The sequence below is a fragment of the Variovorax multivorans genome, assembly GCF_051216835.1.
In the GTDB taxonomy this organism is placed as follows: Bacteria; Pseudomonadota; Gammaproteobacteria; order Burkholderiales; family Burkholderiaceae_C; genus Variovorax.
Genome location: NZ_JBPJZL010000002.1, coordinates 56089 through 166748, shown reverse-complemented (window position 1 = coordinate 166748; position 110660 = coordinate 56089). Strand labels below are relative to the sequence as shown.

107 protein-coding genes and 4 tRNA genes (2 of these 111 only partly in view) are annotated in these 110660 nt (G+C 66.7%); 62 read left to right on the top strand and 49 right to left on the bottom strand.

Translation table 11 applies throughout. From position 1 onward, the window contains the following. The 17 genes from ACSFCA_RS04370 to ACSFCA_RS04290 all read left to right on the top strand — a co-directional run. Positions 1–116: the 3' portion of a thiolase family protein gene (locus ACSFCA_RS04370; protein ID WP_258350613.1), read on the top strand. It extends 1060 nt beyond the left edge of the window; only the last 116 of its 1176 coding nucleotides appear in the window; its start codon lies off the left edge, out of view; its stop codon occupies positions 114–116. Positions 117–201: 85 nt separating this feature from the next. Continuing rightward, on the top strand, positions 202–1455 hold the full coding sequence (locus ACSFCA_RS04365) for an SDR family NAD(P)-dependent oxidoreductase (protein WP_435458756.1): 1254 nt from the start codon (positions 202–204) through the stop codon (positions 1453–1455). Positions 1456–1471: 16 nt separating this feature from the next. Then, the gene (locus tag ACSFCA_RS04360; RefSeq protein ID WP_435458755.1) at positions 1472–2284 is read left to right on the top strand and encodes a cyclase family protein; all 813 of its coding nucleotides are present in this window, start codon (positions 1472–1474) and stop codon (positions 2282–2284) included. Then, positions 2281–3012 (top strand): SDR family oxidoreductase, encoded by a 732-nt coding sequence (locus ACSFCA_RS04355; protein WP_093075480.1) that lies wholly within the window; start codon positions 2281–2283, stop codon positions 3010–3012. Before ACSFCA_RS04360 ends, ACSFCA_RS04355 begins: the two co-directional genes overlap by 4 nt. Before the next feature lie 49 nt (positions 3013–3061). Beyond that, entirely contained in the window at positions 3062–4228 is a 1167-nt protein-coding gene (locus tag ACSFCA_RS04350) for an ABC transporter substrate-binding protein (protein ID WP_093172045.1), read from the top strand. Positions 4229–4522: 294 nt separating this feature from the next. Beyond that, positions 4523–5668, top strand: a complete 1146-nt coding sequence (locus ACSFCA_RS04345) for an ABC transporter substrate-binding protein (protein ID WP_435458754.1) — start codon at positions 4523–4525, stop codon at positions 5666–5668. Positions 5669–5696: 28 nt separating this feature from the next. Further along, entirely contained in the window at positions 5697–7022 is a 1326-nt protein-coding gene (locus tag ACSFCA_RS04340) for an aromatic ring-hydroxylating dioxygenase subunit alpha (protein ID WP_435458753.1), read from the top strand. Then, positions 7019–7483, top strand: a complete 465-nt coding sequence (locus ACSFCA_RS04335; RefSeq protein WP_435458752.1) for an aromatic-ring-hydroxylating dioxygenase subunit beta — start codon at positions 7019–7021, stop codon at positions 7481–7483. The genes ACSFCA_RS04340 and ACSFCA_RS04335 overlap by 4 nt, the downstream gene beginning before the upstream one ends. A 44-nt stretch (positions 7484–7527) precedes the next feature. Then, positions 7528–8691, top strand: coding sequence for an ABC transporter substrate-binding protein (locus ACSFCA_RS04330; RefSeq protein WP_435458751.1), 1164 nt, complete (start codon positions 7528–7530; stop codon positions 8689–8691). Between the two features lie 34 nt (positions 8692–8725). Next, on the top strand, positions 8726–9781 hold the full coding sequence (locus ACSFCA_RS04325) for a branched-chain amino acid ABC transporter permease (RefSeq protein WP_093049773.1): 1056 nt from the start codon (positions 8726–8728) through the stop codon (positions 9779–9781). After that, positions 9778–11568: a branched-chain amino acid ABC transporter ATP-binding protein/permease gene (locus ACSFCA_RS04320; RefSeq protein WP_435458750.1), complete on the top strand. Its 1791-nt coding sequence runs from the start codon at positions 9778–9780 to the stop codon at positions 11566–11568. Before ACSFCA_RS04325 ends, ACSFCA_RS04320 begins: the two co-directional genes overlap by 4 nt. Then, positions 11565–12296, top strand: coding sequence for an ABC transporter ATP-binding protein (locus ACSFCA_RS04315; protein WP_007831224.1), 732 nt, complete (start codon positions 11565–11567; stop codon positions 12294–12296). The genes ACSFCA_RS04320 and ACSFCA_RS04315 overlap by 4 nt, the downstream gene beginning before the upstream one ends. Beyond that, entirely contained in the window at positions 12286–13875 is a 1590-nt protein-coding gene (locus ACSFCA_RS04310) for an ATP-dependent acyl-CoA ligase (protein WP_435458749.1), read from the top strand. Before ACSFCA_RS04315 ends, ACSFCA_RS04310 begins: the two co-directional genes overlap by 11 nt. Before the next feature lie 10 nt (positions 13876–13885). Beyond that, positions 13886–14635 (top strand): SDR family NAD(P)-dependent oxidoreductase, encoded by a 750-nt coding sequence (locus ACSFCA_RS04305; protein WP_435458748.1) that lies wholly within the window; start codon positions 13886–13888, stop codon positions 14633–14635. 53 nt (positions 14636–14688) lie between these two features. Further along, positions 14689–15465, top strand: a complete 777-nt coding sequence (locus tag ACSFCA_RS04300; protein ID WP_093075460.1) for an SDR family NAD(P)-dependent oxidoreductase — start codon at positions 14689–14691, stop codon at positions 15463–15465. Beyond that, entirely contained in the window at positions 15462–15995 is a 534-nt protein-coding gene (locus ACSFCA_RS04295) for a MarR family winged helix-turn-helix transcriptional regulator (RefSeq protein WP_093049788.1), read from the top strand. Before ACSFCA_RS04300 ends, ACSFCA_RS04295 begins: the two co-directional genes overlap by 4 nt. 2 nt (positions 15996–15997) lie before the next feature. After that, a complete protein-coding gene (locus ACSFCA_RS04290; protein ID WP_435458747.1) occupies positions 15998–16459 on the top strand; it encodes an acyl-CoA thioesterase in 462 nt (153 codons plus the stop codon). A 7-nt stretch (positions 16460–16466) separates the two neighbouring features. Here the strand turns inward: ACSFCA_RS04290 and ACSFCA_RS04285 are convergent, their stop codons facing one another. Further along, positions 16467–16859 carry a hypothetical protein gene (locus tag ACSFCA_RS04285; protein ID WP_435458746.1) on the bottom strand — a complete coding sequence of 131 codons (393 nt, stop codon included), beginning with the start codon at positions 16857–16859 and terminating at the stop codon, positions 16467–16469. Positions 16860–17579: 720 nt separating this feature from the next. On the opposite strand from ACSFCA_RS04285, the gene ACSFCA_RS04280 reads away from it, so the two are divergent. The 4 genes from ACSFCA_RS04280 (at position 17580) to ACSFCA_RS04265 (ending at position 18618) form a co-directional block, all read left to right on the top strand. Further along, positions 17580–17656 (top strand) — tRNA-Arg (locus ACSFCA_RS04280). A 41-nt stretch (positions 17657–17697) separates the two neighbouring features. Next, positions 17698–17904 (top strand): short-chain dehydrogenase, encoded by a 207-nt coding sequence (locus tag ACSFCA_RS04275; protein WP_258350598.1) that lies wholly within the window; start codon positions 17698–17700, stop codon positions 17902–17904. A 25-nt stretch (positions 17905–17929) separates the two neighbouring features. Next, positions 17930–18003: transfer RNA gene (locus ACSFCA_RS04270), tRNA-His, on the top strand. 51 nt (positions 18004–18054) lie between these two features. Beyond that, entirely contained in the window at positions 18055–18618 is a 564-nt protein-coding gene (locus tag ACSFCA_RS04265; RefSeq protein WP_435458745.1) for an HNH endonuclease, read from the top strand. A gap of 88 nt (positions 18619–18706) precedes the next feature. Here ACSFCA_RS04265 and ACSFCA_RS04260 read toward each other — a convergent pair whose 3' ends face one another. Beyond that, entirely contained in the window at positions 18707–18877 is a 171-nt protein-coding gene (locus ACSFCA_RS04260) for a hypothetical protein (RefSeq protein WP_176928697.1), read from the bottom strand. Positions 18878–19150: 273 nt separating this feature from the next. On the opposite strand from ACSFCA_RS04260, the gene ACSFCA_RS04255 reads away from it, so the two are divergent. After that, complete coding sequence (locus ACSFCA_RS04255; RefSeq protein WP_354338528.1) at positions 19151–19561, top strand: hypothetical protein; 411 nt, start codon at positions 19151–19153, stop codon at positions 19559–19561. Positions 19562–19588: 27 nt separating this feature from the next. On the opposite strand, the gene ACSFCA_RS04250 is transcribed toward ACSFCA_RS04255, so the two are convergent. Beyond that, complete coding sequence (locus ACSFCA_RS04250) at positions 19589–20407, bottom strand: SDR family NAD(P)-dependent oxidoreductase (RefSeq protein WP_435458744.1); 819 nt, start codon at positions 20405–20407, stop codon at positions 19589–19591. 13 nt (positions 20408–20420) lie between these two features. Then, a complete protein-coding gene (locus tag ACSFCA_RS04245) occupies positions 20421–21047 on the bottom strand; it encodes an MSMEG_1061 family FMN-dependent PPOX-type flavoprotein (RefSeq protein WP_435459050.1) in 627 nt (208 codons plus the stop codon). A 129-nt stretch (positions 21048–21176) separates the two neighbouring features. On the opposite strand from ACSFCA_RS04245, the gene ACSFCA_RS04240 reads away from it, so the two are divergent. Beyond that, a complete protein-coding gene (locus tag ACSFCA_RS04240; protein ID WP_435458743.1) occupies positions 21177–21956 on the top strand; it encodes an AraC family transcriptional regulator in 780 nt (259 codons plus the stop codon). A gap of 67 nt (positions 21957–22023) precedes the next feature. Here ACSFCA_RS04240 and ACSFCA_RS04235 read toward each other — a convergent pair. Next, positions 22024–22099, bottom strand: a tRNA-Lys gene (locus ACSFCA_RS04235). A 142-nt stretch (positions 22100–22241) separates the two neighbouring features. Here ACSFCA_RS04235 and ACSFCA_RS04230 point away from each other — a divergent pair. Next, on the top strand, positions 22242–22949 hold the full coding sequence (locus tag ACSFCA_RS04230; protein WP_435458742.1) for an SDR family NAD(P)-dependent oxidoreductase: 708 nt from the start codon (positions 22242–22244) through the stop codon (positions 22947–22949). A 52-nt stretch (positions 22950–23001) separates the two neighbouring features. On the opposite strand, the gene ACSFCA_RS04225 is transcribed toward ACSFCA_RS04230, so the two are convergent. Next, positions 23002–23077 (bottom strand) — tRNA-Ala (locus ACSFCA_RS04225). 90 nt (positions 23078–23167) lie between these two features. Here ACSFCA_RS04225 and ACSFCA_RS04220 point away from each other — a divergent pair. Then, entirely contained in the window at positions 23168–24034 is an 867-nt protein-coding gene (locus ACSFCA_RS04220; RefSeq protein WP_435458741.1) for an alpha/beta hydrolase, read from the top strand. Positions 24035–24052: 18 nt separating this feature from the next. Here ACSFCA_RS04220 and ACSFCA_RS04215 read toward each other — a convergent pair whose 3' ends face one another. Beyond that, on the bottom strand, positions 24053–25030 hold the full coding sequence (locus ACSFCA_RS04215) for a GMP reductase (protein WP_435458740.1): 978 nt from the start codon (positions 25028–25030) through the stop codon (positions 24053–24055). Between the two features lie 206 nt (positions 25031–25236). Here ACSFCA_RS04215 and ACSFCA_RS04210 point away from each other — a divergent pair, with 206 nt between their 5' ends. Next, positions 25237–27657, top strand: coding sequence for a UvrD-helicase domain-containing protein (locus tag ACSFCA_RS04210; RefSeq protein WP_435458739.1), 2421 nt, complete (start codon positions 25237–25239; stop codon positions 27655–27657). A gap of 32 nt (positions 27658–27689) precedes the next feature. Here the strand turns inward: ACSFCA_RS04210 and ACSFCA_RS04205 are convergent, their stop codons facing one another. From ACSFCA_RS04205 to ACSFCA_RS04195, 3 genes are read right to left on the bottom strand one after another with little or no spacing between them, the layout of a single operon-like run. After that, a complete protein-coding gene (locus ACSFCA_RS04205) occupies positions 27690–28526 on the bottom strand; it encodes a BPSS1780 family membrane protein (RefSeq protein WP_258350589.1) in 837 nt (278 codons plus the stop codon). A gap of 9 nt (positions 28527–28535) precedes the next feature. Further along, the gene (locus ACSFCA_RS04200) at positions 28536–29594 is read right to left on the bottom strand and encodes a homoserine kinase (protein ID WP_435458738.1); all 1059 of its coding nucleotides are present in this window, start codon (positions 29592–29594) and stop codon (positions 28536–28538) included. A gap of 55 nt (positions 29595–29649) precedes the next feature. Continuing rightward, complete coding sequence (locus ACSFCA_RS04195) at positions 29650–30021, bottom strand: hypothetical protein (protein ID WP_435458737.1); 372 nt, start codon at positions 30019–30021, stop codon at positions 29650–29652. Positions 30022–30118: 97 nt separating this feature from the next. On the opposite strand from ACSFCA_RS04195, the gene polA reads away from it, so the two are divergent. The 3 genes from polA to ACSFCA_RS04180 are packed head-to-tail and all read left to right on the top strand — an operon-like array spanning position 30119 to position 35199. Beyond that, complete coding sequence (polA, locus tag ACSFCA_RS04190; RefSeq protein WP_435458735.1) at positions 30119–32935, top strand: DNA polymerase I; 2817 nt, start codon at positions 30119–30121, stop codon at positions 32933–32935. Between the two features lie 43 nt (positions 32936–32978). Next, on the top strand, positions 32979–34271 hold the full coding sequence (locus ACSFCA_RS04185) for a M20/M25/M40 family metallo-hydrolase (protein WP_435458734.1): 1293 nt from the start codon (positions 32979–32981) through the stop codon (positions 34269–34271). A gap of 25 nt (positions 34272–34296) precedes the next feature. Continuing rightward, entirely contained in the window at positions 34297–35199 is a 903-nt protein-coding gene (locus ACSFCA_RS04180; RefSeq protein WP_258350585.1) for a LysR family transcriptional regulator, read from the top strand. On the opposite strand, the gene ACSFCA_RS04175 is transcribed toward ACSFCA_RS04180, so the two are convergent. Next, positions 35196–35798: an FMN-dependent NADH-azoreductase gene (locus ACSFCA_RS04175; RefSeq protein ID WP_435458733.1), complete on the bottom strand. Its 603-nt coding sequence runs from the start codon at positions 35796–35798 to the stop codon at positions 35196–35198. The genes ACSFCA_RS04180 and ACSFCA_RS04175 overlap by 4 nt on opposite strands. 88 nt (positions 35799–35886) lie before the next feature. Between ACSFCA_RS04175 and pdxR the strand changes: the two genes are divergently transcribed. The 3 genes from pdxR (at position 35887) to ACSFCA_RS04160 (ending at position 38206) form a co-directional block, all read left to right on the top strand. Further along, positions 35887–37308 carry a MocR-like pyridoxine biosynthesis transcription factor PdxR gene (pdxR, locus tag ACSFCA_RS04170; RefSeq protein WP_435458732.1) on the top strand — a complete coding sequence of 474 codons (1422 nt, stop codon included), beginning with the start codon at positions 35887–35889 and terminating at the stop codon, positions 37306–37308. A gap of 107 nt (positions 37309–37415) precedes the next feature. After that, positions 37416–37880 (top strand): carboxymuconolactone decarboxylase family protein, encoded by a 465-nt coding sequence (locus ACSFCA_RS04165; protein WP_258350582.1) that lies wholly within the window; start codon positions 37416–37418, stop codon positions 37878–37880. Between the two features lie 5 nt (positions 37881–37885). Beyond that, the gene (locus ACSFCA_RS04160; protein ID WP_435458731.1) at positions 37886–38206 is read left to right on the top strand and encodes a DMT family transporter; all 321 of its coding nucleotides are present in this window, start codon (positions 37886–37888) and stop codon (positions 38204–38206) included. An 18-nt stretch (positions 38207–38224) separates the two neighbouring features. On the opposite strand, the gene ACSFCA_RS04155 is transcribed toward ACSFCA_RS04160, so the two are convergent. Continuing rightward, positions 38225–39436, bottom strand: a complete 1212-nt coding sequence (locus ACSFCA_RS04155; protein ID WP_435458730.1) for a D-amino acid dehydrogenase — start codon at positions 39434–39436, stop codon at positions 38225–38227. A 187-nt stretch (positions 39437–39623) separates the two neighbouring features. Here ACSFCA_RS04155 and ACSFCA_RS04150 point away from each other — a divergent pair, with 187 nt between their 5' ends. The 5 genes from ACSFCA_RS04150 to ACSFCA_RS04130 all read left to right on the top strand — a co-directional run bounded on the left by ACSFCA_RS04150 (position 39624) and on the right by ACSFCA_RS04130 (position 43649). Further along, on the top strand, positions 39624–40514 hold the full coding sequence (locus tag ACSFCA_RS04150) for a transporter substrate-binding domain-containing protein (protein WP_258350579.1): 891 nt from the start codon (positions 39624–39626) through the stop codon (positions 40512–40514). Between the two features lie 31 nt (positions 40515–40545). Continuing rightward, complete coding sequence (locus ACSFCA_RS04145) at positions 40546–41295, top strand: aspartate/glutamate racemase family protein (RefSeq protein ID WP_435459049.1); 750 nt, start codon at positions 40546–40548, stop codon at positions 41293–41295. Between the two features lie 103 nt (positions 41296–41398). After that, positions 41399–42295: a dienelactone hydrolase family protein gene (locus ACSFCA_RS04140; protein ID WP_435458728.1), complete on the top strand. Its 897-nt coding sequence runs from the start codon at positions 41399–41401 to the stop codon at positions 42293–42295. Positions 42296–42416: 121 nt separating this feature from the next. After that, positions 42417–43307 (top strand): ZIP family metal transporter, encoded by an 891-nt coding sequence (locus tag ACSFCA_RS04135; protein WP_435458727.1) that lies wholly within the window; start codon positions 42417–42419, stop codon positions 43305–43307. Between the two features lie 129 nt (positions 43308–43436). Then, positions 43437–43649: a hypothetical protein gene (locus ACSFCA_RS04130; RefSeq protein WP_093049911.1), complete on the top strand. Its 213-nt coding sequence runs from the start codon at positions 43437–43439 to the stop codon at positions 43647–43649. A 15-nt stretch (positions 43650–43664) separates the two neighbouring features. Here ACSFCA_RS04130 and ACSFCA_RS04125 read toward each other — a convergent pair whose 3' ends face one another. Genes ACSFCA_RS04125 through ACSFCA_RS04090 form a run of 8 tightly spaced genes read right to left on the bottom strand, consistent with a single transcriptional unit; the run spans position 43665 to position 53325 of the window. After that, positions 43665–45122 (bottom strand): N-acyl-D-amino-acid deacylase family protein, encoded by a 1458-nt coding sequence (locus tag ACSFCA_RS04125; RefSeq protein ID WP_435458726.1) that lies wholly within the window; start codon positions 45120–45122, stop codon positions 43665–43667. A 22-nt stretch (positions 45123–45144) separates the two neighbouring features. Further along, positions 45145–46134, bottom strand: coding sequence for an ABC transporter ATP-binding protein (locus ACSFCA_RS04120; protein WP_435458725.1), 990 nt, complete (start codon positions 46132–46134; stop codon positions 45145–45147). Then, positions 46131–47162: an ABC transporter ATP-binding protein gene (locus ACSFCA_RS04115; RefSeq protein ID WP_435458724.1), complete on the bottom strand. Its 1032-nt coding sequence runs from the start codon at positions 47160–47162 to the stop codon at positions 46131–46133. The genes ACSFCA_RS04120 and ACSFCA_RS04115 overlap by 4 nt, the downstream gene beginning before the upstream one ends. 10 nt (positions 47163–47172) lie before the next feature. Then, entirely contained in the window at positions 47173–48075 is a 903-nt protein-coding gene (locus tag ACSFCA_RS04110; RefSeq protein WP_435458723.1) for an ABC transporter permease, read from the bottom strand. A 19-nt stretch (positions 48076–48094) separates the two neighbouring features. After that, positions 48095–49030, bottom strand: a complete 936-nt coding sequence (locus ACSFCA_RS04105) for an ABC transporter permease (protein WP_093049926.1) — start codon at positions 49028–49030, stop codon at positions 48095–48097. Positions 49031–49057: 27 nt separating this feature from the next. Then, complete coding sequence (locus tag ACSFCA_RS04100; protein ID WP_435458722.1) at positions 49058–50629, bottom strand: ABC transporter substrate-binding protein; 1572 nt, start codon at positions 50627–50629, stop codon at positions 49058–49060. A gap of 40 nt (positions 50630–50669) precedes the next feature. Beyond that, on the bottom strand, positions 50670–52121 hold the full coding sequence (locus ACSFCA_RS04095; RefSeq protein ID WP_435458721.1) for a M81 family metallopeptidase: 1452 nt from the start codon (positions 52119–52121) through the stop codon (positions 50670–50672). A 46-nt stretch (positions 52122–52167) separates the two neighbouring features. Then, a complete protein-coding gene (locus ACSFCA_RS04090; protein ID WP_435458720.1) occupies positions 52168–53325 on the bottom strand; it encodes an NAD(P)/FAD-dependent oxidoreductase in 1158 nt (385 codons plus the stop codon). Between the two features lie 203 nt (positions 53326–53528). Between ACSFCA_RS04090 and ACSFCA_RS04085 the strand changes: the two genes are divergently transcribed. Continuing rightward, entirely contained in the window at positions 53529–54263 is a 735-nt protein-coding gene (locus tag ACSFCA_RS04085) for a helix-turn-helix domain-containing protein (protein ID WP_435458719.1), read from the top strand. Positions 54264–54266: 3 nt separating this feature from the next. On the opposite strand, the gene ACSFCA_RS04080 is transcribed toward ACSFCA_RS04085, so the two are convergent. The 5 genes from ACSFCA_RS04080 to ACSFCA_RS04060 are packed head-to-tail and all read right to left on the bottom strand — an operon-like array spanning position 54267 to position 59346. Further along, positions 54267–55457 carry a DUF5624 domain-containing protein gene (locus ACSFCA_RS04080; RefSeq protein ID WP_435458718.1) on the bottom strand — a complete coding sequence of 397 codons (1191 nt, stop codon included), beginning with the start codon at positions 55455–55457 and terminating at the stop codon, positions 54267–54269. Between the two features lie 14 nt (positions 55458–55471). Next, complete coding sequence (locus ACSFCA_RS04075; protein ID WP_435458717.1) at positions 55472–56548, bottom strand: hypothetical protein; 1077 nt, start codon at positions 56546–56548, stop codon at positions 55472–55474. A 31-nt stretch (positions 56549–56579) separates the two neighbouring features. Then, the gene (locus ACSFCA_RS04070) at positions 56580–57473 is read right to left on the bottom strand and encodes an amidohydrolase family protein (protein ID WP_435458716.1); all 894 of its coding nucleotides are present in this window, start codon (positions 57471–57473) and stop codon (positions 56580–56582) included. Between the two features lie 42 nt (positions 57474–57515). Next, positions 57516–58517, bottom strand: a complete 1002-nt coding sequence (locus tag ACSFCA_RS04065) for a Bug family tripartite tricarboxylate transporter substrate binding protein (RefSeq protein ID WP_435458715.1) — start codon at positions 58515–58517, stop codon at positions 57516–57518. Continuing rightward, on the bottom strand, positions 58501–59346 hold the full coding sequence (locus tag ACSFCA_RS04060) for an HpcH/HpaI aldolase family protein (RefSeq protein ID WP_435458714.1): 846 nt from the start codon (positions 59344–59346) through the stop codon (positions 58501–58503). The genes ACSFCA_RS04065 and ACSFCA_RS04060 overlap by 17 nt, the downstream gene beginning before the upstream one ends. 111 nt (positions 59347–59457) lie before the next feature. Between ACSFCA_RS04060 and ACSFCA_RS04055 the strand changes: the two genes are divergently transcribed. After that, positions 59458–60366 carry a LysR substrate-binding domain-containing protein gene (locus ACSFCA_RS04055; RefSeq protein WP_435458713.1) on the top strand — a complete coding sequence of 303 codons (909 nt, stop codon included), beginning with the start codon at positions 59458–59460 and terminating at the stop codon, positions 60364–60366. A gap of 10 nt (positions 60367–60376) precedes the next feature. On the opposite strand, the gene ACSFCA_RS04050 is transcribed toward ACSFCA_RS04055, so the two are convergent. Then, positions 60377–61615 carry an MFS transporter gene (locus ACSFCA_RS04050; protein WP_435458712.1) on the bottom strand — a complete coding sequence of 413 codons (1239 nt, stop codon included), beginning with the start codon at positions 61613–61615 and terminating at the stop codon, positions 60377–60379. Between the two features lie 234 nt (positions 61616–61849). On the opposite strand from ACSFCA_RS04050, the gene ACSFCA_RS04045 reads away from it, so the two are divergent. Continuing rightward, positions 61850–63118, top strand: a complete 1269-nt coding sequence (locus tag ACSFCA_RS04045; protein ID WP_258350560.1) for a M20/M25/M40 family metallo-hydrolase — start codon at positions 61850–61852, stop codon at positions 63116–63118. A gap of 27 nt (positions 63119–63145) precedes the next feature. Here the strand turns inward: ACSFCA_RS04045 and ACSFCA_RS04040 are convergent, their stop codons facing one another. The 8 genes from ACSFCA_RS04040 to ACSFCA_RS04005 all read right to left on the bottom strand — a co-directional run bounded on the left by ACSFCA_RS04040 (position 63146) and on the right by ACSFCA_RS04005 (position 71622). Next, positions 63146–65131 (bottom strand): DUF3300 domain-containing protein, encoded by a 1986-nt coding sequence (locus ACSFCA_RS04040; RefSeq protein WP_435458711.1) that lies wholly within the window; start codon positions 65129–65131, stop codon positions 63146–63148. Between the two features lie 149 nt (positions 65132–65280). Beyond that, complete coding sequence (locus ACSFCA_RS04035; RefSeq protein ID WP_258350558.1) at positions 65281–65919, bottom strand: DUF3299 domain-containing protein; 639 nt, start codon at positions 65917–65919, stop codon at positions 65281–65283. 15 nt (positions 65920–65934) lie between these two features. Next, positions 65935–67197, bottom strand: a complete 1263-nt coding sequence (locus ACSFCA_RS04030) for an ABC transporter permease (RefSeq protein WP_093049958.1) — start codon at positions 67195–67197, stop codon at positions 65935–65937. Then, positions 67194–67940 (bottom strand): ABC transporter ATP-binding protein, encoded by a 747-nt coding sequence (locus ACSFCA_RS04025; RefSeq protein ID WP_258350556.1) that lies wholly within the window; start codon positions 67938–67940, stop codon positions 67194–67196. The genes ACSFCA_RS04030 and ACSFCA_RS04025 overlap by 4 nt, the downstream gene beginning before the upstream one ends. Before the next feature lie 4 nt (positions 67941–67944). Further along, positions 67945–68544 carry a DUF2796 domain-containing protein gene (locus tag ACSFCA_RS04020; protein WP_258350555.1) on the bottom strand — a complete coding sequence of 200 codons (600 nt, stop codon included), beginning with the start codon at positions 68542–68544 and terminating at the stop codon, positions 67945–67947. Further along, the gene (locus tag ACSFCA_RS04015) at positions 68541–69449 is read right to left on the bottom strand and encodes a sulfurtransferase (protein ID WP_435458710.1); all 909 of its coding nucleotides are present in this window, start codon (positions 69447–69449) and stop codon (positions 68541–68543) included. The genes ACSFCA_RS04020 and ACSFCA_RS04015 overlap by 4 nt, the downstream gene beginning before the upstream one ends. A 39-nt stretch (positions 69450–69488) precedes the next feature. Beyond that, positions 69489–70421 (bottom strand): DMT family transporter, encoded by a 933-nt coding sequence (locus ACSFCA_RS04010; protein ID WP_258350553.1) that lies wholly within the window; start codon positions 70419–70421, stop codon positions 69489–69491. A gap of 58 nt (positions 70422–70479) precedes the next feature. Continuing rightward, entirely contained in the window at positions 70480–71622 is a 1143-nt protein-coding gene (locus ACSFCA_RS04005; RefSeq protein ID WP_093075350.1) for an aromatic ring-hydroxylating oxygenase subunit alpha, read from the bottom strand. Between the two features lie 227 nt (positions 71623–71849). On the opposite strand from ACSFCA_RS04005, the gene xseB reads away from it, so the two are divergent. From xseB to ACSFCA_RS03985, 4 genes are all read left to right on the top strand, one after another. Beyond that, on the top strand, positions 71850–72116 hold the full coding sequence (xseB, locus tag ACSFCA_RS04000; RefSeq protein ID WP_007829283.1) for an exodeoxyribonuclease VII small subunit: 267 nt from the start codon (positions 71850–71852) through the stop codon (positions 72114–72116). Next, entirely contained in the window at positions 72113–73033 is a 921-nt protein-coding gene (locus ACSFCA_RS03995; RefSeq protein ID WP_258350552.1) for a polyprenyl synthetase family protein, read from the top strand. Before xseB ends, ACSFCA_RS03995 begins: the two co-directional genes overlap by 4 nt. A gap of 20 nt (positions 73034–73053) precedes the next feature. After that, complete coding sequence (dxs, locus tag ACSFCA_RS03990; RefSeq protein ID WP_435458709.1) at positions 73054–74910, top strand: 1-deoxy-D-xylulose-5-phosphate synthase; 1857 nt, start codon at positions 73054–73056, stop codon at positions 74908–74910. A gap of 111 nt (positions 74911–75021) precedes the next feature. After that, positions 75022–76101, top strand: coding sequence for a TRAP transporter substrate-binding protein (locus ACSFCA_RS03985; RefSeq protein ID WP_093049979.1), 1080 nt, complete (start codon positions 75022–75024; stop codon positions 76099–76101). A 56-nt stretch (positions 76102–76157) separates the two neighbouring features. On the opposite strand, the gene ACSFCA_RS03980 is transcribed toward ACSFCA_RS03985, so the two are convergent. The 3 genes from ACSFCA_RS03980 to ACSFCA_RS03970 form a co-directional block, all read right to left on the bottom strand. Then, positions 76158–76646 carry a hypothetical protein gene (locus ACSFCA_RS03980; protein ID WP_435458707.1) on the bottom strand — a complete coding sequence of 163 codons (489 nt, stop codon included), beginning with the start codon at positions 76644–76646 and terminating at the stop codon, positions 76158–76160. Further along, on the bottom strand, positions 76643–78184 hold the full coding sequence (locus ACSFCA_RS03975) for a TRAP transporter large permease (RefSeq protein WP_093049984.1): 1542 nt from the start codon (positions 78182–78184) through the stop codon (positions 76643–76645). The genes ACSFCA_RS03980 and ACSFCA_RS03975 overlap by 4 nt, the downstream gene beginning before the upstream one ends. A 67-nt stretch (positions 78185–78251) precedes the next feature. After that, a complete protein-coding gene (locus ACSFCA_RS03970; RefSeq protein WP_435458706.1) occupies positions 78252–78791 on the bottom strand; it encodes a TRAP transporter small permease subunit in 540 nt (179 codons plus the stop codon). Between the two features lie 175 nt (positions 78792–78966). Here ACSFCA_RS03970 and ACSFCA_RS03965 point away from each other — a divergent pair, with 175 nt between their 5' ends. Continuing rightward, positions 78967–80268, top strand: coding sequence for an SUMF1/EgtB/PvdO family nonheme iron enzyme (locus tag ACSFCA_RS03965; protein WP_258350547.1), 1302 nt, complete (start codon positions 78967–78969; stop codon positions 80266–80268). A gap of 6 nt (positions 80269–80274) precedes the next feature. On the opposite strand, the gene ACSFCA_RS03960 is transcribed toward ACSFCA_RS03965, so the two are convergent. Together ACSFCA_RS03960 and aptA are read right to left on the bottom strand one after the other, a co-directional pair. Next, entirely contained in the window at positions 80275–81717 is a 1443-nt protein-coding gene (locus ACSFCA_RS03960; protein WP_435458705.1) for an MFS transporter, read from the bottom strand. A 77-nt stretch (positions 81718–81794) separates the two neighbouring features. Continuing rightward, complete coding sequence (gene aptA / locus ACSFCA_RS03955; protein ID WP_435458704.1) at positions 81795–83150, bottom strand: omega-aminotransferase AptA; 1356 nt, start codon at positions 83148–83150, stop codon at positions 81795–81797. Between the two features lie 106 nt (positions 83151–83256). Here aptA and ACSFCA_RS03950 point away from each other — a divergent pair, with 106 nt between their 5' ends. Beyond that, on the top strand, positions 83257–84216 hold the full coding sequence (locus ACSFCA_RS03950; RefSeq protein ID WP_435458703.1) for a LysR family transcriptional regulator: 960 nt from the start codon (positions 83257–83259) through the stop codon (positions 84214–84216). Between the two features lie 6 nt (positions 84217–84222). On the opposite strand, the gene ACSFCA_RS03945 is transcribed toward ACSFCA_RS03950, so the two are convergent. Next, positions 84223–84987, bottom strand: a complete 765-nt coding sequence (locus ACSFCA_RS03945) for a FadR/GntR family transcriptional regulator (RefSeq protein ID WP_435458702.1) — start codon at positions 84985–84987, stop codon at positions 84223–84225. A gap of 206 nt (positions 84988–85193) precedes the next feature. Between ACSFCA_RS03945 and ACSFCA_RS03940 the strand changes: the two genes are divergently transcribed. The 9 genes from ACSFCA_RS03940 to ACSFCA_RS03900 all read left to right on the top strand — a co-directional run bounded on the left by ACSFCA_RS03940 (position 85194) and on the right by ACSFCA_RS03900 (position 94093). Further along, on the top strand, positions 85194–86399 hold the full coding sequence (locus ACSFCA_RS03940) for an ABC transporter substrate-binding protein (RefSeq protein ID WP_093050006.1): 1206 nt from the start codon (positions 85194–85196) through the stop codon (positions 86397–86399). 25 nt (positions 86400–86424) lie between these two features. Beyond that, positions 86425–87285, top strand: coding sequence for a branched-chain amino acid ABC transporter permease (locus ACSFCA_RS03935; RefSeq protein WP_093050009.1), 861 nt, complete (start codon positions 86425–86427; stop codon positions 87283–87285). 8 nt (positions 87286–87293) lie between these two features. Beyond that, positions 87294–88253, top strand: a complete 960-nt coding sequence (locus tag ACSFCA_RS03930) for a branched-chain amino acid ABC transporter permease (protein ID WP_093076048.1) — start codon at positions 87294–87296, stop codon at positions 88251–88253. Next, entirely contained in the window at positions 88250–89017 is a 768-nt protein-coding gene (locus tag ACSFCA_RS03925; RefSeq protein ID WP_435458701.1) for an ABC transporter ATP-binding protein, read from the top strand. Before ACSFCA_RS03930 ends, ACSFCA_RS03925 begins: the two co-directional genes overlap by 4 nt. Beyond that, positions 89014–89730: an ABC transporter ATP-binding protein gene (locus tag ACSFCA_RS03920; RefSeq protein WP_435458700.1), complete on the top strand. Its 717-nt coding sequence runs from the start codon at positions 89014–89016 to the stop codon at positions 89728–89730. The genes ACSFCA_RS03925 and ACSFCA_RS03920 overlap by 4 nt, the downstream gene beginning before the upstream one ends. Before the next feature lie 34 nt (positions 89731–89764). Beyond that, on the top strand, positions 89765–91018 hold the full coding sequence (locus ACSFCA_RS03915; RefSeq protein ID WP_435458699.1) for a Zn-dependent hydrolase: 1254 nt from the start codon (positions 89765–89767) through the stop codon (positions 91016–91018). A 20-nt stretch (positions 91019–91038) separates the two neighbouring features. Beyond that, complete coding sequence (locus ACSFCA_RS03910; RefSeq protein WP_435458698.1) at positions 91039–92133, top strand: ABC transporter substrate-binding protein; 1095 nt, start codon at positions 91039–91041, stop codon at positions 92131–92133. Then, complete coding sequence (locus tag ACSFCA_RS03905; protein WP_435458697.1) at positions 92130–93623, top strand: M81 family metallopeptidase; 1494 nt, start codon at positions 92130–92132, stop codon at positions 93621–93623. Before ACSFCA_RS03910 ends, ACSFCA_RS03905 begins: the two co-directional genes overlap by 4 nt. A 92-nt stretch (positions 93624–93715) precedes the next feature. After that, positions 93716–94093: a nuclear transport factor 2 family protein gene (locus tag ACSFCA_RS03900; RefSeq protein ID WP_258350536.1), complete on the top strand. Its 378-nt coding sequence runs from the start codon at positions 93716–93718 to the stop codon at positions 94091–94093. Between the two features lie 28 nt (positions 94094–94121). Here the strand turns inward: ACSFCA_RS03900 and ACSFCA_RS03895 are convergent, their stop codons facing one another. Continuing rightward, positions 94122–95267, bottom strand: a complete 1146-nt coding sequence (locus ACSFCA_RS03895; protein WP_435458696.1) for a helix-turn-helix domain-containing protein — start codon at positions 95265–95267, stop codon at positions 94122–94124. Positions 95268–95445: 178 nt separating this feature from the next. Here ACSFCA_RS03895 and ACSFCA_RS03890 point away from each other — a divergent pair, with 178 nt between their 5' ends. From ACSFCA_RS03890 to ACSFCA_RS03860, 7 genes are all read left to right on the top strand, one after another. Further along, positions 95446–95943, top strand: coding sequence for a (2Fe-2S)-binding protein (locus ACSFCA_RS03890; RefSeq protein WP_093050034.1), 498 nt, complete (start codon positions 95446–95448; stop codon positions 95941–95943). 13 nt (positions 95944–95956) lie between these two features. Next, entirely contained in the window at positions 95957–98341 is a 2385-nt protein-coding gene (locus tag ACSFCA_RS03885; RefSeq protein ID WP_258350533.1) for a xanthine dehydrogenase family protein molybdopterin-binding subunit, read from the top strand. 20 nt (positions 98342–98361) lie between these two features. Next, positions 98362–99153, top strand: coding sequence for an FAD binding domain-containing protein (locus ACSFCA_RS03880; protein WP_258350532.1), 792 nt, complete (start codon positions 98362–98364; stop codon positions 99151–99153). A 67-nt stretch (positions 99154–99220) separates the two neighbouring features. Beyond that, positions 99221–100111 (top strand): AAA family ATPase, encoded by an 891-nt coding sequence (locus ACSFCA_RS03875; RefSeq protein ID WP_435458695.1) that lies wholly within the window; start codon positions 99221–99223, stop codon positions 100109–100111. Next, complete coding sequence (locus tag ACSFCA_RS03870) at positions 100108–101328, top strand: vWA domain-containing protein (RefSeq protein ID WP_435458694.1); 1221 nt, start codon at positions 100108–100110, stop codon at positions 101326–101328. The genes ACSFCA_RS03875 and ACSFCA_RS03870 overlap by 4 nt, the downstream gene beginning before the upstream one ends. Before the next feature lie 33 nt (positions 101329–101361). Continuing rightward, a complete protein-coding gene (locus tag ACSFCA_RS03865) occupies positions 101362–102042 on the top strand; it encodes an SRPBCC family protein (RefSeq protein ID WP_435458693.1) in 681 nt (226 codons plus the stop codon). Positions 102043–102056: 14 nt separating this feature from the next. Then, positions 102057–103079 carry an XdhC family protein gene (locus ACSFCA_RS03860; protein ID WP_258350528.1) on the top strand — a complete coding sequence of 341 codons (1023 nt, stop codon included), beginning with the start codon at positions 102057–102059 and terminating at the stop codon, positions 103077–103079. Between the two features lie 56 nt (positions 103080–103135). Here the strand turns inward: ACSFCA_RS03860 and mnhG are convergent, their stop codons facing one another. The 8 genes from mnhG to ACSFCA_RS03820 all read right to left on the bottom strand — a co-directional run. Next, a complete protein-coding gene (gene mnhG / locus ACSFCA_RS03855; RefSeq protein ID WP_093050066.1) occupies positions 103136–103492 on the bottom strand; it encodes a monovalent cation/H(+) antiporter subunit G in 357 nt (118 codons plus the stop codon). Further along, on the bottom strand, positions 103489–103767 hold the full coding sequence (locus ACSFCA_RS03850; RefSeq protein WP_093050069.1) for a K+/H+ antiporter subunit F: 279 nt from the start codon (positions 103765–103767) through the stop codon (positions 103489–103491). Before ACSFCA_RS03850 ends, mnhG begins: the two co-directional genes overlap by 4 nt. Next, on the bottom strand, positions 103764–104255 hold the full coding sequence (locus ACSFCA_RS03845) for a Na+/H+ antiporter subunit E (RefSeq protein WP_093075295.1): 492 nt from the start codon (positions 104253–104255) through the stop codon (positions 103764–103766). The genes ACSFCA_RS03850 and ACSFCA_RS03845 overlap by 4 nt, the downstream gene beginning before the upstream one ends. Then, entirely contained in the window at positions 104252–105907 is a 1656-nt protein-coding gene (locus tag ACSFCA_RS03840) for a monovalent cation/H+ antiporter subunit D (RefSeq protein WP_258355339.1), read from the bottom strand. Before ACSFCA_RS03840 ends, ACSFCA_RS03845 begins: the two co-directional genes overlap by 4 nt. A gap of 41 nt (positions 105908–105948) precedes the next feature. After that, on the bottom strand, positions 105949–106299 hold the full coding sequence (locus tag ACSFCA_RS03835) for a Na+/H+ antiporter subunit C (protein WP_093050075.1): 351 nt from the start codon (positions 106297–106299) through the stop codon (positions 105949–105951). Next, on the bottom strand, positions 106299–109247 hold the full coding sequence (locus tag ACSFCA_RS03830) for a monovalent cation/H+ antiporter subunit A (RefSeq protein WP_435458692.1): 2949 nt from the start codon (positions 109245–109247) through the stop codon (positions 106299–106301). Before ACSFCA_RS03830 ends, ACSFCA_RS03835 begins: the two co-directional genes overlap by 1 nt. A gap of 77 nt (positions 109248–109324) precedes the next feature. Then, entirely contained in the window at positions 109325–109702 is a 378-nt protein-coding gene (gene crcB, locus ACSFCA_RS03825; protein ID WP_093075291.1) for a fluoride efflux transporter CrcB, read from the bottom strand. 41 nt (positions 109703–109743) lie between these two features. Further along, positions 109744–110660, bottom strand: the 3' portion of a protein-coding gene (locus ACSFCA_RS03820; protein ID WP_093050084.1) for a TRAP transporter large permease. The gene runs 397 nt beyond the window's last position; the window shows 917 of its 1314 coding nt (coding positions 398–1314); its start codon lies beyond the right edge, outside the window — the gene reads right to left on this strand; its stop codon occupies positions 109744–109746.

Here is a 110660-nt window from a genome sequence, read left to right as displayed (position 1 = left end):
AAGCAGGCCCACGCACCGTGCCCGACGCACAACTGGGCCTGGTCGCCGGCTTCGGCATGGTGACCTACGACCGCTGCCTGTGCACAGGCGCCGTCATCCTGGGGAGACCGGAATGATGTACCCCCACGTTTGCCGCTTCGCGGCTGCACTGCCCCCCGAGGGGGCCGCGCGCCTGCCTTGGGGCGGCCCGGCGGAGGCGCTATGACCATGCCGATGATGCGCCCCCCGCGCAAGAACCCGGTGCTGCGCACCCGGCAGATGAACCTGCCGCCCGGCGCGCGCGGCCGCGTGGCGCTCGGCCTCACGGCTGCTGCCGCCGAAGGCCGCTTCGAGCTGCAGACCTGCGAAGACTGCGGCACGGTGCAGTACCCGCCGCGCGAGGTTTGCCACAAGTGCCTCTCGGCGGCCCTGCGCTGGCGCCAGCAGAACGGCGAGGGCGAACTGCTCGGCAGCACCACGCTGCACCACAGCAACGACCTGTTCTTCCGCGAGCGGCTGCCCTGGCGGCTGGGCCTGGTGCACCTCGATGCCGGGCCGACGCTCATGGTCCACCTGCATGGCGAAGTTGGCGATGCGCCGCAACGCGTGCGTGTCGGCGCCCGGCTCGACCGCGCGGGGCAGGCCGTTCTCATTGGTTTTCCGAATGAAGGGAGTGCCCATATGGCCGACGACAAGATGCTCCGTGAAATGACCAGCGACCCGAAGTTCCGCAAGGCGCTGGTGACAGACGGCAAGACCGAGACCGGCCAGGCCATCGTGCGCGCGCTGGTGAAGGCCGGCGCAGACATCGTCTGGGTCGGCCATGCCGAGCCCTGGAAGAAGATGGGCGACGGGCTCGACGACATCTCTGCGCTGCCGCAAGTCACGCTGGTGCCGCTCGATCTGACCAACGGCCGCCAGGTGACGGAGCTTGCGGGCTCCATCGGCGGCAAGGTCGACATCGTGATCAACAACGCCGAGGTGCACCGCACCTTCGGCATCGGCGCGCGGCGCGGCACCGACGTGGCCAAGGCCGAGATGGACATCAACTACTTCGGCCTGCTTCGTCTGGCGCAGGAGTTCGGCCCCGCGCTGAAGGGCCGCTCGGCCGACGGCGCAACCGGTGCGACAGCATGGGTCAACCTGCTGTCGATCTACGCGCTCAGCAACTTCCCGCCGCACGGCACCTTCAGCGCGTCGAAGGCCGCTGCGCATTCGCTCGCGCAGTGCCTGCGTGCCGAGATGCGGCCGGCTGGCATTCGCGTGATCAACGTGTTCCCGGGGCCCATCGACGACGAATGGAACCAGCACACGCCGCCGCCCAAGCTCGCACCCACCGCGCTGGCCAATGCCATCGTGAAGGCGTTGCGCGACGGTGTGGAAGACGTCTACCCCGGTGATGTGGCGCAGGAGTGGTTGGAGCGCTGGCGCGACAACCCCAAGGTGCTCGAGCGCGAGCTCGCGGCCGGCGGCTGAGACAGGAGCCATACGAATGACCACGACAACCGAATTGATGTCCGCCGCCGAAATTCTCGGCGGCCTCGTGACCGCGATGGCCAGTGGCCGCATCCGCGTGATCGACCTCACGCAGACGCTCACGCCCGAGTTCCCGCAGATCGCGCTGCCGCCCGAGATGGGCCAGTGCTGGCCCTTCCGCATCGAGGAAGTGTCGAAGTACGACGAGCGCGGCCCGGGCTGGTACTGGAACAACTTTTCCTGCGGCGAGCACACCGGCACGCACTTCGACGCGCCGATCCACTGGATCTCCGGCCGCGACCTGCCGAACAACTCGGTCGACACCATTCCCGTGCAGCACTTCGTGGCACCGGCCTGCGTGATCGATTGTTCGGCCGATGTGCAGTCGAACGACGACTACCTGCTGAGCGTGGCCGACATCGAGCGCTACGAGGCGGCATATGGCCGCATCCCGAAGGGCGCGTGGGTGCTGATGCGCACCGACTGGTCCAAGCGCAGCGACCCTGAGGCGTACCAGAACTTCGACGAAACGGGCCAGCACACGCCGGGCCCGAGCACCGAGGCTGTGCGCTTCCTGGTCGAGCAGCGCGACGTGCTGGGCTTCGGCTCCGAAGCCATCGGCACCGACGCTGGGCAGGGTTATCACCTGCGGCCACCGTACCCGTGCCACTACTACATGCACGGCGCGGGCCGCTACGGGCTGCAGTGCCTGAGCAATCTCGACCTGCTGCCACCGGCCGGTGCGGTGCTGATCTGCCCGCCGCTGAAGATCGAGAAGGGCAGCGGAAGCCCGCTGCGCGTGCTGGCACTGGTGGGGGCCTCGGCATGAGCGCGGCGCCCAAGGTCGCGGCCGTTACCGGCGGCAGCGCCGGCATCGGCAAGGCGATCTGCGAAGACCTGCTCGCGCAGGGCTACGAGGTGGTGTCGCTCGCGCGCCGCAAGGCCGAAATCGACCATCCGAAGCTGCACAGCATCGAGGTCGACCTGAGCGACCGCGCCGCCACGGGCGAGGCGGTGCGTGAGCTGGTCGAGCGCTTCGCGCCGACCACCATCGTCCACAACGCAGGCGTCATCCGCGCCGCGCTGCTGCCCGAAGTGAAGCTCGACGACCTCGACGCACTGGTCGATCTGCACCTGGGCTGTGCCATTCAGCTCGTGCAAGGTGCGCTGCCCGCGATGCGTGCGCAGCGCTTCGGCCGCGTGGTGCTGCTGTCGTCACGCGCCGCGCTGGGGCTGGCCACGCGCACCAGCTACTCGGCCACCAAGGCCGGCATGCTGGGCATGGCGCGCACCTGGGCGCTGGAGCTGGCGGCCGACGGCATTACGGTGAATGTGGTGGCCCCGGGGCCGATCCGCACCGACATGTTCTACGACGTGGTCGAAGCCGGCAGCGAGAAGGAACGCGCGCTCGCAGCTTCGGTGCCGGTCAAGCGCCTCGGCGAATCGGCCGATGTGGCACGCGCCGTGCGTTTCTTCGCCGATGCCGAGAACAGCTTCGTCACGGGACAGGTGCTGTATGTGTGCGGCGGCACCAGCGTCGGAAGTCTCGCCCTCTGAGTTTTTTGCTTTCCTCACGTTCATCCAAAACCACCTCTGGAGCCTCGCCATGAAAGTCCTGAACCGAATTCGCACACTCGCGGCCATTGCCGCGGGCCTCGGCGCGCTGAGCGCCGCGGGCGCGTGGGCCGCCGATCTCAAGGTCGGCTTCATCACTTCGATGTCGGGGCCGGTGTCGTCGCTCGGCATTCCGTACGACAAGGGCATGAAGGCGGCAGTCGCCTACAAGTCGGAGGTGGGCGGCCGCAAGGTCCAGGTGATCCAGCTCGACGATGCGTCCGACCCGTCCACGGCGGCGCGCAACGCGCGCAAGCTGATCGAAGAAGACAAGGTCGACGTCATCATCGGCACGGCCGGAGCACCAGGCTCGCTGGCCATTGCCGGTGTGGCGCGTGAAACCAAGACCCCGCTGATCTCCATCGCCAATGCCGACCTGGCAGGCGAAGAAGGCGCATGGATGGTGACGCTGCCGCAGCCCGCGCCGCTGATGATGGGCGCGATGGTCGAGAAGATGAAGCAGGCCGGCGTGAAGACGGTGGCCTACATCGGCTACTCCGACGCCTGGGGCGACCTGGTGTATGACGCGCTGATGAAGTCGGCGCCAACGGCAGGCATCAAGGTGGTGTCGAACGAGCGTTATGCGCGCAGCGATTCGTCGGTGGCCGGCCAGGTGCTGAAGATCGTGGCGCTGCGGCCCGACGCGGTGATCACCGGTGCCTCGGGCACGCCAGGTGCGTTGCCGTACCTCGCGCTGACTGAGCGCGGCTACAAGGGAAAGATCTACGGCATGCATTCGCTGATCAACCCCGACTTCATTCGCGTTGGTGGTCCGTCGGTCGAAGGCCTGCTGGCGCCCACGGGCCCGGTGGTAGTGGCCGAGCAGCTGCCCGACAACAACCCGATGAAGAAGATCGCGATGGACTTCCGCGCTGCCTACCAGAAGGCCAACGGCGCGGCGCCCACCGACACCTTCTCGGCCTACAGCTTCGATGCGTGGCTGATCTATCTTGACGCTGCGCAGCGCGCGCTGGCCAGCAAGGCTGAGCCTGGCACTCCGCAATTCCGGCTGGCGCTGCGTGATGCCATCGTGAGCACCAAGGAGCTGGTGGGCACGCATTCGGTCTACAACTTCAAGCCCACTGATCGCTATGGCTCGGATGACCGCTCGCGCGTCGTCGTGAAGCTCGAAAAGGGTCAATGGAAGCTGGTGCCCTGAGATGACATCCGGCTCTTCAGGGCGCGATCACGCCGACGGGGTACCTTGCTCCGCGAATGTCCCCCGGCCTGCGGCCTCCTCCTTTATTTCGCTGCGCAAGGCACCCCATCGGCGTGATCGTTCAGCGCAGTGGTTGATCGGCCAGCACAACGGCAGCGTCCATGTGCGAATGGCATCGGGTGCTCCCCGCAGCGAAATAAAGGAGGAGCCGAAGGCGGGGGACATTCGCGGAGGGGAGTACCCGGTGTCATTCGCACGCACCCCGAACGCCAAGTCCCAGTTTTGGAAACCGAAATGAAGAAAAAATACACCCACATTCTTAGCGCCACGGTGCTTGCCCTGGCGGCCTCACAGACCCTGGCGGCCGACCTGAAGATCGGCTTCATCAGTTCGCTGTCGGGCCCGGTGGCCGCACTTGGCATTCCATACGAGAAGGGCATCCGCGCCGCGATTGCCGAACATCCCGAGATCGCTGGTCGCAAGGTACAGCTGATCGTGCTCGACGACGCCTCGGACCCCACCACCGCCGGCCGCAACGCACGCAAGCTGGTGACCGAAGACAAGGTCGACGTGCTCATCGGCACTTCGGGCGTGCCAGGCGCCATGGCCATCGCCGCGGTGGCCAAGGAACTGAACACGCCGCTGATCTCGCCTACGCCGGTCACCATCGCCGGCCCCGAGGGCGCGTGGACGGTGACGGTGTCGCAGCCGTTCCCGCTCATGGTCGCTGGCGTGGTCGAGCGCATGAAGAAGTCGGGCGTGAAGACAGTGGCCTTCATCGGCTTCTCGGATGCGCTGGGTGACCTGGCCTACGACTCGCTCGTGAAGAGCGCGGACGCCGCCGGCATCAAGGTGGTGGCGAACGAGCGCTATGCGCGCAGCGATTCGTCGGTGGCCGGGCAGGTGCTGAAGATCGTCGCGTCGCGGCCCGACGCGGTGTTTGCGGGCAACTCGGGCACGCCCGGTGCGCTGCCCTACATCGCGCTGGCCGAGCGTGGCTACAAGGGCAAGATCTACGGCACGCACGGCCTCATCAACGCCGACTTCGTGCGCGTGGGCGGCGCTTCCATCGAAGGCCTGCAGGTGCCCAGCGGCCCGGTGCTGGTGGCCGACCAACTGCCCGACAGCAACCCGATCAAGAAGGTGTCGATGGGCTTTCGCAACGCCTACCAGAAGGTCAATGGCGCGGTGCCGACGGATGCCTTCTCGTCGTACACCTACGACGCCTACCTGCTGCTGGCCGATGCGGCCTCGCGCACCAAGGGCGAGCCGGGCACACCGCAGTACCGCACGGCGCTGCGCGACGCCATCGTGAGCACGAAGGAGCTGGTGGGCACGCACGGCATTTACACCTTCAAGCCCGACGACCGCTATGGCTCCGACCAGCGCGGCGTTGTCATCGTGCAGATGACAAAGGGCCAGTGGAAGCTGGTTCCGTAGTTTTCGCCGAACCACCGAGCACATCGCCATGACCATCTATCGCAACCGCCCCGATCTTGTCGCGGCGCTGGTGCAGGACGACCGGGTGCACCGCGACCTGTACCTGAGCGAGGAGCTTTTCGCGCTGGAACAGGAGAACCTGTTCGCCAACACCTGGGTCTTCCTCGGCCACGCGAGCCAGGTGCCTGAGGCCGGCGACTTTGTCACGCAGGACATCGCGGGCCGGCCGCTGATGATGGTGCGCCAGCCCGATGGCGATGTGCACGTGCTCTACAACCGGTGCGCCCACAAGGGCACGCAGCTGGTGATGGACGAAAGCGGCAACACCGGCCGGTTCTTCCGCTGCCCGTACCACGCGTGGACCTACAAGCTCGACGGCGCGCCGCTCGGGCTGCCGCTGAAGAACGGCTACGAGGGCACGCAGCTCAAGGCCTGCGAGTCGGGGCAGGGGCTGTCGGTGGTGAAGCACGTGAAGGTGTACCGCGACTTCGTGTTCGTGCGGTTGTCTGACACCGGGCCTTCGTTCGAGGACTACTTCGGCGAGGTGCTGGGCGCCATCGACAACATGGTCGACCGCTCGCCCGAAGGCAACCTGACTGTGGGCGGAGGTGTGCTGCGCAACATCGTCCACTGCAACTGGAAGATGTACCTGGAGAACATCAACGACACGGTGCACCCGATGTCGACGCACGAGTCGGCTACCAAGGCGGCCGAGGCGCTGTGGGAAGGCCATGCGCCCACGGACCCCAAGCCGATGGCAATGGAGCAGATACTGCCCTTCGGCTCGGGCTACGAGTTCTTCGACAAGATGGGCGGACGCGTGTTCGCCAACGGCCACAGCGTGCTGGGGGTGAACTTCAGCATCCACTCCAACTACGCGCAGCTGCCCGAGTACGAAGCCGCGATGCGCGCCGCGCACGGCGAGGCGCGGGCCACCGAGATATTGCAGCGCTCGCCGCAGAACTCGGTCTTCTATCCGAGCTTGTCGGTCAAGGGCTCGCCGCAGGCCATTCGCGTGATTCGCCCGCTGGCGGCCAACCGCACGCTGATCGAGGCCTGGAGCTTCCGCGCGGCAGGTGCGCCAGCGCTGCTGTTCGAGCGTGCCATGAGCTACAACCGCCTCGTGTTCTCGCCGATGTCGGTGGTCGCGCACGACGACGTGCACCTGTTCGAGAGCATCCAGCAAGGCCTGCGCGCAGGCGGCAACGAGTGGGTGAGCCTGCACCGCAACTACGACCCAGCCGAGACGCAGCAAGCCACGGTCACCACCAACGGCACCAACGAGCTGCTGATGCGCAACCAGTTTCGCGCCTGGGCGAAGTCCATGGTGGCGGGCATGGAGGCTGCGGCATGACGGACCCACGCGATTTCGTCGCCCACGAAGCGGCGCTGCTCGACGAGCGGCGGCTCGATGACTGGTTGGCCCTGTTCGCCGAAGACGGCCACTACTGGGTGCCGCTGCTCGGTGCGGCGCAGGCCGACCCGTTCTCGCACAACTCGCTGGCCTATGAAGACCGGCTGCTGCTGCAGCTGCGCGTCGACCGCCTCAAGAACCCGCGCGCGCATTCGCAGCATCCTGCGAGCCATAGCCAGCACGTACTGCAGCCCTCGCGCATCGAGCGCGAGGAGGGCGATGAGGCATGGCTGCGCACGCCGTTCCTCTACGTCGAGGCACGCGGCGAAGACCAGATCCTGCTGAGCGGCACCGCCCGCCATCACCTAGTGCGCACTCCCACCGGCTGGTCGATCCGCGAGAAGCGCATCGACCTGCTCAACGCCCCGCGCGCGTTGCCGGCCATCCAGTTGTTCATCTGAGTTACCCACCTGTCCATTCCAACAATCCTCACCGGAGCTACGACATGAAGAGCCTGATGCAGATCCTGACGCGCGGCACCCTCGCCGCGGCGCTGACCGCCTGTGGCATAGCGAGCGCGTTCGCGGCCGACCTCAAGGTTGGCCTCAGCGTGTCGCTGTCGGGGCCGAACTCCTCGCTGGGCGTGCCCTATGCCAAGGGCATGCAGGCCGCGCTGGCCTACAAGGGCGAGGTGAACGGCCGCAAGATCCAGCTCGTCGTGCTCGACGACGGCTCCGACCCCACCACGGCCGGGCGCAACGCGCGCAAGCTGATCGAGGAGGAGAAGGTCGACGTGCTCATGGGCACATCGGGCGTGCCGGCCGCCATCGCGATGGCGCAGGTGGGCAAGGAAGCAAAGACGCCGATGATCGGCCTCACGCCCATCCTGCTCGATCCCAACGAGAACCCGTGGGTGATGACGGTGGCGCAGCCGACCCAGCTGATGATCGATGCGGTCGTCGAGCGCATGAAGCGCAACAACGTGAAGACCGTGGGCTACATCGGCTTTTCCGACGCCTGGGGAGACCTGGTCTACGACGCGCTGATGAAGGCCGCGCCCGGCGCCGGCATCAAGGTGGTGAGCAACGAGCGCTATGCGCGTGCCGATGCCTCGGTGACGGGGCAGGTGCTGAAGATCGTGGCGCTGCGGCCCGACGCGGTGATGACCGGTGGCGCAGGCACGCCCGGCGCACTGCCGTTCCTTGCGCTGCAGGAGCGCGGCTTCAAGGGCGGCGTGTACGGCCAGCACGGCCTGATCAACCCCGACTTCGTGCGCGTGGTCGGCGCGGCCGGCCAGAACGCGCTGATGCCCACCGGCCCGGTGATCGTGGCCGAGCAGTTGCCAGACAGCTACCCGACCAAGAAGATCGCGACCGAGTTCCGCGCCGTGTTCCAGAAGGTCAACAACGCACCGACCAGCGACGCCTTCTCGGCCTACTCGTTCGACGGCTGGCTGGTGTTCGTCGATGCCGCCTCGCGCGCCATGAAGAAGGCGGAGCCGGGCACGCCCGAGTTCCGCGTGGCGCTGCGCGACGCCATCTTCAGCACGAAGGAAGTGGTGGGCACGCACGGCGTCTACACCTTCAAGCCCGGCAGTCTCTACGGCGTGGACGAACGCGCCCGCGTGATCGTCAAGCTCGACAACGGCCAATGGAAGCTCGCACCTTGAACCTCTCGCCTTTGTTTTTCCGGAGGGCCGCGCGATGACATGGGACGTGGCGCTGATTCTCCTCACCGATGGCCTGGCCAACGGGGCCGTCTATCTGCTGGCCGGGCTCGGGCTGGTGCTGATCTTTTCCGTCACGCGGGTGGTGTTCGTGCCGTTCGGCGACATCGCGGCCTTTGCGGCCCTGTCGCTCGCGGCCTTCGAAACCGACCGCGTGCCGCCGACCATCGGCATGGTCGCGGTGCTGGCGGCGCTGGCCCTGGCCACCGAGATCGGCAGCCTGCTGCGTCGCGGCGAGGCCGCGCGCATTCCGAAGGCGGTGCTGATGTGGGGCGTGCTGCCCGCCATTCCGTGCGTGCTCGCATGGCTGGCGGCGCGGCCGGGCGTGCCTGTGGCGGTGCACATCGCGGTGGCGGTGCTGCTGGTGGTGCCTATCGCGCCGCTGCTGGCGCGGGTGGTGTTCCAGCCGATCGCGGATGCATCGGTGCTGGTGCTGCTGATCGTGTCACTGGCGCTGCACTTTTTGCTGTCGGGTCTGGGCCTGCTGTTCTTCGGGCCCGAGGGTTCGCGCACCACGCCGCTGACCAGTGCGGTGTTCACGCTAGGTGATGGCTTCACCGTCAGCGGGCAGGTGGTGCTAATGGTGGGGGCGGCCATCGTGCTGAGCGGGCTGTTCTTCCTGGTGTTCGAGCGCACGGTGGCAGGCAAGGCGCTGCGCGCCACGGCCGTGAACCGCGTGGGCGCGCGGCTGGTCGGCATACGGCCGGTGCGCACGGCGCTGCTGGCGTACGGCTGCGCCTCGCTGCTGGCGGGGCTGATCGGCGTGCTGATCGCGCCGGTGACGACGATGTATTACGACTCGGGCTTCATCATTGGCCTGAAGGCTTTCGTGGCCGCGATCATCGGCGGGCTCGTGAGCTATCCGATGACGGCCATCGGTGCGCTCGCGGTCGGCGTGGTGGAGAGTTTTGCCTCGTTCTGGAGCGGTGCGCTGAAGGACGTGATCGTGTTCAGCCTGCTCATTCCGGTGCTCATGCTGCGGTCTTTCATGGCCACGCACGCCGAAGAGGAAGAAGACGAGGTGGACCAATGAACGCCAACCGCAACAAGCGCCTGGCGTGGATCGCCGGGCTCGTCGTCGTGCTGGCACTGGTGCCGGTGCTGGCGGGCAGCTTCACCGTTTCGCTGCTCAACGACATCGGCATCGGCGCGCTGGTGGCGCTGGGCCTTGTGCTGCTGACTGGCGTGGGCGGCGCCACCTCGTTCGGGCAGGCGGCCTTCGTGGGCATCGCGGCTTATGCCACCGCATGGCTGACGACGGCGCAGGGCATGTCGCCCTGGATCGGGCTGCTGTTCGCGCTGCTGCTCACGGGGCTGTCGGCGCTGGCGATCGGCATGCTCACGCTGCGGCTCGGTGGGCACTTTCTGCCGCTGAGCACTATCGCGTGGGGGCTGTCGATCGCGATGCTGTTCGGCAACGTCGATGCGCTCGGGCGGCACACGGGGCTGTCGAACATTCCGGCGTTGCAGATTGCGGGCTGGTCGCTGGCCGATCCGCGCGCGATGTACTACCTGATCTGGGTGGTGGTCGGGCTGGCCTGCCTGTTCAGCCACAACCTGCTGCAGTCGCGGCCGGGGCGCGCGATTCGCGGGCTGCGCGGCGGTGCGACGCTGCTGGCGAGCGTGGGGGCTGATGCGTACCGCGTGCGGCTCTCGCTGTTCGTTACCGCCGCGCTGTTCGCGGGGCTGGCGGGCTGGCTCTATGCGCACATGAACCGCTTCGTGAGCCCGTCGCCCTTCGATGTGCGCGCCAGCATCGAGTATTTGCTGATGGCGGTGGCCGGTGGTCTCGGTCAATTGGGTGGCGCGCTGGTGGGCGCTGCGCTGGTGCTGGTGCTGAAGAACGGCCTGCAGGACGTGCTGCCGATGCTCACGCAACGCGCCGGCCAGTTGGAGGCCGTGGCCTTCGCCGCGCTGTTCATCCTGCTGCTGCACTTTGCGCGCGGCGGTGTGATGGGCTTGCTGCGCCGCTGGACGCGTCGTCGCGGTGCTGTGCAAGGGCCGTCGCGCCACGAGGCGCCGCCGGTCGAGCCGCTGCCGCATCGCACGCTGCCCCAGCGCGGCTCGCAGGTGTTGTCGGTGAATGGCGCGGTCAAGCGCTTCGGCGGGCTCATTGCGGTCAACGACGTGAGCTTCGACGTCAAGGCCGGCGAGATCGTCGGACTGATCGGGCCCAACGGCGCGGGCAAGTCGACCATGTTCAACCTGCTGACCTGCACGTTGCCGATGAGCGCGGGCAAGGTGCGCTTCCTGGAGCACGACATCGCGGGCATGCCGCAGCGCGAGGTCGCGCGGCTGGGGCTGGCGCGCACCTTCCAGCACGTGAAGCTGCGCCCGCACATGAGCCTGCTCGACAACGTGGCGCTGGGCGCGCATTCGCGCACGCGCTCGGGCATCCTGAAGGCGGGGCTGCGGCTCGATCGCACGGAAGAAAGCCAGATCCTGCAGGAGGCGCAGCGCCAGCTCGACCGCATCGGGCTGGGCGACCGCGCGCATGAACTGGCGGGCAGCCTGCCGCTGGGCACGCAGCGCATTTTGGAAATTGCGCGCGCGCTGGCCGCCGACCCGGTGCTGCTGGTGCTCGATGAGCCGGCCGCCGGCCTGCGCCGCAAGGAAAAGATGGCACTCGGCGATTTGCTGCGCAAGCTGCGCGAGGAGGGCGTGACCATCCTCATCGTCGAACACGACATGGACTTCGTGATGAAACTGGTGGACCGGCTGGTGGTGATGAACTTCGGCTCCAAGCTCGTGGAGGGCGTGCCGTCGGCGGTGCGCGCGGACGAGCGTGTGCAGGCGGCCTATCTGGGGAGCGTTGTATGACCGCGATGCTGGAGATTGGCGATCTGCATGTGTCGTACGGGCAGGTCGAGGCGGTGCGCGGGGTGTCGCTCGACCTGCAGCCGGGCCAGATCATTTCGGTGATCGGGCCGAACGGCGCGGGCAAGACCACGTTGCTGGCTGCGGCCATGGGCCTGCTGCCTTGCAAGGGAACGCTGCGTTTCGAAGGTGAAGACCTGCAGGGGCTGGACGTGGAAGCGCGCGTGGAGCGCGGCTTGTGTCTCGTGCCCGAAAAGCGCGAGCTGTTCGGCGAACTCACCGTGCTCGACAACCTTCAGCTCGGCGCGTACGCGAAGCGGCTGCGCGGCGATGCAATGAAAAAGCGGCTGCAGTCGGTGTACGACCGCTTTCCGCGGTTGGCCGAGCGGCGCTCGCAGCGCGCGGACACGCTCTCGGGCGGCGAGCGGCAGATGCTGGCCGTGGGGCGCGCGCTGATGTCGGCGCCGCGCCTGCTGATGCTCGATGAGCCCAGTTTGGGGCTGGCGCCGTTGATCGTGCGCGACATTTTGACCATCGTGCGCAAGCTGCGGGAAGATGGCGTGTCGATTCTGCTGGTGGAGCAGAACGCACGCGCCGCGCTCGAAAGCTCGGACGAAGGCTATGTACTTGAGACGGGCGAGATCGCGCTGTCGGGCGCTTCGGCCGAGCTGGCGAGCGATCCGCGGGTGCAGGCCACCTACCTCGGCGGAGGCACGCACGATGACGAGTGACCCCCGCGCCGTGCCGCCCGCCCTGCGCACGCTGCCGGCGATGCTGCAGCGGCAGGCCGGGCTGTTCGGCTCGCGCGCGTTGCTGCGGATCGCTGGGAGCGAGTGGACCCATGGCGATGCGGTGCGAGCTGCCGCTGTGCGTGCAGGCGCGTTGGCGGCGGCCGGCGTGGCACGTGGCGATCGCATTGCGGTGATGTGCGGAAACCGCATCGAGTTTCTTGAGAGCTTTCTCGGCGCAGGCTGGTTGGGCGCATCGACGGTGCCGGTCAACACGGCATCGATGGGGCCGCAGATCGAATACTTCCTGGCGAACAGCGAGGCGAAGCTGCTGGTGATCGAGGTGGGCTTTCTGGAGCGGCTCGCGACGGCGGATCTGTCGCGCACCGCGTTGCGCGAGGTCTGGGTGGTTGGTGAAGCGGCATCCAATGCGTGGCAAGTGCCTGAAGGTGTGCGCGTCGTGGCGTATCCCGAGGGCGGGGAGCCCATCGAGCCGGCTGCGATGCAGCCCGGTGATCCGCTCGCGATTCTCTACACCTCCGGCACGACGGGGCCGGCCAAGGGCGTGATCTGTCCGCATGCGCAGTATTTCTGGTGGGGTGTGAACAGCGCGGAGGTGCTCGGCGTCGGCGCCGACGATGTGCTGTGCACCACGCTGCCGCTGTTTCACATCAACGCGCTCAACACCTTCGCGCAGGCCGCACTGACGGGCGCACAAGTGGTGTTCGAGTCGCGTTTCTCTGCCTCGGGCTTCTGGCCGACGATGCGCTCGAGCGGCGCGACGGTGGTGTATCTGCTTGGAGCGATGGTTCCTATCCTGCTCGCGCAGCCGGAAGGCCCCGGCGAGCGCGATCACCGCGTGCGCATCGGGCTGGGGCCCGGTGTGCCGTCTGCCGCGGGCGCTGCGTTCAAGGCGCGCACGGGCGTGTCGCTGCTCGAAGGCTACGGCTCGACCGAAACCAATTTCGCCATCGCCACCGCGCCGGATTCGCCGCGCGGCGGTGTCATGGGCTGGCTGCGCCCGGGCTTCCAGGTGCGCGTGGCCGACGAAGACGACGCGGAGCTGTCGCCCGGCGAGGCCGGTGAATTGCTGCTGCGTGCGGAGGAGCCGTACGCCTTCGCGAGCGGCTACTTCAACATGCCGGAGAAGACAGTCGAGGCTTGGCGCAATCTCTGGTTTCACACCGGCGACCGCGTGGTGCGCGATGCCGACGGCGCATTCCGTTTCGTCGACCGCATCAAGGACGCGATCCGCCGGCGCGGCGAGAACATCTCGTCGTTCGAGGTCGAGCAGGTGCTGCTGAGCCACCCGGACGTGGCCTCTTGCGCGGTGTACCCGGTGCGCTCCGAACTGGCCGAGGACGAGGTGATGGCGGCGTTGGTGGCGCGCGAGGGCGTGTCGATCGAACCCGCCGAGCTCGCGCGCTTTTGCGAAGGGCGTCTGCCGTACTTCGCCGTGCCGCGATACATCGACCTGCTGGCCGACCTGCCGCGCACGGAGAACGGCAAGGTGCAGAAGTTCAAGCTGCGCGAGCGCGGTGTCGGGCCGCAGACCTGGGACGGACGGCCCGCCAGGGCCTGAGGCGAATCGCATGACAAGCGCAGCGCTGCTCCCGCTTTCCGGACGCGTGGCGTTCGTGACGGGTGCGGGGCAGGGGCTTGGGGCAGCCATCGCGCGGGGGCTTGTGGAAGCCGGGGCGCGTGTGGCCCTGGCCGATATCGAACTTGCGAATGCCGAAGCCGTCGCGGCGGAGATCGGCGGGCTTGCCCTGGAGCTCGATGTGCGCGACGAGGCGGCGTTCTCCGGTTGCTTCGGCAAGGCCGTCGCGCATTTTGGTGCGGTCGACATCATGGTCAACAACGCGGCGCGCACGCCGACCACATCGCTCTGGGACATCACGCCCGAAGAGTGGGACGACGTGCTCGCCGTCAACCTGCGTGGCAGCTTCTTCGGCTGCCGCATTGCCGGGCGGCACATGCGCGAGCGCGGCGCGGGCCGCATCGTCAACCTTACGTCGATGGCGGGGCAGCAGGCCAGCACCGCAACCGGCGCGCACTACGCGGCGAGCAAGGCCGGACTGCTGGCGCTGACGCGGTCGTTCGCGCAGGAACTGGCTCCGCACGGCGTGACGGTGAATGCGCTGGCCCCTGCGGCGATCCGCAGTCCGGCGCTCGACGCCATGGAGCCTGCGAAGCAGTGGGCGCTGCGGGCGGGCATTCCCCTCGGCCGCTTCGGCTTGCCAGAAGAGGTGGCCGCGGCGGTGGTCTATCTGGCTTCGCCGGCAGCAGCCTTCATGACGGGCACCACGCTGGACCTCAACGGCGGCCGTTTCATGCGCTGACAACTCGGGCCGGCGCACTCCGTTAAAATGATTCAGAACTAAAACATTCAGGTATGCAATCAAATTCACTCACTGGCCGCCACGCACTCGTCACGGGCGCGGCACGCGGCATCGGCGCCGAGATCGCCCGCACCCTGGCAGCCGAGGGCGCCGTCCTGACGCTGCTGGGCCGTGACCGTGAGGCGCTGCAGCGCGTGGCCGATTCGCTCGCGGGTAGCGGGCATGGCGTCGTGGCCGCCGACGTGGCCAGCCCCGAGGCGGTGCAGGCGGCGTTCGCCGAGGCCCGCGCCGCGCGAGGCCCGGTCGCCGTGCTCGTCAACAACGCCGGTGCAGCCGAGAGCGCGCCTTTCCTCAAGACTTCGTTCGAGCTCTGGCAGCGGATGCTGTCGGTCAACCTCACCGGCAGCTTTCTGTGCGCGCAGGCGGCGCTGCCCGACATGCTCGACACCGGCTGGGGCCGCATCGTCAACATCGCCAGCACGGCGGGGCAGAAGGGCTATGCCTACGTGGCCGCCTACACCGCGGCCAAGCATGGCGTGATCGGACTCACGCGCTCGCTGGCGCTCGAGGTGGCGCGCAAGGGCATCACGGTGAATGCCGTGTGTCCGGGCTACACCGACACCGACATCCTGCGCAACAGCGTCGCCAATGTGGTCGGCAAGACCGGGCGCAGCGAGGCCGATGCGCTGGCGGAGTTTTCCAGCGTCAATCCGCAGAAGCGGATCGTGCAACCGTCCGAGGTGGCCGATGCCGTGCGCTGGCTGTGCGGGCCTGGTGCGGCATCGGTCACCGGGCAGTCCATCTCGGTTTCAGGGGGAGAAGTGACATGACACGCAACAACGATGCCTCGCACGCCGCGCTGAGCGATGCGGAAGAGCTGGGCCATGAAGCCCGCGCGGGCCACGAGGACCACGCGATGCTCAAGCTGTGGCTGCGCATGCTGGCCAGCACCACGCAGATCGAGGCCGAGATCCGGCGCCGGCTGCGCGAGCGCTTCGGCATCTCGCTGGCGCGCTTCGACTACATGGCGCAGCTCTACCGCTACGAGGACGGCCTGAAGATGCGCGTGCTGTCGCGCTACCTGATGGTGACCGGTGGCAACGTCACGGGCCTGACCGACGAACTCGAACGCGAAGGCATGGTGGCGCGCGCGCCCAGCCCCGACGACCGCCGCGCGTGGATCGTGAGCCTGACGCCCACGGGGCGCCGCACCTTCGAGACGATGGCGAGCGAGCACGAGCAGTGGATCCTGGAGATGTTCTCGGGGCTCGACATGAAGACGGTCAAGCAGATGCACACGCAGCTGGGCCTGCTGCGCGTGCATGTGATGCGCGGCGAGCCCTCGGGCGAGGAAGGCTGAGGATGAGCGACGACACGCACGTCGATCTGGCGGCCGCAAGCAACGAGTTCCGCAGGCCGCGGCTGATCCGGTTTTCGGACTGCGACCCGGCAGGCATCGTTTTCTATCCGCAGTACTTCGTGATGCTCAACGGGCTGATCGAGGACTGGGTCAATGAAGGCTTGGAGCTCAGCTATCACGGCCTGGTAGCGCAGCGCCGCATCGGCCTGCCGACCGTGAAGCTCGATGTCGATTTCCGCGCCGTGAGCCGCATGGGCGACCAGGTGATCCTCGGGCTCATGGTGCAACGGCTAGGCTCGCGTTCGATGACGCTGGCGGTGCGCTGCTTCAGCGCCGAGACGGGCGAAGTGCGCATGCAGATGACTCAGGTGATCGTGACGACTTCGCTGGAGACGCATCGCGCCGTTGCCATTCCGGACGACATGCGCGCGGCCATCCTGCGCAACGCGCCCGAGCTGGGCTGAGCTTCATTCAGGTCGCGGGCTCGTTGCCGGCGGCGTCCTGCGCGCGCTTCTTCAGCCAGCCGCTGAGCTCTTTCTTCCCCTTGGCATTGGCTGTGCGCCATGCCTCGCGCGCGGCGGCAATGAAGCGCTCTTCGGCCGCATCGGGTACTTCGGAGGGGCGATCTTCCTTGTCGAGCCAGCCCATCTCCACGTTGCAATGCCGCTCGATCTGCCGTGCCAGGTTGTCGCCGATGGGCCGGGAACTCTTGATCTGGCTCCACATGCTGGGGGAGATTTCGATCTTCTTCGCAAACGCCTGGTCCAGCCCCTTGGCAGGCAGGCCCGCGGCAACGGCTTCTTCGAGAAAGCGGCGGTGCAGCGCGAGAGCATTGCGGCGGCGCGCGACGGTGATATTGGGCACTGTTCAAAAACAACAACAAGACAAAAAAAGATTGTCCCGGTTGTTGACGCACTCGTAAACACTATTTACAGTTGCCCTCAATCGCGGCCCAAAGCCGTACCCTTTTTCCAACCCTTTACAGCCGACAGCGGCAATTTTTGACTCAGGAACTACCGTGAACACCACATTGAATCTCACCAGCATTCGACCCGCCTCGGGCCGATCGCTCGTGCGCGTCAGGGCGTGTGGTGGTTTCGATGGTATGCCGTCGGTCCGACTGAATCAGCACCAGAGCCACGTGTATTCCACGAAAGCCGCAGCCAGCCTGCGCGTTGGAAAAGTCGAGGATCAGGTGCTACCGGGTGGAGGTTGCGCATAAGCGCACACCTTCCAAGCTCTCTCATACAGAGGCCCGGACACCGCAAGGTTCCGGGCCTTTTTGTTTTTGGTTTTTGTTTGCCATTTCGGGTGTGCCTTCACCACACCGCCAGAGCCCACCGCGTAGACGGTCTGGCGGGATGTGCAGGAATTGATCACTCCTGTGCAGCGACGTCGTACGGGGCAGCGCCCAGCGCGCTGTCCGTCGCGTGAGGACACAACCGAAATGGAAAGCGGGCCTCCGTTTTTTGAACAACACCGAACCCGAGCGGGACCAGGCCATGCAGATGGCCCTCCCGCGGAAACCGGCCGCAAAGATTGGGCGGCGCCGGAACTCGTAACCGGACACTTTTTTGTTTTCGACCCGCGTTAGCTCAATGGATCAGAGCACTTGCCTACGAAGCAAGGGGTTGCACGTTCGAGTCGTGCACGTGGGGCCATCTGTTTCTTTGTTCAGCTGTCACATCACCAAGGAGCCGTCATGCGCAAGCGCAACACCCCGATCCGGATGATCACCGTGCGCCCGGCACAGCCGCGCAAGCGCATGGTGCTGGCCCTGGCCCAACGCTTCGGCATCGTGACCGATGCACGCCGTGCGAACGAATGCGCACCTGCATCGCCGGGCCGAGAGGTGCCACTCGAAGGCCTCGATCTCGACCAGCGCGTGCGCGCGGTTGGCGAGTGGTGAGCCGGCTGCTCGTCTTTTTCTTATGGTGTACGTAGCTCAACGGCAGAGCCGCGGGTTGTGGTCCCGCTGGCGACGGTTCGATTCCGTTCGTGCACCCCATGGTTTCATTTCATTCAACCTCACAACCATCGCCGCGAAAGGAGGCGAGTCATGCACCCTCACGTCCTGCAACTCGATATTCAGGGCACGCCGCAAGCCTGGATTTCGCTGGAGCAGGCGGTGTTGCACTACGCGACCGGCTCGGTCGCATGGGAAGACGGCGACCTGCCGCTGGCCACGCTGCGTGGCGGCTTCAACGTGGCGCGCGGTGTGCAGTCGCGCGTCGAGGTGGCGCCAATCATCGCGCTGCGCGGTGCGTCGAAGATCAACCTCTTCGACGTGATTCCAATCGTCACCAAGAGTAAGCTGCTGCGCCGCGACCGCCACACCTGCGCCTACTGCGCGAGTGTGTTCCACGAGCGCGACCTGCAATGCGAACACGTGCTGCCCGAGTCGCGCGGAGGCCCATGGACCCGGACCAACCTCGTGAGCGCATGCGCGGTCTGCAACAACCGCAAGGCCGCGCGCACGCCGGAGGAGGCGGGCATGCCGCTGGTCTATCTGCCTTATGTGCCGAGCCGCTATGAGAACTTTCTGCTTGAAGGCCGCAACATCCGTGCGGACGTGCACGAGTGGCTGGCGAAGCGGCTGCCCAAGGGCTCGCGGCTTCAGTGAGGGCGGGGTAGTGACCTTGACTCGCGCCCATGAAAAAAGCCCGCTGTCTTCCGGACGGCGGGCTTTTGTTCGTGCGGGGGATCGGTGGTCAGCGCCCGAAGAAGCGGTAGGCGATCAGGCCTGCGGCCGCCAATCCACCCACGACCGCGAGGATCACCTTGGTGGCACGACCGGAACCGCGCTTCGAGCGCGGCCAGTGGTCTGGCCCGATCAGGTCGATGGGGACGGTGGGTTTGCCTATGTCGGACGCCTTTTCCATGGGAGGAAATATAGCTCACGCCTGAAGCGTGGTCCGAGGCAGGTCACATTCTGTGGCCTCCGAACATCGTCATTGGCCCCGGCTGCGGCCGGACAAAAAAATACCCGCATGAGCGGGCCGAACGAGCTTTTTGGCTTCGAAGTTGATGTCCCTGTGTCTCTTGTTGTTGTGATGCGTGACAGCAGGTACAAGATGCCATGCCAAGTGGGTGCCTTTTGAGGTCGGGTCCGAAGCAGGTTGCATGTGACAGACAAAACCGTGAAATATTGCCGTATGAACAAAGAAATCATTCTCGAAAGTTTGACGCGCGCTCTGGAGAGCTGGGTCCGCAATGCGTCTGCAGCGCAACTCTGGCACGTGCATCAAGCGGGCGGCCTCGCAGCCTCCATCGAGGCGGACGAGGAGGTCGTGCAGGTGCGCATTGTCCTCGGCGGCGCGCGCGACGCCTTGTCGGACATCGGCAAGACCGATGGGCGACTGCCCGTCACCGAGGCTTTTCTCGGCAGTTCGGCATGGGGTGCGCCGCCGGCACAAGGAAGCCCGGAGCGCGAGCAATGGTTCCTGTCGAGCGAACTGGCGCAGACACACGCGCGCCAGTATCTGATGGCCGAGGTGGGTGAGCGGCGCGATCTGCTCGAGCGCTGTGTCGACGACTGGATCGCGCGGCAGGGAGCCGCTTCCTGATAGTCCGGCTCACCGCCGGTCCGCAGGTCAGCCTTGTGCTTCCTCGGACACGGCAGCCCAGGCTTCCCAGGTCGACATGCGTTGCGAATAGGCCTGTTTCGCGGCAGGCAAACAAGCCTTTCCAAGAAAGAGTCGCAGCGGCGGTTCCTCTGCATCGACGGCGGCAAGGATCGCCGCAGCCGTGGCAACCGGATTGCCCAGCGTTCGGGTAGCGCTGAGGGCCTTGATCTTCTGGCGCAGCCCCTCGTAGACCTGCATCGGCTCAGCGCTGATGGCCGAGGCTCCTCGCCAGTCCGTGTCGTAGCCGCCGGGCTCGACGAGCGTCACCTTGATGCCGAATGCCCCGACTTCCGATGCGAGCGTTTCCACAAGCCCCTCGACGGCCCATTTGGTTGCGTTGTAGACCCCGGCAGTAGGGAAGGTGATGACCCCCGCCACGCTCGAGGTCACCAGGATGTGCCCTCCGCCTTGCCCTCTCAGGTACGGAAGCGCCGCCTGAATGACCCAGAGAGTTCCGAAGAGGTTGGTCTCGAACTGCGCACGCGCCTGCGGTTCGCTGCTTTCCTCGATGGTGCCGAACAACGCATAGCCGGCGTTGCTCACGACGACGTCCAGTCGGCCGAAGCGGGCAATTGCCGCGTCCATCGCTGTGAACACTGCGTCACGATCCGTGACGTCGAGAGTCACTGGGAGGATGGCGTCGCCGTACTTCGCCACCAGCGGCTGCAGCGCCTCCATGGAGCGGGCTGTTGCCACGACCTTGTCGCCGCGTTCCAGCGCTGCCTGTGCCCATGCGCGTCCGAGTCCTCGAGACGTGCCTGTGATGAACCAAACCTTGGATGTCATGTGTTGCTCCGTGTTAGTACAAATCGTGTTTGACCGCGTCCTGGTACTTGGCATCAAGGGCCGACGCAGAGACGTCGTTCAGCTCTGCAAGTGCGACCAGCACCGTCCCGACCGTTGGCAGGGAGTTGCGATCCAGGAGCGCGGCGGGTTCCCACAGCCGCGCTCGATTGACGGCCTTTCCGCAGTGGAACAAGGCTTCCTCGACCGTGACCACGACGGCGGCCTTGGGATGCTTGCCTCGCTCGGCAAGCCTGCCAAGCAGATCCGGTGATGTGGAAATGTGCCCGCGACCATTGATGCGCATGAACACATCCAGCCCGGGAAACAGGAAGAGCATCGCAACCCTGTCGTCGTCCTGCAGATTCTTCAGCGACTCGATACGGTTGTTGCCCGGCCAATCCGCGAACGCGAGCGTCTGGGCATCGAGCATGTGCACGAAGCCAGGCGGACCGCCGCGCGGAGAAGCGTCAAGGCCCGAGCTCTCGCGCCCCGTCGCAAGGCAGAAGAACGTCGCGGCTTCCAGGTAGGGGCGGTGGTATTCGGTCAGTCTGCGAGACACCGCCTTCTGGATCATCGGGGATGGCTCGGCGTACAGCTCGCCGAGTGCAACGACGTTGCGTTCTCTTGCTCGGTCTTCCATGTCGGCACTGTCGGGAAGGATGTCTTGGGCTTGCATGGTGGTCATCTGCTCTGAAGTGTTGGATCGATGCTAGGTTTTTGGATCTGGCGTTGCTATGCTGTTCGGGCCATTCAATAGCTCATTTGCGCCATGTCCTCGACAACCCAACGGCCCGACCTTGCGGACCTGAAAGATGACGCCGCGGGGCCATTGGCGATCGTTGTTTCCCAATGCGTCGAAGGGAGTTCGCTGGTGGAGCCTCACAGCCACGGACGAGGGCAGCTCCTTGGCGTTTGGCGAGGCCTTCTGACGCTTGGCACGGAGTTCGGCAAATGGCTTGTGCCGAACGTGCACGCGGTGTGGATACCGCCCGGGCAACTGCACTGGGCGAGCGCGCACGGACAGGTCGACACGTGGAGCATCTATGTTCAGAGCGGTGCGGGTGAGGGGCTGCCTGAACGACCGGCGACGCTTCGTATCTCGGCCCTGTTGCGCGAGACAGTGCGGCGGCTTGAAAGCCTCAACAGTGAGCCTGCTGGAGCGATGCGAGGTTTGCTCGAACTCGTCGTGGTCAACGAGATCAGGTCCTTGCCGATCGAAGAGCTCAGCCTGCCGATGCCGACAAGCCCATCGCTGCTGAAGATCGCGCAAGAGCTCCTGGCACAGCCCGCTGACGATCGTTCGTTGGACGCCTGGGCCGGGTTGGCGAATATTTCGCCTCGCACACTGAATCGTCGCTTTCCCGTGGAGACCGGATACAGCCTTGGAACATGGCGGCAGCGTGCGCGCTTGCTGCGTGGGTTGGAGCTCCTGGCCGAGGGGCACCCCGTCACGACCGTTGCCCTCGAACTCGGCTACAGCAACATCAGTGCGTTCATTGCCTTGTTCAAGCGCACGTTTGGTGCCACTCCCACTCAATACATGAGGTAGCAGCCGCAATGAAAAACGCCCGCTACCTTTTGAGTAGCGGGCGTTCCAGCGATGACGCGATGTTGGTTGGTGGGCCCTGAGTGACTCGAACACTCGACCTACGGATTAAGAGTCCGCTGCTCTACCAACTGAGCTAAGAGCCCTTGCGTTGAAAACATTTGGTGTTTTCTGGCAAGACCACGAGTATATCCCAGAATTTCTGCCCGTCCAAAAAATTTGTAGGTCGCGGCGTTAGGATTCGCCTCTACCGACGGGGGCGCGGCCCTCTCAACCAGGAGAATTTCGATGAGCGACGCCAACACCACGCCCCATGTCTTGATCACCGGCGCCGCAGGCGCATTGGGCCGCGCCGTGGCTCAGCACTTCATCGATCAGGGCGCACGCCTTGCGCTGGTTGATCACCATGCGGGTCGTCTTGCGGAGGTCTTCCCGGGCCTCGACAACTCGCAGCATCTCCTGTTGGCGGGCGACGTGACTTCCACGTCCGAGATGGCGGCCCTCGCGGAGCAGGCGCTCAAGTCCTTCGGCCGCATCGACACGCTGGTCCACATCGCAGGCGGCTTTGAAATGGGTGAGGCAACACATGCACTCACGCGCGCGAGCTGGGACCGGATGATGAATCTCAACGCATGGTCGTTCGTGGCGGTGACGCAGGCTGTGCTGCCCTCGATGATCGAGCGACGCGCCGGCAGCGTCATCGCCGTAACGGCAAAGGTCGCGGCGCGCGGCGTGCCGGCCATGGCCGCGTACATCGCTTCGAAGAGTGCGCTGCAGCGCTTGGTGGAAGCCATGGCAGCCGAGGCCGCGCCACATGGCGTCAACATCAACAGCGTGGCTCCGAGCGTGCTCGACACGCCGGCCAACCGGCAGGCGATGCCCGATGCGAATCCGGCTGACTGGGTGTCGACCTCGGTCGCCGCGCAGACCATCGGCTTCCTTGCATCGCCGGGCGCCGCAGCGCTGCACGGCCAGCATCTGACGCTCGATACCTGAGCCGGAAAAAAGAAAAGGCCCTGACGGATGCCAAGGCCTTTTCTGTATTGGTTGGTGGAGAGGATGAGGATCGAACTCACGACCTCCGCATTGCGAACGCGGCGCTCTCCCAGCTGAGCTACCCCCCCAACGCAGGGCGAATTTTAACCGGAACTCCTGTTTTGGCGCACCCTGCCGTGCCAAGATGCGCGCCTCGCGAAACACGGAGCAAAGATCGCATGGCCTCGTTCGACCCCGCCTGGCTGGAAGGCATGTACAACAACCTCGCACGGGTCAAAGATCACCCTGCGTACTTCGAGCGATGGGCGCGCGAATCGGCCGCGGCGCGCGAGGCCTTGCCGGCGCGGATCGATCTTCCCTACGGCCAGGGCGTGAACGAAACGCTCGACATCTTCCCCGCACCGGTGCCCGACGCGCCAGTGCTGGTCTTCATCCACGGCGGCTACTGGCGCGCCATGGACAAGAAAGACCATTCCTTCATTGCGCCAGCGTTCAATGACCGCGGCATCTGCGTGGTCCAGCCCAACTACGCGCTGTGCCCCGGCACACCGGCGCAGCCCGTCACGGTGCCGGGTATCCTGATGCAGATGGTGCGTGCGCTCGAATGGACTTGGCGCCACGTTGCGGCCCACGGCGGCGATCCTTCGAGGATCACCGTCGCGGGCCATTCGGCTGGTGGGCACATGGCGGCTGCGCTGCTGGCCTGCGATTGGAAAGCGGTCGCGCCCGATCTGCCCGCACAGCTCGTGCGCAACGCGCTGTCGATCTCGGGCCTCTACGACCTTCGTCCGCTGCAGCGCACGCCGTTTCTCGAGAATGTGCTGAAGCTGACCGATGCAGACGCCCTGCGTGCCAGCCCGGCACTGTGGCCGGCGCCCAAACGCGGCCAGCTCTACGCCGCTGCTGGGGGCGGGGAGAGCGAAGAGTTCATCCGCCACAACGCGATGATCCGCGAGGCGTGGGGACGCAACACCGTGCCGGTGTGCGAGGTGCTCCCGGGGCTCAACCACTTCGATGTGGTCGACGCGCTTGCCGACCCGGCCCACACCCTGCACCGGCACGCGGTGCAGCTGCTGGAAGCCTGACCGGCGCCCGGGTGGGGCCTACATCAGCAGGTGCTCGCCCGCGTTGTCGCCACCCAGCGTGACGTAGTTGACCTTGCGGATGTCCATCAGCGCGCGGCCGCCCGCGTAGCTGATCGAGCTCTGCACGTCCTGCTCCATCTCGACCAGCGTTTCGGCCAGCTTGCCCTTGATGGGTTCGAGGATGCGCTTGCCCTCGACGTGCTTGTACTCGCCCTTGTTGAAGTCGCTGGCGGAGCCGTAGTACTCCTTGAACAGCACGCCGTCGACCTCGACAGTCTTGCCTGGCGACTCCTCGTGCCCCGCGAACAGCGAGCCGATCATGACCATTGACGCGCCGAAGCGCACGCTCTTGGCAATGTCGCCGTGGTCGCGGATGCCGCCGTCGGCAATGATTGGCTTGGTCGCCACGCGCGCGCACCACTTGAGCGCCGACAGCTGCCAGCCGCCCGTGCCGAAGCCGGTCTTGAGCTTGGTGATGCAGACCTTGCCCGGGCCGATGCCGACCTTGGTCGCGTCAGCTCCCCAGTTCTCGAGATCGATCACCGCCTCGGGCGTGCCGACGTTGCCGGCAATCACGAAGGTCTTGGGCAGCTTTTCTTTCAGGTAGCCGATCATGTTCTTCACGCTGTCGGCGTGGCCGTGCGCGATGTCGATCGTGACGTACTCGGGCACGAGGCCCTGTGCCAGGAGTTGGTCGACGGTGTCGTAGTCGGCCTTCTTCACGCCCAGCGAGATGGAAGCGAACACGCCCTTGCCCTGCATCTCCTTGACGAACTTGACGTTGTCGAGGTCAAAGCGGTGCATCACGTAGAAGTAGCCGTTCTGCGCCAGCCACAGGCAGATCGACTCGTCGACCACCGTCTTCATGTTGGCGGGTACCACCGGCAGGCGAAAGCTGCGCTCACCCAGCGTGACGCTGGTGTCGCACTCCGAGCGGCTCTCCACGCGGCACTTGCGCGGGAGCAGGAGGATGTTGTCGTAATCGAAAATTTGCATGACCAGGCTCCTGAAAGGAATCGTTGAAAGAAACGAATGAGCGCTTGGTCCGGCCGGCTTTCATGGTGCATTTCGCAAAGGAAACGCCCACAAAAAACCGGGCGCAAGAAACTTGGGCCCGGTGATTGATTTTACGCGGTCTCGCAAAGGCAGGTCTTCCGGTTCTTCATATAACCCGCATACGCCGTGGTTTCTACAATCGCATGATGTTGTTTAACGATCCTGCGGCTGACGCCCACCCTCCAGCGCTGCCGCTGCTCCAGAACCTGAACGCGGAGCAACTCGCCGCGGTCACGCTGCCAGAGGGCAACGCGCTGATCCTGGCCGGCGCCGGTTCCGGCAAGACGCGCGTGCTCACCACCCGCATCGCCTGGCTGCTGCAGACGGGCCAGGTCTCCGCCGGCGGCATCCTCGCCGTGACCTTCACCAACAAGGCCGCGAAAGAAATGATGACGCGGCTGACGGCGATGCTGCCCGTCAATGTGCGCGGCATGTGGATCGGCACCTTCCACGGCCTGTGCAACCGCCTGCTGCGCGCGCACTGGAAGCTGGCCAACCTGCCGTCGACCTTCCAGATCCTCGACACGCAAGACCAGCTCTCGGCCATCAAGCGTCTGATGAAGCAGTTCAACGTCGACGACGAGCGCTTCCCGGCCAAGCAGACGCAATGGTTCATCGCCGGCGCCAAGGAAGACGGCCTGCGCCCCGGCGACGTCGAAGTTCGCAGCGACGACGACCGCAAGAAGGTCGAGCTCTATCGCCTCTACGAAGAGCAGTGCCAGCGCGAAGGCGTGGTCGACTTCGGCGAGCTCATGCTGCGCAGCTACGAACTGCTGCGCGACAACGACCCGGTGCGCGAGCACTACCAGCGGCGCTTCCGCCACATCCTGATCGACGAGTTCCAGGACACCAACCGCCTGCAGTACGCGTGGATCAAGATGCTCACGGGCAACACCGTCGCCGGCCAGTTCACGCCGAGCGAGAGCAGCAGCGTCATCGCCGTGGGCGACGACGACCAGAGCATCTACGCCTTCCGCGGCGCACGCGTGGGCAACATGACCGACTTCGTGCGCGAGTTCGACGTGCGCCACCAGATCAAGCTGGAGCAGAACTACCGCAGCTACAGCAACATCCTCGACTCGGCCAACGAGCTCATCAGCCACAACAAGAAGCGCCTCGGCAAGAACCTGCGCACCGACCAGGGGCCGGGCGAGCCCGTGCGCGTGTACGAATCGCCCACCGATCTCGCCGAAGCCCAGTGGATGGTCGAGGAAATGCGCCAGCTCGCGCGCGACGGCTACGAGCGCAAGGAAATGGCTGTGCTCTACCGCAGCAATGCGCAGAGCCGGGTGATCGAAACGGCGCTTTTCAATGCCTCGGTGCCGTACCGCGTGTATGGCGGCCTGCGCTTTTTCGAGCGCGCCGAAATCAAGCACGCGCTGGCCTACCTGCGCCTGCTGGAGAACAAGGACGACGACACCAGCTTCCTGCGCGTCGTCAATTTCCCGCCGCGCGGCATCGGTGCGCGCACGCTCGAAACCCTGCAGGACGCGGCGCGCGCGGCCGGGCGCTCGCTGCACGATGCGGTGAGCGTCGTCGGCGGCAAGGCCGGCGCCAACCTCACGGGCTTCGTAGCCAAGATCGACGTGCTGCGCGAGCAGACCCAGGGCGTGAGCCTGCGAGAGATCATCGAGCTGGTGCTCGACCACAGCGGCCTCGTCGAGCACTACAAGGCCGATCGCGAAGGCGCCGACCGCATCGAGAACTTGGACGAACTCGTGAATGCGGCCGAGAGCTTCGTCACGCAGGAAGGCTTCGGCCGCGACGCCGTGGCGTTGCCGGTCGACGAGCTGCGCCAGTCGCCCGCGAGCCAGGGTATCGACCCGAGCCGTCCGGTGCTCGACGAACCGCTCACGCCCGACGCCGAAACCGGTGAAACACTGAGCCCGCTGGCGGCCTTTCTCACGCACGCCGCGCTCGAATCGGGCGACAACCAGGCGCAGGCTGGGCAAGACGCGGTGCAGCTCATGACCGTGCACGCCGCGAAGGGCCTGGAATTCGACTGCGTGTTCATCACCGGCATGGAAGAGGGCCTGTTCCCGCACGAGAACTCGATGAGCGATTTCGAGAGCCTCGAGGAAGAACGCCGCCTGATGTACGTGGCGATCACGCGCGCCCGCAAGCGCCTGTACCTGAGCCATTCGCAGACGCGCATGCTGCACGGCCAGACTCGCTACAACGTCAAGAGCCGCTTCTTCGACGAGCTGCCCGAAGGGGCGCTGAAGTGGCTCACGCCCAAGAACCAGGGCTTCACGCCGTCGGCCTTCGGCTATGGCGGGGGCTACGCGAGTACGCGCGGCGGTGGGGGCAGCTACAGCGGTGGTGGCTATGGCGGCGGCAGTAGCAGCCGCGACAAGGACACCTTTGCCAGCCCACCCGTGCCGCCGCAGAAGACAGCGCCTTCACACGGCCTGCGCTCGGGCATGCAGGTGTTCCACAACAAGTTCGGCGAAGGCACGGTGACCGCGCTCGAAGGCACGGGCGACGACGCACGCGCACAGGTCAAGTTCGCGCGGCATGGCGTGAAGTGGCTGGCGCTGTCGGTGGCCAAGCTCACGCCGATCTGAGCTTGGAGGGGCGCCGCCGGCCGCGGCGGCGCTCAGTCCGGATTGAAGGTGTCGCGGAAGGTGAACCAGTTCGACGCCTGCGCCATGGCGGCGAGCGTCAGCACCGTGCCGACCATCAGGATGTTGCCGATGGCCATTGCGCCGGTGTCCGAGCCCAGAGAGCCCACGCCGATCACGATGGTGCCGACCAGCGCCGCCGCCAGCAGGCCAAGCACCAGCACGCCGCACCACGCGAGCCAGTACAGCGCATAGGCGCCGAAATTCCGGAACATCGCCACCAGGCTGAAGAAAATGCTCTTCACCGGCTCCACCCGGTGCCAGTGAACCAGCGCGGGCGCATGCCACATCGCCGCGACCAGCGGCAGCGCGAGGCACATCTGAAGCAGATTCGCCATCTGGAAGCGGCTGCTTTCCAGCACTTCCTTCGTCGGGGTTTCGCCCAGCAGGTAGCTGCGCATGAACTGGCCGCCGTCGACCAGCGCGGTCAGGAACACGGTCAGGAAGCAATACACCGCCGAGATCACGCCAAGTACAGCCAGCGCGCGCCATTCCGTTCGCATGGCACGCGCCACCGACAGGAACATGAGTGCGCCGGTCGGTTTTTTCACGCCGACCGCGTCTCCTGGAAGATCGGTGTTGGTCGCCGAGGCGTCGGCCACCGACGCCGCGACCATGAAGCCCAGCGTGGAGAACGGCAGCAGCACGAACGGAATGAATCTGCCGATCAGCGGCAGCTGCGAGATGCTCGTGATCAGCGCCATGAACATCAGGAACAGCGAGACAAAGGCCAGCGGCTGCCGCCAGAAGTTCTTGAGTCCGAGGCGGACCCATTCGACGCCGGTTCGCGCCGGCACGAGGTTGAGTTTCATGTGTAGAGGTCAGGCAGCCAGCAGCGGCTCGAGGGCCTGTGCCATGGCATGCGGGTGGGTGGCGCGGTCGCGCAGCACGCGTTCGAAGTGCGTGGGGTCATGGGGCTTGAGCATGCTCGCCTCGCGCGGCAGATGGAAGTCCCAGAGCCGGGAAATCCAGAAGCGCAGCGCCGCGGCGCGCAGCATCGCGGGCAGCAGGGCGCGCTCGGCGGCGTTCAGCGGTCGCACGGTTTCGTAGGCCGACAGCAGCGCATCGGCGCGTTCGGCGTCGTGCCGGCCGGACGGCAGGTCGATGGCCCAGTCGTTCAGGCACACGGCCAGGTCGAACAGCCAGGTGTCGGTGCCGGCGAAGTAGAAGTCGAACACGCCGGTCAGGCGCGGCGCAGCGCCGGCCTCGCCGCCGGTCGCGAACATCACGTTGTCGCGGAACATGTCTGCATGCACCGGGCCACGCGGCAGCGCCGCATAGGCCGATGACTCGGCGACGTGGTTCTGGTAGGCCAGTTCGGCACGCAGCAGGCCGGCTTGCGATTCCTCGATGTACGGCAGCACCACCGGCACCGTCTCGTTCCACCAGTGCAGGCCGCGCAGGTTTGGCTGGATGCGGGGGTAGTCGCGCCCCGCGAGGTGCATGCGTGCCAGCATCGCGCCCAGTTCGGCGCAATGCGCCGTGCCGGGGGCCAGTTCGCTGTGGCCCGAGAGCTTCTGCACCACCGCAGCAGGCTTGCCGGCCACGATGTGCAGCAGGTCGCACGCGGCTTCGGCGGGCACGGGGGGCTGGTTCTTCCTGGGTTTCTCGGCGGCGGCGGGCTCAGCCGCCGCCACGGGCGCGGGCACAGGCAGGCCGGCAGCCGCCAGGTGCTTCATCAGACAAAGGTAGTACGGGAGCTGCTCGGCACTCAGGCGCTCGAACAGCGTCAACACGAACTCGCCGGACTCGGTGGTCGCGAAGTAGTTGGTGTTTTCGATGCCGCCCTCGATGCCGCGCAACTCGCGCAGCGGGCCCAGGCCCAGGCGTTGGACGAGCGCGTCTGCCTCGCCGAAACTGACTTCGGTGAAAACTGCCATTGCGGTACTCAGCGCCGCGTTGCCGCTGCAAAAACCAGGACGAAAGAACGCACGGTCAGAACTTCATCACGTTCCAGACGCGGGGGCCGTTGGCGCCCGTTTCCGACGAGCCCTGGCGTCCCGTGTACGCGTCGGCGGGCAGCACTTCGTAGCCCGGCACGTTGGCCTTGGGCGTGACGTTGATGCTCTGCGTGCGGCCGCCGTAGCGGACTTCGTCGACCGAGGCGCCGCTGTCCTCGGTATGGATGTTCTCGACCTTCTGGTTGCGTCGGCCTTCGGCTTTGTCCTGCTCCTGATTTGGTAGCGATGCGGCCGGGGCCGCCGCGGGGGCGGCTGCGGGCTGCTGCGCCTGTACGGCGGCAATGGGGGCTGCGAAAGCCAGCGCCAGCAGGATGCGGCGGGCGACCAGGAGTGTGGAGCTAGGCATGCCTTGATTGTAGGCTCGCCCCCGGTTCCGGGGCGTCGGTTGACACCGCGTGCCGTCGTGGCTTCGGACGCCGTCGCGGGCACGGCAAAATGGCCCGATGACCGACAAGAAAACGCTGCTGCTCGTCGATGGCTCGAGCTACCTCTACCGCGCCTTCCACGCGATGCCCGATCTGCGGGCCGTGCCCGGCGATCCCAAGAGTCCGGCGACCGGGGCCATCCGGGGAATGATCAACATGATGACCGCGCTGCGCCGCGAGGTGCGCGCCGATTACGCAGCCTGCATCTTCGACGCGCCCGGCAAGACCTTCCGCGACGACTGGTACCCCGAATACAAGGCCAACCGCTCGCCGATGCCCGACGACCTTCGCAGCCAGATCGACCCCATCCACGAAGTGGTGAAGCTGCTCGGCTGGCCCGTGCTCAGCGTGCCCGACGTGGAAGCCGATGACGTCATCGGCACGCTCGCCAAGGTCGCTGCCGCCCAAGGCGTCGAGGTGATCGTGTCCAGCGGCGACAAGGACCTGAGCCAGCTGGTCGACGAGCACATCACCATCATCGACACGATGAACGGCAAGAAGCGCGACGTGGCAGGCGTGACGTCCGAGTTCGGCGTGCCGCCGAACCTGATGATCGACTACCAGACGCTGGTGGGCGATACGGTCGACAACGTGCCCGGCGTCCCGAAGGTCGGTCCCAAGACCGCAGCCAAATGGCTGCTCGAATACGGCTCGCTCGATGCATTGATCGAACGCGCCGCCGAAGTGAAGGGCGCCGCGGGCGAAAACCTGCGCCAGGCCATCGACAAGCTGCCGCTGAGCAAGCGCCTCGTCACCATCCGTACCGACTGCGACCTCGACGGCCACGTCACCGGCCTGCCGTCGCTCGAAGGCCTGCCCGTCGGCGCGCCACAGACCGCCGAGCTGAAACCCTTCTACGAGAAGTTCGGCTTCAAGAGCCTGGTCAAGTCGCTCGAAGCGCAGGAAGTGCCGCCCGAGCTGATCGAAGAGAACATCAAGAAGAAGGCGGCCTCCAAGGCCGACAGCGACCAGGGCGGCCTGTTCGACGAACCCTCCGAGCTCGAGGCGCAGGAGGCCGCCGCGCCCGCGAGCAATCTCAAGTACGACACGATCTTCACCTGGGCGCAGTTCGACGCCTGGCTCGCAAAGCTCGAAGCCGCCGAACTCGCGGCCATCGACACGGAGACCACCTCGCTCGACGAGATGGTCGCGCAGATCGTCGGCGTGAGCTTCAGTGTCACGCCCGGCGAAGCGGCCTACATCCCGCTTACGCACAACTACCCCGATGCGCCCGAGCAGTTGCCCATCGACGAGGTACTCGCGAAGCTCAAGCCCTGGCTGGAGAACGGCGCCAAGAAAAAGCTCGGCCAGCACATCAAGTACGACCGCCACGTGTTCGCCAACCACGGCATCGAGGTGCAGGGCTACGCGCACGACACCATGCTGCAGAGCTACGTGCTCGAAGTGCATAAGCCACACGGTCTTTCCAGCCTGGCCGAGCGCCACCTGGGTCGCAGCGGCATCTCGTACGAAGACCTGTGCGGCAAGGGTGCGCACCAGATCCCGTTCAGCCAGGTCGACATCGCCAAGGCGGCGGAGTATTCGTGCGAGGACAGCGACCAGACGCTCGACGTGCACAACACGCTGTGGCCGCGCCTCGAAGCCGACGAAAAACTGCGCTTCATCTACCAGCTCGAGATGGATTCGAGCGAGGCGCTCTACCGCGTCGAGCGCAACGGCGTGCTGATCGATGCCCCTACGCTTGCCACGCAAAGCCATGAGCTCGGCAAGCGCATCATGGAACTGGAGCAGGAGGCCTACGACATCGCCGGCCAGCCCTTCAACCTCGGTTCGCCCAAGCAGATCGGCGAGATCTTCTTCACCAAGCTGGGCCTGCCCGTGGTCAAGAAGACGCCGAGCGGCGCGCCCAGCACCGACGAAGAGGTGCTCGAGAAGCTGGCCGAAGACTATCCGCTGCCGGCCAAGATCCTCGAACACCGCGGCCTGTCGAAGCTCAAGGGCACCTACACCGACAAGCTCGGCCAGCTCGCCAACCCACGCACCGGCCGCGTGCACACGCACTACGCGCAGGCAGTGGCCGTCACGGGCCGCCTCAGCAGCAACGACCCCAACCTGCAGAACATTCCGATCCGAACACCCGAAGGCCGCCGCGTGCGCGAGGCCTTCGTGGCACCGGCGGGCAGCGTGATCGCCAGCGCCGACTACTCGCAGATCGAGCTGCGCATCATGGCCCACATCAGCGGCGACGAGTCGCTGCTGCGCGCGTTCACCGAAGGCATCGACGTGCATCGCGCCACCGCCGCCGAGGTGTTCGGCTCCACGCCCGACCAGGTGTCGAGCGAGCAGCGCCGCTATGCCAAGGTCATCAACTTCGGCCTCATCTATGGCATGAGCAGCTTCGGCCTTGCGCGCAACCTCGGCATCGAGACCAAGGCCGCGGCCTCGTACATCGAGCGCTACTTTGCGCGCTACCCGGGCGTGAAGGCCTACATGGACGAGACCAAGGCGCAGGCCAAGGAGCAGGGCTACGTGGAGACCGTGTTCGGCCGGCGCCTCTACCTGCCCGAGATCAATTCGCCCAACGGCCCGCGCCGCGGCGGCGCCGAGCGCGCGGCCATCAATGCGCCGATGCAAGGCACGGCCGCCGACCTGATCAAGCTCAGCATGGTCAAGGTACAGAACGTGCTTGACGAGGAGAAGCGCGGCACCCGGATGATCATGCAGGTGCACGACGAACTGGTGTTCGAAGTGCCCGAGGCCGAGATCGAATGGGTGCGCACCGAAGTCCCTCGTCTCATGGCCGGCGTGGCCGCGCTGAAGGTGCCGCTGCTGGCCGAGATCGGTGTCGGTCCCAACTGGGACAAGGCGCATTGATGAATAAAAAGACGAGACAACCAACCGAGAAGAACGCACGCACATGACTCAATTTCCGCACCGCAAACTCCTGCTCGCCGCCGTCTGCGCGGCCTGCTTCGGCACTGCCTTTGCCGCACCTGACGCGCAAGTCGCTTCGCTCGCCGCCAAGGAAAAGCCGGCGCTGCTCGACACCCTGAAGGAACTGGTTTCCATCGAATCGGGCAGCCGCGACCTCGACGGACTCGAAAAAATCTCCGACCTCATTGCCGCGAAGTTCAAAGCGCTGGGCGGCCAGGTCGAGCTGATCGACCCGAGCGCCGAGGCCTACCGCATGGAAGACACGCCCGAGAAAATGGGCCGCGTGGTACGTGCCACCTTCAAGGGCACGGGCAAGAAAAAGATCTTGCTGATCGCGCACATGGACACGGTCTACACCGTGGGCATGCTCAACAAGCAGCCGTTCCGCATCGACGGCGACAAGGCCTACGGCCTGGGCATCGCCGACGACAAGCAGGGCGTGGCCGTCATCACGCACATCGTGTCGATGCTGCAGGCAATGAAGTTCAAGGAATACGGCACGCTCACCGTGCTGATCAACGGCGACGAAGAAATCAGCTCGCCCGGTGCACGCGCGCTCATCACGCGCATGGGCAGCGAGCACGACGCGGTGCTGTCCTTCGAAGGCGCCTACGTGAAGGAAGACAAGCTCTCGCTCGCCACGGCGGGCATTGCCTCGGTCACGCTGCATGTCATGGGCAAGGCCTCGCATGCGGGCTCGGCGCCCGAGCTGGGTGTGAACGCGCTGTACGAGCTGTCGCACCAGATTCTGCAGATGCGTGACCTGTCCGACCCGGCCACGGGCCTGAAGATGAACTGGACCATCTCGAAGTCGGGCACCAACCGCAACGTGATTCCGGCCAGCGCCACCGCAGGTGCCGACGTGCGCGTGCTGAAGGTCAGCGACTATGACCGCATCGAGCAACAGGTGAACGAGCGCGTGAAGAAGCAGCTGATTCCCGAGGCCAAGGTCGAAATGAACTTCGAGCGCCGCCGTCCGCCGCTGGAGGCCACCGACGCTTCGCGCGCCATGGCCCGTCACGCGCAGCAGATCTACAAGGACGAGCTCGGCCTGCCGCTGGGCGCCGACGACAAGGCCGCCGGCGGCGGTACCGATGCGGCCTTTGCGGCGCTCAAGACCAAGGCGCCCGTCATCGAGCGCTTCGGCCTGCAGGGCTTCGGCGCGCACTCGGCCGATGCCGAGTACGTGCTGGTCAACTCCATCGAGCCGCGCCTGTACCTCGGCACCCGCATGGTGATGGATATCGCGCGAGGCAAGACCGCTTCGGGTAACTGATCGATCCATCCATCCATAGCCCGCGATGCGCCTTCGTCACATCGAAGTCTTCAACGCGATCATGCTCACCGGCAGCGTGAGCGCGGCGGCGCGGCTCATCAACATCACGCAGCCGGCGGTGAGCCGCACGCTGCAGCATGCCGAACTGCAGCTGGGCTTTCCGCTGTTCCAGCGCGCCAAGGGCCGGCTCACGCCGACGACAGAAGCGCTCACGCTGTATCCGCACATCGAGCGGCTGTTCGCGCAGCTCGACGAGGTGCAGCGGCTTGCCTCCAACCTGCGCACCGCGGGTGACACGGGCGAGCTGCGCATCCTGAGCGTGCTGGCGTTGAGCTACGACATCCTGCCGCGCGCGCTCAAGGCCTTCCGCGAAAAGCACCCAGGCTATGCAATTACCGTCGAGTCGCTGCACTCGCCGCAGATCATGTCGGCGCTGCTGCTGCAGGAGGCCGACGTGGGCTTTGCATTCAGCCCCGCGGTGCATCCCTCGCTCACGCAGGAAACACTGGCCGACAGCCGCATGGTGTGCATTGCGCCCAAGGGCATGCTGCCGCGCGCGCTGGTGCGCAACGGTTCGGTGGCGCTGCACGATCTCGTCAACCGGCCGGTGATCGGCCTCGACAGCCGCGACCCTGTCGGCACCAGCCTGAGCCAAGCCTGCCGGCAGGCGGGCGTGGGCTTCCAGCAGGCGGTGGTCACGGTGCAGACCTACCACGCGGCGCTGGCCATGGCGCATCACGGCATCGGCGTGGCGCTGGTCGACGGCTGCACGGCGCGCTCGGCGGATCGTACGAAGGTCGAGGTGCTGACGCTGGAACCGCACATTCCGGTGCCGATTCGCGCGCTGCGTTTTGCAGCGCGGCCCGATTCGGTGGCGGTGCGCGGCATCACGCGCTGCATGCAGCAGGCGATCCAAGAGGCGCTCTAAGAGAAATACGCCTGCAGCGCCAGGTCGGTCTTGGCCCTGGCCTGCGCGACGACATCCGGGCCGAGGCCTGTGCCCTGGATCGAAAAGAAATTCAGGTCCTTCAGCCCGATGGTGCCCAGGATGGTCGTCAGGTACGGCGTGAGGAAATCCGGCTGGCGTGCGTGTTCCCCGGAAAATCTCCCGCCCGAGGCCACGGCGATGAAGACCGGGCGGTCGCGCAGCGTGCCTACCTTGCCCGCGGCGCCCACATTGAACGTGCGGCGCGCCCGAACGACGTGATCGATCCAGGCCTTCAGCGCAGAGGGCACGCCCAGGTTGTGCATGGGCGTTCCGATGACCACGATGTCCGAGTTCTCCAGTTCCCTGATCAATTCTTCGGATGTGGAAATCGAACCTTCCTGATCTATTTCCGCTGTGGACGAATGCTGGGCAAGCGCGTAATTCGCGTCGATATGCCCAATGGCGCCACCACCAATTTCTCGATGGACCAATACCGCACCGGGCGATTTCTTCAGCAGAAGATCGACGATTTTTCGGGAGAGCCTGAAGCTCTCGGAGGCTTGCCCGCGAGAGCTGCAATTGACGTGCAGGATTTTCATGATTGATATGGCCGCAAGAGAGAGGCGTCAATCCTAGAATTTGCATGGCCTACACTCCAGAGCCAAGAATGGAGCTTGTGATTGATCCATGATCGATAAAAAGAGCAGCCCCGTATCGCCCCTGGACCCCGCAGCGGCCGAGCCGTACTACCGGCAGATCTACGAGCGATTTCGCAATGCCATTTCCGGCGGGTTGCTCAAGCCCGGCGACCGGATACCCGCCGCACGCGCGCTGGCCAAGGAATTGGGCCTGGCAAGAGGAACGATCGAAGCCGCTTATTCCTTGCTGGTCGCCGAGGGATACATCCAGGCGCGCGGTCAGGCCGGGACCATCGTGGCGCCGGGCCTCAAGCCGCAAACGCCGGTGGCAATTCCGGAGCCTGCGCTCGACAAGAGAATTTCTTCGATCGGTTTCCGGCCGGATTCGATTCTTCCGTTTCAAATGGGGCTGCCCGCCCTCGACGAATTCCCTCGAAAGATATGGGCCCGCCTGGGCGCGCGATGCGTGCGTGCCATGCAGCCATCCGACATGGCGCATCCCTCCATCTACGGGTTGCCAAAGCTGCGTGCGGAAATCGCCGCGTATCTGCAGGTGTCGCGTGGCATCAACTGCGCTGCATCGCAGGTGTTCGTGACCTCGGGATACCGCCACACCATCGAGCTGATCGGCCTCGCCTTGCTGAAGGCGGGGGACCGCGTCTGGCTCGAAGACCCGGGCTACCCGCCCACGCGGGAACTGCTTGCGCACATGCAAATCGCGGCTGTCCCGGTGCGCGTGGACCAGGAGGGCATGGTCGTTTCCGAGGGCATCAAGTCGGCGCCACGCGCGCGCGCAGCCGTGGTCACGCCGGCGCACCAGAGTCCGCTGGGCGTGTCGTTGTCCTTGCCCCGGCGCCAGGCGCTGCTCGACTGGGCGGGACGACACAACGCGTGGATCGTCGAGGACGACTACGACGGCGAGTACCGCTATGTCAGCCGTCCTTTGCCTGCGCTGAAGAGCCTGGACCGCGACGGACGCGTGCTCTACGCAGGCACCTTCAGCAAGGTGCTTTTTCCGAGCATCCGGCTGGCCTATCTCGTCGTGCCTGAGTCGCAGGTCGAGCGCTTCGAGCAGATCATCCAGACCTTCGCCGGGGGCAGCCCCGAACTGACGCAAGCCATCGTCACCGCCTTCATCACGGAGGGGCACTTCGCGCGCCACATCCAGCGTATGCGCAGGCTCTATGCCGAGCGTCGGGAGGCGACCAGCGCAGGCCTGCAGAGCGTGCTCGGAAAACATGTGTGGATCGACGCGCAACCCGGCGGCATGCACCTGATCCTGCGGCTGCAAGGCCGGCAATCGGATCGCGAGCTCGTGGCGAGCATGCGGGAAGACGGCCTGTTCGCGGAGGCGCTGTCAGACTGGACGAAGGAGGGCGAGGGCGCCTCGGCCCTGCTCGTCAACTTCACGAACATCGATTCCCGGCGCACCGCCGAGAAGCTCGGAAAGCGCATCCTGAGCCTGATGTGATTCGAAGCATCATGGCCCAGTATCGAATGCCATTCATGGATCTTCTGAGCTAGACCAAGATTCGGCACGATGGAGTCCTTTCCAACCAGCACACACAAGGACTCTTCATGAGCAATCGCATCGACTACGCAAAGATTTCGCCCGAGGTCTACAAGGCTTTCGGAGGGGTGTACATGGCCGTCCAGAAAAGCGGCCTGCCCAAGCAACTGGTCGATCTCGTCTACCTGCGGGTTTCGCAGATCAACGGCTGCGCCTATTGCATCGACATGCATTCGCGCGACCTGCTCAAGTCCGGCCTGGCGGTCGACAAGCTCGTGCTGGTCCCGGTGTGGCACGACGCGGGCGAAGTCTTCAGCCGCCGCGAGCAGGTCGCGCTCGCCTGGGCGGAAACCGTGACGCGCGTCGCCGAAACCGGCGTTCCCGATGCGGACTACGAAGCCGCCGCCGCCGAGTTCAGCGACAAGGAACTGGCCGACCTCACCTATGCGATTGGCCTGATGAACGCCTTCAATCGCTTCGGCATCACCTTCCGCTCGACGCCCGCTGCCACTGCCGCCGCTGCCAAGGCCTGAACGCCATGGCATGGGCATTACTCGGCGTTGCCGGCATTCTTGAAATCGTCTTCGCCTTCGCGATGAAGTCGTCCGAAGGTTTCACGCGGCTGGTGCCCGCGCTGTTCACGGTCGCTGCAGGCCTCTCGAGCGTGGTGCTTCTTTCGCTCTCGCTGCGGACATTGCCGATGGGAACGGGCTACGCAGTGTGGACCGGCATCGGCGCCGCAGGCACCGCGATCGTAGGCATGGTGGTGCTGGGCGATTCGGCCGCGCCGATGCGGCTGCTATGCATTGCGCTGATCCTGGCCGGCGTGATCGGGCTCAAGCTGGTTACCACCAACTGAGAAAGAAGCAGCTTGTGCTCAGGCCTGCAGGGCCTGCGCAATTCGCAGCGCAGAGCCGAAGGCCAGCGTGAACCCCAGCGCGCCGTGGCCCGTGTTGAACAGCATGTTCGACGGTGCACTTTCCAGCCGGCCGATGATCGGCAACCCCTTCGGCGTGGCGGGCCGCATGCCTGTCCACGGGTGCAGTTCCTCGAGCCGGCTTGCATGCGGGAAGAGGGCACGCGTCGCCGTTGCCAGCGTCTCGATGCGCGTCGCAGGAATGCTCGCGTCATGCCCCACCAGCTCGGCCATGCCCGCCACACGCAGGCGCGAGCCGATGCGCGCGAACACCACCTTGCGTGCGCTGTCGGTCACGTTCACGTGCGGCGCGGCGCCGGGCGACGGATCGACCTCCACGGTAATGCTGTAGCCCTTGAGCGGATACACCGGTAGATAGGCCCCCAGCGCACGGCCCAGCTTGTGCGAGGCGGAGCCCAGCGCCATCACGAAGGCATCGGCCTCCACGTCGCCTTCGCTGGTGTGCACGGCCGCGATGCGGTTCTCACTGCGCGCAAAGCCATGCACGTCGGCGCCGAGCATGAAGCGCACGCCGCGCGCGCTCAATGCCCGCATGAGCTCGGTGCACACCTTGAGGCAGTCGGCCGCGCACTCGCTCGGTGTGTGCACGGCGCCCGCCATCTGGCCGCGGTAGCTGGCAAGCGCGGGCTCGATGGCGATGCATTCGTCAGGCGTTACCAGGCGCTGTTCGCTGCCCATGGCGCGCTGCAGTTCGAGCTGCGCGCGCGCACCTTCGAGCGATGCCGAGCTGGCGTACAGCACCAGCTTGCCGGTGGCCGAGAAATCGCAATCGGGTGCGATGTCGGCGCGCATCGCTTCGAACTCTGTACGGCTCGATGCGGCCAGCGCCAGCAGCTTCGCCGTCGTGTCGCGCGAAATCTGTGCGTTGCAGGCTGCGAGAAAGGCCATGCCCCAGCGCCATTGCAGCGGGTCGAGTTGCGGCCGCAGCTTGAGCGGCGATGTGGGCGACAGCAGCAGCTTGGGCAACTGCTTCCAGATCGACGGGTCGGCCAGCGGCTGCACGTACGAGTAGCTGAGCTGCGCGCCATTGCCGCCGCTCGCGCCGGCGCCGGGGGCGGCGCGGTCGATCACGGTGACCTTGTGGCCCTGGCGTTCGAGCTGCCAGGCAGTGGCCAGGCCCACGATGCCGGCACCGAGCACACACACATGCATGGAGGCAACTTTCCGGAGATTGAGAACTTGAGCCGTGACTGTAGGCGCGCGCGGCTCCAGCCGGAAATGCCAAAAGAACCCCCACCCATAACCTTTGGGCATGGGCCGGCTTTCAATTGGAATTGTTGTTTTGTTTCGCTGCTTCTTAAACTGGCCGCATGTTCAGTTCAACCGAATGAAGGCTCGCATGAAACTCTCCGTCCTCATGGCTTCCATGGCCGCAACGGTGCTCTTCAGCGCCACGGGCGCGCAGGCTGCCGACACGCTGGCCAAGATCGCCGAGTCCGGCAAGATCACGCTCTCTTATCGCGAGTCGTCGGTGCCCTTCAGCTATCTCGACGGCCCCAACAAGCCGATCGGGTTCTCGGTCGAACTCTCCAACGCCGTGGTCGAGGCGGTGAAGAAAAAACTGAACAAGCCCAACCTGCAGGTCGCGCTCATGCCCGTCACCTCGCAGAACCGTATTCCGCTGATCACCAACGGCACGGTCGACCTGGAGTGCGGCTCCACCACCAACAACACCGCGCGCGGCAAGGACGTAGCCTTTGCCATCAACCACTTCTATACCGGCACGCGCCTGCTGGTGAAGAAGTCTTCGAAGATCAAGAACTACGCCGACCTCGCGAAGAAGACCGTGGCCAGCACCACCGGCACTACCAACGCACTGGTAATGCGCAAGTACAACACCGAGAAGAATCTCGGCATGGACATCGTGCTCGGCAAGGACCACGCCGATTCGTTCCTGCTGGTCGAGAGCGACCGTGCCGTGGCCTTCGCCATGGACGACATCCTGCTGTTCGGCCTGATCGCCAACGCCAAGACGCCGGCCGACTTCGAAGTGGTGGGCGATGCGCTGCAGGTCGAGCCCTACGCCTGCATGCTGCCCAAGGACGACCCGGCTTTCAAGAAGCTGGTCGACGACACCTTCGCAGGCCTGATGAAGAGCGGCGAGTTCGAGAAGCTCTACAACAAGTGGTTCATGCAGCCGATTCCGCCGAAGAACGTGCCGCTGAACCTGCCGATGAGCCCGCAGCTGAAAGAGAACCTGAAAGCTCTCAGCGACAAGCCCGCGACCTGATCCCGGCGCGACGAGAAGATAAGAAAAGGACATTGCAGTGACGCAGGTGGTCGGCATTCTTGGAGGCATGGGCCCCGCGGCGGGCGCCGACTTCGTGCGGCTTTTCGTGCAGGCCTGCGCGCAGCAGATACGTGCGCGCGGCGAGCCGGTGCGCGACCAGTCCTTTCCCGAGCACTGGCTCGCGCAGGTGCCGGTGCCCGACCGTACCGATGCGCTGGCTTCGGCCGAGCAGGGCGCGCACCAGCCACTGGAGCCGATGCTGCAGGCGCTGGGCCGGCTGGCCGCGCTCGGCAGCCGGGCCGTGGCCATCGCATGCAACACCGCGCATGCCTGGCACGCCAACCTGCAGGAGCGCTTTCCGCAGGTCGAGCTGCTGCACATGGCGCGCGAAACCGCGCAACAGCTGGCCGGGCAGGGCACCACTAGCGTCGCGCTGATGGCTACCGAAGGCACCTACCGCGTGCGCCTCTACGAACAGGCGCTGGCCGAAGCGGGCCTGGGCTGCCATGTGCCGCTGGCCGAAGAGCGCCACACCATCACGCGCGGCATCTTCGACGGCGTGAAGGCCGGCAACATGCAGCTCGCCGAGCAATGCTTTTCTGATGTGGCGCTGCGGCTGGCCGAGCGCCATGGCCCGGTCACCATCATCATGGGCTGCACCGAGGTGCCGCTGGGCCTGCAAGGCTCGGCGACGGTGGCCGGCCTCGACCTCGTCGACCCCGCGCAGGTGCTGGCCGCGGCGCTGGCCCGGCGGGCCTACCAGGCCTACCAACCCCACTGAAACCAGGGGTCATAGAGGCAGGAGTCGATTTCGCCTACATTGCGGCGTGCGTTTTTTCATAGCGCAACGCCCCTTGTCCGACGATTCAACTGGAGCCCTTCCCATGCCCCTCGACGACAGCCGTTCCGACTTCGATTCGCTTCGCCCCGGCGAGAGCACCGAGCAGGGCGCCACGCGCCGCACTGCACTAAAGGCCGCCATCGGCGTGGGTTATGCAGCCGCCGTGCTGCCGGTAGCCGCGCAGACCGCCATCAGCACCTCGGCCGAAGGCCTGAAGGCCGGCCCGATCAAGTACACCGTCAACGGCTTCGAAGTGCCCGCCTACGCTGCGGCACCCGCCGGCAAGACCGGCCTGCCGGTGATCCTGGTGATCCAGGAAATCTTCGGCGTGCACGAGTACATCGCCGACACCTGCCGCCGTTTCGCCAAGCTCGGCTACCTCGCCATCGCGCCCGAGCTGTATGCGCGCCAGGGCGACCCGCGCGGCTACACCGACATTCCCAAGCTGCAGGCCGACATCGTCAGCAAGGTGCCCGACGCACAGGTGCTGGCCGACCTCGACGGCGCGCTGGCCTATGCCAAGGCCAACGGCGGCGACACCAGCAAGGCCGGCATCACCGGTTTCTGCTGGGGTGGGCGCATCGTGTGGCTGTATGCCGCCACCGGCAAGGTCAAGGCGGGCGTTGCCTGGTACGGCCGACTGGTCGGGCAGCCCAGCGAACTGACGCCGAAGCACCCCATCGACATCGCCGCCAGCCTGCAGGCGCCGGTGCTCGGCCTGTATGGCGGAAAAGACCAGGGGATCCCCCTTGACACGGTTGATAAGATGAAAGCAGCTCTGGCCACTGGAACCCCGGCGGCCAAGGCGTCGAGCTTCGTCGTGTACCCCGAAGCAGGCCACGCATTCCATGCCGACTACCGCCCCAGCTACGTCAAGAGCGCGGCGGACGACGGCTGGCAACGCGCCACGGCCTGGTTCAAAGCCAATGGCGTCGTCTGAAGACGGCGCCCTGTAGCCACCCCCGCCGAAGGCCGTCGAATGACGGCCTTTTCTCTTTTTATGAACGGACAACGGCCTTGTTGAAACAGTTTCAGCGGCCGCTCCTCTTGCGCAAGCAGCTATGAATTTGATAGTCATCATCGCGGCGACCCTGGTTGCCGGTATCGGAAGCGTCTGGCTCGCGGCCCTCCTGCTGAAGGTAGGCGTGCGCAGCGGTTCGGGCGGCGTGAACCCGCAACATCTGCTGAGCCTGGCGGCCGGCGCGCTGCTTGCCACCGCATTCATGCACCTGCTGCCCGAGGCGTTCGAGAGCCGCATCGAACCGGCGATGCTGTTCGCGGTGCTGCTGTTCGGGCTGGTGTTCTTCTTCCTGCTCGACAAGGCTGAGCTGTGGCACCACGGGCACGAACATCACCATGGCGAAGGGAAGGACGGGCACGAGGGGCACGACCACGATCACGGGCACTCGCATGGCTACGCGCACGACCATGGCCCCCGTACCGGCGGCTGGGCCGTGCTCACCGGCGACAGCGTGCACTGCTTCGGCGACGGCATCCTGATCGCCTCGGCCTTCACCGCCGACCTGCGCCTGGGCCTGGTCGCCGCCATCGCGGTGCTGGCGCACGAAATTCCGCACCACATCGGCGACCTCGTCGTGCTGCGCCAGAGCTCCGCCAACCAGCGCGCGGCGCTGGTGAAGGTGTCGCTCGCCGGCACCATGACCGCACTGGGCGGCATCGCGGGCTGGTGGCTGGTCGACCAGCTGCACAGCTGGCTGCCGTACTTCCTGGTGCTGGCCGGCAGCAGTTTTGTCTACGTGGCGCTGGCCGACCTGATTCCGCAGCTGCAGAAGCGCCTTCCAGCGCGCCAGACCGCCGCGCAGATCCTTTGGCTGGCCGCGGGCATCGTGCTGGTCACGCTCGTGAGCCGGCTGGCGCACGGCGAGCATGGGCACGACCACGGCCACGACGACCCGGGCCACGGGGAGCACGGCCACGTGCACAAGGACTGACGGTCGGTCAGCCGGTTAGCGAATCCCGCGGGAAACTTTCCGACACCGACGCTGCGCGCCGGATGAACCGGAACGGCCGAAACAGGCGCACCATAGGGGGCCTGTCAGAAATCAGCCGAGGAACCGATCATGAACACCATCGACGCCACCGCGCGATCCGCCTCGCCCGCCGAAGACGATGAGGACGACACGCCCGCCGATGACTTCGAGGAGCAGGACAGCGACGTGTCCGACGACCTGTCGGAGGAAACGGGCATCGATCTCACCGATGCGAGCGAACTCGATGCCGACAACGTGCCGGCAGACGAAGAATTCGACCGCGTGATGAACGCTCCAGACTGAGCCTGCTCAAGCCATTCAGGCAGTCTCGCGCCGCGTGATCACCTGCCCGTTGCGCACCCCGCAGTGCGCCCCGTCGCGCCAGGTCACGGCGCCATTCACGATCACCGCATCGATGCCTTCGGCCGGCTGCATCGGCGTTTCGTAGTTCGCGGTGTCGCGCACCGTCGCGGCGTTGAAGATCACCACGTCGGCGTGGTGGCCCGGCTTCAGAGTGCCGCGCTCGTGCAGGCCGAAGTTGCGCGCCGTGAGCCCCGTCATCTTCCACACCGCCGTTTCCAAAGGGAACAGGCCGATGTCGCGGCTGTAGTGCCCCAGCACGCGCGGGAAGGTGCCCCATAGGCGCGGATGCGGCTTCTCGCCCAGCGGAATGCCGTCCGAGCCGATCATGGTCTCGTCGAACGCGAGGATGCGCTGCACGTCGTCCTCGTCCATCATGAAATAGATCGCGCTGCCGGGCTGCAGCCGCCTGGCCGCCTCTTCGCCCGACACGCGCCATTCGGCGGCGATGTCCTTCAGGTCGCGGCCCGCGCATTCGGGGTGCGGCACGCTCGAGGCGATGAGCACGCGGCCTTCCATCATTCCGCGATCGGTGCGGATCATGGTGGAGCCGGCCGTGTAGGGGTAGCAGTCGAGCCCGATGCACTGGTGCTGCATCGCTTCCTTGATGAAGGGCAGCGTGACCTTCGTCTTGCCGAAGTTCTGCGTGTTCTGCACCTTGTGGTGCGACACCACCACCGGAATGTCGAGCGCGCGGCCGATGTGGAAGGTTTCTTCCAGCGACTCCATCACGCGGTCGCTCTCGTCGCGCATGTGGGTCACGTACAGCGCCTTGCGCGAGCTGAGCGGACGGCCGACTTCGATGATCTCCTCGGTCGTCGCCTTCACCGCCGGCGGATAGAAGGTGCCGGTCGACAGGCCGATGGCGCCAGCCTGCATCGCCTCTTCGACCAGCGCCTGCATGGCTGCGATCTCGGTGTCGTTCGCGGGCCGGTCGAGGTCGGCCATGACCACGGCGCGCAAGGTCGAATGGCCCACCATCGCCGCCACGTTCACCGACGAGGGCGTGGCGCGCAGCGCATCGAGGTACGCCGCGAAGGTGGTGAAGCGGCCTTCCGCCGGCGAGTCGAGCAGGCTCAGCGGCATCGGCAGGTCCATGTCGGCGCGCAGCGGCGCGGCGCTGATGCCGCAGTTGCCCGCCACCACCGTGGTCACGCCCTGCGACACCTTGAACGGCATCTGCGCCTGCGACAGCACCGCCTGGTCGTCGTGCGTGTGCGAGTCGATGAAGCCTGGCGCGACGATACGGCCGGTGGCGTCGAGCGTCTGCTCGGCCGTGTGGCCGGCGAGCTTGCCGATGGCGGCGATGCGGCCGTTCACAATGCCGACGTCGGCATCGAAGCGCGGCGCCTTGGTGCCATCGATGACGGTGCCGCCGCGGATCAGCAGGTCGTAGTGGGGAAGTTTTTCGGACACGGAAAGATCCTTTCTTTCTTCTTCAGCGGAAATGGCAGGCAACCCAGTGGCTGCCGTTCGCGGACGACGGTCGCTCGGTCAGCTCGGGCGTCTTCTCCTTGCACACAGCCTGCGCCATCGGGCAACGCGTGTGGAAGCGGCAACCCGAAGGCGGGTTGGCGGGGCTCGGCGGATCGCCCTGCAGCAGCATGCGGCGCGCAGGTGTGCGCGGGTTGGGCACGGGCACGGCCGACAGAAGAATCTCGGTGTACGGATGCAGCGGCGAAGAGAACAGCGTGTCGCGGTCTGCGATCTCCACGATGTGTCCCAGGTACATCACGGCCACGCGATGGCTGATGTGCCGCACCACCGCAAGGTCGTGCGCCACGAAGAGATACGCGATGCCGAACTCGGCCTGCAGGTCCATCAGCAGGTTGACCACCTGCGCCTGCACCGACACGTCGAGTGCCGACACCGGTTCGTCGCACACGATCAGCTTCGGGTTCAGCGCCAGTGCCCGCGCAATGCCCAGCCGTTGCCGCTGTCCGCCCGAGAACTCGTGCGGAAACCTCTTCGCCGCCTCGGGCCGCAGCCCAACGCGCGAGAACAGCCACTGCACGCGCTCGCGCCGCTCGGCCGCCGCGCCCATGCTGAAGTTGCGCAGAGGCTCGGCCACGATGTCACCAGCCGTCAGGCGCGGATTCAGCGAGGCATACGGGTCCTGAAAAATAATCTGCAGCTGCCGCCGGCGCATGCGCATGTCCTCGGCGGACAGCGTCAGCAGCTCTTCGCCCTCGAGCTGCACCGAGCCCGAGGTCGGCTCGACCAGTCGCATGACCGACTTGGCCGTGGTCGTCTTGCCGCAGCCCGATTCGCCGACCAGCGACAGCGTTTCGCCGCGCGCAACGGAGAACGACACGCCATCAACCGCCTGGATCGAAGGCCTGGCCGGCCGCAGCCAGCGCTTGGGCGAGATGTAGTGCTTGCGCAGGTTGCGCACCTGCAGCAGTGGCGTTGCAGCGGTCGTCGTCATGCGGCCATCTCCTCGGTACCTGCCCAGTGTTCTTCGACTGCAAAGCACGCCACCACATGGTCGCCGCCTTGCTGCACGAGCTGCGGCGTCTCGGCGCGGCAGCGTTCGCGCGCTTGGCTGCAGCGCGCCGCAAAGGCGCAGCCGCGCCCCAGTTCGTGCGCGGCCGGCACCAGCCCCGGAATCTCGGTGAGCCGCGTGCTCGCGGTGTTCATCGCGGGCATCGAGGCCATCAGTGCGCGCGTGTAGGGGTGCAGCGGGCGGTCGAACAGGTCGATCACGTCTGCCTCTTCCACCTTCTTGCCGGCATACATCACGACCACGCGGTCGCAGCTTTCTGCCACCACGCCCAGGTCGTGCGTGATCATCACCACGCCCATGCCCAGCTCCTTCTGCAGGCGCTTGATGAGGTCGAGGATCTGCGCCTGGATCGTCACGTCGAGCGCCGTCGTCGGCTCGTCGGCGATCAGCACTTCGGGGTTGCAGGCCAGGGCCAGCGCGATCATCACGCGCTGGCGCATGCCGCCCGAGAGCTGGTGCGGGTACTCGTTCACGCGCCGCTCAGGCTCGGGGATCTGCACCACGCGCAGCATCTCGACCGCGCGCTTCATCGCATCGGCGCGGCTGGCCTTCTGGTGCAGCTGCACCGTCTCGGCGATCTGCCGGCCCACGGTGAGCACCGGGTTCAGCGATGTCATTGGCTCCTGGAAGATCATCGAGATGCGGTTGCCGCGAATCTGCCGCATTTCGCGTTCGCTGAGCTGCATCAGGTCGGTGCCGCGCAGCCGCACCGCGCCCATGTGGCGCCCGGGCGGCGTGGGCACCAGCCGCAGGATCGACAGCGCCGTCACGCTCTTGCCGCAGCCCGATTCGCCGACCACGCCGAGCGTGCGGCCTGCACGCACCGTGTACGAAACCCCGTCGACCGAACGCACCACGCCCGCCAGCGTGTGGAAGTGCGTGCGCAGGTTGTCGACTTCGAGCAGTGGCTCGCCGGGGGCGAGGGCGGTGTGGGACATGGTGAGCGTCATGACATGTCCTTCACAGTTGCCGCGCCAGGCGCGGGTCGAGCGCATCGCGCAGGCCGTCGCCGAGCAGGTTGATCGCCAGCACCGTCGCCGCCAGCAGCAGCCCCGGGTACAGGATGATGTGGAACGCCACCGTCACGAAGTTGCGGCCCTCGGCCATCATGTTGCCCCAGCTGGGCGTCTGCGAAGGCACGCCTACGCCGAGGAACGATAGCGCGGCTTCGGTCAGCACGGCGGCCGCCGCCACGAAGGTGGCCTGCACCACCAACGGCGCCACGATGTTCGGCAGCACGTGGCGCACCAGGATCACCGGCAGCCGCGTGCCCACCGCATGTGCTGCCTCCACGAACAGCTGCTCGCGTAACGTGAGCGCGAGCGATCGCACCAGCCGCACCACGCGCGGGATCTCGGGCACCGTGATGGCGATGATCACTGTCGCGAGGCTGGCACGCGTCACCGCCATGAGCGCGATGGCCAGCAGGATGCCGGGAATGGCCATGAGCCCGTCCATCACCCGCATGATCGGCCCGTCCGCCCAGCGCACGAAGCCCGACACCAACCCGAGCGCAATGCCGAAGCAGGTGGCCAGCACCGCGACCGCGGCGCCCACGATCATCGACACGCGCCCGCCCCACACGGCGCGGCTGAACACGTCGCGGCCCAGCGCATCGGTGCCGAACCAGTGCTCGCCGGAGGGCGGCTGCATGCGCGCGAGCGGGTCGATGTCTTGCGGATCGTGCGTGGCGATCCACGGCGCGGCAATGGAGAGAATGGCCACCGCGATCAGCAGCAGCGCGCCGATGATCAGCGTCGGGTGCTTGCGCACCCAGCGCCAGCGCGGCGGCACGAAGGGGGCTTCGTCGTCGGCCGCGGCGTCGGGTGTCTGGATGGTGTTCAAGGGAAGGACCGTGGACATTGCGTGGGGTTCTTCTTCATCAGTACTGGATGCGCGGGTCGAACAGGCGGTAGCTCAGGTCGATCAACAGGTTGATCAGCACGTACACCCCCGCCGAGAGCAGCAGCACGCTCTGGATCACCGGATAGTCGTGCCGCTGCACCGAATCGATCACGAGCCGGCCCACGCCCGGAATGGCGAACACCGTTTCGGTGACGACCACGCCGCCGATCAGCAGCGCGATGCCCGCGCCGACAGTGGTGGCGATGGGAATGGCCGCGTTGCGCAGCGCATGCCCCAGCACCGGCAGCACGCCCAGGCCCTTGGCGCGCGCGGTGCGGATGTAGTCCTCGTGCAGCACTTCGAGCACGGTGGCGCGCGTCATGCGCGTTACCAGCGCGATGTACACCAGCGCGAGGTTCACGCAGGGCAGCACCAGCGAACGCAGCCATTCGCCCGGGCCCTCGGCAAAGTGCACATAGCCCTGCACCGGAAACCACGGCAGCTGGACCGCGAAGCTGTACACCAGCAGGTAGCCCACCAGGAACACCGGTACCGAGAACGCCAGCACCGCGAACAGCATCACCAGCCGGTCGATCCAGCTGCCAGCGCGATGCGCCGCGAGCGTGCCCAGGGGCACCGACACCACCAGCGTGATGAGCATGGTCAGCGCCGCGATCGACACCGTCGGCTCCAGCCGCTGCCCCAGCAGTTGCGCCACCGGCATCTGCGTGAAGATCGAGGTGCCGAGGTCGCCGGTGAACAGTTTGCCGACCCACAGCGCGAACTGCTGCCACAGAGGCAGGTTCAGGCCGAGCGCGGCGCGCAGCTTCTCGATGTCCTCGGTGGTGGCGAGGTCGCCCGCGATGAGCGCGGCCGGGTCGCCCGGCGACAGGTGGATCAGCAGGAACACCACCACGGCCACCACTGCCATGACCGGGAGCGTCGAGAGAAAGCGTCGAACGATGTAGCCCATGGCGATGTCTTTTGCTGGTGCTTCGTCTTACTTGTCGAGCACCCAGACCGTCGGCAGGCCGGCCCAGAGTTTGTCCAGCCCCTTGAGGCTGGCGCGCGCGGCGAACGCGGCCGAGTACTGGCCCGCGTTGATGTACGGCACGGCTTCGTAGGCGCGGCGCTGGAAGGCGTCGAGCAGCTCCTTGCGCTTGGCCGGCACGGTCTCTTTCAGCCATGCGGTGCGCAGCTCGTCGAGCGGTTTGTCGCAGGGCCAGCCGGGCAGCGTGTTGCCGCACGCCGCGCCCAGGTAGGCGTTGGCGATGGGCGAGTTGGCGTCGAATTCGCCGGCCACGGTGACGTACATGTTCCAGCCACCGGCGTCGGCCGCGTCGCGCTTGGCACGGCGCGCGCCGATGGAAGCCCAGTCCATGCTCTGCGCGTCGACGTTCAGGCCGATGCTCTTCATGGTCTGCGCGGCCATCAGCGCCTCGGCGTTGAGGTAGGGTACGTCGCTGGGCACCATCAGCACCACCTTCTCGCCCTTGTAGCCGGAGGCCGCGAGCAACTGCTTGGCCTTGGCCACGTCGGCCTTGCGGTAGGGGTCGGCACCGGCGGCCGTGTCGTTGGGGCTGCCGCAGATGAAGTAGGTGGCGCAGTAGGCCATGCGCATGTCCAGCGGGAAGCCCATGGCCGCCACGAAGCGTTCCTGGCTCACTGCCTGCAGCAGCGCCTGGCGCACCTTCGGGTTGTCGAAGGGCGGGTGCAGCTGGTTCATCACCAGGAAGCCCTGGTAGGTGCCGAAGGCGCCGATCTTCACGCCGGTGTCTGTGCGCAGCGGCGCGATGTAGTCGGGCGGCAGCTGTTCGATGAGGTCGACCTCGCCGCGCTTCAGAGCGGCCACCGCGCTGTTGGCGTCGGGCAGGTAGAGCCATTCGACGCGATCGAAGCTGCTCTTCTTGCTGCCCGACAGGCCGCTCGGCGGCTCGCTGCGCGCCACGTAGTTGGGGTTGCGCACGAACACCGTCTTGTTGCCCGGCACCCACTCGTCGCGCTTGAAGATGAAGGGGCCGGAGCCCAGCACCTCGGTCAGCGGCGCGGTGGCCGGCATCTTGGCCAGCCGCTCGGGCAGGATCACCGGCGGAAAGCCCGAGGGCTTGGCCAGCGCCTCGAGCACCATGCCGAAGGGCTCGTTGAGCGTGAGCGTGAAGCTGCGCGCATCGGTTGCCTTCCACTCGGCACCGCTCGCCGCCATCGCGCGGCCCAGGCTGTCGCGTGCGGCCCAGCGCTGCAGCGAGGCGATGGCGTCGGCCGAGGTGACGGCGCTACCGTCGGAGAACTTGAGGCCCGGGCGCAGCGTGAAGCTCCACTGCTTGCCGTCTTTCGAGGTCGTGTACTTGTCGACCATCTGCGGCTGGGGCTTGCCGCTCGCATCCTGCGCGAACAGCGTGTCGTAGACCATGTAGCCGAAGTTGCGCGAGATGTACGCCGTGGTGAAGGTCGGGTCGAGGATCTTCAGGTCGGCGTGCGCCACCACCTTCAGCGTCTTGGGAGGCGGCGTCTGGGCGAACGCCGGAAGGGAAAGCACCAGGGCAGCGAGGGCGGCAAGCGTTCGTCGTTTCATCGTCGGTTCTCCGGTCGGGGGCGAAGGAAAGGAAAAGAGGTCAGGCGGCGACGCCGATCGGCCACTTGGGCAGGCGGGCCTTGCGGTACGGCAGCGTGTTCAGGTCGAGCGTCACGGCGCCCGGTGCGCCCGCGTAGATGACGTGCTTCGCCACCTTGGAGTACGAGGCATAGAAGTGCTGCGACGACTTCACGACGATGATCTTCTTCGCGGCGAGGTCGCAGCCCAGCTGCGTGAACAGGTCGGTGCCCATCGCCTGGTTGCGCAGCGTGATCAGCACGATCTCGATGCCGTTCGCCTCGATCAGCGCGCTGTCGCCCATCAGCGTGGGCGTGCCGGCTAGGCCCGTCATCACCAGGTCATGCTTCAGCGCCTTCACGGTGCATTCCAGATCCAGCGGATCGCCAGAGAGCGGACTGATCTTGCCGCCGATGCGCATCTGCAGCCTGGCGCCCACGCCTGCGTCGAATGCGATGCGCACCGCGATCGGGTCCCACAGCGGGCCCAGCGCCGCGTTGGTGATGCCGCGCTCGACCATGCGGCGCAGGATGAAGGTGGAGTCGCTTGCCGCGCCGCCGCCGGGGTTGTCCGCACCATCGGACAGCACCACCGGGCCGCCGTCGAAGGCCAACGCCTCGTCGAGCGATGCATCGATGCTCGGGTAGTTGACCGTGAGGCCGTCGCGCATGGCGATGACTTCGTCGGCGAGCTGGCGCGCAAGAGCGTCGGCCTGGGCCTGGTTGCCATCTGTGTAGACCAACACCTTGGTGCCCATCTCGGGCACGTCGCCCCAAGAGAAGCCATGCGTGAGCGAGACCGACAGCACGCCGTTCTTGCCCTCGAGCGACTGCATGCGCTCGACGAAGCCGCGCGCCGGCTGGCGCGAGGTATGGACCGTGACGATCATGTCGCAGTCGACCACCGCAGCCACCGGCTTGACCTTGCCTTCGACCATGGCGGCGCAGAGGTCCACCAGCTCCAGCCCGCGTTCGAGTACGTCGGTGTGCGGGTACTCCTTGAACGAGATCATCAGGTCGGAGTTCTGCACCATCGCGGGCGTGAGGTGGTTGTGCGGGTCGAGCTCCGCGCCGATCACCACGCCAGGCCCGACGATCTGTCGCACGCGCGCCAGCAGGTCACCTTCGCAGTCGTCGTAGCCGTCGGCCACCATCGCGCCGTGCAGGCCGAGCAGCACCATGTCGACTGGCAGTACAGCACGCAGATCGTTCAGCAGTTCGTCGCGCAGCGTTTCGTAGGCGTGGCGCGTGGTGGTGCCGCTGGGCTGCGCGCCGGCCACCATGCCTTCGAAGAGCGTCCAGTCCTTGTCGGCGCCGCGCATGCGCGCGGCCCACAGCGGGCCCGAGAACAGAGTCATCGCTTCGGGGTGCTTGCCGGCGGGGAAGTAGCCACGGTCCTTGAAGGAGGCGAGGCCGGTCGGCATCGGGCCGAAGGTGTTGGTTTCGGTGGCGAGGGAGGCACTGAAGACGCGCATGGTGATGTCTCTTGGAGTGGGTTGTTTTTTTGTCGTGCGTCCGCGCTCAGGCCATGGCCGTGCGCAGCCGCTGCGGGCCCAGCATCTCGGCCGTGAGCCCGAAGGAGGCGATGCGCTCCGGCAGCGGCAGTCCGCGTGCCAGCGCGGCGCAGGCCTCACCCATGGCCGCCGATGTCTGAATGCCGTAGCCGCCTTGCGCCGCCACCCAGAAGAAGCCGGGCACGCCGGGCTCGAAGCCGCCCACCAGGTCGCCGTCGGCCACGAAGGAGCGCAGGCCGGCCCAGGTGCGCGTGGGCCGGCGAATGGCGAGCGTGGTCGCTTCCTCGATGCGGTGCATGGCGATGGCGATGTCCATCTCTTCGGGCTGTATGTCCTGCGGCTCGACCGGATCGGCATTGGCCGGCGAGCCGAGCAGCATGCCAGCGTCGGGCTTGATGTACCAGCCCTCGTCGGCACCGAACACCATGGGCCAGTGCGCGACGCTCTGGCCTTCGGGCGGCGCGAAGATGAAGGCCGAGCGCCGGCGCGGCTCGATGCCCAGCTGCGGCACGCCCGCCATGCGCGCGACGGTGTCGACCCATGCGCCCGCCGCGTTGAGCACCACGGGCGCCTCGTACACGGCGCCGCCGGCCTCCACGCGCCAGCGCTCGCCCACGCGCTCGATGGCCGTCACGCCGGCATCGCACACCAGCTTGCCGCCAGCGCGCCGCATGCCGCGCAGGTAGCCCTGGTGGATGGCGTGCACGTCCATGTCGGACGCATCGGGTTCGTACACCGCGCCCATCACTTGCTCGGGGCGCAGCGCCGGCACCATCTCGCGGGCCTGCTCGCCGCTCAGGCGCGAGGCGCCGGTGTCCATGGCGCGCAGCACCTCCCAGTGGGCTTCGAGCTCGGCCATGTGCTCGGCACCCGCGACCATCATCGCGCCGCGCGGCGTGAGCAGCGGGTGCTCCGAGAAGCCTTCGGGCGGATGTTCGAGGAAGGCGCGGCTCGCCATGGTGAGGGCGCGCACCTGCGGAGTGCCGTAGCTTTCCATGAAGAGGGCGGCGGAGCGGCCGGTGGAGTGGTAGCCCGGCTGCGACTCGCGTTCGAGAAGGATCACGCTGGCATGCGGTGCGAGCCAATGGGCCACCGAAGCCCCGGCGATGCCGCCGCCGATCACGAGGAAATCTGCCACGACGGGCGTTGGAGTGCTGGAAGTCATCGGCAAAAAGTGTAGGTAGAAATTTGCGGATACGCAAATTGATTTGGTGGCACCAAGGGGAAACCATGGTGCACCGCTTCGGTGAAATTTGCGTCAACGCAATTTGCGTATACGCAACTTCCGCGCCTGCGTCACGCGGGTTGGCATGGATGGCGCACCGCCCGGCTGGCAGAATCCACTTGCATCACAAGAGAAAGCCAAGCGTGAATCCACACACAGGGACCAGGACGGCGACAAAGCCGAAGGACGAGCCGCCCACGCTGGACCGCACCACTTTCGGTCATCGCCTGCGCAGCGCGCGCAAGCGTTTCGGCTGGACGCTGGCACAGCTGGCCGAGCGCTCGGGCGTGTCGATCACCACCATCTCGCGCGCCGAGCGCGGCCAGTTGGCGTTGGGTTATGAAAACTTCACCGCGCTGGGCCGCGCGCTCGAGATGGACATGAACGCGATGTTCGCGGGTGCCGGCGTCAAGCCCGCGCAGCTCGACGGGCCGGTGGTCACGCGCGCGGGCAAGGGCGTGGTGTACCGGGGGCTGTCGATTGCCTACGAGTTCCTCGGCACCACGGCGGCGGGCAAGCAGATGAGCCCCATCGTGGGCACGGTGCATGCGCGGCGCATCCACGGACCGGAAGACTTCGTGCGCCATGCGGGCGAAGAGTTCGCCTATGTGCTGTCAGGCGAGATCGAGGTGCACTTCGACAACGGCGAAGTGCTGCACATGGCGCGCGGCGACTCGCTGTACTTCGACAGCCGCCTCGGCCATGCGTACATCAGCGTGAGCCGCCAGCTCGCGCGGATCGTGGGCATGACCATCGGCGAGAGCCGGCACATGCAGTCCGCGCGTGAGGGCGAGGCGCGCAAGGCGCCGGCGCCGGCCAAGCCCGCGGCACCCAAGACCGTGAAGGCCAAGGCGCCAACAAGCGGAAAGGGCGCCTAGCCCTCAGGAGAAATACGCGGGATAGTCCGTGCCGTCGAGGCCCGGCACCACCGCCTTCAGCGGATCGTTGCCATTGCCCTGCAGCTGATCCGCCGCGTAGTCGGTAACGCACCCTGCCAGCAGCTGCCGCGGGTCTTCGAGGATCACGCGCATGCGGGTGTTGAGCGCATGCCAGTCCTCCGGTCCACCGATGGCGGGCATCTCGCTGACTTCGGTGGTGTCGGGCTGCAGCACCGGCCGGCCGCCACGCCCGGGGGCGAAGCGCGGATAGCCCTCGTACATCATCGGCCCCAGGTCGCTCATGGCCCGTGTCGCCCACCAGAGCTTGCGCATCGGCGCCTCGTGGGCAGACACGGCCGCCAGGTCGACGGGGTAGGTGAAGGTGGGCGCCGGTGCATGCGGTGCGATGTACACGCGCTCCAGCGGCAGTGCATGGTGCGACGAGGCGAGGATCATCGAGCACACGGCGTTGGTGCTCCAGGTGACGCCCGCGGTGGGGCGGCCCTGCCTGCCCACGATCAGCACCATGGCGTTCGCCCAGTCGATGCGGTGGCGCTCGAACCACGCGATCACGCGGTGTCCGGTGTCGAGGCCGACGAGGAAGAAGGTGGCGATCATCACCTTGTTCATCGGCACGCTTGCGCCGACGGCATCGCCCGTGGCTTCGAGGTAGTGCGTGCGCAGGTCGGCGGCAGTGAGGGTTTCGGGGTGGGCGAGGGCGCGTGCGATGTAGCGCTCTGTGACTTCGCAGGCGTAGTGCACCATGTTCGCGATGGCCGTCTCGCGGCCCCGGTAGGCGGGCACCGCGATGTCGTCGCGCCAGAGCGCCACGCTGTTCGCTTCACGCGCGGCCACGGTGGCGGCCAGCAGGCGTTCGGTTTCGCTGCGCCACAGCGTGCCTTCGGGGTCGAGTTCGCGCAGCCGCACCAGCGAGGCCAGTGCGGGGCCAAGGTGCGATACCGCCGCCAGCTCCTTGAAGCCGCGCGTCGTGAGCCGGTAGCCCTCGACCTCCGGCGGCCTGCCCCTGCCGGGGAACAGGATGAAGTCGGCCGCTGTGGCAACGATCAGCGCCGCGTCGGGCGCGGCCTCGGCGGTGGCGTGCGTCATCTTCGCGCCGATGCTGTCGGCGCTCGCGGTGTAGGTCTCGAAGAGGCGCAGGAACTCGGGGCTCTGGAAGTTGGGGTTTGCCGTCATGGTGTGGCTCCTGTCTATGCGCCGAGCCGGTACACCTTGCTCGGCGTGCGAAAGCGGATGTCGGCGCCGAGGCTGTTGGTCACCACCAGGTAGGCGTGGCCGTTGTCTTCGAAGGCGCAGGCATCGGTGGCGCCGGAGGTCGGAAACTCCCGCTGCGGCGCCAGCTTGCCGTCGGCGAAGCGGTAGCCAACCGAGGTCAGCGAAGTGATGGGCGCCTCGCGGCTGCCGAGCAGGAAGTTGATCTGCACCAGCTCGCCGCCCTGCGCATCTTCGCGCCAGACAAACTCGCGCCCGCCGGGGCCGCTCAGCGTCTGGTGCGCGACGAAGCCGGTGCCGTTCCAGCGCAGCAGCACGGTGTCGTCGTGCAGGCAGGCAAAGGCCAGCCAGGCTTCGCCCTGTGCCTCGAAGAACTGGAAGGCGCGGCCGGTCTTGCCGTCGAGCAGCTGGAAGTCTTCGAAGCGCGTGCCGCTCCACAGCATGACGCGCGAGCGCGCGACATGGTCGGCATAAGCCAGGAAGCGCTGCCCGCCAATCTCGAAGAACGCGAAGTTGTAGCCCCAGGTCGAGTCGATGACCTGGAATTCGGCGAAGCGCTCGCCGTTCCATTCGTAGATGGCCGACTTCGACGGATTCCGGGCTTCGGTGCCTTCCATTGCCACGCCTTGCGCGAGCGCGAGGAAGTGCCGTTCGCCGATGGCGAAGTGCGTCCATTGCTTGGCTGCGAAAGTGGGCACGCGCTGGAACTCGGTGAACGCGCCGTCCTTCAGTTCGAAGATGACCGAGTCGACGTTGAGCTCGTACGGGCCGGCGCCCGACTTCAGGCTGGCGGTGGCCAGGAAGGCGCGGCCGCCGATCTCGAAGAACTCCGCGTCCTCGCCCCCCGGCACGGGCAGTCGCGCGTGCGGCACGAAGGCTTCGTCCTGCCAGCGGTAGACCAGCGCGTCGATGTCGCTGTTGCCCACGGTGATCATTGCGGGCTGCCCCGGCACGTCGACCGCGAGCTGCGGCACCACGAGGTAGCGCGTGCCGCCGTGAATGAAGGTCTCCGCCGCGCGCGCGCCGGAGGTGTCGAGGTCCTGGATGTTTTTCATCGCGGTCGTTCTTTCGTTCGGCATTCGCACCTTACTGCGGTATCGGCGCAAAGCCGAACAGCCGCGCCGGGTTGTCCACCAGGATGCGCTGGCGCGCCGGTGCGGCGGGCGCCCATGGCGCGAGCAGGTTCAGCAGCTCGCCGGTATCGCGTGCGCCGTCGGGAATGTGCGGCCAGTCGCTGCCCCAGATGGTGCGTTCTGGCAGAGCGTCGACGATGGCGTGCGCCAGCGGGCGCAGCTTTTCGAAGTTGCCGTCCTTGGCCACGCGGTAGGGGCCGGAGAGCTTCATCCAGCCGCGCCCGTCGGCCAGCACCCGCAGCAGGCGGTCGAAGTCCTGCCGCGTGAGGCCGTCGCTCTCGAGCATGTAGCCCATGTGGTCGATGACGAAGTCGGCGTCGATGTCGCCCAGGTACGGAATGAGGTCGCGCACCACCCAGCCCGGCGTGTAGAACTGCAGGTGCCAGCCCAGCGCCTTCGTCATGTGCACGCTGCGCTGGATGTACTGCACCAGCTCGGCGGTCGGCAGGCCCGAGCGCAGGAACAGGTCGAGCCGCAGCGCGCGCACGCCGCGGCGGTGCATGTCGTGCAGCGTGTCTTCGGTGACGCTGTCGGCCACCATGGCCACGCCGCGCGCACGCTCGCCTGCGATGTCCAGGGCGTCGAGCATGCAGCGGTTGTCCGTGCCGTAGAAGCTGGGCTGCACGATCACGTAGCGCGCCAGGCCCAGCGACTCGCACATGGCGTCGAGCTTGGTGAGCGGGCCGTCGGGCAGCGTGTAGTGCGGCTGGTCGACGTGCGGGTAGCGGTCTTCGCTTTCGAACACGTGCACGTGCGAGTCGCAGGCGCCGGCAGGCACGGTGAAGGAGGGGCGCGCCAGCGTTTCGGGTGTGCGCATGGGCGTGGAAGTGAGGATCTGGGAACTCATGATGTCGAAGGAAAAAGATGAGAGGAAAAAATCGATGAAGGCTCATTCGAGCGAGATGCCGCCAGCGGCAATCAGCCGGCGGTTGCGCTCGAGTTCGGCGGCGACGGTGCGGCGCATCGTCTCGGCGTCGGGCGTGACCGGCGCGAAGCCCTGTGCCTCGAGCGCCTTGAGCGTCTCGGGCCGGGCCAGCACCTCGCGCAGCGCCGCGGTGGTCCGTTGCCGCGCAGCCGCCGGCACACCGGCCGGCAGCACGATGCCGACCCATGAGCGGTAGGTGTAGTTGCGCAGCGCGTCGATGCCGGTCTCCGCGAAGCTCGGCACCGCGGGCAGCGCAGCCCAGCGGGTCGATGCGGTGGCGGCCAGCGCCAGCGCGCGGCCGTTTGCCACGAAGGGCACGATGGGCGAAGTGACGTAGGCCATCATGTCGACCTCGCCCGCGATCAACGCATTCATCGCCTGCGCCTCGCCCTTGTAGGGCACGTGCCGCGCCGTGATGCCGAGCGTGTGCAGCAGCTCCTCGCTCTGCAGGTGCAGGCTGGTGCCGACGCCGAAGGAGGCATACGTCAGCGCGCCGGGGTGTGCCTTCGCATAGGCCACGAGCCCCGGCATGTCGGTCACGGGCAGGTCGGCGCGCACCGCCAGCACGCCGTCGTTGAAGGCGACGATGCCGAGCGGATCGAAGTCCTTGAGCGGGTCATAGCCCGCCGCCTTGTCGACCACCGGATTGACCGATGCGATGGAAGGCGAGACCGCGATCAGCGTGTGACCGTCGCGCGCGGCCCGCAGCGCCGCCTGCATGCCGATCTTGCCGGCCGCTCCGCCCTTGTTCTCGACCACCACCGGCTCGCCCAGCACGGAAGACAGGCCCTGCGCCACGATGCGTGCGACGCGGTCGATGGGGCCACCCGGCGGCGTCGGCACGACGAGGGTCGTCGCTCCTTGTGCAACCTGGGCGAATGCCGAGCCTGGCAAGGCCAGCATGCCGAGCAGCAGTGCGAGCACGCCACCTGTGCGGCGCAGGGCTGCTTCAGCGCACGACCGCATCGCCGTTCTCCACGCCGACCGAACTCAACGCCTTCGCGACGCGCTCGTGCGCGGCGGCCAGCAGCATGTCGGTGTCGATGCCGGTCATGAGGAAAGGTGCCGCGCCGCGGTGCACCAGCTCGGCCGAGTAGGCTGCGTCGGCAATGCCGCCGATGGCGACCGGCTTGCCCACGCGCAGGCAGGCGGCCAGCGCCGTCTCGTGCGCGGCGCGCACCAGCGGGTGCTTGAAGTCGCCGGCCACGCCCAGCTCGGCGCTCAGGTCGTTGGTGCCGATGCCCACGATGTCGATGCCCGGCACCGCGGCGATGCGCTCGATGTTCTCGATGCCCAGCGGGCTTTCGATCAGCACCTTCAGCGCAGTGGCGCGGTTCATGGCGACGTTGAAATCCGCCGCAGCCATCTTGCGATAGCCCACGTGCGGCAGCGTGCCGATGGCCGAGCGATGGCCCAGCGGCGGAAAGCGGCAGGCAGCCACGAGGTCTTCGGCCTGCGCCACGGTTTCGATACGCGGCGCGATGATGCCGCCCGCGCCACCGTCGAGCAGCCGGCCGATCACGCCGTACTCGCGCTCGGGCACGCGCACGAAGGGCATGAGGCCGATGTCCATTGCAGCGGCGCAGATCTGCACGGCCGCGTCGATGGCGATGCTGCTGTGCTCCAGGTCCACCCAGATTGCGTGGTGGCCGCTGGCCTTGGCGATGCGTGCGATGTCGGGCGTGCGCGAGGCGCGGATGCCGAGCGCCGCCACCGGCAGGCGCTGGCGCAGTCGGCTCACGACGAGGTTGGTCGATGCGGCGTCGGCGGACGCCGTTGCGCTGTCTTGCACCATGCGGGTTCTTCCTTTGTCTCTGTGGTTGTAAAGGTGTGAAGGGATGCTAGAGAATGGGTGTCATATCCGGAAATACCGGATTCGGATTGCATTCGATACGCTGGAGATATCGTGGAACTTCGACACCTGCGCTACTTCGTCGCCGTGGCGGAAGAACTCAACTTCACCCGCGCCGCGGAACGCCTCTACATGGCACAGCCGCCGCTGAGCACGCAGATTCGCGGGCTCGAAGAAGAGCTGGGCGTGCAGCTCTTCGAGCGCGACAAGCGCCGCGTGTATCTCACGCAGGCCGGGCGGCACTTTCTCGACCGGGCGCGCACCATCCTTGCCTCGGTGCAGAACGCGAAGGACGAAGTGCAGAGCGCGGCGGCGGGCGAGGTCGGCAAGCTCAACGTGGGCTTCACTGCGTCGTCGATGCTCACGACGGCGCTGCCATCGGGCATTCGCCAGTACCGCGCGAGCTTTCCGGCGGTCGAGCTGCAGTTGCGGGAAATGGCGTCGATGCATCAGCTCGACGCCATCAATGCCCGCGAGCTCGACCTCGGCGTGCTGCGCAAGCCCAATGTGAGCATTCCGGTGGGCGTGACCATCGAGGAGTGGTACTCGGCGCCGCTGGTCGCGGCGATGCCGCAGCAGCACGTGCTCACGCGTGGCAAGGGCATCCACATCCGCGAACTGAAGGACGTGCCGCTGATCGTCTATCCGCGCGACGCGGGCATCGGCCTGTACTGGAAGGTGCAGGAGCTGTGCGCCAAGGCGGGCTTCCGCCCGGCGGTGATGCACGAGACGCGGGAGGCCTCGACCATGGTCGGGCTGGTGGCGGCGGGCTTCGGCGTGGCCATCGTGCCGGCCGACACGCAGTGCATCCAGCTCGAAGGGGTGCTGTACAGCCGCATCCTCGACAAGGACGCGGTGTCGAGCCTGTATCTGGGCTACCGCGATGCAGACGCCAATCCGCACCTCGACAGCCTGTTGCGGCTGTTGCGCGGCACGCAGGTCGCGTCGAGCCGCAAGCGCTGACAACGATCTGTCAGCCGCGCGGCTTGCGGTAAGCGATCCAGCCCAGGGCCGCCGCCGCCACGAAGGCCGGGATCGCGGCGAGCAAGAACAGCTGCCCCCACGGCAACTTCGCCCCCACCAGCAGCCCACCGACCAGCGGCCCCACGATGGAGCCGATGCGGCCGACCGACATCGACAGCCCCACGCCGGTCGCGCGCACGCTCGCCGGGTAGTAGTGCACGCACAGCGCGGGGATGTTCATCTGCCCGCCGATCACCAGCAGGCCGATGGCGAACACCAGGCAGAAGGCGGCGACCTCGCTGCCGACGATGTGGAAGCCGAAGAAGGGCACGAGCGCGGCGCCCAGCGCCAGGCACAGCGCCACCGGTCCGAAGGGGCTGCGCCGCGCCACCACGAAGGACATGGCGAAGGCGCCGGCCACGCCGCCCACGTTGAGCATCACACCGGCGAGCGCCGAGCGCTGCGGGCTCATGCCGTTCATGGCGAGCACGCTGGGCGTCCAGCTCAGCAGGAAGTAGCTGACCAGCAGGATCATGAAGGCGGCGGTGGCGATCAGCACCGTGCCGGGGCCGCGTCCTTCGGCGACGAGTTCGGCGAGCGGGCGCTTGGCATGGGCGGGGTTTGCGTCCGCTGCCGTGGTGCTCGTGCGCCCCGACTCGGATATTGCGAACACCAGCGGCAGCAGCGCCAGCGCGAGCGTGCCACCACCGATGAAGATGCCGCGCCAGCCCACCGACTGCATCAGCGCCGCCGTGATGGCGCCGCCGGCCACGGCCCCAATGGGAAAGCCCAGGAACATGCGCGAGACCGTCGCGCTGCGTTGATCCGGATGCGCATGCTCGGCCGCCAGTGCCGAAATGGTGGGAATCGCGCCGCCAAGGCCGATGCCAGAGAGAAAGCGCCACAGCATCAGCTGCTCCGGGCTGGCCGATGTCGCGCTCAGCAGGATGAAGCCGCCTGCCACCAGGATCGAAGCGAGCAGCAGCCGACGGCGGCCGAAGCGGTCGGCCGCCGCACCCACGCTGAGTGCGCCCACCACCGCGCCCGCGAAGCTCACGGCGAACACCTTGCCGAAGGCGCCGGGTGGCATGCCCCATTCCTTGGAGATGAGCGGTGCGACGAAGGACAGCATCAGCGTGTCGTAGCCGTCGATCAATGCGATCAGGAAGCAGACGACGATCGAGAAGCGGCTGGCGTAGGGGAGGGCGCGTGGCGGGCGGCTGGCCCCGGCGAGTGGAAGCGATGACATGTTTTTGTCTCCTGATGGATGCAGCTGCTCTTTGGCGCTGATGCGGCCGATGCTAGGAGCCGCCATGCATATCCACAAATACATTTTCCGGAATGCATTGCGGTAGCTTTTGCGTATGGAGCCCTGCGGCGGACCAGTCGGGCAAACCCTGTCGTTGCCGTGTCCCCGATTTGCTCGCACGGCACGAGCGCGTAGCTATGCTGTGTGCCGTCATTCACTCCCGAGAAAAACACCATGAGCTTGCGTTTGTCCTCCTTCCCGCTTCGTTCCATGGCCCTGGCCTGCAGCCTGGCGCTCGGTGTCGTCGCCGGTGCACACGCCGCGCCCGATGCGAAGCTGCTCGCCGCCGCCGAGAAGGCACAGCCCGCGGTGATCGACAACCTCAAGGAGATGGTGCTGATCGAATCGGGCAGCCTCAACGTCGATGGCCTGCTCAAGATGGCGGACGTGGTGGAAGGGCGCCTGAAGGCTGCCGGCTTCAAGACCGAGCGCCGCAAGGCCACTGCCGGCGCGGGCGCCGACCTCGTGATCGGCACCATCAAGGGCACGGGCAAGCGCAAGATCATGCTGCAGGGCCACATGGACACGGTGTACGCGCCGGGCATCCTGAGCAGCCAGCCCTACAAGGTCGATGGCAACCGCATCTACGGGCCCGGCATCGCCGACGACAAGGGAGGTCTGGCCGTGATGATGGCCTCGCTGAAGATCCTGGCCGATGCTGGCTGGCGCGACTACGACACGCTCACCGTGCTGATGAATCCCGATGAGGAAGTGGGCTCGGTCGGCTCCGGCGAGTTGATCGCCACGATGGCCGACCAGCACGACACGGTGCTGTCGTTCGAGCCGACGGCGGCGAAGTCGGTAGCCAAGGGCGAGTCGCTGCTGCTGGGCGCGGCCGGCATCGCGCAAGCCACAATGGAAGTGAAAGGCCGCGCGGCACACGCCGGCGCCGCGCCCGAACTGGGCCGCAACGCGCTGTACGAGCTGTCGTACCAGATGCTGCAGACCAAGGATCTCGCCAAGGACATCCCCGGCGTGACGCTCAACTGGACCGTGGCGCGCGCCACTGGCCCGATCAACCAGATCACCGAGAAGGCGCAGGCGCTGGGCGACATCCGCATCACGCAGCCCGGTGCCGAGAAGAAGCTCAACGAGGTGCTGCAGGCGAAGATCGCGGCCGGCAAGCTCATTCCCGATACCGAGACCACGGTGAAGGTGGAAGTGGGCCGCCCGGCCTTCATCGCGGGCGACAAGGGCCGCGCGCTGGCTGAGAAGGCGCAGGCCATCTACAAGGAAATCGACCGCGACCTCGCGCTGACGCCGATGACCGGCGGCGGCACCGACGCGGGCTATGCGGGTCGTTCGGGCAAGGCGACGGTGGTCGAGAGCTTTGGCCTCGCGGGCTTCGGCTACCACGCGCGCGACGAGTACATCGAAGTCGACTCGATCGTGCCGCGCCTTTATCTCGTCACGCGGCTGCTGACCGAGATCGGCAAGAACTGATAGACGGCGTCCGACGGCGCGGGCGCGCTACTGCTGTTGCTGTCCGGGCTCGCCGGGCCGGCCCGGCGGGCGCCGCGCCGCAGCCGCTGCTGCAGCGGCCGCGCGCTGTTGCTGCTGCTGGGCCTGCTGCTGTTGCTGTTGGCGCTGGATCTGTTGTTGTTGCTGCTGCGCCTGTTGCTGGGCGCGGGCCTGCTGTTGCTGCATCTGCTGCTGACGTTGCTGCTGCTGTTGTTGCATCGCCTGTTGCTGCTGTTGCGCGCGCGCGGCCTGCTGCTGTGCCTGTTGTTGCCCCTGTTGCTGGCGGCGTAGCTGCTCCTGCTGGGCTTGCTGCTGCTGCCGGGCCTGGTTCTGGGCCTGCTGCTGTTGTGCTTGTTGGCGCTGGACCTGTTGTTGCTGCTGCTGTGCCTGCTGTTGTGCGCGGGCCAGTTGTTGCGCCTGCTGTTGCTGCTGCATCTGCTGGCGGCGAGACTGTTCTTGCTGGGCCTGTTGCTGGTGCTGTTGTTGCTGGCGTTGCTGTTCCTGCACCGCCTGCTGCTGTTGGCGCTGCTGTTGCTGCGCCTGCTGTTGCGCCAGCTGTGCCTGTTGCACTGGCTGGCCTTGCTGGCGGTGCGCAGGGTCCTGTTGCTGCTGCTGGAGCCGGGCCTGGCGTGCCTGCTGCTGTTGCTCGCGCGCTTGCTGTTGTTGCTGTTGTGCCTGCAACTGCTGGGTCTGCTGCTGCGAACGTTGCTGGGCTTGTTGCTGCGCCTGCTGTTGATGCATCAGGGCTTGCTGCTGGCGGGCCTGTTGCTGCTGCTGTTGTTGCGCAAGCGCCGCTTGTTGTTGTTGTTGCTGGCGTTGCTGTTGTTGCTGCGCAAACAGTGCCTGCTGCTGTTGCTGCTGTTGTGCAGGGCCCGGGTTCACCGCGAAGTTGGGCGGCGCTCCTGGCGGCAACGCGCCGCGCGGCCCGCCATTGTTGTTGTAGACATTGCGCACGTTGTTGTTGACCACCGTGGTCGAGCGCGAGATGTAGGTGCTGTTGTTGTAGACCACGGCCGGCCGGGCGAAGGCCGGCTGCACCGCCGGCCCGCGATCGCGGTCACGCCCGCGCGGTGCGCCCCAGTTCATGTTCCACGAGTGCCAGCCCCAGTCGTGCCGCTCCAGCGCGGCGCCCACGATCACGCCGGCTCCGAACGCGAGCGCACCGGCAGCCGCCACCTGGCCGCCACTGTAGCCCCGCGACACCACCTCGACCGGCGGTGCATAGGCATAGCCGGGATAGATCGGCTGCGGCTCGCCGTAGATGACTTGCGGGTCATAGGCCGGCACGTACACCACGTCGGGCTGCACGGGCTCGATGGTGATGAACTGCGGCGGCGGCTCGATCATCGCTGGGCCTGCGTACACGGGCTGCATGTCCGGCGAGGGCGCGTAGTTCTGCGGCGGCGCGGCGCTGGCCACGCGCAGCTTGTCGTTGTTCTTGAGGCGGCCCGCCTTCGATGCACGCTGGCGCATGACCTGGATCGCGTTCATCACGTCGGCCGGGTCGTTGTAGTAGGCCTGCCCGAGTGCCTCGGTCCACGGGATGTTGCCGGCCATCTGGTCGATGACGGGGCGGAAGGCGGTGAGCGACTTCACGCTCGGGTCCCAGGGCTGCTGGTTGGCCGCGTCGGACAGCGGGCCTGCCTTGAGGTTGCGGTTCTGCGCAAGCCATTCGTGCGCGGCGGTGATCTGCTCGGGGTAGGTGGCACCGGCCAGGACCTGGGCCACCAGCTTGTCGGGGTAGAGCGCGATGGGTGCGACCATCTGGTAGAGCTGCTCGGCTGAGGGCGGCGTGTAGGCGGCCTGCACCGGGGCTGCCGCTGGGGCCGGTGTCTGCGGCACCGAGGGTGCGGGCATGGTGGTCGCCGGATCGGCGGCGGCAGTGGGTGCGGCAGCCGGCGTACTGGGGGTCTTGTCGCAGCCTGCGAGGACCAGAGCGCCGATGCACAGCGAGATCGTCAGCAGTCGCGGGGCGAGGGGGAGATTTGTTGTCATCTGGAGTTCCATGAGGACGCCTGCGTCGTGTCCGGAACTCTTTCAACGGTGCGCGGCAACAGGCGATGACAAAGCCTGCGCCGTGGATGCAACGGTCTGTGTCGGTGGTGCGCCGTCAAACCTGTCGGCGCAGAACCACACGGCAGGGGTTACTTGGCGCCGCCCGTGTACTTGGTGACGGTGGCGGCGCTCACGTGGTAGCCGCTCACGCCCATCATCGAGTCGTTGCGCAGGGTCTGCAGCTTGCCGGTGACCCACACGGTGTCCATGGCGCGGAACTTGGCACCCTTCTGCGGCACCACGTGCAGGATCTGGTTGGCGGGCGGCGGCGGCGTGTGGATGCAGGCGCCGAAGTAGGGCACCAGCAGGAACTCGGTGACTTCGCCCTTGGCCTCTTCGAGCGGCACGATGAAGCCCGGAATCTTGACTTCGGTGCCGTTCATCGCGGGGTTGGTCGGCGCGTTGTTCGACACCTCCTGCATCTTCATGAGCAGCTCGTTGGCGCGCGGGTCGCCATCGTCGAGCGCGCTCAGGTCCATGCCCTTGAACTCCTTGGCCGGGTCCCAGTCCTTGGGCACCAGTTCTTCCCAGGTGATCTGGCGTGGCTGGCCCGGCGTGGCCTTGGCGGCGGCAGGTGCCGCAGCCTTGCCACCCAATGGGTTGGTGGCGGTGGTGTCCTTGGGCGCGGGCTCGGCGGCCCAGGCGGCGGCTGCGAGACCGGCGCCTGCGACCATCATTGAAAGCCGGATGAAAGCTTTGCTCGTGAACGTCGTGTTTGCGATGGGCATGGCAATGGGCATGATTCAAATCCTCGGTGAGAGGCCGTCGGCAAGGGAGAGTCGGTAGGCGCGGATGCCAGGCAAGAGGCTTGCCAGCCATCCAGCGACCAGCAGGCTTGCCATGAGCAGCCATTCGTTCAGTGTAGGTTCTGAAAGGCTCAATGTCAGCCCGAACTGTGCCTGCAGCCATGGCGAGAGCAGGGCGATGCCGAGCACCGCCATCACCACGCCGAAGGCCACGCCCAGCACGGTGACCATCGCGCCTTCGAGTGCGAGCAGCGCCAGCACGTGGCGAAGGCCCGCGCCCACGGCGCGCAGCACGGCGAGTTCGCGGCGGCGTTCGTTGAGCCCGGCCATCACCACAGACACCAGCCCTGCGAGGCTCACCAGTGCGACGAGCGCCGACATCAGCAGCAGTGCGTTCTCGCCGATGCCGATCACGCTCCACAGTTCGTCGAGCGCCACGCCGGGCAGGATGGCCATGAGCGGCTCGCCGGTGTAGGTCGAGATCCAGCGCTGCACGCCGAACACGGCGGCGCGGTTCTTCAGGCCCACCAGCGCGGCCGTCACGTTCTTGGGTGTGAGGTCGAACTTGCGCACCTGCTCGGCCGGAATGTGCACGCCAGGCATCGGCGCGCCGCCCACCCATTCGAGGTGGATGGCTTCCATGGCGGCGAGGCCGATGTGTACCGTGCGATCGACCGGCGTGCCGGTGCGCGCGAGCACGCCGACCACGGTGAAGGGCTTGTCTGCATGCTCGGCCACGTTGAGCTCGCCGCTGCCGTGCGCGAGCGTGATCTTCTGGCCCACGTGGTAGCCGAGCTTGTCGGCCACTTCGGCGCCGACCACCGCGTCGAACAGTTCGCTGAAGGGCTTGCCCTCGCGCAGCTTCAGCGTCTGTTTGTCGCCGTAGCGGAAGTGCGTGAAGTAGTCGGTGGAGGTGGCCAGCACCGCGAAGCCGCGGTGCGAATCGCCGAGCGACAGCGGCACCACCCAGTCGACGCCAGGGTGCTCTGACAGCGCCTGCACGCTCTTCCACGAGATGTTGTTGGTGGCCGCGCCGATGCGGAATACCGAGTACAGCAGCAGCTGCGTGGAGCCGGTGCGCGCGCCCACGATCAGGTCGGTGCCCGAGACGGAGGATGCGAAGTTCTCGCGCAGCTCGGTGCGGATGCGTTCCACACCCAGAAGAAGAAAGGTCGACAGCGCGATCGAGAACACCGTCAGCGCGAGCGTGAAGCGGCGGTTCCAGGCGCTGCGCCAGGCAATCGAGAAAAGTGCCTTCATGCGTCCACCGCCATCGCGCTGCTCGCTGCGCGGTTGATCTCGGGCAGCAGCACGTGTCGCACAAAGCGCTGCGCGATGCGCTGGTCATGGCTCACGAATACGAGCGCGCTGTGGTTCTCGGCGCAGGCCGTCAACAGCACGTCGAGGAAGGCTTCGCGTCGGTCTTCGTCGAGTGCCGAAGTGGGCTCATCGGCAATCACCACTTCGGGCTGGCCGATGAGAGCGCGCGCCGCGGCCACGCGCTGCTGCTGGCCGACGGACAACTGCAGGGCCTGGCGTTTCCACAGATTGCGGTCGAGCCCCATCTGGTGGAGCAGGTGCTCGGCTTCGTCGCGCGAGCTGCCGTTGCGCGCGGCATTGGCCTCGCGCCGCTGCGAGAAGCGGCAGGGCAGCAGCACGTTGTCGATCACGCTCAGGTACGGCAGCAGGTTGAACTGCTGGAAGATGTAGCCCACGTGCGCCACGCGACTGCGGTCGCGCGCGGCGCCCGAGAGCTTGGACCAGTCGTGCCCCAGCAGCGTGACGCGGCCTTCGTTGGCCACCAGCACGCCGGCCAGCAGAGACAGCAGTGTGCTCTTGCCACAGCCGCTCGGGCCATGCAGGAACACCGATTCGCCTGCGGTGATACGAAAGGCTTCGATGTCGATGCACGGCGTTTTCACGCCGGGCCATGCGAAGCGCAGCGCTTCGGCGGCGAGCACGACGCGCAAGGGCGAAGACTCTGCCTCGGGATGGGTACTCACAGTGTTACTTGCCCCAGCTCAATCGAGCAGGCTGCGCTGCCTGCGCGCCTGCCGGGCGCTTGAGCTGGCGCTTGAACTGGCCTTGCGCCGTGGCAATCTGCGAGTCGATCTGGCGCAGGCCCTTGAACACGCTGAACAGGTTCAGGTCGATGAACTTCGCGGCGGCCGCGTTGGTGCAATTGAAGGAGAAGGTGGCGTCGAGGTCGGCATGGCCGACGGGCTCGCTCGGGTCGGGGTTGCCCAGGCCCAGCGCGCCGGAGCGCAGGTCGACCGGGCCGAGCTTGCAGTTGGCGGCCGGGTCGACGATGAAGAGCTTGTCGGCTGCGCGCAGTTGCGCGACTGCTTCCTCGACGAGCTTCTTCTCGGCATCGGTCTTGGGCGCGCGTTCGAAGCCGACGATGTTGTCGAGCGGTGACTCCATGTCGATCACCACCGTGGGGCCGTCGACGGCCACGTCGAGCTTGAGCTGGCCGTGCACGTGGGCGTGCTGCTGCTGGGCCTGTGCGGTGAGGAACGGGGCGGCCGCGAGGAGGGCGGCGGCGATGGCGAGGCCGGTGGTGCGGCCAAGGCTTCGGGAACGTCGATTCGTCGTCGTCAATGTCATGGTTCAGCGCCTTGCCGGGTCGGCAGCCCCGGCGTGTTGCTCCATTCGCTCCAGCTGCCGGCATAGAGCGCGGTCGTCCCGAATCCCGCGATCTGCATGGCGAGCAGATTCGGCACGGCGCTCACGCCGCTGCCGCACTGGTGGACGACTGTCGCCGCATCGCGTCCCGCGAGCAGCGCTTCGAACTCGGCACGCAATTGCGATGCCGGCTTGAATTTGCCGTCGGGGCCGAGGTTCTCGGCGAAAGGCCGGTTGAGGGCCCCGGGGATGTGACCGGCAATCGGGTCCAGAGGTTCCACCTCGCCGCGGTAACGTGCACCGGCGCGTGCGTCGATCAGGTTCTGGTCAGGCTGGCCGAGCCGGCGCACTACTGTGTCGGTGGTGACGAGCTTCGCAATCGGCTCGCCCATGACGAAGTTCGACTGGAAGCGTGCGGGCTCCTCGCTGCTCGTGACTTCGCCGCCCGCGGCCTGCCAGGCCTGCAGGCCGCCGTCGAGTACGGCCACGGCGTCGTGGCCCATCCACTTGAGCATCCACCACAGGCGGCCGCAGTAGTTGGCGCCGTTGCGGTCGTACACCACGGCCTGCATGTTGTTGGCGAAGCCGATGCTGCAGAGCCAGCCCGCGAACTTCTCGCGGCTGGGCAGCGGATGGCGTCCGCCCGAGGCGGGCAGGCCGTCTTCCTGCGCCACGACCACCTCGCCGTGCGCGCCGGGGGCACCGTGCTTTGCGCTGAGGTCGGTGTCGAGGTTGGCGTACAGCGCGCCCGGAATGTGCGCGGCCGCGTATTGCTGCGCGCCGCTCTCGGGCTTCATGAGGTCGAAGGTGCAGTCGAACACCATGAGAGGCGTGTCCGTCGATTGCAGCTTGCGGAGTTGTTCGACGCTGATGAGGGTGGTGTACATGGTGTGTGTCCTTCTCTGGTCAGGTCAATGCAGAAAGAGTCAATGTTCCTCGGCCGGCGCCTTGGGCACCGCCCGTTGTCGCAACACGGTTGCAGCAATGCCGCTGGCGATGATAAGGGCCATGCCGGCCCAGCCCGTGGCATCGATACGGTCGTTGAACAGCACCACGCTGTAGAACGCCGCGAACACGATGCCCGAATACTGCAGGTTGGCCACCACCAGTGTGCCGGCCTGGGTCTTGGCGGTGGCGTAGGCGCGGGTCATGCAGAGTTGTCCGAGGGCGGCCAGCAATCCGATCGGCAGCAGCCACATCGCATGCTGCCAGGTCCATGAGCCATGGTCCGAAAACCCGGTGGCCGCCGTGGCGAAGGCTCCGGCCACGGCCGAGCCGACCGCGAAATAGAACACCGTGCGCAGCTCGGGTTCGCCGATGCGCGACAGCGCCATCACCTGCATGTAGGCAAACGCGGCCGTAAGGCCCGACAGCAGGCCCAGCATGCCCGCGAAACCCTCGCTGCCGTTGACGCTGGGCTTGAGCATCAGCACCACGCCCACGAAGCCGGCGAGCACGGTCAGCACCATCGTGCCCTGCAGCGGCGGGCGCTCCACGCGGCCGTCTCGCCCGGGCACCGGCACCCAGGCCAGCAGCGAGCCGCCGACCAGGAAGGCTGCGACCCACACGCTGCTCATGTAGTTGAGGGTGACGGCCGTGGCCAGCGGCAGGTGGGCGATGGCATAGAACCAGGCGCCCAGCGACAGCACGCCGATGGTGCTGCGCCAAGCGTGCATGCCGGGGTATCGGGTGGCCAGCGAGACGCCGCGATTGCGGGCCAGCAGCCAGAGGAACACGATGCCGATGAGGCCGCGGCCCAGCACCATCTCACCGCTGTTGAACCACTCCGAGGCGACTTTCACGACCACGCTCATCGTGGCGAACAAAAAGGCCCCCAGCACCATCCACAGCGCTTGCATCGTTTCGACTCTAAGGTAAGGAAAAAGAGTGCCCCGGCGAGTGCGGGGCGGGCCGGTTTCAGGCTGGTTTCTGCATCGCGGCCTTGTACCACTCGTGGAACTGCTGCATGCCGTCTTCCATCGGGCTCTGGTAGGGGCCGGTTTCGTTGTCGCCGCGCAGCATCAGCGCGCGGCGGCCGGCGTCCATGCGCTCGGCGATCTCGTCGTCTTCCACGCAGGTTTCCATGTAGGCGGCCTGCTGGGCCTCGACGAACTCGCGCTCGAAGGCGACGATTTCCTCAGGGTAGAAGAACTCGACCATGTTGAGCGTCTTCGTCGGGCTCACCGGGTGCAGGGTCGACACCGTGAGCACGTGCGGATACCACTCGACCATCACGTGCGGGTAGTAAGTGAGCCAGATGGCGCCGTACTTCGGCGGCTTGCCGTCGCGGTACTTGAGCAGCTGCTCCTGCCACTTCTGGTAGACCGGGCTGCCCGCGCGGCCCAGGCGGTTGGCCACGCCCACCGTCTGAACCGAATAGCGGGGCTTGAACTCCCAGCGCAGGTCGTCGCAGGTGACGAAGCTGCCCAGGCCCGGGTGGAACGGGCCGACGTGGTAGTCCTCGAGGTAGACCTCGATGAAGGTCTTCCAGTTGTAGTTGCACTCGTGCAGCTCGACGCGGTCGAGCGCGTAGCCGCTGAAATCCAGGTCGGCCTGCGGGCCGAGGCCGGCCATGTCGGCCGCTACGTCGGGGCCGGAGCCGTCGGCGTTTTTCTCGAACAGAAGGCCGTTCCACTCGGTGAGCGGGTAGTTGTGCAGGTTCAGGCAGGGGTCCTGCTCGAAATGCGGGGCGCCGATCAGCGTGCCGGTGGTGCGCGAATCGCTCGCGGCGTAGGTCCAGCGGTGCAGTGGGCACACGATATTGCCGCCGGCCTGGTTGTCGAGCTGGCCCCGGCCCTGAAGGATCAGGGCCTGGCGGTGGCGGCAGACGTTGGAAATCAGCTCTACGCCCTTGGGCGTATGGACCAGCGCCCGGCCCTGATGCTCCTGCGGCAGGGTGTGGAAGTCGCCCATTTCGGGCACGGCCAGGCGATGGCCGACGTAGCGGGGCCCTCGCGCGAAAAGGTTTTGCATTTCGCGGGCGTAGAGCGCCTCGTCGAAATACGCGGAAACTGGAAGTTGGCTCGCGGCCTGCTGCAGTTGAAGACTTAAATCAGACATGGAGGACCTGACCAAGCTCCCCACAGGGAGAAAAAAAGAAAAGAACGGAAGGCGCCGCCAGGAAGGGTCGGCGGCCCGAAGAATGTGTTGACGGCGTCAACGAGAGAAGTTCGCATTGTACCCGGGGGGCATTTTTGTGCCCCCGGCTTTTCACCCGGCCCGGCGGCGCTCGCCAGTTGTTTCGATCCCAGTCCTAAAATGCCCGATTTCACCCACGTTTCGCTTGCATGCCCAAGGTGCCCCCCCCTTCCTCGTCCAGCCCGGCGGCAACGCCCGATACGGGCCCGTTGCCTGCCAGTTACGAAGCCGGGCTCCAGGAGCTGGAGCAACTGGTGGCGGAACTCGAATCGGGCCAGTTGCCCCTCGACCAGCTGCTAGTCAGCTACCAGCGCGGTGCGGCGCTGCTCGCCTTCTGCCGCGACAAGCTGCAGGCGGTCGAAGACCAGATCAAGGTGCTCGATTCGGGCAGCCTGAAGGTCTGGACGCCTGAATGAGCGCCGCCGCGCTGAAATCCAGCCATTGGGACGCCCGCACGCTAGCCGGCTGGAGCGACCCCCACCTGGCGAATGTCGAAGCGGCGCTGTCGCGCTGGGTCGGCGTCGACGCCCCCGTGCTGCTGGGCGACGCCATGCGCTATGCCGTGCTCGACGGCGGCAAGCGGCTGCGGCCGCTGCTGGTGCTGGCCGCCAGCGAGGCCGTCGGCGGCAACCGCGCCGCCGCCCTGCGCGCGGCCTGCGCTACCGAACTGATTCACGCCTATTCGCTGGTGCACGACGACCTGCCGTGCATGGACAACGACGTGCTGCGCCGCGGCAAGCCCACCGTGCACGTGAAATTCGGCGAGGCCGATGCCCTGCTGGCCGGAGACGCGCTGCAGGCCCTGGCCTTCGAGCTGCTCACGCCCGCTGGCGACGAGATTCCCGCTGCCACCCAGGCCCTGCTGTGCCGCCTGCTCGCGCGCGCTGCGGGTAGCCAGGGCATGGCCGGCGGCCAGGCCATCGACCTGGCCAGCGTCGGCATTGCGCTTGACGAAACGCAGCTGCGCGAAATGCACCGCCTGAAGACTGGCGCGTTGCTGCAGGGCAGCGTCGAGATGGGCGCCGCCTGCGGTTCGGTCACTCCTGCGGCATTGGCCGCGCTGCGCGACTACGGCGCGGCCATCGGCCTCGCGTTCCAGGTGGTCGACGACATCCTCGACGTCACGGCCGATTCGCAGACCCTGGGCAAGACCGCCGGCAAGGACGCCGCGGCCGACAAGCCCACCTATGTGTCGCTGCTCGGCCTCGACGGCGCGCGCGCCCAGGCCCGCCAGCTGCTGGCCGATGCGCTCGCCGCCCTCGAAAAGAGCGGCCTGGCGGATACCGCAGCCCTGCGCGCGCTGGCCCACATGGTGGTCGACCGCGACCGCTGAGAGAAAAGAACAACCCCCACATGGCTCCGCTGCTTCCCACACTTCACGACCCCTCGCCGATCCGCAAATACGACCGGGCCCAGCTGCGCCAGCTGTCCGACGAGGTGCGCGCCAGCGTGCTCGACAACGTCTCGCGCACCGGCGGCCACCTGAGCTCCAACCTCGGCACGGTCGAACTCACGGTCGCGCTGCACCATGTGTTCAACACGCCGCACGACCGACTGGTGTGGGACGTGGGCCACCAGACCTACCCGCACAAGATCCTCACGGGCCGGCGCGAGCGCATGCCCACGCTGCGGCAGATCGGCGGCATCTCGGGCTTTCCGCAACGCAGCGAGAGCGAGTACGACACCTTTGGCACGGCCCATTCGTCGACCAGCATCTCGGCCGCGCTCGGCATGGCCATGGCCGCCAAGCAGAAGGGCGAAGACCGCCACACCGTGGCCATCATCGGCGACGGCGCGCTCACGGCCGGCATGGCCTTCGAGGCGCTGAACAACGCGGGCGTGTGCGACTGCAAGCTGCTCGTGATCCTGAACGACAACGACATGTCGATCAGCCCGCCGGTGGGCGCGCTCAACCGCTACCTCGCGCAGCTGATGAGCGGCAACTTCTACGCCGCCGCCAAGAACGTCGGCAAGAGCATGCTGCGCAACGCGCCGCCGCTGTTCGAGCTGGCCAAGCGCCTGGAGCAGCATGCCAAGGGCATGGTCGTGCCGGCCACGCTGTTCGAGCAGTTCGGCTTCAACTACGTGGGCCCGATCGACGGCCACGACATCGACTCGCTGGTGCCCACGCTCGAGAACCTCAAGCACCTCGACGGCCCGCAGTTCCTGCACGTGGTCACGAAGAAGGGGCAGGGCTACAAGCTGGCCGAGGCCGACCCTGTGGCTTATCACGGCCCCGGCAAGTTCGATCCGCAGGTTGGGCTGGTCAAGTCCGCCGCGGTGGCCAAGCAGACCTTCACGCAGGTGTTCGGCCAGTGGCTGTGCGACACCGCCGCGCACGACGGCCGCCTCGTGGGCATCACGCCCGCGATGCGCGAAGGCTCGGGCCTCGTTGAATTCGAGAAGCGCTTTCCCGATCGCTACTACGACGTCGGCATCGCCGAGCAGCACGCCGTGACCTTCGCGGCCGGCCTGGCCTGCGAGGGGCTGAAGCCGGTGGTCGCGATCTACTCGACCTTCCTGCAGCGCGCGTACGACCAGCTGATCCACGACGTGGCGATCCAGAACCTGCCGGTGGTGTTCGCGCTCGACCGCGCGGGCCTCGTGGGTGCAGACGGCGCCACGCACGCAGGGGCGTACGACATCCCGTTCCTGCGCTGCATTCCGAACATGAGCGTGGCCTGCCCGGCCGACGAGCGCGAGTGCCGGCAACTGCTGTCGAGTGCCTACGAGCAGAACCACCCGGTGGCCGTGCGCTATCCGCGCGGCTCGGGCGCTGGTGTCGCGCCGCACCTCACGCTCGAATCCTTGCCCTTCGGCAAGGGCGAGATCCGCCGCGAAGGCAAGCGCATCGCCATCCTCGCGTTCGGCACGCTGCTGTACCCCGCGCTCAATGCCGCCGAGTCGCTCGATGCCACGGTGGTCAACATGCGCTGGGCCAAGCCGCTCGACGTCGAGCTGTTGCTGAAGGTCGCGGGCACGCACGATGCCATCGTCACGCTGGAAGAGGGCGCCATCATGGGCGGCGCGGGCAGTGCGGTGCTCGAAGCACTGCAAGCCGCCAACGTGCAGAAGCCGGTGCTGCAACTCGGCTTGCCCGATCGCTTCATTGAACACGGCGATCCGGCCAAGCTGCTGGCGTCGATCGGGCTGGACGCGATCGGCATCGAGGCATCGATCCGCGAGCGCTTCGTTTCGAGCGCAGGGTAAACCCCTGCCGGCGGCTGTAAGCGCGTTTTTACAATCGTCCGGACTTAGACAAAAGTCCCCAACGCGGTCACAAGCCGCGTTTTGTTTTTCCAAGAACTCGGAGAGCTATCAATGGATCGTCGTTCCCTCATCAAAAACGCCGGCATCGCGGGCGTTCTGGCTGCCGGCATCGCACCCGCGGTTCACGCCCAAGCCACCGTTCGCTGGCGCCTGGCGTCGAGTTTTCCCAAGTCGCTGGACACCATCTTCGGCACCGCCGAGGTGTTCTCGAAGAGCGTCAGCGACATGACGGGCGGCAAGTTCCAGATTTCCGTGCATGCCGGCGGCGAGCTGATGCCCGCGTTCGGCGTGGTCGACGGCGTGCAGAACGCCTCGGTCGAAATGGCCCACACGGCCCCGTACTACTTCTACGGCAAGGACCCGACCTTCTGCCTGGGCTGCGCAGTGCCCTTCGGCATGAACACCCGCCAGCAGAACGCCTGGATGTACGAAGGCAACGGTCTGAAGCTGATGCGCGCGTTCTACGCCAAGTACAACATCATCAACCTGCCGGGCGGCAACACGGGCGCGCAGATGGGCGGCTGGTTCCGCAAGGAAATCAAGTCGGTCGCCGACCTGAAGGGCCTGAAGTTCCGCACCAACCCGTTCGCGGGCAAGGTGCTCGAGCCCTTCGGCGTGATCCCGCAATCGATTCCCGGCGCCGACCTGTACCCAGCGCTCGAAAAGGGCACGCTGGACGGCCTCGAATGGGTCGGCCCGTATGACGACCAGAAGCTGGGCTTCAACAAGATCGCGCCGTTCTACTACTACCCCGGCTGGTGGGAAGGCGGCCCCGAGCTCGACTTCTACATCAACACCAAGGCATGGGAAGGCCTGTCGGCCGAGTACAAGGCCATCGTCGAGGCAGCTGCCGCGCACGCCAACATCACGATGACGGCGAAGTACGACTCCAAGAACCCGATCGCGCTGAAGCAGCTCGTGGGCTCGGGCACCAAGCTGCGCCCGTTCTCGCAGGACGTGATGAACGCCGCCTTCAAGTCGGCTCAGCAGATCTACTCGGACCTGAACAACACCAACCCCGAGTGGAAGAAGATCTACGGCGACTGGTCGAAATTCCTGGCCGACCAGAACGCCTGGTTCCGCTACACGGAAGGCACGTTCGACCGCTTCATGCAGCAGCAGAAGCTGTAAGCAGGCGCCTCGCGCACTGCATGCAAAAAGCCCCGCTGGAACCAGCGGGGCTTTTTTTATTTCGTCGACCCGGTCTCGGCTTCAGGTGCGTCCGGCTTCGGTGGAATGGAGCGCTTCGCCACCTGTTCGCCGAAGGCCACGAGCACGCTCGCATCGGCCGAGTGGAACCACGTCATGCCGCCGTAGCGCCGCCGCACCAGCAGCCGTGGCGCGATCACGCGTTCGAGCATGCGGATGTGCACCAGCTTGAGCTGGGCCACTTCCTGCGCGCTCACGCGCTTGTTCCAGAGCCAGGTCTGGATCAGCACGTCGCCTTCGAGCCGGGTGCGGCTGTAGACGATCCAGTAGCCGACCCACACCACGCACAGCGCCGCAATGCCGAACACCACGAGGGCGCTCGTGGACCACGCGGTGCTGCGCAGCGAGGGCAGGCTCCAGATCGCGAAGGCGAAGAGATCGACCACCAGCACCACCGCCAGCGTGCGCAGCAGCGCAGGGAAGGCGGGGCTTTCGAGCGGGGGGGTGCTGCCGCCGTCGTCGCTCACGGCTTGGTGGCTTCGCCGGAAGCCGGCGGCGCCGCCGGTGTTTCTTCCGGCGTCTTCTTCTCGTTGCCGAACGGGTCTTCCATGTTCACGCCATTGCTGTCGGGCGCGGGCGGCGGCTCGGCGTCGGCAGGCATGTCGAGGTTGACCTTGTCGATGTCGACGACCTTTTCCTTCTCGAGGAATACGGTGACGGTCTGCGGGAAGAAGATCACGATGGCCACCAGCAGCAGCTGCATCAGCACCCACGGCACGGCGCCCAGGTAGATGTCGCGCGACTCCACCTTCTTGGGTAGCGCCCCGTTCTTGAAGAGGGTGTCCGCGATGCCCCGCAAATAGAACAGCGCAAAGCCGAACGGTGGGTGCATGAACGAGGTCTGCATGTTCACGCACAGCAGCACGCCGAACCACACCATGTCGATGCCCAGCTTGTGGGCCACGGGGCCCAGCAGCGGCAGGATGATGAAGGCGATCTCGAAGAAGTCGAGGAAGAACGCGAGGAAGAACACGAAGATGTTCACCGCGATCAGGAAGCCCACCTGGCCGCCCGGCAGGCCCGAGAGCATGTGCTCGATCCACTTGGCGCCGTCGACGCCCTGGAATACCAGCGAGAACACGCGCGAGCCGATGAGGATGAACACCACCATCGCCGTCAGGCGCATGGTGCCTTCCATCGCGTCCTTCATCAGCTGCCAGTTCAGGCGGCGATGGATCAGCGCGAGGATGAGAGAGCCCACCGCGCCCATCGCGCCGGCTTCGGTCGGCGTGGCGATGGCCTTGTCCATGAAGGGCAGGCCGCCCATCGAGCCGAGCACCGCAAAAATCAGGATGGCTGAGGGGATGATGCCGCGCAGGCACTTGCCCCACAGCGCCCAGCCGTTCAGCGTACGCGCGCTGGCCGGCAGGCCCGGCACGTAGTGCGGGCGCAGCCGCCCGACCATGAAGGTGTAGATCGCGAAGATGATGACCTGCAGGATCGACGGACCCCAGGCGCCCTTGTACATCTGGCCCACGTCGGTGCCGAGCTGGTCGGCCATGACGATCAGCACCAGCGAAGGTGGCACCAGCTGGGTGATGGTGCCCGACGCGGCGAGCACGCCGGTCGAGTAGCGCATGTCGTAGCCGTAGCGCATCATGATCGGCAGCGAGATCATCGCCATTGCAATCACCTGGCCGGCCACCGTGCCGGTGATGGCGCCGAGGATGAAGCCCACGATGATCACCGAGTAGCCGAGGCCGCCGCGGATAGGGCCGAAGAGCTGGCCCATCGAGTCGAGCATGTCCTCCGCTAATCCGCATTTCTCCAGTACGGCTCCCATCAATGTGAAGAACGGGATCGCGAGCAGCGTCTCGTTCGACAGGATGCCGAACACGTTCAGCGGCAGGTTGGCCATGAAGCCGGCCGGGAACCAGCCCATCTCGATGGCGAAGAAGCCGCAGATCAGGCCGAGGGCCGAGAGCGAGAACGCGACCGGGAACCCGATCAGCATGATCACCACGAGCCCCGCGAACATGATCGGGGCGAAATTTTCCATGTGCATTTCTACTTATCCTGCGGTGCGGGAGAGGGCTAGGCCAGAAGGGGCGCGGGGATGCGAAAAGCGCCCGTCACTGCACCGGCTTCTCGTAGTGCGTGTCCATCTCGATCAGGCCGCGCAGGTAGGCAATGCGCTTGATGATTTCGGCAACGCCCTGCAGGAACATCGCGGCAAAGCCCACGGGCATCAGCAGCGCGGCGGGCCAGCGGATCAGGCCGCCGATGTTGCCCGACATCTCGCCCGTGACCCACATGTTCCAGAACATGGGCCAGGTGACGTAGGTGAAGAGGGCCATCACCGGCAGCAGGAAGAAGGTCAGGCCGAACAGGTCGACGTACACCGGCCCGTGGCCCTTGAGCTTGCCGTAGATGATGTCCACGCGCACATGCTCGTTGAAGCGAAGCACCACGGGCGCGCCGAGCATCACGGTGGCGGCGAACAGGTACCACTGGATCTCGAGGAACGCGTTGTTGCTGAAGTCGAAGCCGTAGCGGACGAGGGCGTTGGCCGCCGAAATGAGCGAGGCCGCCAGGACGGCGTAGCCGGCGATTTTGCCGAATTTTTCGCTGATCCAGTCCATGCCGGTCGCGAATTTGAGGAATGCAGACAAGGGGGTGTCTCCCGCGAAGCCCAAGGTGAAACGCCGGCTCCTGGTGGGAGCTGCGCAAAGCCCGAGATGTTACCCCGTTGAACCTTTGTATCTACTTGGCATGAGGGGCGGGGTTTACCCGGAATCCGGGTCTTGTCCGGGGCGTGGGAGGCGGCCCTGGTCGCCATAATCGTCCATGTCTTCGCGCCTGCCGCCTTCGACGCCTTCGGGCGCCATGGGCCTGCCCCATTCGATCGATTCGCCCGACATGTGCCGCGCGGGCCGCGAGCTGTTGTCCCTGGCGCTGATCGACGCGCGCAACCACACGCTGCACCTGCTGTCGCTCTACGAGGAGGCCCTGGGCGCCGAGGCGCTTGCCGTGCCGCCCGTGCCTGAGGAAGAGGGCGTGGTGCCGCCGGTCTGGCTGGCCGGCCACATCGGTTGGTTCGCCGAATGGTGGATCGGGCGCAACACGCAGCGCGCCTTCGGCGTCGACTGCCCGGTGCGGCCCACGCGCCTGGCGCCCATCGACCCCGGCGCCGACGACTGGTGGAACCCGTCGCAGAGCACACCGGGCCGCCGCTGGTCGCCCGACCTGCCGGACCTTGCCCAGACCAAGGCCTACCTGCTCGAAACGCTGGAGAGCACGCTCGAACTGCTCGAGAACGCGGCCGAGACCGATGCCGGCCTGTACTTCTACCGCCTCGCGCTGTTCCACGAAGACCTGCGCGGCGAGCAGTTCGTGGTAATGGCGCAGACGCTGGGGCTGCCGCTGGGCGTCGAGCAGGCGCCCATCGCCGTCACGCGCGAGCCGCTGCTGCTGCCGGCCACGCGCTGGGAGCTGGGCATGCCCGAGGGCGGCTTCGCCTTTGCGCAGGAGCGCGCGGCGCACCGGGTCGACGTGCCCGAGTTCGAGATCGACGCGCAGCCCGTCACCTGGAACCAGTACATCGAATTCGTCGACGACGGCGGCTACGACCGCGAGGAGCTGTGGCATGGCGAAGGCTGGCGCTGGCTCGGGGCGCAGATCGAAGGCCGGCGCGGGCCGCGCCATGTCGAGCAGATCGGCGCGGCGCGCAACGGCACGGGCGGTTCGGTGCTGCAGCAGCGCTTTGGCGTGACCGTGCGTGCGGCAGGCCATCACAGCGCCGTGCACCTGAGCTGGTGGGAGGCCGACGCCTGGGCGCGCTGGGCCGGACGGCGCATCGCGACCGAAGTCGAATGGGAGATCGCCGCGCACACGGCCGCGCGGCGTGGCTTCCGCTGGGCCGACGTGCATGAATGGACGGCGGGCACGCTGCAGCCGTGGCCCGGGTATCGGGCCGATCCGTGGAGCGCGGGGGGAGAGTTCGATCCTGCGGCTGCTTTCGGCCGGGCGCGCGTGCTGCGCGGGGCTTCGTTCGCGACGCGTGCGCGTCTTCGCTCTCCGCGACGCCGCGGCTTTGCGTTGCCCGAGCGTGACGACGGCTTCTTCGGTTTCAGAACCTGCGCGCTGTAGAGACGGTCAGCGTTCGCCGCCGGCTTCGGAAGACAGCGGCGGCGCCACTTCCTCCAGCGGCTTGCGCTCAGCATCGGCCGCATAGCGCAAGGCCAGCAGCCCCGCGACGATGACCAGCACCGCGCCGATGCCGTAGCCCACCATCACCGCGCCCCGGCTGCCGGTTTCGATCAGCAGGCCGAACAGCAGCGGCGCAGCGAAGCCGCCCGCACCCATGCCGACCGCGTAGAAGATCGCGATGGCCATGGCCCGCATCTCCAGCGGAAACACCTCGCTCACCGTGAGGTACGCCGAGCTCGCCGCCGCCGACGCCAGGAAGAACACCGCCGACCAGCACAACGCCTGACTGCGCGCGTCGAGCCAGCCCATCATGAAAGCCCAGCCCGTGAGCGCGAGGCCGACGCCTGCGAGTACGTACGTCAGCGCAATCATCCGGCGCCGGCCCACGCTGTCGAACAGCGGGCCCAGCAGCAGCGGCCCGAGCACGTTGCCCAGGGCAAACGGAAAGATGTAGAGCGCCACGCTGCCTTCGGGCACGCCGTAGAAGCGGGTGAGCACCAGCGCGTAGGTGAAGAAGATCGCGTTGTAGAAGAAGGCCTGCGAGATCATCAGCGCCAGCGCGACCATGCTGCGCTGCGGGTAGCGCCTGAGCAGCACGCGCGCCACTTCGCGCATCGACGGGCTGTTGGCGCGTGCGGCCGTGTAGTTCACGACAAGGCCTTGCGGTGCGGGCAGTGGGCCGTGCTGGGTCTCGATCTCCGCTTCGATCTGGTCGACGATGCGTTTTGCCTCGTCGGCGCGTCCGTGTGCAATGAGCCAGCGCGGGCTCTCGGGCACGTCGCGCCGCACCAGCAAGATAGCTACCGCCAGCACCGCGCCCAGCGCGAAGCCCGCGCGCCAGCCCCACACCGGGCCGATCACGCGCGCGTCGAGCAGCACCAGGCTGAGTGCCGCGCCCAGCGCCGCGCCTATCCAGAAGCTGCCGTTGATCGCGAGGTTGACGCGCCCGCGCACGCGCGCCGGAATCAGTTCGTCGATGGCCGAGTTGATGGCCGCGTACTCGCCGCCGATGCCAAGCCCCGTGACGAAGCGGCACAGCGCGAAGAAAGCAAAGTTGGGAGAAAACGCCGTGGCCAGCGTGCCGACCGTGTAGACCACCAGCGTGATGAGAAAGAGCTTCTTGCGCCCGAGCCGGTCGGTGAGTCGGCCGAAGAGCAGGGCGCCGAGCACCGCACCCGCCACGTACACCGAGCCCGACAGCCCGATCTCGCCGGCCGTGAGCCCCAGCGTGTCGGGCCGCTCCAGCACCGCGCCGATGGAGCCGACCAGAGTGACTTCGAGCCCGTCGAGCACCCAGGCCACGCCCAGCGCGATCACCACGCGCCAGTGCCAGCGCGACCACGGCAGGCGGTCCAGGCGGGCGGGGATGTCGCTGCTCAGTACCGTCATGCCGCCGATTATTGGAAGGCGGCCGGCATGCCGCCTGTAGGACCCGGCCTCCGATCAGGCCGGGAGCCGAAGCAGGCTCAGGCCGTCTCGGCCAGTGCGTCGGCCAGTGCGTTGACCATGCGGTCGATCTCGGCCTTCTCAGCGATGAAGGGCGGGGCGAGCTGGATGGTGTCGCCGCCGTAGCGCACGTAGAAGCCCTTCTTCCAGCAGTTCATCGCGATCTCGTACGGACGGCGTGCAGGCTCGCCCGGCAGCGCGGCGATCGTGATGCCGGCTGCGAGGCCGTAGTTGCGGATGTCGGTCACGTGCTTGCTGCCCTTCAGGCTGTGCACGGCGTTCTCGAAATGCGGCGCCAGCGTCTGCACGCGGCCGATCATGTCTTCCTTCTGCAGCACGTCGAGCGCTGCGATGCCGGCGGCGCAGGCCACGGGGTGTGCGCCGTAGGTGTAGCCGTGCGGGAACTCGAGCATGTAGTCGGGGCCGCCGGCGGCCATGAAGGTGTCGTAGATCTCTTTGCTGGCGACCACGGCGCCCATCGGTTGCGCGCCGTTGGTCACCTGCTTGGCGATGTTCATGATGTCGGGCGTCACGCCGAAGGCTTCTGCGCCGGTGAGCGCGCCGCAGCGGCCGAAACCGGTGATCACTTCGTCGAAGATCAGCAGGATGTTGTTGGCCGTGCAGATGTCGCGCAGGCGCTTCAGGTAGCCCTTGGGCGGAATCACCACGCCGGCCGAGCCAGCGAAGGGTTCGACGATCACGGCCGCGATGTTCGATGCGTCGTGCAGCGCGATCAGGTCGAGCAGGCGGTCGGCCAGCTCGGCGCCGTTCTCGGCCATGCCGCGCGTGAAGGCGTTCGATGCGAGCTGCGTGTGCGGCAGGTGGTCGGCTTCGACGCCCTGGCCGAAGAGCTTGCGGTTGGCCGCAATGCCGCCGACCGAGATGCCGCCGTAGTTGACGCCGTGGTAGCCCTTCTCGCGGCCGATCAGGCGCGTCTTGCTCGCCTGGCCCTTGGTGCGCCAGTAGGCGCGCGCCATCTTCAGCGAGGTGTCGGCTGCTTCGGAGCCCGAGCCGGTGAAGAACACGTAGTCGAGGCCCGCGGGCGTCATTTCCTTGATCTTGTTGGCCAGCTCGAAGGAGAGCGGGTGGCCGAACTGGAAGGCGGGCGAGTAGTCGAGCTTGGCGATCTGGCGGCTCACCGCCTCGGTGATTTCGGGGCGGCCGTGGCCAAGGCCCGAGCACCACAGGCCCGAGAGGCCGTCGAAGATCTTGCGGCCGTCGATGTCGGTGAAGTAGGCACCCTTGGCCTCCACGATGATCCGCGGATCGGCCTTGAAGTTGCGGTTGCCGGTGTAGGGCATCCAGTGCGCATCGAGCCAGGCGGCGTCGGTGCGCGCGGTGGGCGTCGGTTCGATGGCGGGCGTTGCGAGGGTCATGGCGCTTCCCGCGCAGGGCGGGCTCCGGGGGTGATGGGATGTGCCGATTGTTGGCAGAGCCTTCAGTGTGGAGAATGGCGCAATATCAATGTTCACTTGACACTTCATGCAAGTAAAGGCCAAAGCCCGAAGCGGTGCCCAAAACAGTGCCCGCAACCGCGCCGTTCTGGGGCAGCTCAGCGACATGGACCTGCGCCTGCTCAAGGTGTTCAAGAGCGTGGTCGACTGCGGCGGCATGGCGGCCGCCGAACTGGAGCTGAACATCGGCACTTCCACCGTGAGCCGCCACGTGAAAGACCTGGAGACGCGGCTGGGCCTCGTGCTGTGCCGGCGCGGGCGGGCCGGCTTTGCGCTCACTGCCGAGGGGCAGCGCGTGTACGACGAGACGCTGCGCCTGCTGGCCTCGGTCGACGCCTTCCGCGGCAGTATCGACGACATCCACAACCGCATGGGCGGGCAACTTGACGTGGCGCTGTTCGACAAGACGGCGACCAACCCGAAGGCCCGCATCGGCGATGCCATCGCGCGTTTCACCGAGATCGCGCCCGAGGTGACCCTGGCGCTGCACGTGGGCTCGATCAACGCCATAGAGCAGGGCGTGCTGGAGGGCAATTTCCAGATCGGCATCATCCCGGCGCATCGCAGCTCCAAGAGCCTTGTGTACGCCGACCTGTTCGACGAGACGATGCTGCTGTATTGCGGCGCGAAGCACCCGCTGTTCGGCGCCGATCACGCCAGGCTCACCTGGGCCAAGCTGCGCGAGCACCATTTCGCGGGGCTCGGCTACCACTCGCCGAACATGGAGCTGAGCCACCGCGCGAAGCTGTCGCGCAAGGCCACCGGCTTCGACCAGGAGGCGATCGCGACGCTGATTCTTTCGGGGCGCTTCCTGGGCTTTCTGCCCGACCACTACGCGCAGGTGTTCGAACAGCGTGGGCTGATGAAGGCGGTGCTGCCGGCGCGTTTCAACTATGCGTGCCGCTTCGTCAGCCTGCTGCGGCGTTCGCCGAAGCCGTCACGGGCGGTGTTGGCGTTTCAGGAGTGCCTGGAGAAGGCGCACCGGTAAGGCAGGTCAGCGCTGCCCGCTCGGCAGCAGCAGATGCTTGGCGCCGATGTGCGCCTCCATCTCGTGCATGTGCTGCTCGGCATCGACCATGTGCTCGGCCATCAACCGGCGCACTTCATCGGCGTCTTCCTTGCGGTAGGCCGCCAGCAGCTGCGTGTGATAGTCGACGTTGGCCTCGCCGAAGTGGTGATGGTCCAGCGCCTTCTTGTAGACCACGAGGTCGCGCAGCAGGTCGTTGAGAAAACGGCACATGAAGGAGAGCACCGGATTGGGGCAGCTCTCGGCCAGCATCGTGTGAAAGCCGAGTTCGGCCTCGCGCTGCGTGCGCAGTTCGTCTTCGTTGGTCGGCTCGATGGTGCACAGGCGGATGTTTTCTTCGAGCTGCTCGAACTGCTCGGGCGTCAGCTTGCCCACCACGCTCACGGCCAACTCGGGCTCCAGCGCCTTGCGCAGCTGGTAGATGTGGTGCCCGTCGAGATGATGAAAGTGCAGGAAGTTGCGCAGTGGCTCCGATGCATGGTCCACCGACACCTGCTGCAGATACGCCCCGCCGCCGGGGCCGGTGCGGATGGAGACCAGGCCGCGCACCTCCAGCGCCTTCAATGCCTCGCGCACCGTGCTCTTCGAATAGCCGAAAAGCTCGATCAGTTCTTTCTCGTTCGGTAGCCGGTCGCCGGGCTGCTTGCGCTCCGCCACGATCCAGCGCTTGACGTCTTCGACGATGACGTCCGAGAGCTTTTGCCGCTTCGGGCGGTTCTGCCCCACTCTCATTCACACGCTCCATACCCATCGGGAGATGCGCGGGATGCGCAACAGCGGGCGATCTTAAACGGCGTCAAGCGAAGAGGCGGTCTGGTTTTGGGCACAAGGATTGCTAGAGGGTTTTTACCAGCATATTAATCCGATTTATCCGCTTAAATTCGCCAGCGCTCGCAGGCACCACCTTTTCCTTACTTCCCACCACGACCGGAGAACTCATGCAACGCAGACACCTTCTTCAGCTGGCCGCCCTGTCGGCTGCCCCCGCTTCGCTCCTGGGCGGCCGCGCCGCCTTTGCCCAATCGGCGGACGCGATCCGTTTCGGCTGCCCGGTCCCGATGTCGGGTGCGTTCGCGGCCAACGGCAAGTTCGCCGACCTGGGCATGAAGCTGGCCATCGAGCAGTACGGCAGCGTGCTGAAGCGCCCGCTGGCCTACACGGTGCTCGACACCGAAGGCAAGCCGGCCACTGCGGTGCGCAAGGTGCAGGAAGCCTCGCAGCAGCAGGGCGCGAAGTTCTTCGCGGGCGGCATCCTGTCGTCGGAAGCGCTGGCCATGGGCAAGGAGGCCGAGAAGGCCGGCGGCCTGTTCATCACCACTGCCGGCGCCGATGAAATCACCGGCAAGGACTGCAACCCCGCCACCTTCCGCTGGTCGGTGCCCACCTTCGGCGCCATCGAGCAGACGGTGCGCCCGCTGATCGCCTCGATGCCCAAGGCCAAGCGCTGGTACACCATCACGCCGCAGTACGTGTTCGGCGATGGCCTGCTGAGTGCGGCCAAGAACATCTTCCAGGAGAAGGGCATCGAACACGTGGGCAACAGCTACCACTCGCTCAACGAGAAAGAGTTCAGCGGCTACCTCACCAACGCCATGGCCGCCAAGCCCGACGTTCTGCTGCTGCTGAACTTCGGCGCGCAGTCGTCGGCCGCGCTGCGCCAGGCGGTGAGCTTCGGCATGCACAAGAACATGACGATCCTCATGGCCTGGGCCTCGGGGCTGGAGCAGTTCGACGAGCTGGGCGCCGACCTGTGCGACGGCGTCTACTTCGGCGCGCAGTACTGGCACACGGCCGACACCACGCTCAACAAAGACCTGGTGAAGCGCACCGCCGACAAGCTCAAGATCGTGCCCAACTACAGCCTCGCCGGCTCGTACGTCTGCACCAAGATCCTGATCGACGGCATCGTGAAGGCCGGCACCGTTGACCAGAAGGCAGTGATCGCCGCGCTCGAAGGCATGAAGTTCGACGGCCTCACGGGCACGGAAGAAATCCGCAAGGCCGACCACCAGGTCATCAAGGACTACTACCTGCTCAAGGGCAAGGCCAAGTCGAAGATGAAGGACGCCGCCGACTACGTTGACGTGGTCAGCTCCGGCAAGTCCTTCCTGCCCGTCGACAAGACCGGCTGCAAGCTGGCCTGAGCACACAAAGGACACCGACGCGCCCATGTCCGTCTACCTGCTCCAGACCATCAACGGAATCGGCATTGGCATGCTGTATTTCCTGCTGGCCGTTGGCTTGTCCATCGTGTTCGGCCTGCTGCGCTTCGTGAATTTCGCGCACGGGGCTTTCTATCTGCTGGGTGCCTACCTGTGCTACCAGGCCATGCAGTGGGGCCTGAACTTCTGGGTCGCGCTGCTCGTGGTGCCGCTCGCCGTCGGCGCACTCGGCTGGCTGGCCGAGAAGCTGCTGCTGCGCCGCGTGTACGCCAAGGCGCACGAATTCCACATCCTCGTGACGGTCGGCCTCGCGCTCGCGGTGCAGGAAATCGTGATCGTGTTCTGGGGCCCGCTGGGCAACAGCGTGGCCACGCCCGACCTGTTGCAGGGCGTGGTCATGTGGGGCGCCTTCGTCTATCCCAAGTACCGGCTGTTCGTGATCGGCTTTACCGCCGTGCTCGCGGTGCTGCTGTGGTGGGTGCTCGAAGGCACGCGCCTGGGCAGCGCGGTGCGCGCGGGCAGCGAATCGACCGAGATGGTCTCGCTGCTCGGCATCAACGTGTTCCGCGTGTTCAGCCTGGTGTTCGCGCTCGGCGCGGCCACTGCCGCGCTGGCCGGCGTGCTGGCCGCGCCTATTCGCGGCGCAGAGCCCTTCATGGGCGTCGAGGCGCTGAGCGTGGCCTTCGTGGTGGTGGTGATCGGCGGGCTCGGCAGCTTCGGCGGCGCGCTCGTGGGCGGGCTGGTGATCGGCATCGTGCAAAGCCTCATGAGCACCATCTGGCCGCCGGGGGCGAGTTTGATGATCTACATCGCGATGGCAGCCGTGCTGCTGCTGCGCCCGCATGGCCTGCTCGGCCGCAAAGGATGAACAACGCCATGCCGAGAAAAATCACATTCCTCCTGGCGCTGATTGCCGCGCTGGGCCTGCCGCTGGTGCTGAGCTCAGGTTCGCTCGCGAGCGAAGTGCTCATCTACGCGCTGGCAGCGCTGGGCTGCAACCTGCTGCTGGGCTACACGGGGCTGCTGTCTTTCGGGCAGGGCATCTTCTTCGGGCTGGGCAGCTACACCATCGCAATTTTGCTCACGCGCCTGCACCTGCCCATGCCTCTCGCATTGCTCGCGGCCATGGCCATGGGTGCGATCGGTGCGGCAGTGGTCGGCTGGGTTGCCATCCGCCAGCGCGGCACCTACTTCGTGATGCTCACGCTGGCCTTCGCGCAGATGTTCTATTTCATCGCTTACACCGCCACCGACCTCACGGGCGGCGACAACGGCCTGCTCGACGTGCCGCGCCCCGGCTTCATGGACACGCCGTGGAAGTACTACGCCTTCGTCGCGGTGATCTTCCTGATCGCCTTCGGCTTGCTGCTGCGCGTGACCGATTCGATCTTCGGCCGCACGCTGCTCGCCATTCGCGACAACGAGGACCGGGCCGCCGCCGTGGGCTACGACCTCAAGCGCTTCAAGCTGCTGGCCTTCATGATCTCGGGCGCCGTCACCGGTCTTGCGGGCGGGCTGCACGCCATGATGACCGGCATTGCGCCGCTGTCGAACGCCGAGTACCACACGAGCGAGATGATCCTGGTCATCACCGTGATCGGCGGCACCGGCAACCTGTTTGCCTCGGTGCTGGGCTCGGCCTTCTATGTGCTGCTGGCCGACTGGCTCTCCACGCTGTGGCCGCGCTGGCTGCTGCTGCTGGGCCTGCTGCTGATCGGCGTGAGCATCGGCATGCAGCGCGGGCTCTGGGGGCTGGGCGAGGGCATCTGGAAGCGCATCTTCCGGCGGACGCCACCGGCTCCAAACGCCCCTGCCGCGCAAGGAGAAAAGGCATGAGCGACGTTCTCATCGAAGCCATTGGCGTCACCAAGCATTACGGCAAGTTCGCCGCGCTCGGCGGGGTCGACCTGAAGATCAGGCGCAACACCGTGCATTCGGTGATCGGCCCCAACGGCGCCGGCAAGACCACGCTGTTCCACATGCTTACGGGCACCGGCACGACCACGGGCGGCCGCATTTTGTTCGACGGCCACGACGTCACGCGCGAGCCCGACCATCGGCGCGTGCAGCGCGGCATGGCGCGCTCGTTCCAGGTCACTGCGCTGTTCCTGAGCCTCTCGGTTCGCGAGAACCTGCGCGTGGCTGCGCAGGGTGTTTCGCCGCGCCAGGCCATGAACTGCTGGCGCGCGCCGGTGGGCGAGCTGGCCTGCACGCAGACGGTGGACGAGGTGCTGCAGCGCGTCGGGCTCGAACGGCTGGCGAACACGCCGGCCAGCGAGCTTTCGCATGGCCAGCAGCGCCGCCTCGAAGTGGGCATGGCGCTGGCCGCCAAGCCGAAAGCCATCTTCCTCGACGAGCCGACCTCGGGCATGGGTATCGACGACCTCGACGACATGAAGCAGCTCATTCGCAGCCTGCGCGACCGGCACACCGTGGTGTTGATCGAGCACAACATGAACATCGTGATGGACATCTCCGACACCGTGACCGTGATGCAGCTGGGCCGCGTGCTCGCCGAGGGGCTGCCAGGCGACATCCGCGCCGATGCGCGGGTGCGCACGGCCTATCTGGGCAACATGATCACCGGAGGCAAGGCATGAGCGGCGGGAAGAACATCCTCGAAGTCGAAAAGCTCCATGCGCACTACGGCAAGAGCCACGTGCTGCAGGGCATCTCGATGACCGTGGGCGAGGCCGAGCTCGTCACGCTGTTGGGGCGCAACGGCGCGGGCAAGTCGACCACGCTCAAGAGCATTGCCGGCGCGGTCACGCCCACGAGCGGGCGCGTGCGCTTCCAGGGCGCCGACATCGCGGGCATGCCGCCGCACCGTATCGCCACGCGCGGCGTGTGCCTGGTGCCCGAGCACCGCGGCGTCTTCAAGCTGCTGACGGTGGAAGAAAACCTGCTGCTCGGCCTGCGGCGCGAATCGCCCTGGCAACTGGCCGATATCTACCGCATCTTTCCGCGCCTCAAGGAGCGGCGGCGCAATGGCGGCGGGCAGCTCTCGGGCGGCGAGCAGCAGATGCTGGCCATCGGCCGCGCGCTCATGAACCACCCGCGCCTGCTGATCCTCGACGAGCCGGTCGAGGGCCTGGCGCCGGTGATCGTCGAGGAGATCGTCGCGCAGCTGAAGACCATCAAGGCGGCCGGCGTGGCCATCCTGCTGGTCGAGCAGAACCTCGAAGTCTGCGTGCAGCTGGCCGACCGCCACTACATCGTGGAGCAGGGCGTGATCGTGCACGAGGCCGGCAACGCAGCTTTCATGGCCGACCATGAAGTGAAAGACCGCTATCTGGGCGTGGGCCTTGCTTGAGGCTTCCCGCAACACTCATCTTTATCGCAAAGCCATGAACTCACACACTGAACTCCGCATCGACGGCCAGCGGCTCTGGAACTCGCTGATGGAACTGGCGCAACTCGGCGCCACCGAGAAAGGCGGCGTCTGCCGCATCGCGCTGACCGACCTCGACCGCCAGGGCCGCGACCTGTTCGTGCGCTGGGTGCGCGAGGCGGGCTGCGAAGTCCGCGTGGACGCCATCGGCAACATCTTCGCGCGCCGCGCCGGCCGCAACAACGCGCTGCCGCCCGTCACCACCGGCAGCCACATCGACACGCAGCCCACCGGCGGCAAGTTCGACGGCAACTACGGCGTGCTCGCGGGGCTCGAGGTGATCCGAAGCCTGAACGACGCGAAGATCGAAACCGAGGCGCCGCTCGAAGTGGCGGTATGGACCAACGAAGAGGGCTCGCGCTTCGTGCCCGTGATGATGGGCTCCGGCGTGTTCGCCGGTGCGTTCACGCTCGAGCATGCACTGGTGCAGTGCGACAACGACGGCGTCAGCGTGTCCGATGCGCTGGCTTCCATCGGCTACGCGGGCAGCACGCCCGCGTCGGCAACAACATCGCCGGTGGGTGCGTACTTTGAGGCGCACATCGAGCAGGGCCCGGTGCTTGAAGCCAACGAGCGCGTGATCGGCGTGGTCGAGGGCGCTCTCGGCCAGCGCTGGTACAACGTGGTGGTGCAGGGCATGGAAGCCCATGCCGGCCCCACGCCGATGGAGCTGCGCAAAGACGCGCTGCTGGCCGCTTCCGAACTCGTGATCGAGGTCAACCGCATTGCGCTCGCCCACGCGCCGCATGGGCGCGGCACGGTCGGCTGGATCGACAACTACCCGAACTCGCGCAACGTGATCCCGGGCCGCGTGAAGCTCAGCGTCGACCTGCGCGCGGCCGACGACGTGGTGCTGCTGGCCATGGACGCCGAACTGAAAGAAGCCGTGCAGCGCATCGCGACGAAGGGCAAGGTCGAGATGTCGGCGGAGCAGGTCGTGTATTTCCAGCCGCAGCCCTTCACACCAAAGCTGGTGTCGGCCGTGCGCGAAGCCGCGCAGGCGCAGGGCATGACCTGGATGAACGTGATCAGCGGGGCAGGCCACGACGCGGTGTACCTCGCACGCGTGTGCCCCACGGCCATGATCTTCGTGCCCTGCCTCGACGGCATCAGCCACAACGAGATAGAGGACGCGCAGCCCGACCACCTCGAAGCCGGCTGCAATGTGCTGCTGCAGGCCATGCTGCAAAGCGCGGGAGTCGCATCGTGAAGGCGTGGAGCCGCGCCCTGATGGCGCTTCTCCTCGCGTGGTCCGTGGTGCCGGCAGGCGCTTCCGAACCCATCCTGGTGGGCCAGTCCGCGGTGCTGACGGGCCCGCTGGCGCCCAACAGCCTCGCGTTCATGGAAGGCCAGACACTGCTGTTCGACCAGCTGAACAAGGCCGGCGGCATCGGCGGGCGGCCCGTCAAGATGATCACGTACGACGATGTCTATGCGGCCGACAAGGCCGCGGCCAACGCCGAGAAGCTGCTGGGCACCGACCGCGTGGTCTGCCTCTTCGGAACCATGGGCACCGGCATTGGCGCGGCCATGGCGCCCGTGGCGGCGAAGTACGACAGCTTCATCTTCGGCGGGTTGACCGGTGCCGCGGTGCTGCGCGGGCCGAAGGTGCCGATCTATCACGTGCGCGAGTCGTACGCCGACGAAGTGCGGCGCGTGATGACCCACCTGGCGACGGTGGGCCTGACGCGCATCGCCATCGTCTCGAGCGACGACGCCTACGGCAAAGGCATCGAGAAGGACGCAATAGACGCGCTCCAGAAGAACGGGCTGTCCCAGGTGCTGGCACTGCGCTTCGATCCGCAGGAAAAGGAACCGACGCGCGCCGCGCAGCAGATCATTGCCAGCGGTGCGCAGGCCGTGTACGTCATTGCGGCAGGCATGCCGGCGATCAACATCATCAAGGCGCTGGTCGCCGCGCCGATTCATCCGCAGATCTACACGAACTCGGTGGCCAGTTCTTTCCTGCTCTACAAGGAGCTCGGCGAGAAGAGCCGCGGCATCGTGCTGTCGCAGGTGATGCCGCCGTTCTGGAAGACCCGCTTCCCGATCGTCGACGAGTACCAGCGCGCGCGCAAGAATGCGGGCAGCGAGGGCGAGGGCTCCTACCTGGGCCTGGAGGGCTACATCACGGCCAAGGCGTTTGCGGAAGCGCTGCAGCGCGTGAAGGGGCCGATCACCACCGAATCGCTCAGGCGAACCATCGAGACTTCACCGCCCATGAACCTGGGCGGCTACATGCTGACGTTCAAGGCCGACAACCGCAACGGTTCGAATTTCGGCGACATCACGATGCTGGCAACCGGTGGGAAGTTTGCTCAATGAAAGTTTTGATAGCGCGTCTCAACCACGAGACCAACACCTTCTCGCCCGTGCCCACGCCGCTCGCGGCCTTCGGACCCGACGGGCCGACCTTCGGCGAGCAGGCTTACCGCGACAACAAGGGCATGCGCACCGCGATGTCGGCCTTCATCGACCTGGCCGAAGCGGCTGGCGCCGAACTCGTCACACCGGTGTCGGCTTCGGCCAACCCGAGTGGGCCGGTCGATGCGCAGGCCTACACGCTGCTGACGCAAAGCATCGTCGATGCGGCCCCGGGCTGCGATGCCATCCTGCTCGACCTGCACGGCGCGATGGTGGCGCAGAACAGCGCCGACGGCGAAGGCGACCTGCTGGTGCGCCTGCGTGCGGCGGCACCGGGCGTGCCCATCGGCGTGGCGCTCGACCTGCATGCCAACGTCACGCCCGAGATGGTCGGCAACGCGGACGTGATCGTCGGCTTCAAGACGTATCCGCACATCGACATGTACGAAACCGGCGAGCATGCCGGCCGACTGATGTTCGACCTGCTGGCCGGACGCAGCAAGCCGGCGATGCGCTGGCACCGGCTGCCGCTGATGGCGCACACGCTGCGCAGCGCGTCGTTCACCGGCGCGATGCAGCGTGCGATCGAGGCGGCGCGCGAGGCCGAGAAGTCGGAGTCGCTCGCGGTGTCGATCCTGGCGGGCTTCTCGCTGTCGGACATCGAGTCGCCGTGCATGAGCGTGATCGTCGTCGACGCGCAATCACCCGAGCGCGCGCAGGCCACGGCCGACCGCATCGCCGCGCAGATGTGGAGCGAGCGCGAGGCCTTCATCTACCGTAGCGAACCGTTGGCGCAATCGATCGCGCGCGCCAGGCTCATCGCCGAGGGTGCGACGCGCCCGGTGCTGCTGCTCGACCATGGCGACAACTGCATGTCCGGCGGCAGCTGCGACACCATGGATGTGCTGCAGGAGGCACTGGCGCAGGGGCTGCATGGCATCGGCGTGGGGCCGCTGTGCGATCCAGAAGCGGTGGCGCAACTGGTCGAGGCGGGCGAGGGCGCGCAGGTGACTGTGGCGCTCGGCAACAAGGTCTCGCTCGAAGGCATCGGCCTCTCGAAGACGCCGGTGCGCCTGACGGGCACCGTGCGAACCATCAGCGACGGCGAGTACGTGATCACCGGCCCCACCTACACCGGCCAGCGCAGCAGCATGGGGCGCACGGTGCTGTTCGACATCGGCACGGCGCGCATTGTGGTGACCGAGCGCACGCAGGAGCCGTGGGACATCGGCGTCTTCGAATGCGCGGGGCTCGATCCGCGGACCGAGCGCTTTCTGCTGCTCAAGTCGCGCATGTATTGCCGGCCGGTGTTCGAGCCGCTGTCGGCCGCGCTGGTGGAGTGCGACAGCCCGGGCGTCACGAGTTCGGACTACAGCCTGTTCCCCTTCAGCAAGGTGCGCCGGCCTGTGTTTCCGCTGGATGCGAACGCCTCGATGGACGCTGCGGCATGACCTGACAGGTCATCGACGCGAATCGCGTGCGACGCGACCATTCCTTCACCCCGCGATGTTGCGGGTCGAAACCCTCGAAAGGAATCGTCATCATGAACACCGCCGCACACGATGCCACCGCGATTGCCCAACGCTACATCGCCGTCTGGAACGAAACCGACGCCGCGCGCCGCGCCGCGCTGATTGAAGCCGGGTGGACCGCCAACGCCCGCTACGTGGACCCGATGGCGCAGGCCAGCGGGCACGAGCAGATCAGTGCGCTGGTTGGCGTGGTGCACCAGCGCTACCCGGGCTTTCGCTTCAACTTGCTGGGCAAGGCCGATGCGCATGGCGACCACCTGCGTTTCTCATGGACGCTGGGTCCGAGCGGAGCGGAAGACCTGATTCAGGGCACCGACTTCGTCCAACTCGACGCTGGCAAGCTCCGCTCGGTGACGGGCTTCCTGGACAAGGTGCCGGTCGGCGCCTGAGTCTGAACGAAAGCTGAACGGCTGGCGCTCAATCCGGCGCGCCGGCAGGCCGTCCACGCCACAGCTTGCGGTAGACGGTCGCCCGGCTGATGCCCAGGGCCCGCGCGGCTTCCGCCACATTGCCGCGCGCATCGGCCACCGCCTTGCGGATCAGCGCGGTTTCCACATCGCGCAGCCGCGGGCGGGTGTCGGACACGGGCCCGCCCGCCGTGGCGCCGGTGTCGCTGCGCTGGGGCCGCACCTGCACCCGCAGACCCGACCAGAGCGGCACTTCGAGTACAGCATCGCTGCGCCGGGCCGCGTCGAACATCATGTGCAGCGGCAGCGCGAACAGGTCATTGAAGTGCAAGGCGTGCTCGCTGCGCGGCAGCGGCTGGTGCAGCATCTGCCGGGCTGCCGCGTTGGCGCCCATGACACTGCCGGTTGCGTCGATGCACAGCAGCCCCTCGGTGGCTTCGCTGTTCGTGTTGCCGGGCCATGCCAGGTGCAGCAGCAGCTCGCAGGGCTCGCGCATCACCAGCATGTTCTCGATGCTGCGCGCCGACAGGGTGGCCAGGTGGCGCAGCTCGGGCCGCTCGACCACCTGCACGCCGGTCAGGTCGAGCATGCCGATGCAGTCGCCACGGGGGCCGAAGAGCGGGGCACCGGCGCAGCTGTAGACGCTGGTGTCGTCGAAGAAATGCTCGCCGCGGTGCAGCCACACCGATTCCTGCTCGGCCAGCGCGGTGCCAATGGCGCTGGTGCCGATGGCGCGCTCTGACAGATCGACGCCGACGCGCCCGATGTCGCGCGCGTAGCGGCTCGCGGCGTCGGCACCGTCGGGCAGGTTGCCCACGTCGATGACGATACCGTCGGCATCGGTCAGCACGGCGAAATAGCGGGTGTCGGCAATGGCGCGCGAGAGCCGCTCTATTACCGGGCGGGCCGCCGAGATCAGCGCCCGGTTGCGCTCGGCGACGTCGCAGCTGGCCGAGCGGCTCACCGGATCGAAGCTGACTCGCTGCTGCGGCCGGCGGCCGGCCTCGATGCAGCGCTGCCATGAACGGGTGATCCACGAATCGACGCAGGCCGCGCCGCGCGCCCGGGCGGCCGACTCGCCCTCGATCACTTCACGGCGGGCTTGGGCAATGGCCAGGGAACGCTCAGGCGGTGGCGAAACGATAGAGACGGGCATCGTGGTTTTTCGCGCGTGTGGGGAGGCTTTTCCTGGCTCGCCGGACGGCAAGCTGTTTCATTTTGAGAATTTCGCGCGGTCTGTGCAAGTGTCAAGGGTTTTGCCTAGGATAGTGCGAAAGGTCGGCATCCAAGATGCTTTTGCTGAAACAGCCATCACCTTTAACGGAGACAGCCAAATGCAGGTCGCTTTCAAGGTCAACGGCCGTCAGGTCACGGTCGACGCTCCTCCCAACACCTTCCTCGTCTACGCCATCCGGGAGCACCTCCATCTCACCGGTACCCACGTCGGCTGCGACACAGCCCAGTGCGGTGCCTGCACTGTCCACGTGAACGGCCGGGCCGTCAAATCATGCAATGTGCTGGTCGCCCAGGCTGCCGGCGCGGACATCACCACCATCGAGGGCATTGCCGAGGCTGACGGCACCATGCACCCCATGCAGGCGGCCTTCAAGGAATGCCACGGCCTGCAGTGCGGTTTCTGCACCCCGGGCATGGTCATGAGCGCCATCGACCTGTGCACCCACCACCCCAAGTCGAGCGAGTCGGAAATCCGCGAACTGCTCGACGGCAACCTGTGCCGCTGCACGGGCTACCAGAACATCGTGAAGGCAGTGAAGATGGGCGGCGAGGCAATGGCCTCTGGCACTCCCGTCAAGACAACCGTAACGGCATGAAGGGAGCGACATCATGGGTGCTTCCGACTTCTCCAACCTGCCGCACATCGGCGAGGCTCTGCGGCGCAAGGAAGACTACCGCTTCCTGACCGGCGCCGGCAACTACACCGACGACATCACGCTGGCCAACCAGAGCCATGCGGTCTTCGTGCGCTCGCCGCACGCCCATGCCGCCATCAAGTCGATCGACATTGCCGAGGCAATGAAGATGCCCGGTGTGATCGGTATCTTCAGCGGCAAGGACATCGAAGGAAAGATGGGCGGGCTGCCCTGCGGCTGGCTCATCAACAACCCCGACGGCACCCCGATGAAGGAGCCGATGCACCCGATCCTCGCGATCAAGAAGGTGCGCTACGTGGGCGACCATGTCGCGATGGTCGTGGCCGAGACGGTCGAGCAGGCCAAGAACGCCGCTGAAGCGGTGGTGGTCGACTACGACGTGCTGCCCGCGCTCGTGAGCGTGGCCGATGCGGCGAAGAAGGCCGGCGGCGCGGTGCTGCACGACGAGGCGCCCGACAACCAGTGCTACAAGTGGGCGCTGGGCGACAAAGCGGCGGTCGATGCGGTGTTTGCCAATGCCGCGCACGTCACCAAGCTCGACCTGGTCAACAACCGGTTGATTCCCAATCCGATCGAGCCGCGCGTGGCCATCGGCAGCTACAGCCGGGGCACCGACGACTACACGCTCTACGTGTCCAACCAGAACCCGCACGTCGAGCGCCTGCTGATGACGGCCTTCGTGCTGGGCCTGCCGGAGCACAAGGTGCGCGTGATAGCGCCCGATGTGGGCGGCGGCTTCGGCTCCAAGATCTTCCTGTATGCAGAAGACGTGTGCCTGACCTGGGCTGCCAAGCAGCTCAACCGCAACATCAAGTGGACGGCCGAGCGCTCGGAGTGCTTCCTGTCTGACGCGCACGGCCGCGACCATGTGAGCCACGCCGAAATGGCGATGGACAAAGACGGCAAGTTCCTCGCGCTGCGCGTGCATACAGACGCCAACCTCGGAGCTTACCTGTCGACCTTCTCGACCGCGGTGCCGACCATCCTTTACGCCACGCTGCTGGCGGGCCAGTACACCACGCCGCAGATCTACGTCGAGGTCGATGCCTGGTTCACCAACACCGCGCCGGTCGATGCCTATCGCGGGGCGGGGCGGCCCGAGGCCACCTATCTGCTGGAGCGGCTGGTGTCGCGCTGCGCGTGGGAAATGAAGCTGGGGCAGGACGAGATTCGCAAGCGCAACTTCATCAGCACCTTCCCGTACCAGACGCCGGTGGCGCTGCAGTACGACACGGGCGACTTCCACGCCTGCATGGACAAGGCCCGCGTGCTAGCCGAGGTCGATGGCTTCGCGGCGCGTAAGTCAGCCACCGAGGCCAAGGGCAAGCTGCGCGGCATCGGCTACTCGAGCTACATCGAGGCTTGCGGCATTGCGCCGTCGAACATCGCCGGGGCGCTCGGCGCGCGGGCGGGTTTGTTCGAATGCGGCGAGATCCGCGTGCACCCGACCGGCAGCGTGACGGTGTTCACCGGCTCGCACAGCCATGGCCAGGGCCATGAAACGACCTTCGCACAGGTGGTAGCGGCGAGGCTGGGCATTCCGGTCGAGAACGTCGACGTGGTGCACGGAGACACCGGTCGCGTGCCCTTTGGCATGGGCACCTACGGTTCGCGCTCCATCTCGGTGGGCGGCGCGGCCATCATGAAGGCGCTCGACAAGATCGAGACCAAGGCCAAGAAGATCGCCGCGCACCTGATGGAAGCGAGCGACGCCGACATCGAGTTCGCCAACGGCGAGTTCACGGTCAAGGGCACCGACAAGAAGATCCCCTTCGGCCAGGTGGCGCTCACGGCCTACGTGCCGCACAACTACCCGCTCGACAAACTGGAGCCGGGCCTGAACGAAACCGCCTTCTACGACCCGACCAACTTCACCTTTCCGGGCGGCACCTACATCTGCGAAGTCGAAGTCGACAAGCAAACCGGCGAAGTCAAGGTCGACCGTTTCACCGCGGTGGACGACTTCGGCACCATCATCAACCCGATGATCGTCGAGGGCCAGGTGCACGGCGGGCTGGTGCAGGGTATCGGTCAGGCGCTGCTCGAAAACTGCGTCTACGACAACGAAACGGGCCAGCTGCTCACCGGCAGCTTCATGGACTACGCCATGCCACGAGCAGGCGACTTTCCGCAATTCAAGCTCGACACCGTGTGCACCCCGTGCACACACAACCCGCTAGGCACCAAGGGCTGCGGCGAAGCGGGGGCCATCGGCTCGCCGCCGGCCGTGATCAATGCGGTGCTCGACGCGCTGGCGCCGCTGGGCGTCAAGGATTTCGACATGCCTGCCTCTCCCAGCCGCGTCTGGGAAGCGATGCAGGCCGCGGCCCAACACTAAAACAAAGAAGGAATCACACCATGTATGCCTTCACACTCGAACGGCCCACCACCGTGGCCGATGCGGCCAAACTCGTTGCCGCCGGTGCCAAGCCGCTGGCGGGCGGCCAGACCCTGCTGGCTTCGATGAAGCTGCGGCTCTCGGCCCCCGAACAGCTGGTGGACCTCAGCGGCATCAAGGAACTCACCGGCATCACGAAGAACGGCAACGCCATCACCATCGGCGCCATGTCGCGTCACCTCGACGTGGCGAACAATGTCGACGTGAAGGCCTCCTATCCGGCGCTGGCCGACCTGGCTTCGCGCATCGGTGACCGGCAGGTGCGCGCGATGGGCACCATCGGCGGCTCGGTGGCCAACAACGACCCAGCGGCGTGCTATCCCAGCGCGGTGCTCGCCTCGGGCGCGACCGTGATCACGTCGAAGCGCGAGATTGCCGCCGACGATTTCTTCCTGGGTCTGTTCACCACGGCGCTGGAAGAAGACGAGCTGATTACCGCGATCCGCTTTCCCATTCCGAAGCGCGCCGTTTATGAAAAGCTGCGCCAGAAGGCGTCGAACTTTCCGCTGGTCGGCGTGTTCCTTGCGCAATACGACAGCGGCGTGCGCGTGGCGATCACCGGCGCGGGCAACGGCGTGTTCCGTCATGCCGGGCTGGAAGATGCGTTGAACAAGAGCTTCACCGCGGCCGCCGCCGCAGCGGTGAAGATCGACGCGAGCGATCTCAACAGCGACCTGCATGCCTCGGCCGCGTACCGTGCGAACCTGATCAGCGTGCTGACGCAACGCGCGGTGACCAAGGCCCTGGGCTGAGCAGGCTGGCACTGCCAACCACGGCCAGGAAGGCGCGACACTCTCGCGTCTTCCGCTACGCTTCGCCATGATCTTTCCGACCATCGATTCCCTCTCCGAAGCTTTGGTGCAGGCCGGCTACTTCGCCGACCGGCGACTGGCCACGGCCGTGTTTCTCGCGCTCAAGCTGCAGCGCCCGCTGCTGCTCGAAGGCGAGCCCGGCGTCGGCAAGACCGAGCTGGCGAAGGCGCTGTCGACCGCGCTGAGCCGCGAGCTGCTGCGGCTGCAGTGCTACGACGGTCTGGAGCAGCGCGAAGCTCTCTACGAATGGAACTACGCAGCGCAGCTGCTGCACATGCGCGCGGCCGAGGCTACGGGCGCGGCGCGCGATGTGGAAGCCGAGGTCTACCAGCCGCACTACCTGATCCGCCGCCCGCTGCTGCAGGCACTGCAGACGCCGCTGCCGGGCGCCGTGCTGCTGATCGACGAAGTAGACCGCGCCGACGAGCCCTTCGAGGCCTTCCTGCTCGAGTACCTGGGCGAGTACCAGGTGAGCATTCCGGAGCTGGGCACGGTGCGCGCCGTGGTGCCGCCCGTCACCATCCTCACGAGCAACCGCACGCGCGAGCTCAACGATGCGGTCAAGCGCCGCTGTCTTTATCACTGGCTCGACTATCCCGAGCGAGAGCGCGAGCTGGCGATCGTGCGCGCCCAGGTGCCGCAGGCGGGCGAGAAACTGTCGGCGCAGGTGTCGGCCTTTGTCGCGCGGCTGCGCGAGGCGCCGTTCGTCAATGCCTTCCAGCGCGCGCCCGGCATCGCCGAGAGCGTCGAATGGGCGAGGGCGCTGATTGCGCTCGACACCGTCGAGCTCGACCCCGAGGTGGTGGTCGACACCGCCGGCATCCTGTTCAAGCAGCGCGACGACGTGGCCGCGCTGACGCGGGAGCTGGCGTCGGACCTGCTCAAGCCCGAGGCATGACGACCACCGGCATTCAGCAACTCGGCGACGTCCGCAGCGGCAAGCTCGCCGGCAACATCACCGCCTTCGGCCGTGCGCTGCGCCGCGCCGGCGTGCGCACCGACGCCATGCGCATCGCGCTGGCCGCCGAAGCGGCCACGCTGGTGGGCGTGGAAGACCGGCTCGACCTGAGCGCCGCGATGGAAGCCGTGATGGTGAGCCGCGAGCAGGACCGCATGGTGTTCCGCGAACTCTTCGACGCCTGGTTCCGCGATCCGGAGCTGGCCAACAAGCTGCTCGCGCAGATGCTGCCGAGTGCCGAAGGCAAGGCCGAGCCATCGAAGCGCCGGCCGCGCGTGCGCGAGGCGCTCACCGCGCCGCGCAACCCCGCCAAGCCGGCCGAGCCGGCCAAGCCCGACCGCGAAGTCGAGTTCGACGCCGCCATGACTTCGAGCGACCGCCAGCGCCTGCAGCATGCGGACTTCAACGCGCTCGGCGCTTCCGAATACCGGCTGGTCGAACGGCTCGCACGCGACATCAGGCTGCCGATTCCCGAGCTGCCGTCGCGCCGTCTGCGCGTGGCCGGCGATGCGGGCCGGCAGCATGCGCGCATGCATTGGCCAGGCGTGTTGCACGAGGCGGCGCGCACGGGCGGCGAGATCCTGCGGCTGCCCAAGCTGGCCCGGCGCCAGCAGCCCTTGCCGCTGCTGGTGCTGGTCGACGTGTCGGGCTCGATGGAACGCTATGCGCGGCTGCTGCTGGCCTTTCTGCACGCAGCGACCCGCCGGGCTGGTCGGCGCGACGTGTTTGCCTTCGGCACCCGCCTGACCGACCTGACCCCCGCCTTCCGGCTCGCCGACACCGACGCCATGCTCGGCGCCGCCAGCCTCGCCATCGACGACTTCGCGGGCGGCACCCGGTTGGGCAGCTCTTTGACCGAATTGCGCCGCGCTCACACCCGCCGCCTGACCGGCCGCCGCACGCTGGTGCTGGTGATCAGCGATGGCCTCGACACTGGCGAGCCGTCGCTGCTGGAGCAGGAGCTGCTCTGGCTCAAGCGCCATTCGCGCCGCCTGCTGTGGCTCAACCCCTTGCTGCGCTTCGAGGGCTACGCCCCTCTGGCGCGTGGGGCCAGCGTGCTGCACCGGCAAGCAGACGCGATGCTGGCGGTTCACAATCTCAGCGCACTCGAGCAGCTCGCAGCGAGCCTGGCCGCGCTGATGCGGTCCGGCCGCTAGCGTCGCCCGGGAAGGAAGACAAAGGAACCCACCATGGAAATGCTCGGAAACCGCCGCCTCGGCATCACCCAACAACAGGCCTGGGAAGCGCTCAACGACCCCGAGACGCTGAAGAAGTGCATTCCCGGTTGCGACAAGTTCGAGCTCACGGGCGACAACCAGTACAGCGTTGCGCTAGCAGTCAAGATCGGCCCGGTGTCGGCCAAGTTCAACGGCAAGGTGATGCTGTCGGACATCGTGGCGCCCGATGGCTACAAGCTGACATTCGAAGGGCAGGGCGGCGTGGCAGGGTTCGCCAAGGGCTCGTCGAGTGTCTCGCTCAAGCCGGTGGCGGTTGAAGCTCCTGTCGACGCGGCACCGGCCGAGTCTGCTGTCGCGCATGAAGCCGGGGCCGCATCGCCTCCTGCCGTCCCCGGCTGCGAGCTCGACTACACCGTGCAGGCCCAGGTCGGCGGCAAGATCGCCCAGCTCGGCCAGCGCCTGATCGACGGCGCCGCCAAATCGACCGCCGACGATTTCTTCAAACGCTTCGAGGCCGAGATGCAGAGCCGTTACGGCCCACCGCCCACGCCCGTCGTGGAAGCCACCGCCGAAGCGCCTGTAGAGAAGGCCGGAATGATGTCCGGCCTCATGAAGAAGATCGGCCTCGGCAAGAAGGACGACAACAGCGACAACAAGGACGCGCCCGCCGCACCCGGCGACGCCAGCAGCTAGGAGCCGGCCGCGCCATGGAAAACCTCGACGTCATGGTGCTGCGTACGCTGCGTGATTGGCGGCGTGCCGGCAAGCGCGCGCTGCTGACGACCGTTGTGCGCACCTGGGGCTCGTCGCCCCGGCCCGTGGGTTCGATCATGGCGCTGGCCGAAGACGGCGCGGTGGTCGGCTCGGTCTCGGGTGGCTGCATCGAGGACGACCTGATCGCGCGTTACAGCCACGCCCATGGCAAGGGCGAAGACGTGCCGCTGGGCGCGCCTCCCGCGCTCGTGAAGTATGGCATCACCGCCGACGAGGCACACCGCTTCGGACTGCCCTGCGGCGGCACGCTGGAGCTGCTGCTCGAATACGCGCCCGATGCCGATTCGCTCGACCTGCTGGTCGCGCAGCTGGAACAAGGCAAGCTCATGCAGCGCACGGTGACGCTCGCCACCGGCGCGGTGCGGCTCGCCGAGGCGAAAGCCCCCGACGAGCTCAGCGTGAACGAGGTCGAGCTCACCAACACCTTCGGCCCCGAGTACCGCATGCTGCTGATCGGCGCCGGCCAGCTGGCCGAGTACCTCGCGACGATGGCCAAGTTCAGCGGCTTTGCCGTGACGTTGTGTGATCCGCGCGCCGAATACCGCACCGCGTGGTCGCTGCCCGGCGTGCACATCACGACCGAGATGCCCGACGACGCGGTGCTGGCCTTCAAGCCCGATCGCCGCAGCTGCGTGGTGGCGCTCACGCACGACCCCAAGCTGGACGACCTCGCGCTGCTCGAAGCGCTGCAGAGCGAAGCCTTCTACGTCGGCGCCATCGGCTCGCGCCGCAATGCCGACGCGCGGCGCGACCGCATGATCGAGCACTTCGACCAGACCGAAGAATCTCTCGCGCGGCTGCGTGGGCCTATCGGCATCTACATCGGTAGCAAGACGCCGCCGGAGATCGCGGTGAGCGTGATGGCCGAGATACTGGCTGTGAAGAATGCGGTGACGTTGCCGCGTGAGGTCGAGGTGGCGCGGGCCAAGGAGATGCAGCAGCTGCTGCCGAGCTGATTTGCCTTTTTCGGGGTGAGCGCGAATGACACCGGGTACTCCCCTCCGCCAATGAATCAGCCCGACTTTGCCTCGGGCGGCACGTCGCCACCCTTTTGCCGCTCGCGGAACAGCGCCGCACGCATCAAAAAGATAGTGGTGATCGGCGCCGTGAGCGCAATGAACAGCACGATCAGCACCGCGTGAAGGAACAGGCTGAAGCCCTGCACCGAGAAATACACGATGGTGGCGACCGTCATGCACCACACGCCCACTGTCGCGCCGAGCGTGGGCGCATGGATGCGGCGGAAGAAGGTGGGCAGCCGCACCAGGCCGAATGAACCGATCGCCGCGAAGGCCGCGCCCAGCACAGCAAACACGGCGGTGATGATCTCGGCCCACAGCGGCAGCGGGCCCACGATGAAGTCCGTCATTCGATCACCTCCCCGCGCAGCAGGAACTTGGCCATGGCCGTGGAGCCGACGAAGCCGAACAGCGCGATCAGCAGCGCCGCCTCGAAGTAGACGTTGCTCGCGTAGATGATGCCGAGCACCAGCATCATCAGCATGCCGTTGATGTAGAGGCAGTCGAGGGCCATCACGCGGTCTTGCGCGCTCGGGCCTATCAGCAGCCGCGAGAGTGCGCACAGCATGGCCACGGCCAGCAGGAAGAGCGCGAACTTCAGGGCCCAGAAGAGGATGGGTGTCATGACTCGAAGATCTCCATCAGGGGGCGCTCGTAGCGCTGCTTTATCAGTGCAACGAAGGCGGCCTCGTCGTCCACGTCGAACACGTGGATCAGGAGCGTGCTGCGGTCGAACGACACTTCGCCCCAGGCGGTGCCGGGCGTGAGGCACATCACCATGGCCAGCACCGCGAGCCCGTTGGGGTCGCGCATGTCGAGCGGAATCTGCACGAACTTCGAGGCGATGCGCGAGGTGCGCCGCGTGAGCAGCAGACGGGCCACGTCGTACGCCGACTTCAGCATGTCGAAGGTCACGACGAAGGACAGCCGCAGCGCAACGCCGGGCCGGCGCATGCGCACCGCAGCCGGGCGCAGGCCCTCGGTGAGCAGCGGCACCGCGATGGCGAGGATCAGGGCCGCCAGCAGCGTGGCGGCGTCGAGCGACTGGTTGAGCAGCAGCCAGACGATGAACAGCGCGAACGACAGCGACGGAGAAGGAATCAGGCGCTTCATGGGGCCGTGCCTTCCTTCTTCACAGGGTTCGGTATCTGCCGCGCGCCCAGCACCGCGTTGCGATATGGCGTGGGGGTCTTCAGTCCGTCCGCGGTGGCCCTGGCGTGCTGCATGACAGGTCCGGCCCACACGGTCAGCGCCACGCTGGCCGCGAGCAGCGCAGCCACCGGCAGCACTTCGAGCGCGGGCAGCGAGGGCATGGTGGGGTGAAGCTGCGTCCAGAAGTGGCGAATGCCGGTGCGGCTCAATGCAATCAGCGAGAGGAAGCCTGAGGCAATCAGCAGCGCAAGAAAGATCCAGCCGGCGGTGCCAATCGCCTTGGCGCCGAGCATGCCCGAGAGCATCGCGAACTTGCCGATGAAACCCGACAGCGGCGGCAGGCCCGCGAGCAGCAACGTGCAGCCCATGAAGCTCAGGCCCAGGAAGGCAACGCCAGCGGGAATCGCGCGGCCGTAGAGCGCTTGTGCCTCGTCGTCGAGGTTCACGTCGTTGAGTGCGCGCAGGTCTTCGGCGAGGAAGGGCGCATTGCCGGCCGCCTCGTGTGGCGCCACGCTCATGCCCGCGTTGCGCCAGCGCTCGATCATGTCGGTCAGCAGGAAGAAGGCGCTGACCGCCAGCGTGGAGCTCAGCAGGTAGTACAGCGCGCCAGCCCACACGGCAGGCTGTCCGAGCCCGACCGCCGCGAGCAGGGTGCCCGCGGATACCAGCACGCTGAAGCCCGCGAGGTTCGACAGCCGCTGCGTGCCGACGATGCCCAGCGCCCCCACGAACAGCGTGGCAAGGCCCACGCCGACCAGCGCCGCCTGCCCGAAGGCGGCGGAGTCGCCGGTGTCGGGTGCGAACAGCACGGTCCACAGCCGCAGGATCGTGTAGACGCCGAGCTTGGTCAGCAGTGCGAACACCGCCCCCACGGGCGACACCGACGCGCTGTAGGCCGGCACCAGCCAGAAGTTGAGCGGCCATGCGCCGGCTTTGGCGAAGAAGGCGGTCGCGAGAATGGCCGCTGCCGCATGCACCAGGCCGCGGTCGCCCGGTGCGAGTTCGGCGATGCGCACGCCGAGATCGGCCATGTTGAGCGTGCCGGTCACGCCGTAGAGGATGGCCGCGCCAATCAGGAACAGCGACGACGCAGCGAGGTTGATCGCGATGTAGTGCAGCCCCGCCTGCACGCGCAGCCGCCCCGAGCCGTGCAGCAGCAGGCCGTACGAGGCCGCGAGCATCACCTCGAAGAAGACGAACAGGTTGAACAGGTCGCCCGTGAGGAAGGCGCCGTTCAGGCCCATGAGCTGCAGTTGCAGCAGCGGATGGAAATGCACGCCCGCGCGGTCCCAGCGCGAGGTGGAATAGATCGACGCGGCAAAGGCGATCACGCCCGTGAGCGCGACCATCATGGTCGAGAGCCGGTCGGCCACCAGCACGATGCCGAAGGGTGCGCGCCAGTTGCCCGGCAGGTAGACGCCGATGGAGCCGGGCCCGCCGCCGGTGTCGGCCGCGTTCACCCAGCGCAGCAGCGCAAGCGCGGCAAGCAGGCCGACGAGGCCCGAGACCACGCTCAGGGCCGACTTGGTGCGCCGCCGGTTCTCGCCCAGCAGCAGCATGAGCGCGGCCGTGAGCATGGGCACGAGGATCGGCACCGCCACCAGGTGCGGCATGCTGAACTCGAGCAGTTCGTCGAGCAGGTGGAAGATCTCTTTCACTCTGCCTCCTGCCGTTCTTCACCGTCCACGTGGTCGGTGCCGGTGAGGCCGCGCGAGGCGAGCATCACAACGAGGAACAGCGCCGTCATCGCAAAGCCGATCACGATGGCCGTCAGCACCAGCGCCTGCGGCATCGGGTCGGCCGTGTTGGCCAGCGTGGAGGTGAGGCCCTTGATGAGCACCGGCTCGCTGTCGACCTTGAGCCGGCCCATGCTGAAGATGAACAGGTTGACCGCATAAGAGATCAGCGTCAGGCCCATGATGACCTGGAAGGTGCGAGGGCGCAGCAGCATGTACACGCCAGAGCCGGTGAGCACGCCGATGGCGAGTGCGAGCACGATTTCCATCAGCTGGCTCCCCCTGCGGCGACAGCAGCCGCGGCGGCTTCGGCTTCTTTCTCGGCCTGCTCGTCGGCCCAGCGGTGGCTTCGTATCGACTGGTGGGCCAGCGCGGTCAGGATCAGCATGGTGGCGCCGAGCACCAGCGCGAACACGCCGATGTCGAAGAAGAGGGCGCTGGGCACGTGCACTTCGCCCAGCAAAGGCAGATGCAGGTGCGCGGTGTGCGTGGTCAGGAAGGGATAGCCGAAGAACATCGCGCCACCGCCGGTGGCCAGCGCCAGCAGCAGGCCGGTGGCGATCCAGCGGCGCGGGTAGATGCGCAGATGCTCTTCCACCCACTCGGTGCCCGACACGATGAACTGCAGCACCAGTGCGACCGACATCACCAGCCCCGCGACGAAGCCGCCGCCCGGCGCGTTGTGGCCGCGCATGAAGAAGTAGACCGACACCAGCGCCGCCAGCGGCAGCACCAGCCGCACCAGCACGGCCGGCACCATCAGGTAGCCGACGGCGGTGTCCTTGGCGCGGCGCGGGTTCAGCAGGTCGCTGCTGCCGTCGTCGACCTGCAGGCGCTGCTGGACCGGCAGGGCCATCGATTCGAGGGCAGGGCGGAAGCGCCGCAGCAGCGCATACACGGTGAGCGCCACGATGCCCAGCACGGTGATCTCGCCGAAGGTGTCGAAGCCGCGGAAGTCGACCAGCATCACGTTGACCACGTTGGTGCCGCCGCCCTCGGTGAGCGCGTGTTCGAGGAAGAAGGGCGAGATGCTCTGCGGGAAGTTGCGCGTCATCATGGCCCACGCCAGCGAGGCCATGCCGCCGCCGGCGATGGTGGCCACCAGCAGGTCGCGTCCGCGCCGGCCCCAGGGCCGCAGCCGCGCGCGCGCAGGTTGAATGACGTCCTTGCTGCGCATCGGCAGCCAGCGCAGGCCCAGCAGGATGAGCACCGTGGTCACGGCCTCGACCACCAGTTGGGTCAACGCGAGGTCGGGTGCCGAGAACCAGATGTAGGTCACGCAAGAGACCAGCCCCGCACCCGAGGCCAGCATCAGTGCCGCCAGCCGATGGAACTTGGCCTGCCACGCGGCGGCCAGCGCGCAGGTGCCGCCGATGATCCAGGTCATTGCGAACATCGGCGAGAAGGGCAGCAGCTCGCGCGTGCCAAGTGCGGCGGGCGCGGCCCACAGGGAAGCCGCGGCGCCCGCCACGGCCACGACCACCAGCAGCAGCAACTGCCACTGCAGCCGGCGCGTGCCGAACAGGCGGCGGCTGCGCCGGCCCGCCTCGCTCAGCAGCGCGAGCAGGTGCTCGAAGATGACCTGGCCGTCGAAGCGGTGCAGCAGCGGCGTGTGCTCGAGGCCACCGCTCGCGCGCCGGCGGCGCTGCAGCAGGTACAGCGCGCCGCCGCCCACCAGCGCCACGAAGCTCATCAGCAGTGGCAGGTTGAAGCCGTGCCACACGGCCAGGCTGTACTCGGGCAGCGTGCCACCGACGACCGGCGTGGCGGCCGCCGCCAGCATCGGGCCGACCGACCACGCCGGCACCACGCCCACCACCAGGCACAGCAGCACCAGCAGCTCGACTGGCACGCGCATCCAATGCGGCGGCTCGTGCGGGTGCTTGGGCACCTCGTCGCCGCAGGGCGGGCCGAAGAACACGTCGAACACGAAGCGCGCCGAATACGCCACGCTGAAGATGCCGGCGATGGTGGCGATGACCGGCAGGCTGAAGTCGACCCACGGTGTCGACTGGATGAACACCGTCTCGGCGAAGAACATTTCCTTCGAGAGAAAGCCGTTGAGCAGCGGCACGCCGGCCATCGAAGCGCTGGCGATGATGGCTAGCGTGCCCGTGATGGGCATGAGCCGCATCAGGCCGCTGAGCTTGCGGATGTCGCGCGTGCCGGTCTCGTGGTCGATGATGCCGGCCGCCATGAACAGCGACGCCTTGAAGGTCGCGTGGTTCATCACGTGGAAGACCGCTGCCACCGCCGCGAGCGGGCTGTTCAGGCCCAGCAGCAGCGTGATGAGCCCGAGGTGCGAGATGGTCGAGTAGGCCAGCAGCGCCTTCAGGTCGCGCTGGAACATGGCGATGAAGCCGCCGAGCAGCAGCGTGACGGCGCCCGCGCCGCCCACCATCCAGAACCACTGCTCGGTGCCCGAGAGCACGGGCCACAGCCGCGCCATCAGGAACACGCCGAGCTTCACCATCGTGGCCGAGTGCAGGTAGGCCGATACCGGCGTGGGCGCGGCCATGGCGCGCGGCAGCCAGAAGTGGAACGGGAACTGCGCGCTCTTGGTGAAGGCGCCGAGCAGCACCAGCACCAGTGCGACCGGGTAGAGCGCATGTGCGCGAATGAGGTCGCCCGAGGCCAGCACCACGTCGAGCTCGTAGCTGCCGACGATGCGGCCCAGCACCAGCACGCCGGCCAGCAGGCACAGCCCGCCAGCGCCCGTGACGGTGAGCGCCATGCGGGCGCCGCGCCGCGCGTCGCGCCGGTGGTGCCAGTAGCCGATGAGCAGGAAGGAGAAGAGGCTGGTGAGCTCCCAGAACAGCACCATCTGAATGAGGTTGCCCGAGAGCACCACGCCCATCATCGCGCCCATGAACGCGAGGAAGAACGAGAAGAAGCGCGGCACCGGGTCGGAGGCCGACATGTAGTAGCGCGCATAGAGCACCACCAGCGCGCCGATGCCCAGCACCAGCATGCAGAACAGCCACGCGAAGCCGTCCATGCGGAACACGAGGTTCAGGCCGAGGGCCGGCAGCCATTCGATCTCTTGCCGCAGCACATTGCCATGCGCGATCTGCGGGAAGAACCAGGCAACCTGGATGGCGCAGCCCAGCGCGACCAGCCCCGCCAGCGTCGACTCCCTGTTGCGCGCGTTGGACGGCATCAACGCGGCCAGCACGCTGGCAATGAAAGGGAGTGCGACGAGAAAGACCAGGGGCATTGGGGTCGATTCTATCGGCCGACCCTATGGAAGGCCTTATCTATAACCGCAAGACATAAGGCAGTTTTTCGCTCGATTCAGGAGGAGAAAGCCTGCACCGTGCGCAACCCGAGCCAGGTCATGCAAAGCGAGCCACCCAGGTGCAGTGCGATCGTGCCCATCGCGAGGCCGAGCCTGCCGCCCATGAGCATGCCGACCACTTCCGCGGAGAAGCTGGAGAAGGTGGTGAGCGTGCCCAGGAAGCCGGTGATGACCATGAGCCGCCACGCGGGGTTGATGTCCGGCAGGCCGCTGAACACACCGATGGCCACGCCGATCAGGTAGCCGCCGATAAGGTTCACCGCCAGCGTGCCCCAGGGCAGGATGCCGCCGGGGTTGAGCCACAGGGCAAAGCCCCAGCGCATGAGGGCGCCGACACACGCGGCGAGGCAGATGACGAGGACATTCAGCAGCATGCCGGTGATTATCCGCAAGCTGCCGGACGGCCTTTCTCTTTCTACTTTTCCTTGCCCATCACCACATCGGGCAGGATCGTCACGATGCTCGGGAACAGCGTGATCAGCACGATGCACAGCACCAGGCAGAAGAAGAACGGAATCGCCGCCTTGGCGATCACGTTGCTGTCTTTCCCGGTCATGTTCTGCAGCACGAAGAGGTTGAAGCCCACCGGCGGCGTGACCTCGGCGATTTCGACCAGCAGCACGATGAAGATGCCGAACCAGATCAGGTCGAAGCCGGCCTTCTGGATCATCGGCAGCACCACCGCGCTGGTCAGCACGATCATCGAGATGCCGTCGAGCGCCGTGCCGAGCACCAGATACACGACTACCAGCGCGCCGATCAGCGCGTAGGGCGACAGGTGCATGCTGTCGACCCACTCCGCCAACTCGCGCGGAATGCCGGTGAAGGCCATGGTCTTGGTGAGGAACGCCGCGCCGGCCAGGATGAACATGATCATGCAGCTGGTGCGGGTGGCGCCCATGATGCCGTCCTTGAAGTTCTTCCAGGTCAGGCTGCGGCCCCAGGCCGCGATGGCCAGCGAGCCCAGCACGCCGAAGGCCGCGCACTCGGTGGCCGTGGCCCAGCCGGCCACCAGCACCCAGACGATGAAGACGATCAGCAGCGCGCAGGGAATCAGGTTGCCCGAGAGCCGGATCTTCTCCATGAAGGTGGTTGGCGGATCGGCCGGCGGCACCTGGTCGGGGTTGCGCAGGCTCCACCAGCCGATGTAGCCCGAGAACAGCAGCATCAGCAGAAAGCCCGGAAGAAAGCCGGCCAGGAAGATGCGGATGATCGACGCGTCGGCCGCTACGGCGTACACCACCATCGTGATCGACGGCGGAATCAGAATGCCCAGCGTGCCCGCGGTGGCGAGCGAGCCGATGGCCAGCTTCTCGTTGTAGCCGCGGCGCT

What these genes read in the sequence shown, in the direction of transcription:
- ACSFCA_RS04325 (WP_093049773.1), top strand. Translation starts at nt 8,726, where the DNA reads ATGACATGGGACGTGGCGCTGATTCTCCTCACCGATGGCCTGGCCAAC.
- ACSFCA_RS04290 (WP_435458747.1), top strand. Translation starts at nt 15,998, where the DNA reads ATGAGCGACGACACGCACGTCGATCTGGCGGCCGCAAGCAACGAGTTC.
- ACSFCA_RS04360 (WP_435458755.1), top strand. Translation starts at nt 1,472, where the DNA reads ATGACCACGACAACCGAATTGATGTCCGCCGCCGAAATTCTCGGCGGC.
- ACSFCA_RS04260 (WP_176928697.1), bottom strand. Translation starts at nt 18,877, where the DNA reads ATGGAAAAGGCGTCCGACATAGGCAAACCCACCGTCCCCATCGACCTG.
- ACSFCA_RS04315 (WP_007831224.1), top strand. Translation starts at nt 11,565, where the DNA reads ATGACCGCGATGCTGGAGATTGGCGATCTGCATGTGTCGTACGGGCAG.
- ACSFCA_RS03925 (WP_435458701.1), top strand. Translation starts at nt 88,250, where the DNA reads ATGAGCGACGTTCTCATCGAAGCCATTGGCGTCACCAAGCATTACGGC.
- ACSFCA_RS03940 (WP_093050006.1), top strand. Translation starts at nt 85,194, where the DNA reads ATGCAACGCAGACACCTTCTTCAGCTGGCCGCCCTGTCGGCTGCCCCC.
- ACSFCA_RS04255 (WP_354338528.1), top strand. Translation starts at nt 19,151, where the DNA reads ATGAACAAAGAAATCATTCTCGAAAGTTTGACGCGCGCTCTGGAGAGC.
- ACSFCA_RS04245 (WP_435459050.1), bottom strand. Translation starts at nt 21,047, where the DNA reads ATGGAAGACCGAGCAAGAGAACGCAACGTCGTTGCACTCGGCGAGCTG.
- ACSFCA_RS03840 (WP_258355339.1), bottom strand. Translation starts at nt 105,907, where the DNA reads ATGCCGCACCTGGTGGCGGTGCCGATCCTCGTGCCCATGCTCACGGCC.
- ACSFCA_RS04090 (WP_435458720.1), bottom strand. Translation starts at nt 53,325, where the DNA reads ATGACTTCCAGCACTCCAACGCCCGTCGTGGCAGATTTCCTCGTGATC.
- ACSFCA_RS04230 (WP_435458742.1), top strand. Translation starts at nt 22,242, where the DNA reads ATGAGCGACGCCAACACCACGCCCCATGTCTTGATCACCGGCGCCGCA.
- ACSFCA_RS04050 (WP_435458712.1), bottom strand. Translation starts at nt 61,615, where the DNA reads ATGTCATCGCTTCCACTCGCCGGGGCCAGCCGCCCGCCACGCGCCCTC.
- ACSFCA_RS04105 (WP_093049926.1), bottom strand. Translation starts at nt 49,030, where the DNA reads ATGGGCTACATCGTTCGACGCTTTCTCTCGACGCTCCCGGTCATGGCA.
- ACSFCA_RS03900 (WP_258350536.1), top strand. Translation starts at nt 93,716, where the DNA reads ATGAACACCGCCGCACACGATGCCACCGCGATTGCCCAACGCTACATC.
- ACSFCA_RS04340 (WP_435458753.1), top strand. Translation starts at nt 5,697, where the DNA reads ATGACCATCTATCGCAACCGCCCCGATCTTGTCGCGGCGCTGGTGCAG.
- ACSFCA_RS04205 (WP_258350589.1), bottom strand. Translation starts at nt 28,526, where the DNA reads ATGAAACTCAACCTCGTGCCGGCGCGAACCGGCGTCGAATGGGTCCGC.
- mnhG (WP_093050066.1), bottom strand. Translation starts at nt 103,492, where the DNA reads ATGACGGACTTCATCGTGGGCCCGCTGCCGCTGTGGGCCGAGATCATC.
- ACSFCA_RS04295 (WP_093049788.1), top strand. Translation starts at nt 15,462, where the DNA reads ATGACACGCAACAACGATGCCTCGCACGCCGCGCTGAGCGATGCGGAA.
- ACSFCA_RS03860 (WP_258350528.1), top strand. Translation starts at nt 102,057, where the DNA reads ATGGAAAACCTCGACGTCATGGTGCTGCGTACGCTGCGTGATTGGCGG.
- ACSFCA_RS04265 (WP_435458745.1), top strand. Translation starts at nt 18,055, where the DNA reads ATGCACCCTCACGTCCTGCAACTCGATATTCAGGGCACGCCGCAAGCC.
- ACSFCA_RS04095 (WP_435458721.1), bottom strand. Translation starts at nt 52,121, where the DNA reads ATGCGCGTCTTCAGTGCCTCCCTCGCCACCGAAACCAACACCTTCGGC.
- ACSFCA_RS04135 (WP_435458727.1), top strand. Translation starts at nt 42,417, where the DNA reads ATGAATTTGATAGTCATCATCGCGGCGACCCTGGTTGCCGGTATCGGA.
- ACSFCA_RS04120 (WP_435458725.1), bottom strand. Translation starts at nt 46,134, where the DNA reads ATGACGACGACCGCTGCAACGCCACTGCTGCAGGTGCGCAACCTGCGC.
- ACSFCA_RS03995 (WP_258350552.1), top strand. Translation starts at nt 72,113, where the DNA reads ATGAGCGCCGCCGCGCTGAAATCCAGCCATTGGGACGCCCGCACGCTA.
- aptA (WP_435458704.1), bottom strand. Translation starts at nt 83,150, where the DNA reads ATGACCCTCGCAACGCCCGCCATCGAACCGACGCCCACCGCGCGCACC.
- ACSFCA_RS04015 (WP_435458710.1), bottom strand. Translation starts at nt 69,449, where the DNA reads ATGTACACCACCCTCATCAGCGTCGAACAACTCCGCAAGCTGCAATCG.
- xseB (WP_007829283.1), top strand. Translation starts at nt 71,850, where the DNA reads ATGCCCAAGGTGCCCCCCCCTTCCTCGTCCAGCCCGGCGGCAACGCCC.
- ACSFCA_RS04300 (WP_093075460.1), top strand. Translation starts at nt 14,689, where the DNA reads ATGCAATCAAATTCACTCACTGGCCGCCACGCACTCGTCACGGGCGCG.
- ACSFCA_RS04320 (WP_435458750.1), top strand. Translation starts at nt 9,778, where the DNA reads ATGAACGCCAACCGCAACAAGCGCCTGGCGTGGATCGCCGGGCTCGTC.
- ACSFCA_RS04365 (WP_435458756.1), top strand. Translation starts at nt 202, where the DNA reads ATGACCATGCCGATGATGCGCCCCCCGCGCAAGAACCCGGTGCTGCGC.
- ACSFCA_RS04310 (WP_435458749.1), top strand. Translation starts at nt 12,286, where the DNA reads ATGACGAGTGACCCCCGCGCCGTGCCGCCCGCCCTGCGCACGCTGCCG.
- ACSFCA_RS04355 (WP_093075480.1), top strand. Translation starts at nt 2,281, where the DNA reads ATGAGCGCGGCGCCCAAGGTCGCGGCCGTTACCGGCGGCAGCGCCGGC.
- ACSFCA_RS04140 (WP_435458728.1), top strand. Translation starts at nt 41,399, where the DNA reads ATGCCCCTCGACGACAGCCGTTCCGACTTCGATTCGCTTCGCCCCGGC.
- ACSFCA_RS03975 (WP_093049984.1), bottom strand. Translation starts at nt 78,184, where the DNA reads ATGCACATGGAAAATTTCGCCCCGATCATGTTCGCGGGGCTCGTGGTG.
- ACSFCA_RS04195 (WP_435458737.1), bottom strand. Translation starts at nt 30,021, where the DNA reads ATGCCTAGCTCCACACTCCTGGTCGCCCGCCGCATCCTGCTGGCGCTG.
- ACSFCA_RS04150 (WP_258350579.1), top strand. Translation starts at nt 39,624, where the DNA reads ATGAAACTCTCCGTCCTCATGGCTTCCATGGCCGCAACGGTGCTCTTC.
- ACSFCA_RS04275 (WP_258350598.1), top strand. Translation starts at nt 17,698, where the DNA reads ATGCGCAAGCGCAACACCCCGATCCGGATGATCACCGTGCGCCCGGCA.
- ACSFCA_RS03865 (WP_435458693.1), top strand. Translation starts at nt 101,362, where the DNA reads ATGGAAATGCTCGGAAACCGCCGCCTCGGCATCACCCAACAACAGGCC.
- ACSFCA_RS03905 (WP_435458697.1), top strand. Translation starts at nt 92,130, where the DNA reads ATGAAAGTTTTGATAGCGCGTCTCAACCACGAGACCAACACCTTCTCG.
- ACSFCA_RS04010 (WP_258350553.1), bottom strand. Translation starts at nt 70,421, where the DNA reads ATGCAAGCGCTGTGGATGGTGCTGGGGGCCTTTTTGTTCGCCACGATG.
- ACSFCA_RS03930 (WP_093076048.1), top strand. Translation starts at nt 87,294, where the DNA reads ATGCCGAGAAAAATCACATTCCTCCTGGCGCTGATTGCCGCGCTGGGC.
- ACSFCA_RS04180 (WP_258350585.1), top strand. Translation starts at nt 34,297, where the DNA reads ATGCGCCTTCGTCACATCGAAGTCTTCAACGCGATCATGCTCACCGGC.
- ACSFCA_RS04065 (WP_435458715.1), bottom strand. Translation starts at nt 58,517, where the DNA reads ATGCGGTCGTGCGCTGAAGCAGCCCTGCGCCGCACAGGTGGCGTGCTC.
- ACSFCA_RS03835 (WP_093050075.1), bottom strand. Translation starts at nt 106,299, where the DNA reads ATGGAAATCGTGCTCGCACTCGCCATCGGCGTGCTCACCGGCTCTGGC.
- ACSFCA_RS04030 (WP_093049958.1), bottom strand. Translation starts at nt 67,197, where the DNA reads ATGAAGGCACTTTTCTCGATTGCCTGGCGCAGCGCCTGGAACCGCCGC.
- ACSFCA_RS03920 (WP_435458700.1), top strand. Translation starts at nt 89,014, where the DNA reads ATGAGCGGCGGGAAGAACATCCTCGAAGTCGAAAAGCTCCATGCGCAC.
- ACSFCA_RS04350 (WP_093172045.1), top strand. Translation starts at nt 3,062, where the DNA reads ATGAAAGTCCTGAACCGAATTCGCACACTCGCGGCCATTGCCGCGGGC.
- ACSFCA_RS03895 (WP_435458696.1), bottom strand. Translation starts at nt 95,267, where the DNA reads ATGCCCGTCTCTATCGTTTCGCCACCGCCTGAGCGTTCCCTGGCCATT.
- ACSFCA_RS04060 (WP_435458714.1), bottom strand. Translation starts at nt 59,346, where the DNA reads ATGGTGCAAGACAGCGCAACGGCGTCCGCCGACGCCGCATCGACCAAC.
- ACSFCA_RS04160 (WP_435458731.1), top strand. Translation starts at nt 37,886, where the DNA reads ATGGCATGGGCATTACTCGGCGTTGCCGGCATTCTTGAAATCGTCTTC.
- ACSFCA_RS03890 (WP_093050034.1), top strand. Translation starts at nt 95,446, where the DNA reads ATGCAGGTCGCTTTCAAGGTCAACGGCCGTCAGGTCACGGTCGACGCT.
- ACSFCA_RS03850 (WP_093050069.1), bottom strand. Translation starts at nt 103,767, where the DNA reads ATGACACCCATCCTCTTCTGGGCCCTGAAGTTCGCGCTCTTCCTGCTG.
- ACSFCA_RS04330 (WP_435458751.1), top strand. Translation starts at nt 7,528, where the DNA reads ATGAAGAGCCTGATGCAGATCCTGACGCGCGGCACCCTCGCCGCGGCG.
- ACSFCA_RS04040 (WP_435458711.1), bottom strand. Translation starts at nt 65,131, where the DNA reads ATGACAACAAATCTCCCCCTCGCCCCGCGACTGCTGACGATCTCGCTG.
- ACSFCA_RS04070 (WP_435458716.1), bottom strand. Translation starts at nt 57,473, where the DNA reads ATGAGTTCCCAGATCCTCACTTCCACGCCCATGCGCACACCCGAAACG.
- polA (WP_435458735.1), top strand. Translation starts at nt 30,119, where the DNA reads ATGACCGACAAGAAAACGCTGCTGCTCGTCGATGGCTCGAGCTACCTC.
- ACSFCA_RS03985 (WP_093049979.1), top strand. Translation starts at nt 75,022, where the DNA reads ATGGATCGTCGTTCCCTCATCAAAAACGCCGGCATCGCGGGCGTTCTG.
- ACSFCA_RS04130 (WP_093049911.1), top strand. Translation starts at nt 43,437, where the DNA reads ATGAACACCATCGACGCCACCGCGCGATCCGCCTCGCCCGCCGAAGAC.
- ACSFCA_RS04165 (WP_258350582.1), top strand. Translation starts at nt 37,416, where the DNA reads ATGAGCAATCGCATCGACTACGCAAAGATTTCGCCCGAGGTCTACAAG.
- crcB (WP_093075291.1), bottom strand. Translation starts at nt 109,702, where the DNA reads ATGCTGCTGAATGTCCTCGTCATCTGCCTCGCCGCGTGTGTCGGCGCC.
- ACSFCA_RS03845 (WP_093075295.1), bottom strand. Translation starts at nt 104,255, where the DNA reads ATGAAGCGCCTGATTCCTTCTCCGTCGCTGTCGTTCGCGCTGTTCATC.
- ACSFCA_RS03880 (WP_258350532.1), top strand. Translation starts at nt 98,362, where the DNA reads ATGTATGCCTTCACACTCGAACGGCCCACCACCGTGGCCGATGCGGCC.
- ACSFCA_RS03945 (WP_435458702.1), bottom strand. Translation starts at nt 84,987, where the DNA reads ATGAGAGTGGGGCAGAACCGCCCGAAGCGGCAAAAGCTCTCGGACGTC.
- ACSFCA_RS04185 (WP_435458734.1), top strand. Translation starts at nt 32,979, where the DNA reads ATGACTCAATTTCCGCACCGCAAACTCCTGCTCGCCGCCGTCTGCGCG.
- ACSFCA_RS03950 (WP_435458703.1), top strand. Translation starts at nt 83,257, where the DNA reads ATGCAAGTAAAGGCCAAAGCCCGAAGCGGTGCCCAAAACAGTGCCCGC.
- ACSFCA_RS04035 (WP_258350558.1), bottom strand. Translation starts at nt 65,919, where the DNA reads ATGCCCATCGCAAACACGACGTTCACGAGCAAAGCTTTCATCCGGCTT.
- ACSFCA_RS04220 (WP_435458741.1), top strand. Translation starts at nt 23,168, where the DNA reads ATGGCCTCGTTCGACCCCGCCTGGCTGGAAGGCATGTACAACAACCTC.
- ACSFCA_RS03935 (WP_093050009.1), top strand. Translation starts at nt 86,425, where the DNA reads ATGTCCGTCTACCTGCTCCAGACCATCAACGGAATCGGCATTGGCATG.
- ACSFCA_RS04240 (WP_435458743.1), top strand. Translation starts at nt 21,177, where the DNA reads ATGTCCTCGACAACCCAACGGCCCGACCTTGCGGACCTGAAAGATGAC.
- ACSFCA_RS03960 (WP_435458705.1), bottom strand. Translation starts at nt 81,717, where the DNA reads ATGACGGTACTGAGCAGCGACATCCCCGCCCGCCTGGACCGCCTGCCG.
- ACSFCA_RS04110 (WP_435458723.1), bottom strand. Translation starts at nt 48,075, where the DNA reads ATGTCCACGGTCCTTCCCTTGAACACCATCCAGACACCCGACGCCGCG.
- ACSFCA_RS04250 (WP_435458744.1), bottom strand. Translation starts at nt 20,407, where the DNA reads ATGACATCCAAGGTTTGGTTCATCACAGGCACGTCTCGAGGACTCGGA.
- ACSFCA_RS04020 (WP_258350555.1), bottom strand. Translation starts at nt 68,544, where the DNA reads ATGACATTGACGACGACGAATCGACGTTCCCGAAGCCTTGGCCGCACC.
- ACSFCA_RS03885 (WP_258350533.1), top strand. Translation starts at nt 95,957, where the DNA reads ATGGGTGCTTCCGACTTCTCCAACCTGCCGCACATCGGCGAGGCTCTG.
- ACSFCA_RS04005 (WP_093075350.1), bottom strand. Translation starts at nt 71,622, where the DNA reads ATGTCTGATTTAAGTCTTCAACTGCAGCAGGCCGCGAGCCAACTTCCA.
- ACSFCA_RS04045 (WP_258350560.1), top strand. Translation starts at nt 61,850, where the DNA reads ATGAGCTTGCGTTTGTCCTCCTTCCCGCTTCGTTCCATGGCCCTGGCC.
- ACSFCA_RS04215 (WP_435458740.1), bottom strand. Translation starts at nt 25,030, where the DNA reads ATGCAAATTTTCGATTACGACAACATCCTCCTGCTCCCGCGCAAGTGC.
- ACSFCA_RS03870 (WP_435458694.1), top strand. Translation starts at nt 100,108, where the DNA reads ATGACGACCACCGGCATTCAGCAACTCGGCGACGTCCGCAGCGGCAAG.
- ACSFCA_RS03915 (WP_435458699.1), top strand. Translation starts at nt 89,765, where the DNA reads ATGAACTCACACACTGAACTCCGCATCGACGGCCAGCGGCTCTGGAAC.
- ACSFCA_RS04115 (WP_435458724.1), bottom strand. Translation starts at nt 47,162, where the DNA reads ATGACGCTCACCATGTCCCACACCGCCCTCGCCCCCGGCGAGCCACTG.
- ACSFCA_RS04175 (WP_435458733.1), bottom strand. Translation starts at nt 35,798, where the DNA reads ATGAAAATCCTGCACGTCAATTGCAGCTCTCGCGGGCAAGCCTCCGAG.
- dxs (WP_435458709.1), top strand. Translation starts at nt 73,054, where the DNA reads ATGGCTCCGCTGCTTCCCACACTTCACGACCCCTCGCCGATCCGCAAA.
- ACSFCA_RS04075 (WP_435458717.1), bottom strand. Translation starts at nt 56,548, where the DNA reads ATGAAAAACATCCAGGACCTCGACACCTCCGGCGCGCGCGCGGCGGAG.
- ACSFCA_RS04200 (WP_435458738.1), bottom strand. Translation starts at nt 29,594, where the DNA reads ATGGCAGTTTTCACCGAAGTCAGTTTCGGCGAGGCAGACGCGCTCGTC.
- ACSFCA_RS04345 (WP_435458754.1), top strand. Translation starts at nt 4,523, where the DNA reads ATGAAGAAAAAATACACCCACATTCTTAGCGCCACGGTGCTTGCCCTG.
- ACSFCA_RS03830 (WP_435458692.1), bottom strand. Translation starts at nt 109,247, where the DNA reads ATGCCCCTGGTCTTTCTCGTCGCACTCCCTTTCATTGCCAGCGTGCTG.
- ACSFCA_RS04100 (WP_435458722.1), bottom strand. Translation starts at nt 50,629, where the DNA reads ATGAAACGACGAACGCTTGCCGCCCTCGCTGCCCTGGTGCTTTCCCTT.
- ACSFCA_RS04210 (WP_435458739.1), top strand. Translation starts at nt 25,237, where the DNA reads ATGTTGTTTAACGATCCTGCGGCTGACGCCCACCCTCCAGCGCTGCCG.
- pdxR (WP_435458732.1), top strand. Translation starts at nt 35,887, where the DNA reads ATGATCGATAAAAAGAGCAGCCCCGTATCGCCCCTGGACCCCGCAGCG.
- ACSFCA_RS04305 (WP_435458748.1), top strand. Translation starts at nt 13,886, where the DNA reads ATGACAAGCGCAGCGCTGCTCCCGCTTTCCGGACGCGTGGCGTTCGTG.
- ACSFCA_RS04080 (WP_435458718.1), bottom strand. Translation starts at nt 55,457, where the DNA reads ATGACGGCAAACCCCAACTTCCAGAGCCCCGAGTTCCTGCGCCTCTTC.
- ACSFCA_RS03910 (WP_435458698.1), top strand. Translation starts at nt 91,039, where the DNA reads ATGGCGCTTCTCCTCGCGTGGTCCGTGGTGCCGGCAGGCGCTTCCGAA.
- ACSFCA_RS03875 (WP_435458695.1), top strand. Translation starts at nt 99,221, where the DNA reads ATGATCTTTCCGACCATCGATTCCCTCTCCGAAGCTTTGGTGCAGGCC.
- ACSFCA_RS04335 (WP_435458752.1), top strand. Translation starts at nt 7,019, where the DNA reads ATGACGGACCCACGCGATTTCGTCGCCCACGAAGCGGCGCTGCTCGAC.
- ACSFCA_RS04155 (WP_435458730.1), bottom strand. Translation starts at nt 39,436, where the DNA reads ATGCATGTGTGTGTGCTCGGTGCCGGCATCGTGGGCCTGGCCACTGCC.
- ACSFCA_RS03965 (WP_258350547.1), top strand. Translation starts at nt 78,967, where the DNA reads ATGTCTTCGCGCCTGCCGCCTTCGACGCCTTCGGGCGCCATGGGCCTG.